Here is a 115343-nt window from a genome sequence, read left to right as displayed (position 1 = left end):
TTGTCGATCCAACGACGGGAGCAGCTTTCTCCTGTATCCCGCCACAACCGCTGATCATGAGCGCAGCGATCAACAGTCCCGCGGCTTGCAATCCGGGGCCATTGCGCCGCTGGTCACGTTGCGTTTCCATCTCGCGTGCAGCCATTGTCTTGGCTCCCCAAATTCGTATCGACATTGAGAGGCGTAGGATGTGGTTTGAATGCCATTTCGCGGAATAATCCTCCGAATTCCTCGCATATTCCGTATCAAATCGAATGTTTTCGGCGTTCGCTCACAGGCTTTGTAAAAGACATGGAATCGGGCGTTACAAGCGTCCGATTCCAGATCATTTTCACGGCTCAAGCGGCTGCGAACGGGCCTTTTTCCGAGAACTTCGCCACCTTGCCGCGAGCGCCGTTATTGCGGGAAGCACAAGCAATGTGAGCGCGGTCGAGGTGATAAGTCCGCCGATGACCACTGTCGCCAAGGGCCGCTGAACCTCCGCCCCCGTGCCGGTGGCGAGCGCCATCGGCACGAAGCCAAGACTGGCGACCAACGCCGTCATCAGGACCGGCCGGACACGCTCCATTGCCCCCCCGATAATGGCGTCATCCTCGCTTGCGCCATCTTCGCGATGCTTGCCGATGGCGCTCATCATGACCAGACCATTCAGCACCGCGACGCCGGACAGCGCGATGAAGCCGACCGCTGCCGTGATGGAGAAGGGGATGCCGCGCAGCAGAAGTGCGAACACCCCGCCCGCCAGCGCCATCGGCACCGCGCTGAACACGATCGCCGCCGGAATGAAGCCGCCCAGCGCCATATAAAGCAACGCATAGATGGCGAGGAAGCAGATCGGCACGACCAGCATCAACCGCAAACGCGCCGACTGCAGGCTTTCGAACGTCCCGCCCCATTCGGTATACATGCCTGACGGGAGTTGCATCTGGCCGATCGCCTTTTGGGCTTCCTCGACGAAGCCGCCAAGGTCGCGACCACGGACGTTGACCTGAACGACCACCATCCGTTTGCCATTTTCGCGGCTGATCTGGTTCAACCCCTGCGTATAGCTGAACCGGGCCACCTCCCTTAGCGGAATGGAGCCTGCCACCTGACCATCGGCCGCAGGCAGCATGACCGGGATCGATCCCAGCGTTTCGACATCGTCCCGCTGCGCATCGGGCAAGCGCACCACCACCGCGAAGCGGCGATCGCCCTCGAACAACAGCCCCGCTTCCCGGCCACCCAGCGCGGCAGAGACAGTGTTGGCCACTTCCTCCACCGAGAGGCCGTAACGTGCTGCAGCCTGCCGATCGATCTTGACATCGAACGTCGGCGCGCCGTCGGTCTGTTCGGCGCTGACATCGCCTGCGCCCGGAATCCCGCGCAGTACGCCAGCGATGCGACGAGCCTGCTCGCTCATCGCCTCCAGATCGTCACCATAAAGTTTGACCGCGACGTCGGCGCGCACGCCGGCGATCAGTTCGTTGAAACGCATCTGGATGGGTTGCTGGATCTCCGTCCGATTGCCGATGAGCGGCTTCATGCGCTCTTCGATACGTCGCAGGATATCTTCCTTCGACGTCACCTCGGCCGGCCATTCGCTTTCCGGCTTGGGAATGACATAGGTGTCCGACGAGTTTGGCGGCATCGGGTCGGTGCCAAGGTCGGCATTGCCGTTCTTGGAAAATACCAGTTCCACCTCGGGCAGCGTCTTGAGCGCATTCTCGATCTGAAGCTGCATTTGCGTCGATTGGTCGATCGAGGCGGATGGCACCCGGAAGTTGGTGACCGTGATGTCCTTCTCGTCGAGCTGGGGCATGAACTCCTCTCCCAGCAGGCCGAACGCCAGAACGGCAGCGAAGAAGATGCCCGCACCGGCCGCGACGAACGGCACCGGCCGCGCCACTGCCTTGTCGAGGAGCGGCGCATATTTCTCCTTAAACCAGCGGATCGGCTTGACTTCGGTTTCACTGACCTTACCGCTGACGACGATCGCGATCATCGCCGGCACGAAGGTGATCGACAGGACGAACGCCGATGCAAGCGCCAGCATCAAGGTTGTCGCCATGGGCGCGAAGGTCTTGCCCTCCACCCCCTGGAAGGTCAGCAACGGCACGAAGACGAGAAAGATGATGAGCTGGCCAAAGACGGTAGGCCGGACCATTTCCTTGGCCGCATCGATCGTTTCGCTCATCCGCTCGTCCAGCGTCAGCAGACGACCTTCATGTTCCTGTCGCTCGGCCAGACGACGCAGCGCATTTTCCACGATGATGACCGCGCCATCGACGATAAGTCCGAAGTCGAGCGCGCCCAGGCTCATCAGATTACCCGATACGCCAAGGGCGTTCATGCCGGATGCCGTCATCAACATGGTGATCGGGATCACTGCAGCCGTGATCAGCGCCGCGCGGATATTGCCGAGCAGCAGAAACAGTATGACGATGACCAGAAGCGCGCCTTCGATCAGATTCTTTTCGACGGTGGCAATGGTGGCGTTGACCAGCTTGGACCGGTTGTAGACCGCCTCGGCAAAAACATCTGGCGGCAGCGATTTGTTGATATCGACCAATTTGTCGGCGACGCGGGTAGCCACGACCCGGCTGTTTTCGCCGACCAGCATCAAGATGGTGGAAATGACCGCTTCGGAACCCATGCGACTGCCCGACCCGGTGCGCACGGCGCCGCCGATCACGACGTCGCCTACATCGCGCACCCGCACCGGAACACCTGCCCGGGTGGCCACGACCGCGTCCTGAATATCCTCGATCGACTTCAGCCGCGCGTCGGCGCGGACGAGGAAACTTTCCCCGGCGCGGCGCACATAGTTGGAGCCAGCCGACACATTCGCCCGCTCCAAGGCGTCTGCCAGTTCGGTAATCGACAGACCATAGGTGGCAAGCGCGTTCAGCTTGGGCTCGACCAGATATTGTTTCACATAACCGCCGTTGGAATCGACGCCGGCAACGCCCAGAACATTGCGCATTTGCGGGCGAATGATCCAATCCTGCACCGTGCGCAGATAGGCGGCCTTGGCCAGTTCGGTCGTCAGCCGCTCGCCCTCGGGCGTCAGATAGCTGCCGTCCGACTGCCAGCCTGGTTTTCCATCTATGGCCTTTACGCCTTTGCCGTCGGGATGGCGGAAGGCGACCGAGTAGAAAAAGATCTCGCCAAGGCCGGTGCTGAGCGGCGCGAGGTTGGGTTGGACGCCGTCGGGCAGGCTGTCCTTGGCCTGGGCCAGGCGCTCTGTGACCTGCTGACGGGCAAAATAGACGTCGGTGCTGTCGGTGAATACAGCCGTGACTTGGCTGAAGCCGTTCCGCGAGAAGGACCGCGTCATTTCAAGGCCGGGAATGCCGGCCAATGCCGTTTCGACGGGGAAAGTGACCTGTTTCTCGACGTCGACCGGCCCCAGCGAGGGCACGAATGTACTGATCTGCACCTGTCGATTGGTGACGTCTGGCACGGCATCGATCGGCAGCTTAGTGATCTGCCATCCGCCAAAGGCCACGACCAGTAGCGTGAGAAACGCCACCAGCCATCGCATCCTGACGGACAGGCTGAGAATGCGCCCGATCATTCTGCCGTTTCCTTCTCAAGTTCGGCTTTGAGGAGGAAGGCATTGGTTGTGGCGATCGGCGTCCCCGCCTTGAGGCCCGCGGCGATCGACACCATGCCGCCGCTGCGACTGCCGATCTGGACCGGCTGCGCCTTGAACCCGGATCGGGTGCGGACGAAGACGACATCATGGTCGCCGATCGTCTGCACCGCGTCCTGCGGCACGGTGACCCCGCCGCCAGCGACGCCGACGTCGCCCGTGGCGAAGATGCGCGCCTGCACCAGTTGACCCGGCGCGACCATGCTTGCGCCACTGCCGGGCGTGATGATGATGGTGGCTTGCCGCGTCTGGGCGTCGACGACCCCGGTGGCCGACCGGACCCGGCCTTCAAGCGTGCGGCCATCATTGGTCGCCAATTCAACCCGATCGCCGGCCTTCACCCGGCCAGCATCGCTGGGCGGGACGCTTGCTTCGATCTGGATGCGCCGCGGATCGGCGACCCTGAACAATTCCGTCTCTGCCTGCACATAGGCCCCAAGGCTTGCAGGGGCCGATGTGATCGTGCCGGACACGGCGCTGACCACGGCGACGGATCGCCCGTCGCCGGTAACGCGCGCCGCACGCGCTGCGGCCTCTGCCTGGCGCGCCTCGGCTTGGGCAACGGCAAGATTGGCCTGGGCGGTTTCGAAGTCCGCACGCGGTGAAACGCCCTGGTTGAGCAGGGTTCGTTCGCGGGCGAGTTGACGGGACGCCAGCGTCACCCGGGCGGAGGCGGTTCCCCTGTCCGCCGCGATGGTCGATGCGTCCCGGCTTTCGACCAGGGCAATCGTCTCCCCCGCCTGGACGCTATCGCCGATCCGCTTGAAGATGCGGGTGATGGTGCCGGGCGCCCTTGCGGTCAGCACGGCTTCCGCATCGGGGGTCGCCTCTACCCTCGCGCTGGACATTATGATGCCTGACAGCGCCGTACCCGCTGCGGGCGCGATAGTGATGGCCGACATCCTGATCCCTGCCGCATCGATATCGACGGTATCGGCTGAAGCCTCAGGCGCTGCCGCCTGGGTCTGCACGACCGGCGCGTCGGGCGCGGTCATGCGCGCCAGCCCGAAGCCTGCAAGAGCGGCAAGGATAAGACCGACCGCGGCGCCGGCATAAAGTCTGTTGTCAGGCGTCATTGGATCGGATCTCCGGAAATGGTGCTGCCCGTCAGACGGGCAAGGCGCGCGCGCGCTTCGAAAGCGGCTAGGCGCGCGTCGAGGACGCCGCCGCGCGTGATCGCAAGACCATGGCGCGCGGCGAGCAGTTCGATGATCGACGACTTGCCGGCTTCATAGGCGATGCGGGCCAGTCGATAGGTCTCGTCGGCGGTCGCCTGCGCGCCCAGCGCGGCGGTCACGCGCGCCATGGCGGCATGGAATTGGGCAGCCGACGCCTGCGCTTCCGCCCGCGCATCATTCTGCGCCATGGCAAGCCGCGCCTGCGCGGCGTCGGCTTCCGCGCGGGAGGCCGCTATGTTGCCGCGATTGCGATCGAAGATCGGGAGCGGCAAGGACAGGCTGCCCAGCAGCGCCGTGGCATTATCATATTCGAGGCGACGAACGCCGATACTGGCGGTGACGTCCGGCACGGCCCGCCGCTGCTCGGCTTTCAGCCGTCGATTGGCGGCTTCGCGCTCCGCCTGCGCGGCCAGATAATAAGGGCTGGCAAGAGGATCGACCGGTCCGACGGCAGGTGTCTTTGCCCCCAAGTCCAGCACGGATTGGGCCAGGCTCGCAAAAGGGGTTTGCGACCCCGTCAGGGCGGACAGGCGGGCAAAGGCCGCGATGCGATTGGCGTTCGCAAGGTGCAGCGCGGCCTTGGCTTCGTTGAGTGAGGTTTCTGCCTGGAGCGCCCGAAGCCTGGCTTCCTTGCCGGCATCGACGAGCGCCCTTGCGGCGCCCAGATCGGCCTCGCCCTCTTCGACCTCGTCCTGGGCCAGTGCGTTTCGGCTGTCTGCGGCTTCGGCCGCCGCGTAGGCCAGGGCCAGATCATAGGCATAGGCAGCGCGGGCGTCCTGATCGCGCGCCTTCGACGCGGTCACACCCGCCTCGCCAGCCTCGATCCGGGCGCCACGTTTGCCCCCCAGTTCCAGCGTGTGATTATATTGCAGCGTCGTTTCGGCCCGATCAAAGCCACGATAGGGCGAGGACCCTGTGACATTCTCGGTCATCAAACTGACGCTGGGATTGGGCCGCGCCCGCGCTTGCTCCGACAAGCCTTCGGCGCGCCGGATTTCAGCTTCGCTGAGCGCAAGGCGCGGCGCGTCAGCGCTCTGCCGCAATAGCGTTGCATAGGGCGGCGCGACTTGCGCGCACGCCGTCCCGGCAGCCGCCAGAAGGCACGTCGCCACGACCACGCCGGATACCGCGCAATGCGGCAGCCGGCCTCTAAAGGCTTTCATCAAATATTCCCCTGAACGAATGCGTAAAAACGGGCGCGACGAAACGCGCTCGCAATTAGATTCGTGGGGGGCGAAGCAAGGATTGCGGCCTGACCGACCCGATGTCATCGACCGGGACCACGCCCCAGGACATCGCAGACGAAATCATGGCCTGCGCGACGACAGGCGCCGCAGGCACGGCAACGGTTTGAGCCACCACATGGGCGGCGACATGGACAAGGTCGGAGAAATCGTCCTGATCCGAAGAGGCGTGGTCATCCACGTCGTCATGGTCATGATGGTCGATACCGACGCTCACCGTCTGCGCTGAGGCATGAACATGCGGCAAGGCATCGTGCCAGGTCGACAATATGATCATGCCAAGCAGCGCCAGCACGCCCAGAAGCGCAAAGCTGCGCCTTGGGTTGTGGGGCGTTGCATAAGCACGCTGCCGGATTGGCGCGACCGTCATGCGGCAAGGAGTATAGGCAGCGCAGGCAGTTCACAAGATGCTGCGGCGGTCAGACGATATTTTCCCTTCATTGGCGGGGCCAATGCTGGTGCAGGTCGTCGATAATGAATATATGGTGGCGATCATCGCCATGCGCCTCTCGGACATGGGGATGATCGCGTTCAAGCTCGGGGTGATCGTGCGCCACAATGTCCGGATCGCCGGCAGGCCACAGGAAAACGGCTAATCCCGTTCCGACACTGGCGATCACCGCCATCATGAGAAAAGCGACACCCTGGCCCACATTGGCGCCAAGCTGCCCGACCAATGGATAGCATAAAAGCCAGCAGCAATGGCTCAGGGTAAATTGCGCGGCGAACAATGCAGGGCGGTCGCTGGCCGTTGCCGATCGCTTGAGCAATCGACCCGATGGGGTGATGCTCATCGCATAGGCGATCCCAAGCAGGAACCATCCGCCCAGGATGACCCACCAGAAGCCCGGCGCAGCGCCGTACCGGAAAGTCGCGACGGCCAGCAATGCGAGCAGCGACGCCATCGCCGTCCCTGCGCTCAGCATGATGGTGCGATCCGCGATCCGATCGAGCAGTCGGGGTAATGTCAGTGCTGCCAGAATAGACCCTGCGCCATAGGCGGCGAGGGTCAGCGCCACATCGCTCTGGGCAAGGCCCAGCCTGTCACGCACGATGACGATCGTGTTGACGATCACCATGGAACTGGCCGCCGCCGATGCCAGCGTGAGGGCAAGCAACCCGCGCAAACGCGGGGTCTTGAGATAGATGCGTGTGCCGCACGTGGTCCTGGCGTAGATATCGCGCTGTCCTGGCCCGGCGCTTGCCACCCTGGGCAGGACGGTCGTGGCGACAAGCATCGCCGATCCAAGGAAGCCGATCGCCGTTCCCGAGAACAGCCAGTGGAAATTGATGACCGAAAGCAGCGCAGCGGCAAGGATCGGGCTGGTCAGGCTTTCCATGTCGTAGGCGAGCCGCGATAGGGAGAGCGCGCGGGTATAGTCGCGTTCCTCGGGCAGGACATCGGGAATGGTCGCCTGGAAGGTCGGGGTGAAAGCCGCCGATGCCGATTGCAGGACGAATATCAGAATATAGATCTGCCACGTCTGATCGACGAATGGCAAGCAGAGGGCAACCGCGGCGCGCACGATATCCATCGCCACCAGAAAGGCGCGGCGCGGCAGGCGATCGGCAAAAGCGCCGACAATGGGCGCTACGCCGATATAGGCGATCATCTTGATCGCGAGCGCCGTCCCCAACACCGCCCCGGCATTGCCGCCGGCTATGTCATAGGCCAGCAGACCGAGCGCCACGGTCGCAAGGCCCGTGCCCACCAATGCGATGACCTGCGCACAGAAAAGATGGCGATAGGTGCGATTGGCGAGCACGGAAAGCAAGGGCGACTCCAGCGAATCCATATCCTCCAGGGGGGATATACAGATCGTTGCAATATCCTCCCCAGGGGGATAGGTAAAGGCTGTGACACTGAGGAATTTTCACGAGTGACCATCGAGCATCGGCATGACAGCCATCCCGCGATCGTAAAGCGGCTGAACCGTGCGGGTGGCCATCTGCGCAGCATCGTCGAGATGATCGAAAGCCAACGCCCCTGCGCAGACATCGCCCAGCAACTCCAGGCGGTCGAAAAGGCTATCGTCAGCGCCAAGAAGGCACTGATCCACGATCATCTCGACCATTGCCTCAGCCACACCCAGGCGACGGAAGGCATGGGTTCGGCCGTCGAAGAATTCCGCACGATCTCGAAATATCTATAGGCGCTGCCGACCTCAGCTGGCCCCGACCGCTATCGCCTGCGCATAGCGCCGGTCGGCCGCCTGCCAGTCGAGATTGCGGAACCAGGCGTCGATATATTTGGCGGCCTGCGTGCCATAATCCATGTGGAAACTATGCTCGTACATGTCGAGGGCGAGGATCGGGATGCCGGCGGCCGCACCATGCATATGGTCCCAGGCCCAATGATTGTGCAGCGAACGGGTATGGAGATTATAGGCGAGGATCACCCAGCCCGATCCGCCGGCCAGCGACAGGCCCGTGCGCCGGAAATCCTTCTCCCATGTCTCGAACGATCCCCAGGCTTTGGCGAGCGCCGCGCGAATGGAGCCAGCGGCCTCGCCATTACCGCCGAGTCCATCGAAATATATCTCATGGAGAATGACCGATCCGGTCCGGTGCAATTCCTCGCGCTTGAGGCCGCCATAGAGGACCGGCGGCATGTCCACATCGGCCAGCGCGGCGGCGAGCCGGGTTTCGACCATGTTGAGGGTTTTTACCGACCCGATATAATTATTCTCCCAATGCGACCGGATGAGGCGCTCCGACAGCCCGTCCAGCTTCGCCGGATCGAAGCGCAGCGGCTTGGGCTGGTGCGTGCCGGCAAAGGCTGGCGGCAAGGCGGCGGGCGGCGCGGCGACTTGTCCGCTTGCCGTATCGGTGGCGGCCATGGCCAGAGCGCCTGCTCCCAGGGTTTGAAAGGCGGTACGACGAGAGACATCAACCATTTTTACAGATCCTGTCAGACGGTAAGGGTGTAGATCGCGCCCAGCGTCGCGCAGCCGGCGAGAACCGTCAATACGCCCAGCTTGAACCTGAAGATGGCGACGGCGGCGGCGGCCGCCAGCACGACCGCTGCTATATTGATGGAAACGGGAATGGGAACGTCGAAGCTGCCGGTCGGCGAACGGACTGCCATCGTCTGGCCGAACAAGGTGTGGATCGCGAACCAGATGGCGAGGTTGAAGATGACGCCCACGACCGCTGCGGTGATGGCGGTCAGGGCCGCCGAGAGCGCCTTGTTGCCCCGCAGCCGCTCGATGAAGGGCGCGCCGGCGAAGATCCACAGGAAGCAGGGCACGAACGTCACCCAGGTCGTGAGGATCGCGCCCAGCGTCGCCGCCAGTAGGGGCGCCATCGTGCCCGCATCGCGAAAGGCGGCCAGAAATCCCACGAATTGCGTCACCATGATGAGCGGGCCAGGCGTCGTTTCCGCCATGCCCAGGCCATCGAGCATTTCGCCGGGGCGCAGCCAGCCGAACGTGCCGACCGCTTTCTGCGCCACATAAGCAAGAACGGCATAGGCGCCGCCAAAGGTCACGACCGCCATCTGGCTGAAGAAGGTGGCGATGTGGGTGAACACATTGTCCGGCCCCAGGATCAGGAACAGCCCGGCAACGGGCGCCAGCCAGAGGAATGACAGGATCGCGCATATCCGCAGCGACCACCCCAGATCGGGTCGCGCATGGTCGGGCAAGGCTTCACCCAGCGCGGTGTCCCGGTCATGGACGACCTCACCACCTGTTGAGCCATGACCGCCGCCGCCCTTGAACTGGGGCAGCCCGCTGCGCCCGCCGATATAGCCGCCGAGACCGGCCGCCAGTATGATCAGGGGAAAGGGTGCGTCGAGAAAGAAGATCGCGACAAAGGCTGCAACCGCGATGCCGCGCATGACATTATTCCTAAGCGCGCGTGATCCCACGCGCACGACCGCCTGGACCACCACGGCCAGCACAGCGGCCTTCAGCCCGAAGAATATGCCCTCGATCAGCGGCAACTGACCCAGCAGCACATAGAGGTAGCTCAAGGCCAATATGGCGAGAAAACCGGGCAGAACGAAGAGCGCGCCCGCGATCAGCCCACCGCGCGTCTTGTGCAGCAGCCAGCCGATATAGATGGCCAACTGCTGCGCCTCCGGGCCGGGCAGCAACATGCAATAGTTGAGCGCATGGAGAAACCGCTCCTCGCCGATCCAGCGTTTCTCCTCGACCAAAATGCGGTGCATCACCGCGATCTGGCCGGCCGGTCCGCCAAAACTCAATGCGGCGATGCGCGCCCAGATGCGGGTCGCCTCCCCAAGCGGGATGCCATGATCGCTCGCTTTCGGCCCAGATGGATCGGCGAGCATGGAGCCGGTTGCGGTCATCGGTCTGCCTTTCGGTTCGAAAAATAGGCGTGGAACTGGTTCAGCGCGTCGCTGGCCGTCGCGATGCGCTGCAGGTCGTCGTCGGTGGAGGCGCAGACGCCCGACAGCATCGCACCAAGGCCCGCCGTCTCGGGCCGCGCGAACTTGCCGTCGGCAATATCCAGGTCGTGAATAATCTCCGCTATGGCGATGAGCGCCGGATCATCGGTCAGGCCGCCGCGCGCGACCAGGGTTTCGAAGCTGCAATTCTCGCCCTCATGGGTGAATTCGGCATCCGCCATGTCGAAACGCAATTCGTCCTTTTGCGGCGCGTAGCTACGGCCATCGACGAAACGGAAGGTCGCATCCGGGTCTATGAAGCGGCGGATCAGCCAGGCGCAGGCGATACGATCGACATGGACGCCGCTGCGCGTCACCCATGTCCTGCCCCTCAGATCGCGCGGCAGGTCGGCGGCCGGTTCATCGCGACTGACATCGGGATGCTGATAGCGTTGCCTGTCGAGATCCGCCAACGCGGCTTGCGCTTGCTGCCGCCCGTGCGCGCCGAAAAAGTCGAGTTGGACGACATCCGCCATCCGCTTCTGGAGCTTGGCGATATCGGTGCCGCTGGCAGGGCCGGTGTCGATCAGCCGCCGCGCGGCCTGGGCTATGTCGTCATAGTCGGAGTCGCGTGCGGCGTCGAACATCGCGCGGATATCACCGTCGCTCTGGCCGCCCAGCATCCGGGCTTCGATGAGGGTCGCCTCGCCGCCGCCTTCGATGATCTCGGCCATCAGACCGCGAAACGCCGCTTCATGCTCGTCGCGGAGAGGCAGGACATGCACCGCATTTTTGAGCGGCACCGCACCGATCGCCTGCAGGCGACGCCAGATTTTCACGCGCAGATAGGGCGGCTTGACGGGAAGCTGGTGCAGCAGGGCCAGCCAGATGGAGGGTTCGCTTGTCGTCATGATAGAACATATATATCATCTGATTCGGATTAAAGGAATATATATATCTTATGCCGCTTGCGCCTGTCCGATTGTCTGCTGCCCTGACTTGCTGCCTCGCGCTCAGCCTGCCGTCCGTCGCAATGGCCGATGATGCGCCTGACGGTCTCACCGTGAGCGGGGCGATCCGCGTCCGCTACGAAGCGATCGAAAGACAGGCGCGCACGGGCTTCAACGCTAGCGACGACCTGCTCAATGTCCGCACAAACATTCTCGCCGAATATAGGACGGGCGATGTGCGGTTGGGGGTCGAACTCTATGACAGTCGCGTGTTCGGTGACGATGCCGGCACGCCTGTTACGGTTGGGGAGGTGAATGCGCTGGAGCCGGTCCAGGCCTATGTGGCGGCCGACATCCTGGCACCCTTCGGCAAGGGGTCGAAACTGACCCTGACGGCAGGGCGGATGATGCTGAACCTGGGATCGCGGCGTCTCGTCGCGGCCGATGATTATCGCAACACCACCAATGGCTATACGGGCGGGCGCGCCGATCTGGTCATGCCGAAGGGGATCAAGGCGACGCTGATCTACACCCTGCCGCAGGTCCGGCTGCCGGACGATCCAAAGGATCTTCGCGACGCCAGGGTCAAGCTCGACAGGGAGAGTTTCGATCTCGTCCTATGGGGAGGCCTGATGACGAAGAGCAATATCCTGGGATCGGCAACAGGCGAAATCAGCTATTATCATCTTGGCGAACGCGATGCGCCCGGGCGGCCGACGCGCGACCGATCGCTCGATACGTTCGGGGTTCGCATCATCGCAGAGCCGCGCGTTGGAAAATTCGATTATGAAATCGAAGCCCTTTTCCAGACCGGCGCCATCAGTGCGTCGCTTGCGTCTGCTGCATCGCGCCAGTCGGTCAGCGCCAACTTCATCCATGCCGATATCGGCTATAGTTTTGCAGCTGTATGGAAGCCCCGCCTCTCTGTGGAACTCGACCGCGCCAGCGGTGACCGGCGTGGCGGACGCTATGGGCGTTTCGACACACTATTCGGCATGCGCCGGGCGGATCTGGCTCCAGCGGGTCTTTACAATGCGATCGCTCGCACGAACATCATGACGCCTGGCATCAGGCTGGAGGTCACGCCCAGCAAGCGCCTCGACGCCTTTGCGGTGTATCGGGCGATGTGGCTGGCCGCCAGCGAGGACAGTTTTGCAGGGACCGGGGTGCGCGATGCATCGGGTCGGTCAGGGGATTTTGCCGGCCACCAACTGGAAGCACGGCTGCGTTACTGGCTCATCCCGGCGCGATTGCGCTTCGAATTTGACGGACTGCTGTTGGCCAAGGGCCGCTTCTTGCGCGACGCACCCAACGCGCCGGCGGGGCGCTGGACCAAATATGGTTCGTTCAATCTGACCGCCAGTTTCTGAGCTGCTCTGGCTCTAACTGATGGATGTTGCGAAGGCTGGCTGACGAGGGTCGACCCTTCTCGGGCATTCAACTATGCCACCTCCACATTCTAAAAGCGGACATTAGGTTAACGAACACGGGCTTCTGCCAGGCGTTGCATCAACCGGATTTGCGCTTGGTCCTGACCTTGGGAGCAGGTACTTCCTGAGAAGTGATACGAACGATCTCGGCAAGCCACTCACGGTCATCCCACTTTTCCGCGTCGATCAGGAGAAAGGGCTTTGCACCGGGATATGGAGGGGCTTCTTCCGCACCGGCAGCGAATGCCCGCCCTCCAATCGTGGGCTTTAAGAATAGGTGGTCGTCGCAGACCAATGCGACCATTTTCCCATCGCAATAAATGCCGAATTCGCCAAACATCGCCTTGGCTGAAACGGTACCGCCGCCTGCCATCTGCTCAACAAGGAATTCAACGGTTTTACGATCGGACGCCATAAGGCGATATTGCCAGTCCTGATGAAAAGGTCGAGGGTCAATCGACCCTTCCAAGACGTTCAGCCGCCGAATTTCGGTGCCCAAGTGCGGCCGGTCCGGTTTGATACCCTCTCAGAGAACGAGCGGCGCGAATTGAAGTTGTTTGGAACGCACTGCAGGGCCAAGCCGATGGCCGATCGACGCGGCGTTATGATGTCACTGCGCCACGATCTTCAGCGCATCCAACACTTCTGGTGTGATCGTTCCAGTCACCTTCAGATTGAAGTCACCCTGGAATTTCTCCAATGCGGTCCGGGTTTCCTTGCCGACAACGCCATCGATTACGCCCTGATAATAGCCGTAGGATTGGAGCCCAAGTTGCACCCTCTTGGTGATCGTAGTGAAGAGTTCCGTCCGACCGCTAAGCGGAATGGGAGCCTGAGAAGGCGGAGTGGCAGGTGCATCCAAGAGCGATGACGCCCCATTCGTCGTCGATCGAGAGCGCGATGGCGCCGGAGTAGGAGTGGGTGCCGAGGTGGGATAGCTTGGCGTATATATAGGCGCGCGATAAATGCTGCCGCCCGAACCAGACCTATGGCTGCTGTGAGACGAATGGCTGCGGTGGGATCTGTGGCTGGCCAAGGTGAATTTATGCTCTTGGCGAAATTGCTGGATCAGCGGTTGCTTGCCGGGCTCGTCGACCTTGAGGACCGCCTGCATGAATTGCGCCTGCGCGGCTTCTGCCGCGCCCAGTCCCGCAAAAGTCAGACCCGAGATAAGGAACCGCGATTTCTTCATAAGGGAACCACCTTGAGATCGGCATCCTTGGGATGCCATTCGAAAAATCCACCGCATTGGTCACGTTCATGGCATGGGGCACATGCTGGCGCATATCGCCGCTTCCAATCCGAGATCGACGCCATTGCGTGCCGCCGATATTCCTGTGGCACACTGCATCGTGGAATGTTGAAGAGGCGCACGTCGAGGCCCAAGAGTATCGCATGGTCAAGAGCCTGACCCAGGGGCGCGAAATCCTGCTGATGATCGACGTAGAGAGCATCCCAGCGGTTCTTGGCGAAGCCAGCGTTTTCGAGCTGCATTAACGACCAGTGCTCGATGAACGGCAGGCGCGTTGCCACATACCGCGCTAACCGCGGCAGATCATGATAGTTATCGGATAACATTACGGTCCGCAATTCGATGCGGGCACCCGCTGCCAGCAAATGGCAGAAGCTCTTTTCGAGACGAGCCAATGCCCCTTCTTTCGCCACGATCTGGTCGTGGGATATATGATCGGCTGAATAAACCGGAATTCCCCATTGCACCCGTTGGTAGCAGGGCTGCCGTAATCGTTCGACATCGTCTTGCTCGAAATGTTGCCCATTGGAGAGGATATGAAAAGCCAGATCCGGCCGCTTGCCGAGGACTGTTTCCAGCAACTCGAGCAGTTCAGCTTTGAACAATGTTGGCTCGCCGCCTGATATACCGATGACCGAACGTTCCGGAGCGAGCAAGCAGGCGTCTGTAAATGCGGCGAAGCGATCATCATGGGTCTTTTTGGGCGGCTGTGAACACATGATGCAGAGCTGGTCACATCGCTCGGTGACCAGGAGCGTGTTATGGTCGGATCCCGCGCGTATCAGGCGTTCGGCCCTGCCAGCGCATGGATCGACGAGGACTATGTCACCTTCAAGGTTTATGCCTTCCGGGCGATCGATGGTGAAAAGACCAACGTCGCCGCTGTAAAGCGCGATGCCACCTGCATCGCTCAACAGCCTCGCATCCCGATTATCGCCACCCCTTACCGCGCCTAGACGCGTTACGAATGGCGTGGCAGCATCCGATGTCGAAGGAAGAACGAGAGGGATCATTGCAAGTGCGCGCCAATCGGTCCGAGTAATCCGGGCAAGTCGAGCCAGCGGCGAACGGAATAATTGGTAGCCTCATCCTCCGAGAAGATCAGCGAGAATGCCAAATCGAATATGTGCAGGTGGCGCTGACAAAAGGCCGTCTCATGCCGTGGCATATCGACCCGACCATAACGTGAAAGATCATCAATGAGATCTCGACCGCAGAAAGGCTGATAGGCGCAACGCTGGCAGGCCGGATCGAAGCTATTGGTTGCATGAGCGTTCAGAGCATCACGCGCTCTGAGGTCCATCCCGGTTGAGACGTGACCAATGCCCAGATCAATCACCCTCGATCGGGTGAGCATGCGCGCCTCATCGGTCGGGTAGAGGCCGCCGTCATAATCCACGACGACATAGTCATGGCCAGCTGGATTAGGGTTGCGAAGATCGACATGGCGATCAAGTCCAGGCTTAAAGATGCGCCTTAAGCACAGGCTCAGATAGCTCTCCTCGACAACCTGGCTGCGATCTGACCAGTTTCGTCGAATAATTTCGCTGACAAAAGACTCATAGAATGTGCGCCATTGCTCGTCGAAGCTGCGCGAGCCTGGATGACGCTTGCGCGCAAAACCCTGGAAATTGACCGGGCGGAGGAAGATGCTGGTCAACCCAAAGTCGGTATATGCTTGTATCAGATCGGCGGGACCGGGCAGATCATTCGGGTCCAGCGTTGGCAACGCCGAAACTTTTCCGGGACCATAACGATCCGTTATTTCCGTCAAATTGGCATGGAAACGGTGGGTCGCCTCCGTACTCCTGGTGCGGTTCTTCCGATGCAGGTCTGACGGCCCGTCCAGAGACGTGCTGATCTGCACGTCAGGCCGGTCAATCAGTGCCCAGGAGGGCCCATCGAGGGTCATCAAATTCGTACAGATGACAAAGCTGGCTTCGGTGAACCGCGCGCATCGCTCGATGACTGCATGGATGAGATCGGGTCGGAGCAAAGGCTCTCCGCCCTGAAACTCAATTTTGATGCTCTGCGTGTCGAGCTTATCGATCATCGCGAGAACGGCTTCCAGCGTATCTTGAGACCAATCAAAGCCGGCTGGACTTGTAACGGTTTTGTGCCGGTCACCTATCTCATTAAGCCACCTTGGCTTCGAAGGCGAGCGGGCTGATGCCGCCCAGATATGAATGTCGGCGGCGGGTGTTGTAGAACCCGTTGATGTACTGGAAGATGGCAGCTTCCGCCCGGCGCCGTGTCGGCCAGCTCTGCCGCCAGATGAGTTCGGCCTTCAGGGATTTGAAGAACGTCTCGACGGAGGCATTGAGGCTCCTATATTTGTCAAGCGCTGGTCAGAGATGCTTTTGGGCGACATAGGTGGGTAAAGATTTCGCGAACGATGTATCGCTTAAGGCAGCGTATAATCTCCCGGTTGCTCTTTCCCTCCATTTTTCGTTTGCTGACATAGGCAAGTGTCGGCGGATGGTTGCGCATCCGAACGATTGCAACCCGATATAGCGCGGCATTGGCTTGCCGGTTTCCACCACGGTTGAGTCGGAAGCGGTTGGTCTTGCCACTTGATGCGGGGATGGGACACACCCCGCAGAGCTTGGCGAGTGCAGCTTCGGAGCGGATTCGGGTGGGATCATCGCCGACCAGTATAAGCATTTCTGCCGCCGTCATCGTCGCGATCCCGTGCGATGCCAGCAACGTTGGTGCGTTGGCCATGACCAGTTGCTCGAGCGCCTTGTCGTGCGACTGAATTTCTTCGTGTAGAGCCAGCCAGCGTTGTGCCAAGGCCCGCAAGGCGGTTTTGGCCGATGCGATCGTCGAGGTCATTGCGCCGGGCCTGAGTGCAGCAATATATCGGATCAGCGCGATTTTTCCGTTTATCTGATCGAGCGTGTCGCGCAGCGCCGCAGGTGCGTTGATGATCAGGGTTTTCAGGGTCACCATGGCCTGCGACCGGCATTTGACTGCTGTGTCGCGTGCGATTTTGAGATGCCGGATCATCTCGACGGATCCTGTTTGCGTTTTGGGTTGGGCGATCGCCTGTCCGCCCAGCACCGACCGTGCGGCGCCTTCAGCGTCGAGGCTATCGCTTTTGCCATGTTGATAGCGCAACTGTCGATTAGGTCTGGTGACCTCGATGACTTTATGGCCCTGGGCCAGAAGATGGCGAGACAGCCCGGCTCCGTATGATCCAGTCCCCTCGATGCCAAAGGCTGTGATGGTGCCCAACGCACACGCCCAGTCCTCGAGCAATTTATAGCCCTTTGTTGTCGCTGGAGCCGAAAAGGCCGTCAATCGGCTGCCGTTGTTATCGATTGCCACGGCAACATGGATGGATTTATGGGTATCGACACCGATAATGACGCCGCTGATGTTGGTATTGGTCATGTCCTGTCCTTCTCTGAACGGTGCCCGGGCACCGTTCAGAGAAGGACAGGACTGTGAAGGGGCAAACCCGTCAGGCTCCTATCAAGTCACATCTCGCCCGTTGCCAGGGCGACTTGATGGCCGACACGTCAACGCAATGACACGGGGTCAATCGTAGCATGGGTCAGACCATCAAGCCGCAGCAACATAATCACAGTCGTAGCAGTTACCCTTGCCGCTCATTGATGGACGCAGGCCATAGGCCTGCAGCTTTTTCTGATAGTCGTAAGAGCAATATTGGCTGCCGCGATCCGAATGGAAAAGGCAGCCCTCGGGAGGCTGGCGCAGGCGCACCGCCATATCCAGCGCCCTGATCGCCAGGTCTTTCTTCATCCTGTCGCTGACTGCCCAGCCCACGACGCGACGGCTATGTAGGTCCAGTATAACAGCGAGGTAGAGCCAGCCTTCGGATGTCCAGATATAGGTGATGTCGCCGGCCCATTTACGATTGGGCGCATCTGCGGCAAAATCGCCGTCCAGCCAGTTTGCCGCGACACCCAAGCGATGGTGGCTATCAGTCGTAACCTTGTGCTTGCGCGTGCGGACTGGCTTGATCCCGTTGATCTTCATCAGCCGCCCGACCCGGCGCTCGCCCACATCGAGCCCCACCTCCTTCAACTCCATCGTCATGCGAGGACGGCCGTAGCTGCCAAGGCTCAGCCTGTACTGTTCCCGGATGTGGGCCAGCACTTTCATATCCGTCCGCTCCCGCCTGCTGATCGGGCGCGAGCGCCAGGAACGATAGCCGCGTTCACTAACATCCATGACACGGCAGAGCAGTTCAACGGGCCACCGGTGTCGCCAGCTATGCACAAATGCGAACTTCACGGCCTTTGGCTCGCGAAGAACTGCGTGGCCTTTTTTAGCACTTCCCTCTCCTCCCGCAGCACACGGTTCTCAAGACGAAGGCGTTCATTCTCACGCGCTAAATCTGCCTGCGGCGCTGAAACCAGATCACTAGGCCGATACTGCGATACCCACTTCCCCAGTGTCGACTTCCCAATCCCCAAATCCGATGCAACCCGGTCGCGGGGTAACCCGCTGGTCAGTGCAATCCGCACCGCCTCCTGCTTGAACTCTTCTGTGTGCTTGATCATCTCGTCGGTCTCCTGTTGCGAGCTCTAATCGCTCAGGTGACCGGCGCAAATCCGTTACAAGTCCAGGCTGCATGCTCAGGTGCGCGAGACACCTGGCAATAGCTGCAATCAAGGTTGCAACGCAGGGTCGGAACGAGGATGAGATAATCCAGCGGGCCAACTTTGGCCAAGCGCTGCGCTACCCCATAGGCGTGTGTAATCCACCCCAGATCGCCCCGATCTGAGGTAGCATGGCCTTCCTGAGCCAAAAATCGCATGTCAGCGTCGGTGAGCGCGTCGCTCTGCAAGCGGTCAAGAAATGCTGTTGGAGCCGAAAAGAAATGCCCCCCGTCTCCGACGAACGTCAAAGATTGTGACGACCGTGCGCGAGCGCGGAGTGGGAAGCGGATCATTGGAGCAGGAGATCCCATATCGCCTGCCGGTGAGCCGCCATTCTTGCATGCTCGACGCCGTTATAGGCGGCGACGGAGGCTCGGAGAGTATCGAACGCTTCGACGCTCGTCATTTGATCGCATCGTGCCCTATTGTCGCTCGGGATTCCATTGCCGGCGGCGGCTCGTGACAGCTCTTCAGTCCTCCCAGTCGCATCAGGTGCCAAACCTTCGGTCACAACGCTGCGCTGTCTGTGAGGGCATGAAAATCATCCAGCGTTGCTTCGAAATAATGCAGCCGAGGTGCATCGAAGGTTGCCATATAAAGTTGCCCCTTGATCAAGGCAGCCCGTGCCTCTCCCTTCCTTGGAAGATTGTCCGCATCGACATATTCATATGTAAAGCGGATACCACCCTGTCCCAAAAACCGGTCCGGTTTCGAGTTTGTAACGGAAAATGACCCGATCCCCTTCTCCGTCCGGTAAGTGCCTTCCAGCAGCTCGGGTATCTCAACCAGCAATGTGTCGCTGGTGAATTTGGGCAAGGGTTTATGCTTCTTGCTCGTTTCGCGAATCAACGGTTCGCCCGGCACTATACCGCCGTAAAAGGTGACGTCGTTTAGCTGTTCTCCGTCCAGCGTCCAGGTCTCGGCCTTTTTGCCCGGACGGATCGACAGGCTGTTCCAGTCACGAACGGGCGTGACCTTCATGGCCGATTTCGCGACTTCGACCTGCATATTCTTCTCGCGATAGCCGTTGGCGCAGGCCACCGACACCGACAGCATGGTGACTACGCCAACGAGAGCCGCACGTGTCCACATCGTTTTTTTCATCATTGCCCCCCGGCGGCGGGTGCCAGCATGTTGATCATGGCGGCATCCGATGCATTTGGTTTGAGTTCGAGATAGCGGCGCAAGGCGGCCTGCCCTTCCGTGCGACGGCCAGTCTTGAAAAGGGATAAGCCTAGTCCGCGCTGCGCTTCGGGTAGTCCGGCATCCATCTCGACCGCTTTGCCATAAAATTCTGCAGCTTGCGCCAGATCACGCGGGTTGCCGCGCGCCCGGTAAAGATCACCGCGAGCCACCAGGAGTGCTGCGGTCCAGCCATTTTGCGCCAGCGACGATATGATATAGTCGCTGGCGCCAAAATCATTCAGCTTGATCTGATCGTCCAGAAAGGTGGGTAGCCAGGGCGCCAAAGCTGCTGCGTAGCGTGCAACGCCATCGTCCCGTTCAGCGCCCGCCGGATCGGCGAACGCCGCCAGGGTAGCGGCGCGTTCGCCACTAGGAGGATGGGATGCAAAGAAGGCAACTTTATTGAAGTCAGGCTTCCTGACGCCCTTTGCCAGCGACGAGGCTTCCTGTTCTGCCATCAGATTTTGCCAGACCACAGATGCAGATTGAGGGCGCAAGGCGCTGTGATTGAGATAACCCAGTCCGAGCGCATCAGCCTCACGCTCCTGATCGCGGTTGAAATGAGAAAGGCGGCCATAAACCGACAGCTGCAAACTATCGAAATTGGAATATGACTGATATGTGTTGCCCAGCAGCGCCAGGACTGCCGCCCAGCTCAGCAGATCGGTGCTGGATCTTCGTGCTTTCCAATCGGTTAATGTGTGCCGTTCTTCGAAGTGACCAAACTCATGGCCTAACACCGTGGCGAGCTCGGCCTCGTTGCGGACGCGAAGCAGCAGGCCGCTATACACCCGCATCGTGCCATTGGGCGTCATCGACGCGTTGAACAGCGGAACCCGCAATATATAGAGACGGACGGATCGGCATCGATCGTCCCCAACAGTCGCGCACAGGACGCCTTTGACATAGGCGTTGAGCGCTTCGTCCCGAAGCAGGATCGGAGAATTGGCAAGGATGCGTTCGTCCTCATCTCCTTCGCCCCAGAGCCCTATCTCATCTACACCCTGCGGCTGATAGGCGCCCGCATAAGGGGGAGGGGGTGGCGCAATCTTGCTCTGCCCGATCGCCGCAGGTGCCATGAGCGCTGCAGCCATCGCAACCAACCCGGCCGGTCGTTGCATCATTGTTGCGCAGTCGCCAGCTTAGGCTGCGCGCTTCCTGGAAACTCCTCCAGCAACTGACCAACCCGCTTGTCGGCACCGTCTACTTCTCGCACATCCCCGCCCATCGCGCCGTCCGCATTAAGCCATAGAAGGTTGCCGGTCTTGAGATCTATAAGGCCTGCATAGCCGGCATGTTCGCCCGATTTAACTCCTACGCCTCCCAGCGCTGCGGCAAATTGCAGCATCTTCCGGCCGGTAGAGCCATAGGCATCCTTGTTATAGATGAACAAAGCATAGTCGGCGTCCTTGGCGCCGGGCAGCGCGCCAACGCCGCTGCCGAGCGACCATTCGAATATATCTGCCTTATTGTCGCGCTTTTTCGTGGGAAGACGATTGCCCACGAAAAACTGATACTGGATCACCGACTGTGAAACCGCCGCAAACAAGGCCGAATATTCTTCGACCAGTTGCGCATCCTCGCCATAGGAAACCGGCGCAGAAATCACCTCGTTGCCCAAGGCCTGCTGACGTTTCGCCAGAGCGTCGTCGATATTCTTACGCGCCTGATCCGTCCAGTCTGCGTTGGGCTCGAACATGCCGCCTGTGGATTGGGCGCCGACGCGTACCGTTGGGCGAAACACTAGGATGGTCTTGCCGCTGTGTGGCGCAAGACTGAATCCGCCCTTGGTTGCGGTGCGCTCTTGGCCTGCTGCTGGCGCGACTATATACGCTGCGATCAACAGAGCCGCGATTGCGCGACGTAAAAAATTCATATTTCCCCCCTGCTGATTCCCCGTAGCAGAAGGATAGTGCTAATCTTACCAACAACTTCTGACAAGCTGCGAAGGTCGTTGATTCATGTCGATTGCTGTCATCTTTTATGACAGCGATAGCCATTGGCCTGGCAAGTTGACCTTTGATGTAGGCTGAAAACATAATCGACACGGAGCAATATAGCGCCCCGTGTCGATCATGACGCTTTACCCTTAAGTCGGCTTCGCACCGGGTGAGCCGCACTTGGCGAACTTGCCCTTTGCATCCTTGCAACGCTTGGGAGCGACCTTCTTTTCAGGGCATTTGGTGAATTTGCCCTTGGCGTCCTTGCATGGGGCGGCGGTAGCGACAACGGGCAGGGCCGCGATCGAGGCGGCGGCCAGAAACGAGAACAGGATCTTCATCGGCTTCATCCCTTGAAACGGCTCTTACATGAGTCGCTAGCGCAGGATAAACGCCTGTCTCAGGCAGGCTCAATGCGTTTGACGTCCAGCATGTCGAATTCCGACCTCGTGCCCGAAACCCGGACGCGTCGTCCAAGCAGATGATGATAGCGGCCGCTCACATCGAGACGCCATTCCCCGCCATCATCCACGCGCAGAACAGGATAAGGCCCGTCACCGAGCAGAATGCCGGTCAGGTCATGCTGTGAGCCTCTAGGCACCTCATTTCGCCTTGGCAGCTATGGCGTTGGTGGGCTCGAACACCCAGTTGAGATAGGCAGCGATACGAATGCCGGCATGTTTGAGCCTGTCGTCCAGCTCGGCGCGATGCTGATAGGCATAGTCCCAGGAGAGATTGGGATCGGTCGGATAGATCGTCTTGCGCAAAGCGATGCTTTCATGGAGCCAGACTGAAGGATCACGGTCATTCCAAGCGATGACTTGAGCAGGCGTGATCGAACGCGAGAGCCAGCCTGCCAGTTCGGAATAGGACAGGGATCGCTGCTCGATCATCACAGAGTCCCACACCGAATGTAGATTGGTCGACCGGCCGAACCAGGTCACTTTCACATCGTTGCCACCCCGGTCATTGCCGCCGCCTGCATGGAGCGGCTGGTGCAGATCGCCAATGATATGGACGATAAAGCGGAAGGCGAGACGTTTGTCGTCGGGCGACGCTTTTGGATCGCGCAGAGTTGCCGTAAACCGCGTGAGGGCTGTCATCGCGTCGCCTTCGGCGTGCGCATCTGAACCCTTATAGTCATCCCCTTCGCGGACGGTCACATAATGCCAAGGGCTCGCCGTCTTCTGCCAGAAATTGGCGGGATCGGATTTCATGTCGTCTGGCCAGGTCGCCGCTTCAGCCAGATCTTCTGTCCCCAGCAGGATCTTCACATTGGCGCGGGCAACACCGCCGAGGTTCTCATCGGCGATGGCGCCGGTGACCCGGTGGCCTATTGGCCCCCAGGCTTGAGCCGTTGAGGTGACGGCCCCGAAACACAGGGCGATGGCGAGAGAGATTCCGATAGTCCGCATGGGCTCTCCATGGCCCGATTACATGGGTAAGTGAAGTCATGTTCGGTCATTCGGCCGGGTCAGGAATTGGTGAATATGCTATGGGGTGCGAGTCATCCTGATTTACAGTCAGGGTCAGACACATAGAGGTGAAAGGGGAAGCCGATATGCGATTATGGATAGGCACCATTCTTCTGGGCTGCACGGCCGCTCCTGCGATGGCGCAGAGCTTCCCCTGCAGCAACGCATCCGTGTCACCCTATCTAGCGCTTGTCACAACCGATCATGACCACCAGCGTGTCGCGCCGGCCGGCAGCAGCCTGACCAAAAGATTCACGGCTTATTACTCTTCATTCGATGACGGCAAAGACAGGAATGGAGAGGCCAGGCATATCCCGCGGCTCAATCCGCAATTTGTCGCCTATGAGCTTCGTGGCGTAGGTCCCGATACCAATGGCGACTATGCCGAGCCGCCGGTGTCGATCGGACGGCCCAATCGCTGGTATAGCTCGCCCGAGCTGGTGCCGCTGGTCGACAATATTCAGGGAGTGACGAACCGCCGCATCGATGACAGCTATCGGGGCGCGGGCGAGGTCTGGAACCGGGGCCATCTAGCGATGAGCGATCATGCCCAGCGGATCAACGCACAGGCGAGTTGCAACACGCACAATTTCTGGAATGCCTCCCCCCAGGCCAAGGACCTTAACCAGGGGCCATGGCAACATCTGGAAAATTACTCGGCCGCAGCCTCCAACAAATATCGCAGCATCTGGTTGATAACCGGTCCTATCTTCGACCCTGCCACTCGCGGACTGACGATCGGCGATCCTGGCGAGTTGCCGGTCGAGATACCCGACGCTTTCTTCAAGATCCTGATCCACGAGAGCCCATCAGGCATCGACACGCTGGCCTTCGTCTTCGAGCAACCCAACCAGCTGAACGAAGAGGGAGAGCCTGTTCCGGGCGCGGCCTGGGTCAACTGCAATCAGGCACGGGCTCGCGATCATATCTATGACCACCGGCCGCAACTTGTGTCGATCGCCCGGATCGAAGCGCGAACCGGTCTGCGCTTCTTTCCGGATAGGCCGGACAGAGACACCCTGATCAATGCGCAGGCCACCGCGCTCTGGCCGGTGGAAACCCGTTATTGGGATTCTGGTAACGCCGTTTGCGCGCGGCAGCGCAGCCATCCCTGAGCCAATTGGACGAAACTCTGAGAAAGGATGCCCTGCATGCCCAAAAGCATTGTCATCCTGCTCGACGGCACCTCGAACGAGATAGAGAGTGACCGGACCAATATCCTGCGTCTCTACGGGATATTGACCAAGGATGCCCAGCAGCTCGTCTATTATGATCCAGGCGTTGGCACATTTGGCGCTGAAGGCGCATGGTCGCGGGCCTGGCGCAAGGTGCATGAGATATGGGGGCTCGCCACCGGCTGGGGGCTCGATCACAATGTGAAGGAAGCCTATCGCTTTCTCGTTGAGAATTATGACGATAGAAAAGGACCAGGCGGAAGCGGCGAGCGCGACCGTATCTATATTTTCGGCTTCAGCCGCGGCGCCTATAGCGCCCGAGTTCTGGCAGGTTTCATCCATGCAGCAGGATTGATCGAGCGACGAAACCTCAATCTGCTGGATTATGTCTACCGGGCGTACAAGCGCATCGGAGAAGGCGCAAAGCAGGAAGCCTTTGCAGAAATGCGTCTCTACGAGCGCATCCTTGATACAGACCGTCCGCCGATCCGCATGCTGGGTCTTTTTGACACCGTTGCATCCGTTATCGAGAGCGGCGGTCTGGGCATCAGGCTCAAGTCCCATGCCTTCACCAGCCGCAACAGCAGCGTGGAAACGGTTGCGCACGCCGTCGCGATCGATGAGAGACGCACCATGTTCCGACCAAAGCTCTGGCCAGCCGATCAGGAATATTGGGGCAACTCATTTAACAAAGGGGCTGCCAGACCGCAGGACGTGAGCGAAGTCTGGTTTGCTGGCGGGCATGGCGATGTGGGCGGAGGTTATCGCGAGACGCAAAGCGCCTTCGGCAAGGTGCCGCTGGTCTGGATGATCGAGCAGGCGAGGCGCTGTGGCCTGAAGTTCAGGCAGCAAAGTATAAACTCGGTGGTGATGGGTGAGCCAGCCGGTTCCAAATATGTACGCCCCGATCCCCTTGGGCCAGCCCATGAAACGATGACCCTGGGGTGGGCGCTTCTGGAATTTATACCACGGCGCAAAGCGAAAAGCTCATCTCGTCCTTCCATTTTTGGGCTGAGCCTCCCACTATTTGAACGCCGCACCATTCCCGCGACAGCACGCCTGCATGGATCTGTCATCGAACGTCGTGACCGCCTGGGCCACTGGAGCAGGAACATACCTGCCGACTATCTCGTAGAAGAATGAGCGACTGCGCCAGTTAGATAGCGTCTTCAACCCTTTGTCGCCATTCAGCCATTAAGTTTCGAATCCTAGGTTCGGACGTTCCGTTTTAACATTGCGGACGCCCAAGTCGCGAAACACTCTGGTTACTCGGCTTGTGAGGGTCGGATCGGGATTAGCGCACGTATCGCTGAGGGCGCCGAAATAGACCAGGGGCACCGGATGGTCAGCCACCCTCAGCCTTTCCGGCAAGAGCTGTCGCTGCGGCCACGACATCCAGCCAGTGGCGGTGTTCGTCCAGAGCATCCGCGAGCGCGCGGTGTGTCGGCTCCCCCTCTTCGCGCCTGACGTCGACCAGGTTTAGCAGATCGTCGATCTCTATATGCAGACGTTCGGGCGAAACGACCGGCGCGAGTATCCGCCTGGCGGCTTCAGCGCGCGCCTCTTCGGGGTCGCGGATACGTAAGGCGTGGCGCGGGAGCTTGGCGGCACGAAGAAGGGCGCTCATCCATTTTCCGTCCCAGGACGGCGCGCTTGCAAAAAGGGTGTGACCGGACAACTGCTCAACCATGCGCCACGCAACGACGTCGTGCGGGAGGCCGTCTTCTTGCAGCATTTCTTGTGAAATGTGATGGACAGCCTCTGCTTCGACATCCCAGTCCGTCCATTGCTGCGCGGGCCGGATCAGGTAGGATTCGCTCCTGCCATCCTCAAACACCCAGGCAACTTCGATCGGGTAGCTCAGCTTGGAGAGGGATGACGCCTCGAAGTCGAGAAAGGCGAACATAGGGGAAGAAACGATGGACGGGGTGATAAGCTTCATCCTTCAGGAGCGGGAGAGGACGCCACGTGCGAACGCAATCGCGGCAGAAAGGCCGTCCGGCCCTACACTATGGCCGAGACCTGACGAAGCAAGAGTCTCCCAACGGCGGCGAGTGCCGAAGATGCCAACTCCATCGAACGGAATGGTACAACATCGTCTTGCGTGCCATGGATAAGCAGAACCGGAGGACGGCTGCGTATGTCTGCCTCCAGGCTTTCCGGGGCAACCAGCATGCCTGAGATACCGACAATACCCGCAACAGTCTCCGGCCGGCGAAGTCCGACATGGAGCGCCATCATCGTACCTTGACTGAACCCCACCAGCAGCAGGCGATCACTGGTCAGGCCGGCCTTCTTAAGTTCTACAGAGATAAAATCATCAAGGGCTGGCGCCGCGGCAGCTGCGCCAGCGGCGCGCTCGGCCATGGAGAAAGTCTCGATAGGCCACCATTGGTGGGCCGCTGCCATTTGAGGAAGCAGCGAAGGCGCATTGGGCGCCACGAAAACAGCGTATGGCAGCCAGGGCTGCATCATCGCTGCCAGCGAGATCAAATCCTCGCCATTCGAACCGTAGCCGTGGATCAGTTTGACCGTTGCTTCAGGTTTCGAGCCTGAAAGCGGATTCAGGCGTGGGCCTTCGAGCAAGAGTGCATCCTTATCGGTATGTTCTGCGGTAAAAATTCTCTCGCTGTTCCACCGATACTAGACGCGAATGCCAATCGGCGCCAACTCTCCACCTATTGGCGCAGAGCCGATCGCACTGATGCGACAATGGCGGGCAGTTTCAGCGGCATGTGAATCGACCCTTCGTCGCCATTCGCGCGCCAATTCTCATCCCTCCAGTCCAGACCGACAGCTTTCCTATCTCTAACGCCAAGGTCTGCGCAGTGAGCCGCCCAGCAAGTTCTGGGGACTAACCCGCCAAAAAGGGCATCGCGCAAAGCCTTAAAATAGCGGAAGCTAGCTGTAAGCGCCTAACAGCTAAAGCAGGGGATATGAGTCTTCGTTTTTATATCGACGATAGCGGGAAAAATGATCCACCGGTCTTCGTGCTCGGCGGCGTTGCGTTTCAAGCCGAACAGGTTGCGACCTTCGAAGCCGAATGGATAGCGGAACTGGCCTCACCGCCCGCGATCCCATTCTTAAAGATGAAGGACGCCAATGCCGGGCGCGGCGCTTTCAAGGGCGTTCCGCGCAGCGAGCGGGACGCCAAGCTTGCCCGGCTCGGAGAAATCCTCCGCACACACGCCACGGCCACTGTCGCGGTGATCGTCCGCCACGACGATTACGAACGCATCTTTGCGGGTAAGATGATGGCTTGGATGGACCGCCCGTACCAGATGATGTTCCACCTCACGATTGCCACCGCTTACAAACTGGTGGCGGAGCATGGGTTTGGTAAGACCGCAGAATTCGTGTTCGACCGCCAGATCGAGCACGAAACGGCGCTTCGGGAATCCTATCCCGCGCTGAGGCAGGGTATGGAACCGGCCCTTGCCGCATTCCTTCTCGAAAATCCGCGCCACGCCGACGATCAGATCGAGGTCGCATTGCAGGCAGCCGACATGATCGCCTGGCATGTTCGCAGGACGTGGCGTGACGGGACCGACGCAATGGCCCGCGCATCGGGCGCCGGTCCGTCGATCGTGGCTATTCCCGGCAAGCACGATCTTTTTACCGAGAAGACACTCGCGTTTCTGGCGAGCGTCGCGACCGGCACGGTTCGGCGCCTTAACACCGTCTTTCCCTATGAGGCGAAGCAGATTGGCGAGGATTTCGAGGCAATGGCGACCTACGCCAATCTTCAGCTGATCGCGGAGGCCCGTCCCCTTCAGCCGGTCGAGCTCATTTCCTTCCCGGCCACCGGAACCGGCACATATCAGCTTGTCCGTAGCTGTGCTGCGCTAGGCAGGCCCCATCTCCACAGGCAATCTGGAACGCGGTGCCTAGGAGAGGCGTCGGCGGCGTAACGCCATCGATCCGGGCGAGCACGATCGGGCCGCCGCAGCTCTTGCAGGCGACGCCGAGGTAGAGGCTTCCCGGCTTGAGGTCGAATTCGATCGCGCGCCCGATCGGCTCCATCACTCGACCACCGATATTTGATCCGGCTCGAGCAACTTGCGCTCGAGAAGCTCAGTCCGAGCGGCTGCTGGGTTGGGTGTGAACAGCAAGACACGCAGATCCTCCAGCGCACGGGAGAACGAGACATAGGCGAGTTTCCGCCCGCGCTCTCTTTGGCCGTCGGTGGGCTCTCCTGCGGTCGCGGGGGTGAGGATCTTGGTGAAATTGTAGTTGTTCCAGTTCGCCTCGACATCATCATAAACTACCAGCACCTTGGGATACTCCTCGCCCTTCACGCCGTGCTGGGTGCTGAACGCCGTATTGCGGGAGATGAAGGTCGCGTAAGGCGCGATCTGGTCCACGCCCATCTGGAAAAATGCATCGGCGAGCCAGTCACCCTTGTCGAGGCTATGGGCATCGGCGTCATACTCCTCGGCGCGCGGGGCTCGGGTGAGATGCTCGCGCAATTTGTCGGATGTGCGAATAATCTGCCTTTCGTGACAAAAGCGAAGGAGGTCGCCGAGCGTGCCAGTTGTCCAGAGGTCAGCCAGCTGACCAACCAGCGCATTGGAAGTGTCGATCATCATTTTCAGCGTGTTCGGCGCGTTCGGCCCGTCCGCTGCAAAGGCGGGACTATCGCGTCTCAAAATATCGATGATCGCACGGCTGTCGCCATCGCCCCGCGCTGTGATCAATGGCAGGATCGTTTGTGTGAGCGGAACAAGCAGAAAATGCTCGCCGGCTTCGAAGTCGTCTTCGGCGCGCGATGAGGCATACGAGCCGTTGAACAAGCGATTGAGCTCGGCAAACCCCATTCGACGCGCGATCATCTGTCGAACGAGGAAGAGCTTGATCACATCATCGCGATCCTGCCAGTCCCAGTCCGCAACCGCCGCATCCATCCGGACCAGCGCCCGTTCGATCTGAGCGTCAGAATATCGGTTTCTGGGAAGCTCAGGCACCTCAGACTGGACTAGCCTGAATTCTACACTGCCCTCCCGTCCTTTATTGTCACCCGCAGCATATTGTTCGACGTCACTTCGATATGCGTTGAGGAGCCGGATGACGCTCTCGGAGCACCGGAAATTTTCGGTTTTCGTGATCGTCTCAGCGCCTTCGGGCGGCGCGAAGGAATGGGCGGTTTCATCATAGATCTGCTGCCACGGATCGCCGAAATAGCCGACGATCGGCAGGCCCTCCCCGACACCAACGAGATTGAGGCCCGTGACAATGCCTTCGAACGTGTCTTGGGCTTCGTCAACGAAGATGTAGGGAAATCTGAGGCCAGTGATCCGCCGAAAGGTGGCATTATGAGCCAGAAGATACGATGCGATCGCGATCACATCGTCATGGCTCAAGCGGCCTTTCGGATAGTCGCTGAACCGGACATCCCGATACTGAAACTCCTTCACCTCATCGAGGCCGGCAAGTTCCCCGTCCAGACGCTCAGCCTTGGCACGCGCATCGCGCGCGGTTCGGCTATTGCCGCCATTGTCCTTGTCCCGCTCCTTCTGAATCAGGGCCGGCAGCCGGTCAAGGCGCAACGCATCCCGAATGTCGTCCTGAAAACGCCCAATCTGTTCCCAGAGAAATCCGTGCAGCGTAGAGACGAGATAGAGATCGTCGAAACCCAGCCGCGATTTGATCACCTCGACCGCACGCTTCGTGAACGTGATGCAGGCGATGCGTTGGCCATTCTGCCGTAGCGCGCGGCCTTCACGATCACGGACACGGTCCAATGCCTCGACTAGCGAACTCGTCTTGCCGGAGCCCGCGCCCGCAATCAGTGCGAAACTGCGGTGGCCATCGAGGCAATCGCGCACCCTGGCGTCGGCTTCGCTCTCGACCCATGTCGCCATCGTCAAACTCCCGCTGGGGCATTCGGTGCCGGCGCTGGCCCGCACAGGCGTGTTTCAAGCCAGCCGAGCCCCTCACCGATGTAGAGCGGCACCTTCCAGGCCGTGGCACCGGCCAACAGACTCATGGCAAAGTCGGTCTTCTTGAAATTGTCCGACCGGATGCGATCATAGATCGCCTGATAAGCGTCGGGAAGCACCTCTGGAATGTCGATGCCGACGGAAAGCGTGCCCGCGCGTAGGAGCGCGAAATTCTCGTAAGCTATCGCCTCCTCCAGCGTTCGGGGGCGCAATGCTTGCTGCACGGCGCCGTCGGTGACGGTGATATCCGTCTGGAAGGCGATACAGCGATCCTGCGCGACATTGATCTTGTCGGCGGATGCCATCCCCATTAGGCCGCCGATAGTTGTCTGCACGCAGAGCTTTTTCAGTGTTGCGTTCGATGTCCGTGCATCGGGCACGTCGGCTCTGCAAGCACTCGGATAACCGGTCGGCGCGACGGAATCGATGTCGGTCACGACCAGATATGGGATCCGCAAAAACGCCAGTAGCCCCTCGAAGCGGTGCGCGAACGCGCCGCCTACCTCCAGAACGGTCAGGTATGTCGCCCGCAGTCGGGACGCCGAGGCTTCGATCATCGACGGCATGAGCAATTTCTCGACGGCACCTTCCACGAGAATAGCGGCATCCGCGAAGAACAGATCGCAGTGAGTGAGGCGGAGATAGCGTTTCAGGAATGCCAGTGATTCAGCGGGTGATACGAGTATGCCGTCGATGACCTCTGCCTCGGGCTGAAAGGCCCGCAGGCTTCGAACGTCCGAAGCGTTGCGAATACCGCCATTGGCGACCTCACCGCTCAGATGGCAACGCTGGAAATAGCGAACTTTCTCGAAGTCGACCGCATCCAGAATGTGGGACGAGTGCGTTGTGACCACCAGTTGCGGTACGAGGTCTGCCTGCCCCGCCGCCTTCGCGGATTGATCGATCACGCTCCACACGTTCGCAATGAAGGTCTGCTGGACCTGAGCGTGGAGATGCACCTCGGGCTCCTCGATGAAGATGAGGTGACAGAGCGGGCGATTCTCGGCGGTAAGGAGCCACTGCGAGTGAAAATGTCTGGCCTGAATGGCCATATATATGAGGTTCTTGAACCCCAGCCCGTTGTAGAGTTCCGGCAGTTCATGCGCGCGGCCGGGATCGACGTAGAGCAACTCGGTATTGCCGCGTAGCGCGGTCTCCGGACTGAGCGACGATATGATTCGCAGCTCGCGATCGTTGATCGACGGCACGCCAAGATCTTTGATCAGGCTGATCAGCGGATCGAACTGCTTCGCGTAATGCTCGGTGAGCTTCTGATTGTTCTCGTCGATGACCCGATGCGCTTCCGCAGCATGGTCTGTCTGCTCCAGATTCTTTCGATAGTAAGAGGCGAAGGCGGACGAGAGCCGATTGCTACGGCTGCTGTCATCGTCATTGATATTCCGCTGCGCATCGACAAAATCGACTCGAATGAGATGCTTAAGTAGGCGACGGCCCTCGTCGGGATCCAGCTGGTTAGCATGCACCTCCAGTCCGCCGCCTTCGACGGCCCTTTCCTCCAGCGATGCATATCGCACGGCGGAATGTCGGCTCAGATTGTTATCAGTCGACAGATACTGGGAAAGCGTTTTCGCCCGACTCCCGTCGGCATCGGCGGGGTAAGCGGCGAAATATTGATCTCGCAGCTTTTTTGGCTCCTCGACGCCGTATGACAGCCGGATGCCGACCCGAGTGAAGTCCGACAATTTTGGAAGCAAAGTGAAAACCCGCCCGAAGGCGATCGTGTTCGGATCGATCGTGAACCAGAGGTCGAGTGATATTTCCGGCAGCGAGGTGGCTTCGTCATCAGCCCCGAAGGCGTCGAAATCCGCCATCCTAGCAACCGCGAAATCGTGGATTTTAAAGTCTCGGTCGCCGAGAAATGAGCGAAAGATCGCGGTCGCCGATGTCTTTCCGCTGTTGTTGGGTCCGACGAAGATAGTCTCCTTGTCCTCAATGTCGATTGCGACGGCTTCCAAGCGTCGGAAATTACGTATCGAAACGGCGCTCAGCTTCATAATCCCCCCGCGTGCTGCGCCCCGATATTAGCAGTTCGACCGCCTGTTAAACAGCGATCGCTCCTACCGGCCCGCGCCTAGATTGTTGCCCGCTTATCATTGTCTAACAAGGAGGCAAATGTCATCATTCTGGAGCTATCTGCGGTGAGTGTTAGTCTGATCTCCAATCGACAAGGCGATTAGCCGCCACGATACATATCTCCTTTTAACGACAGCCACCCTCAGCCGGGCTGTCTCCAATTGCCCGACGCTCTTCCTCAAAAATGCGCACGACGGGATCCCTGAACGGCAGCTTATTCCGATGGAGCGCTCCGAAGCGGACAGCCCGGAAAGTCCCAGTCCTTGCCGTCTAGCTGCTCAACAGGCGGGCCAGCGATTTACCTCACACCGTTCGCCTCGCAACGCGCCGCCACCTCGCCCACGGCTGCCCGGTAATGTCGACACACCCGCTCCTCGCGCATTCCAAAACGCCGTGATACTTCGGCCACGCTCATTTTTCGTCCGACGACAAGAATGAGTATGCCGCGCGTCAGCGGCTCCATTCCGGCGACAACTTGCCTGATCCGCGCAGCTTCCTCGCTGCCCCCAGGGCCAATCGGTTCGGCTATCATCTGCAGGTCAACAGTATCGAGATAGCGGTCGATCCGCGCGCAGCAACGGTCATCGTCCGCCAGGTTTTGAAGGCACAAAATCAATTTCGCCAATGCCTGGCGCAGGACAGTTAGATAGGTCACATCAGGACACTCCGCAAATCGGGTTCAGTCCCTCCAGGGACACCCAACCCACTCTCCCTCCCCTTCTAACCCCTGGAAATGCTGTTTCCCGTGCGGGAGGCATCACGCGTCCTGCCTGTCCCCTACCCTCTTTCTCCTCGCCACCTCCCAGCTTCACACCCCGCCCTCACCGCTGCGACAGCGATCACCGCCCGTAGGGCCGGGATCGGCGCAGCCGAGCCCGGTCGGCGCGGCGGCACGCCGTGCCGACACGAGCGCGATGCCCGCGCAGCGGGCAGTCGCCCACCCCCTGCTTCAGCTGCTAATTCGCTTCGTAAAAACGTCATAATGGGTTTCTTAGGGGGTTGCGCTGCCCCGCCAATCCGGCAAGGTAGCCCCGCTTCTGTTGAAAGCGCAGAAGTGGGGCTTAGTAACCCCTGCATATACAGCTCGGTCGCAGTTTCACTGGGGCCGGGTGGCATGCGCGTATGTCCAGCCGGCAACGGTAAAGGCGCATGCGCCTGTGTGTATGCCAGGTTACTAACATCCGGCTTTGGCCGTCGCCCCGAGAGGACATAGGTGCGACGAATGAGCCAGGGCAGAAGCGAGGATCGCCTGCGCGATCCGGTCATAACCAGAGATTCCGGCAGGTTCAGCTTCCCGGAATTCTACACAAGGGAGAAGCCCCGCCTCATGCGCTTCTTCGCGCGCCAGCTTGGCAATCAGGCCGATGCCGACGAACTCGCCCAGGAAAGCTTCACCCGATTCGTGCGCGCAGCGCCCGCACAAGCGCTTGCCAGCCCGCAGGCTTACCTCACGCGCATCGCGACGAACCTGCTGCGCGATTTCGTCGAGCGCGGATCGACCCTGTTGTCGAAACGCACCAAGCCGCTCGACGATGGCCTGCATGCAATTGCCCCATCCGACACCCATCGCGAGTTGCAGGCAAAGCAAGATCTGGCGCGCTGGACGCTGATCCTCAACCAACTTCCGCCACAAACGCTCGATATCTTCATGCGCAATCGGGTCGAAGGTCAGACCTATGTCGCGATTGCAGCGGAGCTCGATCTTCCGCTCTGGGTCGTGCAGAAACAGATGCTCAAAGCCATTCGCCATGTTACCGCCTATCGCGAGGCGAATGATGACTGACCTGCCTGCCGATCATGATCCCCACGAAGGATCGCGCGATGCCCATGAATGGGCCATGCTGATCATGGCCGACGCGGACGCTGTGCCAGATCCCAGGAATCTCGACAGGCTGGGTCCACATCAGCGTGCCTTCGACGTCTGGATCGCCGAAAACCCTTCCCGTAAGCTCGCCTATCTGCGCGTGGTAGACACCGTGCAGCAGGCAAGCCAAGCCGCCGTACAAACGCATTCGCGCAGGCCTCTCCTGCACCAGACGCGAAAAGTGGAAAGCCGTCCACCACGGCTTCTCCTCGCCGCATCAGTGGCGCTTTGCCTCCTTGCGGCAACGGGTCTGCTTTGGCGTTCAACCGATGCACCGCCCTCGCTGATCGGGCAGAGCGAGGCGCGCACGCCGCTGGAGACACGGGTCGGCGAGGTGCGCACGGAGCGCCTTGAAGATGGCAGCTCTATCTTATTGGATACCGACACGTTGGTTCTGATTGGATATACTGCCGAGCGCCGCACGATCGAACTCAAGCGTGGACGTGCCCGCTTCACCGTTGCCAGCCAGACGGCAAGACCCTTTTTGGTACATGGGGGCGGCATTGAGGTGACGGCAGGCGTCGGCCAGTTCGACATGACGATCCGTAAGGGCGCACGCGTTCATGCCATCGAGGGCGAGGTCAATGTCACACTACCCCGCACTGACCCGCGCCAGCTGCCCAAAGCCCTTACATTGCATTCCGGCCAGCTATTGACGCTCAAGGCTGGACAAATCCCGGATTTTTCCGTCAATCCTGCCAAACGGTCAGAGCAGCAATGGGTGAGCGGCGTGAAGAGCTATGATTATGTCCCGGTCAGCGACGTCATCGCCGAAGCAAACAGCTATAGCGAGACCAAGATCGTCCTGGCTCAGCCAATGCTAGGCACGCGCGAGATTTTCGCTGACATCGAAATCCGCAATATTGAGCGCGTTGCCCAAGCCCTGAGCAGCTTTCTCAACCTCAAGATCGAACGAACCCAGAAAGACATATTGCTGCTCACCGCCGAAAAATAATGACGCATTGCAGCTTTAGATAGGCACGCGCCCGTCTTCCGTTCTGAGCCTCAATAAGAGGCCCTGCGGAACAAGGGGGCAATTTTCATGCGTATCGGTAAAATTGGGCTTCTCAGCGGCGTTGCACTGTCCATGTGCATTCTGGTTCCCCAGATCCATGCCCAGGAAGCACCCAAAAGCTACGATCTGCCTGAGCAGGATCTTGGCGATGCGCTGCGCGCCATAGCCAGGATGAGCGATTATCAACTCGTTGCCGATGGCCGGTCGCTCAAGGGTCGTCGCGCCCCGCCTCTTGCCGGGGCCTACACGCTCGAAGACGCCGTGGCTGCCCTCCTCGCGCCTTCGGGCCTCACCGCTGACATCAGGGAGCGCACCATCACCCTGCGGGGGCGAGAAGCGCCGTCGCGCGAGGCGGTAACAAGCGCGACGGACATCGAACTGTCGGTCACCGGATCCCGCATTCGCGGCGCGAAGCCAACATCTCCGGTAATATCGGCCAGCCGCGAAAAAATCGTCGAGCTCGGCCATAGCGACCTTGGATCATTCGCACGGAGCATCCCGCAAAATTATAATGGCGGCCAGAACCCCGGCGTGGTGTCCGCTCGGCAGAATGGTTCGGAAAATGTCACGTCGTCGTCCGCCCTTAACCTCAGAGGACTGGGCGCAGACGCTACGCTCACTTTGCTAAACGGACATCGGCTTGCCTATGACGCGGTGAGCCAGGGCATCGATATCTCGGCTATCCCGCTGGCAGCGGTCGAGCGGGTCGAAATTGTCGCTGACGGCGCATCGGCGCTTTATGGTTCCGATGCGGTCGGCGGCGTCGCCAACATCATCCTCCGCCGCGATTTCGACGGCCTCGAAACCAGCGCGAGAATTGGCGGCGCGACCGATGGCGGGGCGTTCCAGCAGCAATATAGCGGGGTGACGGGTCGCCGATGGAAGAGCGGCGGCATCATGATCGCTGCTGATTTCGCCAAGGCGACCGACGTCTCTGCCGGCCAGCGTTCCTACACGCATGGCGCCGTGAACCCTGAAATGACCATATTTCCGTCAAACAAGCAATTGAGCGCTGTAGTTGCAGGCCATCAATCCTTGGGCGACGTTATGGAGTTCGGGCTCGATGCCCATTATATCCGCCGTAAATCCAGTTTCTCACTGCCCAATGGCAGCGGCACCAATATTCAGTCCGGCGCCATCGCCTCCCCGGACGTCGAGAGCTGGTCCATCAGCCCGTCCCTCACCTTCCACCTGCCTACCGACTGGGAAATGACCGCCCGCTTCACGCGCGCTATCAGCGATAGCGGTGTCAAGGCGGAAGTCTTCTCAGGCAACAGCCGGTTGTTCGTCAACGATGTGCGCTACAAGAATGATCTTTGGTCAGCAGAGTTCAGCAGTGAAGGCCCTCTCATTTCCTTACCAGGTGGAGAGGCACGTGTCGCGCTGGGGGCCGGACTGCGTGCCAATGGCCTGGATGGCTCGATCTTCAGAACGACGTCCGCTGCAACCTTTGCCATCCAAAATTATACAGACTCGCAGACCGCTCTATTCGCTTATGGCGAGATGTTTCTACCGCTGATCGCTGGCGCAAATGCATTGCCACTCATTCACGCGCTACAGATCACCGGCGCGTTGCGATATGAACGCTATGACAAGATGGGCAGCCTTGCGACACCCAAGCTTGGCATTGCCTATCAGCCGATCGCCGATCTGACGCTCAAGGCCGCGTGGGGGAAATCGTTCAAGGCGCCGACGCTCAGCCAATTGAATATCGCTCCGCAGGCGACGATGTACGCTTCAAGCCGATACCTGCCAGCGCCCCCAACCAACGAAAATGTTCTGCAGATCGACGGAAGTCGAAAGGCGCTGGAGGCTGAAAAGGCCAGGACCCTTACATTCACCGTCCAGTTGGAGCCTTCATCGATAGCGGGTCTGAAACTCGAGGCCAGTTTCTTCGACGTCCGCTACAAAAACCGCGTAACCTATCCCATAGCGTCCAGTTCGCAGGCATTCAGGAACGAATATGCCGACCTCATCATTCTCAATCCGACCCTCGATCAGGTATTGGCGGCAACTGCCAGCCTGCCGCTCGGCGTTCAAAATCTAAGTGGCACCGCGTATGATCCTGCAAATCTTGCTGCGATCGTCTACACCGGATATCAAAATGTCGCCCGTCAACATATACAGGGGGTGGATAGTTCGGTCGCCTATGCCTTCTTTTCCGGCAGCAGCGATTTCAAGCTTGAAGCCAATGCCAGCTACCTCAAAAGCGATCAGCAGCTAAGCGCGGGGCAACCCGTCTTCGAACAGGCCGGCACCATATTCCGACCACCGCACTGGCGCGGGAGCGCGAACGCTAGCTGGAAGCGCGGCGAGATAAGCATAGCGATCGCCTATAATTATCTTGGCGGCACCAAAGACAGCCGAACCAGCACGACCTACCGGGTCAAAGCCTTTCATTCGGCTGACGCCACCATTGGTTGGAAGCCTCAAGGTAGCGGCCTCTGGGCTGGTTGGTCATTCCTGCTTGCGAGCCAGAACATCTTGAATCGGAAGCCGTCGCTTATTCGCACGACAAGCGTCGCCCTGCCCAATTATGATGCGACAAATTATCCCGCGATCGGGCGCACCATCAGTCTTAACCTTTCCAAGGCCTGGTAATGCTCATCTCCCTCGCGATGAGCCTTGCTGGCGCAGCTACGGCCGCCCTGCCGGCCGTAGCTGCGGATCTGGATTGCGCGAAGATGTTGGTGGTTCGCCGGTTGGCGGGAGCCCCTCGCCCCATCGAGGCCACCGATCTCATTGAAACCCTGGATATCGGCTCCAATGGCGGGATGGAAAGCGATCCTGTTTTCACCCTTTCACCCGATCGATCGCGCCTCGCTGTTGCCGTGCGAAGGGCCGACGGGAGGTCCAACAGCTATTGCTCCGGCATCTATATCGTCGACCAGAATGGGCAAGCATCGCTGATCGACGCGGGACCCGGCGTCGCCTTCTGGCGCTATGATAATTTCTTTGGCACGCGAGGATTTCCCACTGGTGTCACCAAGGTCATCACGCCTCTTTGGTCTTCAAACGGAGACAATCTGGCTTTCCTGAAGCTCGTCAATGATCGGTTGCAATTGTGGCGTTGGGATGTGGGGGGCCATAGTCGCCCCGTCGCAGCACCAGAAGATGACATTGTCGATTTTCGCTTCGGGGCCGACGGCAAAGGCCTTGTGTACAAGCAGCGCGCGGATGGTCCGCCGACGGAAGAGCTGAACCAGGAAGCGCTGCGGGGCTACCGGCTCGATGAGCGCTTCTTTCCATTCGCGTCGCGCGCGCCCTTTCCGCGCGGCGGTGCTTCCTATCGCTTTTATAGAGTGGATCTGGACGGCAGCGCTCGCGGGCCAGCAACTGAGGCGGAGATCGCCGCCTTCGCCAACGATCGATCCGCGGCGCTGCGCAACGGCGCGATAATGGTCGATGTCAAGGCGGATGCCGAGGGCATGGGCCGGATCCATATGCTGATCGGGACGGCGGAGCAGTTTTGCCGCAGCGCCAGCTGCACCGACATCGAAGGTCAGCCATGGGTCACGCAGTCCGGACATATCCGGTTTGTACGGCGAGAGGGATGGGGCCGAAGCCTCGCTGCCATTTACGAATGGAAGGGCGGCGACACCGATCCTGCCCGCCTCTTCCAGACGAGCGACCTGCTCAAGGGATGCGTACCCATCGACGATGATGTCCTGTGCGTGCGCGAAAACGCGACCCGGCCCCGATATATAGACAGGATCAGGCTGCAGGACGGCAAGAGCAGGACCATCTTCGAGCCCAATCCCGATCATGCAAAGATCGTCCACGGTAGAGTTGAGCGGCTGCAATGGACCAATGCGATGGGAATCCCCAGCTATGGTGATCTCGTCTATCCACCGACATTCCAGCCGGGCCGCCACTATCCGCTGATCATTACCCAATATGAAAGTAGGGGTTTTCTGCGCGGGGGCACGGGCGATGAATTCCCCATCCAGCTTTTCGCAAAGGCAGGCTATCTGGTCCTCAACATCGAGCGCCCCCAATCGCCCGTCTCCGCCAAACAGCTTGCGCCACTAGAAAGGCAAAGACGCGAAAATGCCGACTTTCTCGCACGGCGTAATATCCTGTCGACGATAGAAACCAAAGTCTTGGAGCTGATCAACACAGGCCTGGTCGATCCGGACAGGATCGGGATTACTGGACTCAGTGACGGCTCGACAACGACACAATTTGCGGCGCTGCACAGCCAAATGTTCAATGCTGCATCGATCAGCGGCTGCTGCTGGGAGCCCTCCCAGACCTGGCTTCTGGGTACCGCCATCCAGCAACATTATCAAAGCATAGGCTGGCCTGCTTCCCCAGAAGCCAGTTCAGCCATCTGGTCGCAAATGTCGCTTTCCCGCAATGCCAGCCGCGTTGCTTTCCCCATTCTCATGCAAGTGGCTGATGGTGAGCTTTACCCCATGCTGGAAGCTGTCCGCGCGCTCCGCGCTGCCAATAGTCCGGTTGATGTCTATGTTTTCCCTGACGAACTCCATATCAAGCGCCAGCCAATCCACCGCCTGAATGTCTATCGCCGCAATCTACGATGGTTCGATTTCTGGCTGATGGACAAGATGCCCGCCGATGGCATCGAGCGTGAGGAAGCGTCGCGCTGGGCGCAGATGAGGAGAGATTGGAAACAAGGCGGGATAGATTTGCCGACATCGGATTAGATGCTCAGCGCGCTACATAGCCGCTACATCATCCGCGCCAATGTTCGATCCAGGCTTCCATGTCGAGCAGAGCCGATAGGCGCATATAGCTCAGCTCTAAGCCGGAATCGGATACCAATGCTGCGGCTAGAGTGTCGGCGTCAACCATGCCCCGCGCGACCAGCTCGCCGTCCATCAGGCGGTCGCGGATGTCCTTCCTTTTGCTGCGGAGAAGAGCGATTGCAAAACTGCTTGGACTGCCCTTGCGCCGCCGGTCCCGGATGATCGGCGGCAATACATCATGATAGGCCTTGCGTGCGACGGCGCGGTCGCGGCCGCCCTCAACCATGTGCCAGCCTGGTATTGCAAGCGCCAGTTCGACAATGGGCTGGGAGATGAGCGGATTTATGAGCGGCATGTCGAAGGCGCGCAGATAGCCCTCGATGTGATTCTGGATGCGCAGCAGAAAAGCGACATGCCCTACCTTGCCTGCGCGCGAGCCATCCTGCTCTTCAAGCCACGGATGTGACAGCGGCCTGGACATTATGTCTTGCCGGGCCTCACGCGTCATGAATTGAAGATTATACTGCCAGGCATAGGGTCTTTTTAGCTGACGATATTGACGTACGACCTGCCACAAGACCGTCCATGCCGATATCTCCAATTTTCCGGCAATATCGCGCAATGTCCGCAAGGCGTCGGTACCAAGGCCTCGAGCTCTCATGCAATCCAGCAGCGGGCGCAGCGAATTGCTGTTGTAAAAGACATTGTCACCGCCACTGCCGGTGTAGATCGCATCGGTTTCCGCCACCCCTGCCACACGCATCGCCGCGGCGTGAAAAGCGGTTTCATGGATCAGGCCAATCGGCTTGGGAAAATGCCTGGCGCTCGACACGGAAAGGTCGATGTCAGCCAGATCATAGTCCTCCTCTATCAGCGAAGCACCGACAGCGCTGGCCATAGCATGGGCATAGTCCCGTTCATTCCCAAGCCCATCCCCGGCGCTGATCGTAACACAGCTAAAGGGCCTTTTGCTTGTTCCCAAAGCCGAAGCGACAATTGAGGAATCAAGGCCACCCGACAGGGTTAAAAGCGCAGAGCCTGTCGTTGACGCCCATGATGCAACGCAATGATCTACAGTCCGCTTTAGGCGCTCCTCCATCGCCGCCGCGCCAGGCCGCTCTACCGGCGATATATGGTCCCAGGGTGACCAGAAGCTAGTTGCACTGCTCTGCCCCTCCGTAAGACGCTCATAGGTTCCCGGCAAAATTTCCCGAACAAGTTGGATCGCCGTCGTTGCAGCGGGCAAATCTTTCGCGGCGAGATAGCGCGGTATTTCATCCCACGCGATTGTCGGCTTCAAAAGACCGGCGGACACGAAGAGAGATATGTCGGACGCCGCTGCCCAGCCACCCGATACCGGGATAATATAGCCGGGCATCGCGCCGGAGGGATCCCGCATCATTGTGAAACCGCCGCCATCGGCAAGCAGGGCGACATATCCACCCCAAAAGCGGTCACGCAGCGAACCTATGGGATCAGATTGCGCCAAAGACTCGATCGCTAGCGCATCGTCTGGTGCTATTCTACGGGCAGGCCCATATTTTTCAAACAGGGTGCCAAGGATATACCCCCCGCCACCCGGTATGGTCAGAACATCCTCGATCGACCGGGCAAGGATCGCGAGCCCTTGCTGCTGGATGGCGTGACGCAGGCCGGTCGCGCTCTGCGCTCGCTGGATCAGCCCGTCGAGCGCAACCTGCGCCGAACTCGAAAATATGAGAAACTGACGCAGCATCAGACGCAAAAAATTGGCTGGAAGGGTCGGATATTCTCAAGTCGGTCATTGAGGACGGTATCGCCGGACTGCACCCAGCAATGCGCAGAGAAAGGTTGGGCACTTACGCCCATCACCAATGTCGCGGCCATGCCAGATGCACGGACCATATCGACATAGGCGATCGAGCTTGAGAGGCAATGGCGATGCCGGGGGCGCAATGGCGCAGTCGCAGCAAATGCCTGGCTCAAAGCAATGAAATCCTCCGCACGGCTGGCGGTAGTGGCCGGACGGCGCGTCCCAAGTCGGTTGATAATCACCTCGAAACTGGACAGGCGCAGCCACACAATTGCACGAAGCTGGCAGAGGATGCATCGCATCGCATAGCGGACAAAGGGCGATGACGGTTTGAAACAGATATCCCTGGTTGCCCTTTCGATAGCAGCCGGGCGGATTGGCGCGCAGGCGCCATCGCAGCGGATGAGAATGCGCGCGCGCTCCAGCTCCGCGAGTTCAGGCACGGGCTTTTCATCCTGCGAGAATTTTTGAAAGGCGCTGTCCCATTCCGGTTTGAGCGCGAAATAACGGTCGCCGGGCACATCGAAGAATATCGTGCGACCTTCGGACACGCAAAAATGAAGACCATTGCGAAGCCTGTAAGCCATGCTCGCACCTATTGCTGAGTGGCGAGAAGAAAGGCGCGCATCGCCAGGGATGCGCGCCTTTCCGCGATCAGTCGTCGGCAATGCCCATTTGCCGGATTTCGGTGCCCAGACTGTCGGCGTTGCCGACGCCGGCACCCTTTGTCTCCACCGAGGCAGCGCCCAGATCGACGACCAGTTCGTCATGTTCGATGATGTTCGTCATGTTCATCTCCATCACAAAGCCGCACTATTTGCGGCGTCCATAATGGTAGGCGGCAGTTGACATATATCCGATCTTATATGCTCCCATTCTGACAGTTTATAAGCTTGATTAGTCAATCGACTCACAGTCGTTTAGTCTCCGGCTTGTTAAGCCGTTCATTTAGCGCCGTTGCTAAATCCTCACTCCTCTGGTGGCAGCCAATGAAATCTCATCAGCGTGTAACAGACGTCGACGGTGATATTGCCACATCGCGACACGCGTCGCATTCCTGTTACCCGAGCGGGTGACGTTCCAGAGGGTCGCGAGTTCTTCGCCCTGCCGTCCGATCCCCCCCTCATGGAGCCTCAGGACGGCGAGTCGCTCTCCCGCCTGGATGATGGCGTCGAGATGCTCGCCATTGGGCGAACAACCTGCCAGCAACGCGAAGAACTCGGCCGCAGCGTCGGCGATGGCAGCACCATCGGCGCTCTTGCTGACAAGCGCAACCGGCGGAGCGCCAATCTCCTCAAAACGGATCATCACCTTCACGATCAGGCGAACAATGTCAGCATGCCAACTATAGAGATGAAAGGCGCTGCGCTTGCTCAGGATCGGAATCGCGAAGCCCCCACCGCCCTGCATGTCGACAAGTCGCTCGCCGACCAGCCGGTTCAAAGCATCGCGGACTGGGGAAATACTGGTCCCGAACCTGTCGGCAAGGGTGTGGGCGACCAATGGCAGGCCCGGTTGAAACTTGCCTGCCATGATCAGTTGCTTGATCTCCCGGTGAACCCGGGCGGCCGTATAGGCGTCAGGCGCCATGGCCCCACCTATGCTGCAGAGCCTGAGTCTGCCGGACCATTTTGCCCACCACCAGTCGGGCGGAGAAAGGTCCTCAGGCTCAGGCCAGATATGAATTCTATGCAGCGGGCTTCGAGTTCATACATGTCATCGAGGAAAAAATGGCGTGGAAAGTGCATATGATGCTCCAGAAACAGCATGGGAATGAGGAGATGCGCCGCCGAAAGGCCAAGGGCGTGCGTGCAGGCGACATGATCGTCGAAACGGGACTTCGGGTTGCCCGCCTCAATTTCGCGCAGCCAGCGCACGCCGATCCCGACATCGGCGGCAAGTTGCTGTTGGGTTATACGATGGCGCCTGCGCCGTTCTTCAATGCGGCGACCAGAGATCGACTTGACCTCGGCCAGTATCGACGCCCCCTCTTCAAAGGCGCCACCTTGAGATGAGATCATCAGGTCCTCCCTGATCGCGTCTCAAAGCGTCCATGCACGTTCCAACGACCGCAGATTCGCGTGGATGACACAACGCGTCAAATATATTCGTTTCCATTTTGAGACTATTGATTTCTCCCTTAGCGCCGTTGCGCTCGGGATAGGCAGACATGGCGTTCCAGTGCCGCAATTGTCCTGATCGGATCAGATCTCTCGCTGTCGGTCGAACCTGCTATTTCTTTTCGATGCGCGCCTGCACGCGCTGCCAGGCATTGGCAAGCTCATGATCTTCGCAGCTTTCCATCAGCGCGATCGCCAGATTGTGCAATGCCCCTGCAGAGAGACGGACACCGATCAAATCCGATTCCGCGAGCCGATTGAGGATGGATCCTGTCGTGCTATTGAGCACAGCGGTTGCCCCGACAAAATGCTCGCATTTGCCTGACAGGCGCTTGAGCGATGGCATGGCCAGCTCTGCTACGAGCGCGCCGGTTTCGACCTTTTCCATGAGCATCACAGCAACGCCCAGGGTTGCGCCATAGGGAATGAAGCTCCTGGCGATCCGGGCGAGACGGTGGTGCTGGGCAAGGAAGAGGTCTGTCCCCTCCTCCGACAAGCGCAGCCGGTACGTCCGCGAACGATGCCCTGTCATGCCCCAAGCCCTTTGCGATTCGGGTGGATGCCCCCCTGATCAAGACGACCGAGCGCGAATTTGAAGTCGCTCACGTCCGATTTTTTCTGAAGTCAGCGCAAAAAGCGGCACTGAGATGCCGATTTCGGCACTTCAGTGCCGCTTTCGGCATCTCAGTGCCCTCCCCATTGCGACCCTCAAAAAGCTGGCGCAACTGATGGCCATAGCGATGCGGACGACGAATTTCAGGCTGCTGCGGCAGAGAAAAGCCCAAGCCTGACCGTCATCTTGCGTCGCACCGGAGGGCTGAACGCCTTCGCAACAGGAGACCTATATGAGACTGGCAATTGGGCCTGCCGTTGCGGCAGGGATGGTATCGGCTGCCTTGCTGGCGCCGACAATCGGGTGGGCGCGCCCGGCGGCAATGCCGGCGGCCCTTACGCCCCTGGCGCATCTCGATATCGGAGAGGCGAACGGGCAATTTGTGATCCGTCCTATTCCGGCTGCATCCCGGACCTCGCCTGATCTCTTGCCGATTGGCGTATCGATCAGGATCGATGCACGCCTTATTGACGCCCAAGCCCGGCGTTACGGGGAATTGGCCCGATGAGATACGCCCCTGCGCTAACCGCCCTCGCCTCCATTTTCGCGCTTGCCGGTCCCAGCCAAGCGGAGGACGCGACGTCGGAACCCAGCCTTGCCATTGTTGCAAAAGCCGCTGAGAAACAGCTGCGCCAGACCTTCACCAATCTCCAGTTCGAGGATTTCGGGCCATCGCCGGTCGCAGGGCCGATTTATCAGGCAAGTGCCGGGGGCCGGCTTATCTATTATGCCCCGCAAAGCGAGCATATCCTCTTTGCGACCATCTATGATCGCAATGGTCTCAACCTCACTGCGCTGGATCAGGAAAACCGGGCGCGCAAGCAATTATCCGCGATCGATCCGGCGCAGGCGCTGGCGATTGGCCCGGAGAATGCGCCCATAATCATCGAGTTTACCGATCCCGACTGTCCCTATTGCCGCGCGCTCGACCGCTTCTGGGCGACTAAGGCTGCCGAAGGGAAGCCGGTGCGCCGCCTCATCTTCTTCGTGTCGGGCATTCACCCGGACGCCGCATCAAAGGCCGAGCATATCCTTTGCTCGCCTGAACCGGCAGCTGCGTTCAAAGCCATATATAATGGCGCGAAACCGGCAAAGCTGGAGACCTGCCCCAAAGGACGCGCGAAGGTTGAAGCCGATAGCGCGCTGGTCCGCAAGATCGGCGTGAGCGGGACCCCCACCCTGATCGCCAATGGCATGATCATTTCAGGGTTCCAGCAGGCGCAGCTGGAGGCGTTTCTCGATACGCCACAAAGTAGGCCACTGGGAAAGCCCCCTTCGAAGGCACTGCCCGATGCACACCGGTGATGCCTCTCATCCTGCCATGGATCCCTTGTCTCCTGCCCGTGCGGGAACAGGCGGACCGGAATGCCGGCGGTCGCGCGCTCATGGAGCTGTCCCATGCGACCCTCGGCATGCCAGCGAGATCATTCGCGGGCGAGGCGTAGCTGCGGACGGCTCCCTTTTCGATGGAGACCAAAGATGATGACCCTATCGCGCAAACGCGCGCTTGCCCTTGCCGACCATGGCACCACTGCCCTTGTGGCGCTGCTCGCCATGACCGGTATCGCCCATGCTTTTTCCGCGCCCGCCGCCGGCGACCTTGGCTACGATATTTACGACATCGTGGTGAACCAGGGCGTCAAGGGACCGCTGGGCTTTGTCGGCGGCGTTGCGGCATTCCTCTTTGGCGTATCGCGCCTCTTTTCCAATATCATGATCGGTATCCCGACCATCGTGGCGGCGGTCTGCCTCATCAAGGCCGACAGCATCCTACAGTCCTTCGGGATGACCATCTGACCTGATTGGCACGGGTTTCGGGTTTTCGCCCGAACGCCCTGCCTTCGAAGCTGGAAAGCCAATGGTGGCTTTTCAGGACGCCCCGCCGTGCGGGTAGCGAAGCCTGAGGAGAAGGGTATCATGGACGAACGTCTGCCCCAGTATTTGCATCGGCCTGTCCAGATTCTTTGGTTTGGGTCGGACGAGTTCATACTGGTCATGTCGACCATCTTCGTCGGACTAATCGTTGGCGGACTGATCGGCTGGTCGCTCGTTGGTGCCCTTCTCCTTTTCATCCCCTGGAAGCGGTCGAAGCCCCGCGGTTTCCTGCCACATCTCGCCTGGCGCTGGGGATTGCTGTCCTTTCCCCATTATCCAGGGCCCACCCAGACCCGCTTCTACGAGTGAGGGAGAAGGCAAATGTGGCTCTTTACCCGCAAGGCCGGTGCTCCGCCCGATCCGCTGATCGGCAAGCCTGCCAGCTTTGGCATTCACCGCTATCTTCAAGGTTCCTCGAACCTCTTTGAAGAAAACCGGCTGCTCAAATTTGCGATTGTCGGCTTGTTCGGTATCACCGCGGTATTGGGCGCAGTTGTCTATTCCAGCGACCAGAACCGGCGCACGGTCGTCGTGCCCTTCGGCGCCAGTGGCGATCTCTATGTAACCGGTTCCACGCCATCGAGCGGTTATTTGCGGGCGATGACGCGTAACATCGTCACTCTGTCGGGCACCTATTCAGCCTATTCCGCTGATCGCCAGTTCCAGGAACTGCTCTCGATCGTGCACCCGTCCGCCTTTGAAAGCATGCGTGACACGCTGAACGGGGTGCTCGACGAACTCTCGACCAATCCGACCCTGTCGATCGCCACCTATATCCGGCCCGATCAGCCGGTCAGCTGGACCGACAGTCAGATCATGGTTCCGGTCGAAAAGGTCCGCGTCATCGGCGGCGTCATCCGCAAATTCCGCGGCACGCTGCGCATTGGCTACGCCATCGAAAATGGCCGCTTCTGGCTCACCCGCCTGTCCGAGGAGAAATTCGATGCCGAACTTGGGTAAAGGCGCGCGTGCGCCGCTCTCCTGTGCGCTGCTCACACGCACGCCACTTTGCTGCCTTGCTCTTGTCATGGCCATGCCTGTCTTCGGACAGTCGATCACCGCCCTGCCCGACCAGACCAGCACAATCCGCCTCTCCAACCGCGACGTCAATCATCTGGTCTGCGTTGGCGGCGAAATCGAGGATGTCAAATTCTCGGCGGAGAAAGCGATCAGTGTCGAGAAAGGCGGTTCGGACGCCTGGATCAAATTTCTGGTAAAGGAGGTCGACGACGCAGGTGCCGTCACGCGTAGCTTCGTGACAACGGCGTCGGAATTTTTCGTCACCTGCAATGGCGCCATCTATCCGCTCTATGCCGAGCCATCGGATATACCCGCGCAGACCGTCACGCTCGTGCCAGGCAGCGCCCAGCGGGCCAGAGCCAATGATGAGCTGTTGGGGCCGCTAGTCGAGGAAGAGCGCACCGTCTCGATCACGCTGGCCATGCTCCAGGACCGTATTCCGGCGAGCTTCTCGGCCGTCGCGCCGCGTGCCGGACTCATCCGTATCGCTACCCTGCCTGACGCCCGCATCAGCGAAATACGCCGTGTAGCGGTCGAGGGCTCTGGTCTGTCCGCATCGGAATATAGAGTCGAGGTGCCCACAGCGACCCAGCTGGATGAACGGCTGTTCCTCGATTCAGCACTGGGCACACGGATATTCTCGGTCACCGCCGACAGACTGGATCTTAAGGCTGGTGAAACAGCACGGGTCATCATTGTGCGTCGGGGAGAGGGGCTGTGAGCGAGAAAGTTCCGCCACGCAGCCGCAGCCGCGCGGCCCCATTCAAACCGCAGGCCAGCGAAGTCGACAAGCCTTACGAAACAGACGCCTCCCAGATCGCACCCCCCGAACCTGGCCCGACTATCTCTCGCGGTCCCGCCCTGCTCGACCTCAAGATCCATTGGGCCGCCATGTCAGCGAGCCAGAAGCTGCGGGCCAAACAGGCAGGCCTTGCCGCCACTGTCGCGGTGCTCGGCTATGGCCTATACACCGCTTCTGGCAGTTCATCGGCTGATCAGCCGGTCATCCCTGCTGCCTCCAAGCTTGATATGGGCGCAGGCCTTCGCGGTGACAGCCTCGAAACCAAGCTGCGCGGCGATGTCCGCAAGATTCTCGACGGCCAGACATTGCTTGGCGATCGCATCACCGCGATTGAAGAGGGCAAGGTCATCCCCGGCAGCAAGCCACCGGGCTCTTTGTCGGACGGCGAAGACCTTCCCTCCGCCTTGCCAGGCAGCGCGCCCGCTTTTCCAGACCCTCCGGGCAATGCAGAACTGGACAGCGCGCTGGGCGATATTCCGCCCCCTGCCCCACCAATCGCACCGCCGGCGCCTCCAGCGCCACCGGTGGAAAAGACCATCGGCGCGATCGGCGCGGCGACCGCCACGCTTTCGGCCGTAACGGGAAAGGAGGGAACGCCGTCGGCATCGCGAAAAAAGACCCGGACGATCTATTTGCCGCCTGGTTTCATGAAGGCGCGACTGCTCACCGGGATCGACGCGCTGGCGAGCAGGGACGCGACATCCAATCCGGAGCCCCTGATCGCCCGCGTCCAGGCCCCCGCCGTCCTGCCCAATGATGTCAAAGCCAATCTGGCCGGCTGTTTTGTCATCGGCAATGCGACGGGCAGCCTCGCCAAAGAGCGGGTCGAGGTCCAGCTGGTCTCTCTGTCCTGCGTCGATTTCGACGAACATTCGGTGGTCGACATGCCCGTCAAAGGCTTTTTCGTCGATACCGATGGCAAGAAGGGTCTGTCAGGCAAAGTCGTGACACGCGCCGGCGCTGCGCTGGCACGCACCTTCATCGCCGGCACCGTCAGCGGCTTTGCCAGTTCAGTCGAGACCAGCTTTGGCGATCTCTCGACCTCAGCCCTCGGATCGGTGCGATCGCTCGATGCGGGCGATGCCGCCAAAAGCGGGCTGGCAGGCGGCCTCTCCAAATCCTCCGACAAGCTCACCGACTTCTATCTCGATCTCGCCCGCCAGGCCGGACCCATCGTCGAGGTCGGCGCAGCCAAAGATGTGGTGGTCGTCATCCAGGAGGGCGTGACCCTAGAAATCAAACCCACAGCGGGGAGCAAATTCTGATGTCGATCCTGAACGAAAATAATGGGAACACGCCGCCATTGCCTCGTGCGTCGGGCTGCCCCGGACGCCGCATCCTCCTGACGGGCGCAGTGTTGCTGCTGCCCGCCTGCACCACTGTCGGATCGCTGATGTCGCCCTATAGCGAAAAGTTCAGCTGCAAGAATAGCGACCATGGCCAGTGCATCCACCCGGACAAAGCCTATGCCGACGCGATCGCCGATATGCCGTCGCGCTCCGACCCGGTGGTGAACAACGACAAGGCGATGCTGCGTGACAAGGCCAATAGTCCTGCCAACAGCGGTGCGAGCAAGCGCAAAAACAGCGGTGCTGCTCCCTTCAACGGCTATCGCGACAGCGTGTATCGAGAGCTCCAGGGTCTGGTCGAAGCGCCGATTACGCCGATGCTCCGGCCAGGGCGCACGGTCCGCACGCTGATCCTGCCCTATGCCGACCGCGAGCGGCCCGACCGGCTCTACATGCCGCGCTATGTTTATGCCATTCTCGAGCGACCCCAATGGGTGGTCGGCGATTATCTCGTCAATCCCGTCCAACCTGCAGCGCGCGTCCCCATACTCGAACAGATACGCGAGCGGCCGTCAGGTGATCGCGCCAGCCAAGGCGAAGCGGCCGACGTGCCTGCTTTGCCTGTGGAGGCAAAGCCTTGAGCCCGCTTGGCGCGCGCCATGGCGGCGGCCTGACAATCTCGGCGTTGCACCGCGCGGTTGCGCGCGACGCCTATTCCGATTTCCTGCCGATGGTCGCCTGGGACGCGCAGGAAGAGGCGTTCCTGTGCATCGATGATGGCTGGGGCCACGCCTGGGAACTTGTGCCATCGGCCTATATGTTTGCCCATGTCCATCAGGCGCTTTTGGGTTTGCTCAACGTCCATTTTCCCGATGGCACGGTTCTTCAGCTCCACGGCTTTGCCGATCCGCTGATCGATGACGCGCTTGACGCTTTCCTGGATCTGAAGACCCGGCCCGATCCGCTGATCCAGGCCTCGGCGCAGCGCACCGCCGACTATATGCGCGCCGGTACCCAGGGGTTGGACGCGCTGCACGGCATTCCCGTCCGCAATTTTCGGCTATTTCTCTCGATCAAGACGCGGGTGAAACTGGGCTCGGATCTGCGACGGCAGGTCGAAGAGCAGCTGTCCAAGCTTGGCATCCGCAGGTTGCCGCCAGAAGAGCTGGTGCGCTTCTATCGCCGGATATTCAACGGTCTCTTCGCGACTGCACCTGGCATATTTGCCGATGGCAGCAATGGTCATCCCGCGCCCCCTATCCGCAAGCAGATCATCGATGCCGGACCCGATCTGCTATTCGACGGGTCCCAGGTCTTTCTGGGGTGCCAGGTCGCGCGCTGCCTGACGCCGCGAGCCCCCGCGCGGCGTATCACCGCAGAGCGCGCCAACCGGCTCCTGGGCGGCATGCGCGGCGCTGCCGAAGATAGCGATCAGATTGGTGGTCCCTTCCTCATCACGCTCAATATCCTCTTTGATCATAGCCAGTTTGAAATTCACAAACGCGCCCAGATTTTGTCTGCACAAAAAGCCGCAGGCAGTTTCGCGGTCGAGGTAGGCAAGCAGATCGAGGAGATTGGCTGGGTGCTGGACGAAGCAGGCAATAGTCGCTTCCTCTCGGTCATCCCGATGGTCTGGGTGTTTGGTCGCGACAGTGCCCAGGCGCGCGAAATGGCGGCCCGCGCCAAGCGCCTGTGGGAGAGCGAACCGCTTCCCTGGATGATGCAGGAGGAGAGCTATCTCAATCCGGTCCTGCTGCCGATGAGCCTGCCCTTTGGGCTTTACCCGGAGAAACGCATGATGCGCCTGCTGGAACGCGACTTTCGCATGCCGGTCAAAGCCGCGGTGCTTCTGGCCCCGGTGCAGAGTGACTTTCGTGGCGGCGGCCGCCCGGCGCTGCTTTATACCGGGCGCAAGGGCCAGCTCATCACGCTCGATCTGTTCGATCCGCGCATCAACAATTATAATTTCATTGTTTCGGCCGAGAGTGGCGCAGGCAAGAGTTTCCTCCTCAATAACCTGTGCCAACAATATTATGCGCAAGGCGCGCTGATCCGCATCATCGATATTGGCGGGAGCTATCGCAAACTCTGCACGCTCTGCTCAGGGCGCTATATCGACATTGGCGAGGAGCGCCTGGTTCTCAATCCCTTCGACATGGGGTTTGCGCTCGATGGCGACGACCGCCAGTCGGCCATTTCCATGGCGGTCGCCATTGTCGCAGAAATGGCCAATGCCGCTACCCGCAAGGGCGTCTCGACCTCGGAATGGAATCTGCTCAAATCCGCCGTCCAGTGGACGATTGATGAAGGCCATGCTGAGGAAGGCATTGATGCGGTTCGCGCATGGCTTGGCGCCTATCCGCAATTTGCGACTTCCGATCTCGATCGGGTCGATCATCTGGTTCCCGTAGCGCGCGAGCTTGCCTTCAATCTGCGCGATTTTGGCAGCGAAGGCGCGTACGGCCATTTTTTCAACGGGCCGTCCACCTTCGACATCAGCCACGACGAATTTGTCGTGCTGGAGCTCGAACGGCTCAAATCCATGCCGGACCTGTTCAACGTCATCGTCATGGTGGTGGTGAATGCAGTCACGCAGGAGCTCTATCTTTCGGCACGCGACCGGCCCCGCTTTGTCCTGTGCGATGAAGCCGCCCAGTTCATGACGCGGAGCGAAGGCCAGGATCTCTCCCGCCTCGCCGAAGCATTCGGCCAGGGTTACAGGCGGGCGCGCAAATATCAGGGCAGCTTCGGAGTGGTGCTCCAGTCGCTCAATGACCTGCTGCTCTTTGGTGGCACGGGCCAAGTGATCCTGGAAAATGCTGCCACCCGTTTCCTGCTGCAGGGATCGACCTATGCCCAGGCGGTAGAGAACAAAATACTCGATTATTCCGGGTTCGTGCTGGATCTGTTGAAGTCGGTCCGCAACAACAAGCCCCATTATAGCGAGGTCTTCATCGACTCCCCGCTGGGCCTTGGCGTGGCCCGCCTCGTGGTCGATCCCTTTTCCTACTGGATCAATACATCAGCCCCCAATGAGGTGGCGGCCTTCGACGCATTGATCCGCGCGGGGCGCAGTCCGTTGGAAGCCGTGTGCGAACTGGCAGGCGTCGATCCGGCGCAGATATTGCCTTCCCGATCCGGCGAGGAGATCATCTGATGCGCCGGACAGCCTCCCATCCAGACCAATTGCCGCTGGGGTTTGGCAAGGATGCCGAGATCGAGCGCATGATCGAGGCGCGGGTTGCAATCCGTGCCGAGGCAGAGGCGGTACGCTGGCGGTTCCGGCTGATGATCGTGGAAACCCTGCTTCTCACCACGATGGTGATCGTCACCGGGTTGGTTCTCCACCAGCCCACCGCGATCATTGCGCGCGGCGCGCTTTTGATTGGTGCGACGTGCCTGAGTACGGGCATCCTGCTCATTTTGCTGACCGGCTTGATTGGCAAGCTTTTGTCCAGGACCCGCCAATGGCGGGCACGGCGCAGCGATGCGATCCTGCCATGGCGGCGGCCATGAACGGGATATTATCGCCCCGGCCCTGCCAGACCGCTATCCGGTTGATGATCGGCACGCATTTGCTGCTCATCATTGAGGCAGGGCTTCTCGCTTGGTCGACGAGCATCATCGATATGCCGCTTCGGCTTATCTTGGGCGGCACCGCGATGATTGCCCTGTTCGCTTTTGCAAGCGCTGTTCATGGTGGAAGCGGCGGTGATGGAGAGGTCTGGCGACCCCGGCGCGGCCCCGCCACCGCCGCCATGCGGGAGGCAGGGCGATGAAGCGCATTCTATCGGATTTCGCTGTCCGAGCGCGCTGCCGGGCGGCGACCATGCTACTTGCAACGGCTTTCCCTGCCGCGGCACTGGCCAATAGCGCTACGATTGGACGGACCTGGCCTATCGCCGAGCCTGATGCACTTGCGGAAATTGAAGCCCGGGCCGCGCGCCAGCCTGCCAATATGGCAGCCAGCTTCGGGCCGCGATCCGGTTGGTCGGCGATGCAGTCCGCCCCTTTGGCCCAGACGACCCAGGATCGTACGCGCTACGTCGTACCTTTCTACACCCTCGCTCAGGAGATCCGCCTTCCCGATGGCAAATTACTTTATCCCAAAGGGTTCACCTTCAATCCGCTGACCTATGTGTCGCTCCCCCAAAAGCTGGTGATCGTCACCCCGCGCGATCTTCCATGGGCGCTCAATCATGCCGCGCTGACCGATTTCATCCTGCTCGCGTCGGGCAGTGCGGGCGATGCGGACGCGATTGCGCTGGGAGAGCGGCATGGCCGCGCGCTGTTCATCCTGGAGGATCGGGTGAAAGAGCGGCTCGGCATCACCCACGCGCCGGTCATTGTGCGCCAGATGGGGCAGCGCCTTGAGTTGCAGGAAGTGCGGGTTGATCTTCATGCTAGCGCAAAGGCAAGCCGATGATCCGCGCCCGCACCCTTTTGCGTTCGGCCGCGATCGGCATGACGATTGCCCTGATTTCGCCAGCGACACCGGCCCTCGCCTCCAAATGCGAGGCAGGCACGATCTTCAATCCCGTAACCAAGGTTCGCTGGAACTGCATCTTCCCGATCACCATCGGCGGCGTCCGGGTCGGCAGTTTTGACAAGCTCGACAAAGCACTCGATGCCCAGTCGGCCTCAAAACCCTTATGCGCCTGCCGAAAGGGGGCCAGCTTCTGGTTTGGGGTGAAGGTCAGCTTCTGGTCTCCCAATCGCATGGTCGATGTCGTGACAGAACCAGGCTGCATGATGGCGCTGGGCGCAGATCTCATGCCGACCGGCGGCAAGCTCCAGGGCAGCCAGTCCTCAATCGCCGACGGCACCAATAGTCGCAAGATGTTCGCGCAGATGCACTATTATATCGCGCCGGTCTGGAAGATGCTCGACATGTTCACAGACCTGCCCTGCATCGAAGATGAAGGGTTCGACGTCGCGATGATTACCGAGGTCCTGCCAACCTGGCAGTCAGGCACGCTTGGCGCGATCATTCAACCTGAAGGTATATTGTTCGGCAACCCAGCAGCGGGCCTGGCTTGCATGGCCGACAGCGCCGCCGCGGCAGCGGGCAAGGTGATCGATCCGCTTTTCTGGTGCATGGGCAGCTGGGGTGCGACCTATCCGATCGCAGGCGACATTCATTTCGATGACAGTGTCGAGGCCTGGGCGGGATTAGCCGCGCGCGGTACCTTCATGATGGGGCGGCTTGGCGCGCTGACCATCTCGTCGGCTGACGGCTGTTCGTTCAAACCGCAGCCGATCTGGACCAAGAGCCGCTACAAGCTGCAGCTAATGGAGCCGGTCAAGGGCGGCAAATGCGTCAATATCGGGCGTCCCGGCGCGCTCTGGTCGAGCGCCAAACATGCGCCGGGTAAAGACAATGCCCAGTTCATGCTGTTTGAGAAGATCATCTGCTGCGCCGGGATCTCGACCCCATGAGCAGTCTTCCTTTCCCCTCCCTCGCACCGGTGCGGGCTTGTTCCGCGCCTGCCCGCCACAGCCGTGGTTGCGGTCCCGCACGGTGCGAGGACGGAGCGATGGCGTCGTCTCCCGACGGTGTCGCTCCACCTATGGTCAGCACGGCCGCAAAACCCCATGCGATAACGGACAATGCCCCTCTCCGTCCTGTCGTCGCAGCGACCGTGCTGACCACCCACCTTATCTGGTCCTGCTCAAAGGTGTGCCCATGAAGCGGGGCCTGATCCTCGCCGGCGGTTGTGCTCTAGCCTGCCTTGCCAGCAATGTTCTGGCGCAGACGATGGAGGAGCGTGCACGCACCGCCGCGCAAGCCTCCCGCATCAAGAGCAGCGACAGCGACGCCTTGCAAAGCAACTATCTGACCCCAGGGCTTGGTGGTCAGCCGATCGCCACCATCGATGATAGCCTGCAGTTCACCCCCAGCCTTGCCTGCCAGAAATCGGCAACGGCGTTGGAAATACTGGCCCAGCCTGGACCCGGTGGCGATATCACGACCCTGCGCCTGACGCGCGACAAGGATCTGGACGGCACGTTCGACGAGACGCTCAATGTGCCCGTGCCGATTTCAGGCATCTGCGCCAATGGCGTCATTGCCTGCAATCAGGCAAGCTGGGACCAGTGTCGCAATTTCCAGTGGACCGTCGGCGGCGCTGGCGAGGTCAGGTTGGCCCAGGTCGAGCTCACCGCACTGGCAGGCTGCTATTGCGTCAACAATAGCTGCGGCGACAATCTGGTCTGGGGCAATATGGCTTCAGTCCTGAAGGATCTGGGCGGCGGGGTGGTAGGCGCGCTCACCACCGCCGATCCGCGCATAGGCATCGCCCAGGCACAAATCGACGGCCCGGTCATCCGATATACCGGCGCGCAGATGACCGCATGCACCGCCAATCCGTCGGTCACCGCCACCGCCTATCGAAGCGATCCTGCCGCGATACAGGGTGACGCCTACAGCACAGCCGAAGCCAGCAGCCTGTTTCAGGCGCTTGCCGGTTCCGCGATCGGCAGCGGCAAGGCCCAGGAAATCCGCGCCTGCACGATCACCCGCGACATTGGGGTCAAGTCCTGGGACTATGACGACATTATGGGCGTTGGCGGCTCGATTGCGTCGGTCACCAGTTGCGGCGCGGGGTGCCGCCGCTACCAGATCCGGGGACCGGGAAATTGTGGCAATAGTCCACCCATCCATAGTGCCACCTTCGACCCCATCGCGCCTGACCGGATCCTGTCGGCGCGCATCGTCGAGATGGGCGCGGACGACTGGGTACAGGCGCGGGTCAATGGCCAGATTATCGGTTCCGCCGGTAAGCGACCCTGGCCGGGCGAGGCGCTGCCGTCAGGCGACTGTCGGATCAGCGACGATCCCTGGGTTGAGCATACCACCATCGATGTGACCGCTCAGCTTAAGGCAGGGGCCATGATCGTGGGAGCCCGCGTGCGCGGCGGCGGCGAGGGCAATTGGGGCTATGTCACGCTCGAAGTCCAGGTCGATACTGCCTGCGAGATCAGCGAACAGCTGATGGATCTGTGCTCAGGCTACGCCGCCGATCCGGCCTGTCATCTCGACAGCGAGACGGTCGATGGGGTCACGACATTCCGCAATGGCGTCCATACCGGCCTGAAGCCCCTGCCCTCCACCAGGCTATTCGGCACCGGGGACTGTTCTGTCCAATATACACGCGACTTCTTCGAACGCAGTCGGCGGTATGCCTGCACGATCGATTTAGGCAGCGCCCCGCAGCCCGATCTCACCCGTGGCGCCTATATCATCGACCATTCCACGAAGACCCTGCTCGCCGATCGCACGATTACCGATGATGGGACGGTCGCCACATCGACCCGGCCCTTCACCATGCCCGACCGGGGATCGGTCGCTACGTGCGAACCCATCTGCAAGACCCGCGCGCCCAAAGCCAATAGCGATGTCGCAGTCGATGGGATCGTGGGCGCCAGACAGAATGATCCGGCCGGGTGGGACATCTTTTTTCACAGTTGCACAACTAACAACGCCTGTCCGCTGGGCGAAGGCGAAGAACTGATCTCGGCCTGTGGCTGCCTCGATGATTTTCCCGAGGCCGTCGTCATGATGCAGACGGTTCGTCTGTCTGGTGCCGACCTTGTCTGCAGAGCGGAAGCCCGGTGATGCGCGTCACTCTTCCTGCCGGGCTCGCTATCGCCGCATGGGTGATGACCGCCAGCCTGTTTGCTACTCCGTCCGCGGCGACTGCCCAACAGCTTTGCGCGGCCGACCGCAATGGCAATGGCGATGCCGCTGATCCGGGTGAAACCGCAATATGCGACGAAGCGACGGGTAGTGGCGCGCTATGCCCCATTCAGCGAGCAAGCTGTGTCGAGGATGCCGGCGGCACCTATAGCTGTCCGCTGGGAAACCAATATGCCTGCCGCACGCCGGTCAATGGCGGAACGCCCGCCTGTTCGCCCCATGCCTGCACGCCCGTTGTCGGCGGAGCGGTGGTGGTTGAGGAGCCGCTGGTCGATGATCCTGGCGCGTCAAATGACGGTGTTGTCGATGCCGACGGCAATTGCATGGGTACGATCGAGATATTTTCAGGCCGCGCTGTGCGCTGCCGTCCCGCCGGCCTCAACACCAGCTTTTCCAATTGCTGCAAGGATCAGGGTAAGATCGTCAAGGACGGCATGGGGTCGTCCCTCTCTTCGATTGGCACCAAGATCGCCGTCGCCAAAGGCGTCTGGACCGGCATGAAAGCGGCCTACACCGCGTTCAAGGCAGGGGCGACAGCTAGTCAGGCGGCCAGCGCCGGGGCCAATGCTATCATCATCGGCATTGATCCCACCTCGATCGCGATCAGCCTGGCCATCAATGTCATGATGGATTTCCTGCTCTCGGGCTGCGACCAGCGGGATATGGAAGTGGGCATGCTGCGGGGCTCGGGCATGTGCCATGAGGTCGGCACCTATTGCGCCTCCAGCATCCTTGGCGTCTGCGTTCAGAAGGCCAAAGGGCATTGCTGCTTCAACAGCAAGCTTGGCCGGATCATTCAGGAACAGGGCCGGCCCCTGCTCAAAAGCTTCAACGGCCTGGGCTGGGGAACCGCAAAACAACCCTATTGCCGGGGCTTTACCCCGCAGGAGTTTCAGGCGCTCGATTTCTCGCGGATGGATCTGTCGGATTATTATGCCGACATTGAGGCGCGCGCCCAGAGCGATATTCAAATAGATATGGAGGACAGGATCGATGCGTATCTGCAGACGGTCAATCCCTGAACGCGCCTTGAGTGCGGCGGGACTGATGCTGATCGCTATGCCCGCTATGGGGCAGGATTTACCATCCACGCCAAACGCACGGGACCAGGCGCAAGCGCAAGGCGCTGTTGCCATGGACCGGCTGAAGGAGAGTATCGCCAGGCGCAAGCCCGATACCACCGCCGGGCCGACACAACTTCCCGCACTTCCCGATGAACAGCGGCGGCGGGCATTTGAAGGGTTACGAAAACATGGCGCATCGCCGGTCATGGATGCACGGGCGCGCGCGGCTCTCGACAAAGGCAAGGCAGGCTTAGCTGCCGAACGCGAAATTGCCGCAAAACGCCTGGCACAGGCCTTGGGCCTCGAAGCGCCGGACATGCAGGCGGTAGCAGCTGTCATAGCGCCGCCCGCACAATCAGGCAGGGTGCCGCTGCTTTTTGCTTCGTCCTCCATGCCTGTTGCGACCTTACGTACCTATGCTGCCCAGCTTGAGCGCGTCGGCGGTGTGATAGCCTTTCGCGGCATGCCCGGCGGACTGTCGCAGGTCGCGCCGATGGCAAAGCTGAGCGCGCAGATATTACGGATCGACCCGGGCTGCGAAGGCCCGGCCTGCGCGATGCGCAATGTCCAGATCATCATCGATCCGTTGGTGTTCCGCCAGCACGGGATCATACGCGTACCTGCGCTGGGTCTCATCCCTGCCGATCCGACCCAGCCCTATTGTGAACGCGAGGAGAATAACCCGCAAAGCCAGCACATCATCTATGGCGATGCGGCACTGTCGGGATTGTTGGAAGAATATGCCCGTCTGGGCGGAGCCAGGGAGGTCGCCGATGTTCAGGCTCGCCTGGAACGCCGCTAGAGGTATCGCGCCACGGCTGCGCGCGCTGCCAAAGGAGGCCGCGCTAGCGCTGGGAGCGGCGCGATCTGATGAACCGGGCCGCCCACTCCAGCTGGCCAAAGCCTGCGCGATCATTCTCCCGATTGCGGCCGTCACCGCATGGGGGCTCCCGCAACTGACGCTCATCATGTCGCCTTCGATCGACGCCTGGGTGGTGCGCAAAGCGCCGGGGCCTATCCACCGCGGCGATCTGGTTTCGTTCAAACTCGTCCATCCGCTGGCAGGCCCCACGCCCGTTGATGTCACCAAATATGCGCTCTGTTTTCCCGGTGACCGGATAGAGATCGTCGAGACGTCTTCAATAACGCCGGGCGCATGGGATGGCCGCTATTATTGCAATGGACATCTGCTCGGCATCAGCAAGGCGGTGGGGCATAATGGCCAGCGGCTTAGCCACTGGACACCGGACGCGCAGCGCATCGCTGCAGGGCATATCTATGTCGGTTCAGCCCATGCGAGCGGGTTCGACAGCCGTTATTATGGTCCGGTAGCCATCTCGCGCCTTATCCGAATGGAGAAGCTGCTATGATGCGCCCTGTCACGGCCGCCTTGTGGGCCGCTCTTTTGCTGCCCCAACCTGTATATGCACAGCTCTCCCGCGGTACATCGACGCCTGTAACAGCAACGCCATCCGTCCCGGCCATGAAGCAGGGCTATTGGTGGTATGCGCCAGCGCTAAAAGCAAGCGACGACAAGGCCGAACCCGACGTCTTGAATAAGCCCGTCATCCCGCCGATGACAGAACTGGCGCGCTGGACCCCGCCCAAAATACGCAAGCTGATCGAGGAACAGCGCGACTATGCCGCGACCGTGCTGAGCGTTGAAGCCGTGTCCGATTTCTGGCGCTTGCAAGATTTTGCCCGGCGCAAGGCGCGCGCCTTCGCCGGCGTCACCCAGATCGCCATGCTCCAGCATCCTGAACTGAACGCCAAATCCGCCAATCCGATGGTGAGCGATGCGCGCGACCAGATGTTGGCGCAAAAGGATGCTGTGCGCCGCGCCTATTTGCGCGCGCAGGCCCGGGACTTTGCCCTCGTCATGTTCTCGCGCGCCAGTTGTGGCTATTGCCGGGTGCAATGGCCTGTGGTCCAGCGGTTCCAGGACGAGATGGGCTGGCAGGTCACGCTCCAGGATCTCGACCGGCGGCCAGAGATTACCCAGCGCTATGGGGTCGAGGTAACGCCGACCACCATGGTCATCCGGCGCGGCAGCGCGCAGCGCATGGTGATCGCCACCGGGGTCGAAGCCTATCCCAATCTCATCCAGACCGCCTATCAGGCTGTGCGCCTGCTGTCGGGCGATATTCGGCCAGAGCAGTTTCTCACCGGTGCCGGTGAAGAAGACGGCTTTTTCGATGCGCTTGCCAATGGGCCAGTCTCTACGAGCAGCGTCGAGGGACAAGTTTCGGCGACCGGTGGGATGCTTGAGCCATGAAGTGGCAGCGCCTCCTGTTCGTCCTGGCGGCGATCATCGCGCCATGGACATCGGCGCAAGCCCGTTCGCCTTCGCGCGCCGACGCCATGCGCGCGGCCATCCATCCGGTTGCTACCAGCGCCGCCATGCAGTCATGGCTGGCACGGGTGCCGGTGACGCGGGATTTCCCCGCCGATTTTGCAGCAACGCTGGGACAACAAGCCCCACTTTACATCATCGAGATGACCACCACGCCGGCCTGTCTCCCCTGCGCTGATCTCTGGGCCAAGCTTGGCCGCTTCTCACGTACCTATCGCTGGCAGGTGCGTACCATTAGCGGCCAGGAAGCCCTGCTGCGATCGGGTCGCCTTGGGCTTCCATGGGTCGGCCACCCGGTCGCCTGGGTCCGACCGCTCAGCGACCCCAATCGCATCATCCCGATAGCGATCGGCACCGACCAGCCGCAAAATCTCGCGCGCAACGCCTATCTCGCCGCCAAAATGCTGACCGGCGTTCGCCCGGCCGTGGGCCTGCGCGCCATGGCGAAATTTACTGGAATCGTAGGCGCTCCACCAGCACAGTCGGGGTCATCGCGTTGAGTGGCCCCAACCATATTTATCTCAATCTCGCAAAGGCGTCCCGCTGGCGGGCGGACGCCTCCTTGTCTGCTCACTCTCAAGGAAGCCCGCCATGCGTTCATTTTCCCAACGCCTTTCACTGACGGTCTGCGCGCTGCTCGCCACTTGCGGTGCGACAACCCCAGCCTTTGCCCAGGGCTGGGCGGAAAGCTGGTTCGACAATGTGACCTACACCGCGCCCGGTTCGTTTGAGGACCAGACGCGCGGCTATGTGACCGCTGGCGGCATGTCCGGGCGCGTCGATGTCCATGACGACTATCTTATGTCGCTGACCCTGCCCAAGGTGAAGGCAGGCTGTGGCGGCATCGACATGTTCCTGGGCGGCATGTCCTTCCTTGACCCGGACTATCTGGTGCAGAAGCTGGAAAGCATTCTTCAGGCCGCGCCCGCCGTCGCGTTTCAGTATCTGCTCGAAACGCTCGACGAAAAAATGGGTAATATCATCTCGAAAATGGAGGCTGCGACCAATTTCCTCAATTCCATCCAGGTCAATGACTGTCGCCTCGCCAATCGCATGGTCCAGATCGCCAAAGGCGATGACAATATGTCGGGCATCATCGAGGAAATGACTGGCTATAAATCGGTGAAACAGGGCTTTGCCAAAAGCTATCAGCAAAGCCGCGAGAAGATCCAGGCGAACCAGAATAATCCAACCGAGGATTTGAAGGACGCTCTAGCCAATTGTCCCGCCGAGGTGACCGACATCTTTCGTACCGGCTCGCTGCTGTCGCATGCAGCCACGCGCGTGGGTGCAGGCGACTGGGCAGGCGTCATGCGTGCGCGGGTCGGCGACGTCTATATGCGCTGGGACGCGACCGACAAGGTACCGATCTTCTCAGCCATCCCGGCCTGCCCGCATCAGGACAGCGAGAGTTCGCAGGATTTTCTGGCCGGCAAAGTCCAGAGCCGGGCGCTCGCTATGCCACCGACCGCTACAGACTGCGCGGCAGACGGCGGCAAGGGCGCGCTCGAACTGGCGCAGGCGCGCATGAACTCGATCGCCACGAAAATCCGCACACGCGCCGCCCTGTCTGCCGAGGAACGACAATTTGTCGCCAATGTGCGCACCTTGCCGGTCTATCGCCTGCTCGAATGGGGGGTGCGCCAGGGCGTGTCCGACAGTGTCATTGCCGACACGGACGAACTTGTTGCGCTGACGCTTGCCTATCAGATGCTCAACGATCTCACCCGTTCGATCGACTTTGCGGTGTCGAATGCCGAACGGGGGGCGAACGTGGCAGGCGCAGCCGATGGCGCGAATGCCAATATCTGCCAGACTCGCATCCTTACCAAGGGCATGGAGCAGCTGCGCGACCTGCGCGACGAAGTGCTGCGCCAGCGCGCGCAGATGCGGCAAAGCTATATGGCAGCGCTCGCCCAGGCCAATCTCTCGGCCAATTATGCGAGCCTGCTCCGTAACCGCGATCGCGATGCGCGCGAGGCGACCGGCACCGCTTCCGGCACCAATCGCTGAACATCCAGGAAAGGTTCCACCGATGCGTCGCCTTGTTCGCGCCCTGTCCGCCCTTCCCATTCTATTTGGCTCCACGCAGGCATTTGCGCTGGAATCAAGTTTCCACACCTATGATGGCTTTGCCGAAACGGTCGATGCGTTTCGGCTGGTCTCGATGATCTTTGGCGACCCACGCTATGAAACGCTCGTGCTGATCTGCGCAGTCGTAGGATTAGCGCTGGGCGTGGTGCTGGCTTCCATTCGTGGCCAGGGCATGGGCCTTGTCGGGTTCGGCTTCCAGATGCTGATGGGTGTTGGCCTTTTTGTCGGTCTGATCGCCACGACCGGTACCGTCCATGTCTATGACCGGGTGCGCAATGCCTATCAGGCAGTCGGCGACGTGCCCAACCTGATCGTCCTGGTCGCAGGCGTCACCAATTTGATGGAACGGGCGCTTGCAGAAACCATCGATGACAATAGTCTTGATCCCAATGCCAAGCTGGAATTTGGCGCCGGCGGTCATTCCTTCGACCTGTTTTTGAACGCTGTGTCGCCGCGCGGGCCAATGACCGACAGTTTTCTCGATGCCACGATCAAGGATTATGTCCGGCAATGTTATCCGGTCGCTCGCGTATCGCCTGCCTATAGCGTGGATGACGACCAGCTGTTCCGCGGGACGACCGACCTTCCCGCAGCCTTCGCCGCCATGGCAGGACCAGCGACGTTCAGCACAGTGTTCACCTCGGCCGACAAGGCGGGCACGACCATGTCCTGCCAGGAGGCATGGGATCATATTCAGTCGCGTCTCAATGACTCGACGCTGTTCGAGGATTATTCCCGCCAAGTGTGCCAGAGCACAGGCTATGATGTGGCAGACGCCAGTCAGCTCGCGCGCTGTCGTACCCGGCTTGGACAAATGGGCGAGGTGATGATGGGGACGCCGCTCACGCTCCAGGCGTTCATGAGTGACATATTGCTGGGCAACAGCGTGGGCGAGGTGCTGTACGAGGATAGTCCAGCGACTGCCGCGCGGGTCATGGCGAACCGGGCAGTCATCTCAAGCGGGCTTTCGACCATGTCGGTCGCCAATCAGTGGATGCCAACCATTCGTGCGACGGTCTTTGGCATCATGCTCTTCATGATGCCGATCGCGCTGCTGTTCATCCTGACCCCCATCAACCTTCGGGTAGCCAGTTTTGCGCTCGGACTGTTCGTATTCGTCGCCATGTGGGGCGTGATCGATGCGGGCATCTATCAGCTCACCCTGGGCCGGGCGATGGGGGTGCTGGCCGAAATGCGGTCCAACCATGTAGCCGTCAATGCCTGGATGCTCGCCCCCTCTTCGGCGATGAAGGCGCTGGCGATATTCGGGACGTTTCGCACGGCCGCCGCTGGCCTTGCTGGCGCATTCGTGTTCACGGTGTTCCGCTTTTCGGGCAATGTCTTCTCTTCCTTCACCGGTGGCGCGTTGCAGGCACAGGGCCAGGGTAGCGCGGCGGCCGCACCCCTTATGACGCGGGAAGGGTTTGCCTCGGCGCTGGAATCGCAGGCATCGGCTAGCGGGACGATGGCCCGGCGCGGTGCAGCATCGAGCTTCGGGGATTTTGGTGAGCGCTCAACCTTTGGCGGCAACCGCGCCTTTGGTTCAGCGGGCAGCGTGATCGGCGATCATGGCAGTGGGCTCGCTGGAAACAGCGCGATGGCCCTGGGCGGCATTGATGCGGCGCGAGAGTTGGGCGGGCTGTCGCCAGCGCTTATCGGGCGCAACCTTGCCGATCCCGCGACGGCACAAGCGGTTCGCGCCAGCGCCACGACCGGCGCTATTCATGACTTTGCCCAGAAGGATGCGTTGCGGGCGCTTGGCACCAGCTATTTTGGCGAAGGGCAATCGGGTGAGCGGGCGTTTGCGGCGTTCGCCCAGAATATGGTGCAGTGGAAGGCCTTCGGCGACAATCGCGCCTATGACATGATGTTGTCTGGCACCCAGCGCCATTTTGAGCGCAACGGCTATGATGCGAAGGACGCAGCGCTCAAGGCTTCGACCCTGATCGGGCAGGCTGCTGCTGATCCGACTTTCGCCAAGCTCAGCGCCAATGCTTTCGATCAGGAGCAGATGTTGCGCAATGACCTGACCGCAGCGCAGGTGACGGTCGGCGCGATGGAAGGTCGCCGTGACTATGCCGGGGACCATGTCACCCAGGTGGAGCGTGGCAATGTGGCAACCGAGCAGGGCTGGCGGACGGGCAGCAATGCGGGGCAAAGAGAAGCAGCCTCTATGCTTGGCCTGTCGATCGACGAAACCGGGCGGCGTGTATCCTTCATCAACGCGCTGTCTGGAGAAGCACGCTCGAGTGCCATCACTCAGCTTTCGCGTGCGACCGGGCGCAATGAGGCGCAGGTCATGCATGCACTGGAAAGCTATAATGCCGCGGCCCAGATGGGAACAGCCGATGGTGCGACCGCAGAGGCCGCGCGTGAAGGCACCAGCGTCTATGGACGGACGCGGGAGGCGGCGGGTTATGATTTTGCCGAACGGTCGGGAAAGCTCGACGCGCAGCGCGAAATTGGCCCGGACGGCACGCGCTCGGCCGCGCGCATTGGCGAACAGCGGCGGCAGAGCGAGAATTTTGGGTTTGCACAAGGGGCGGCTGCGGCAGGGGCTTCGGTGCGCGAGGCCGCGCGGCTCGACAGCTTCATCCAGGCGCTCAGCCGTACCGCCGGGAACCAGGTCGACATGGCCGAGGGCGGCGCGGCGGGCATCGCCGATCGGGCGCGCAACGAACGGCTTGGCCGCATCGTCGAGAATGAGAGGCTGACCCGGATGCAAGGATTGCTGCGCGACAATGGCGTCGACCTTACCAAAAGGCAGATTGCGATGGACCAGAATGGCGACCTCAACCTCAATCTGACGCCGCAGACCGCAGCGCAGATGTGGCAGGCGGGCCTCATCAACGAAAGCCAGCTCGGCGCGATCGCCAAGGGTGGGCGGGCCCGGCTGAGTTTTGCCCATAACGACCTGTTGGTGTCGAGCAGCACCGGGTTCAGCCAGTCGGCGCGCTCGGACACCAGCACCCGGTTCGAGGCAGGCAAACAGGCCGGTCCCGATACGGTCGAGCATTTCCTGGGCGGTGGGGTGGAAGGCCATGCCATGATGGCTAACTGGCTGCGCGGCGGATTCGAGATGGATCGCAAGGGCGAATGGCGATTGAAACCGCAGGTTGCCGATACGCTTCAGCGTGATGTCCAGGCTATCATGGCGCAGACGGGATGGACGCGGTCGCTGTCGCGCAGCGCCAGCCACCAGGTTACCAATCGCACCTCAATCGGAGCAAATTTGGGCGGATCTACTGAAAGTGGCGGCCGCGGACAGAGCGGCGGCGATCGCACACACGGCACATTTGATGGTCGCATAGGCATGGAAACGTCCGACGCGGGTGTGGGAGCCACCGACGCAAGAGCGGGTATCGACATCGTCAATTACGATGTGCGTAATGCCATCGAATCTGCGGAAAAGATTGCATCAAAATCCGCCAAACCAGAACGTGCTTTCACAGCCGAGCTGGAAAGCCAGATCCTTGGTGAAGCAGGAATTCGCAGCCGCTATCTTAACCAAGCCAGTGCGGGTCGAGGAACTATGGATATTACTGCGCCGCTAACGTCGATGGAACAAAGCCAAATTCTCAAAAGCGGTCGTTTCAGTGGGGATCGTGAAAATGGCGTCGACGATGGGGAGCCAAGTTCCGGCGAGCGTTAGTAGATGCCCCTTACATGCTCATTCCGCCAGGCTTCACTCAAGGGATTGCCCGGATGACCATAAAAACTTGAATCGGTTGGGTCGGTAGAATCCATTCGAGGAAACTGGTGTACGTGGCGAGCACTCGAATCTGGCTCGTGCTCCGCCTTCACCTCAAAATGATAGCGTATCCACGCGCGGAAAAAACCAAAACCCAGCACTGGCACGATCAAGAATGGATGGAAAAGCAGGATGATGGGGGTGATATGTTCTGCATTGAGAGCGAGATTGGGCGCGAAAAACGCAATCAACCAGAATATTGCAGCTGCTGTCCACCATGACTTGGCATACCACTGCCGCCAGAGCCAATGTGCTGCTTCAGGCTTTAGCAGATCTGGGGTCTGCGGTGGTTCACCTGGAATGGGTTTGTCATCCGTTCCGCTCATGCGATGCTCCTTCTGGTCGATACTATCACGCCCGGGGTTCCGCAGATAAAAAATCACTCCCAAAATGAGAGCATTCACCCTCCCCCTCTCCTCCCCTTGGATAATTGCTGAAAGTTGGTCGGAAGGCACCCATGCTCCAATCTTCGCAAAGCGCATGAGAGCAACATGACAAAAGGGGCCGATCCCGAGGCCTGCCCACTCTGCCTTTCAAACAGAAGCGGGACGACGCTTGCAAGCTTGCGCGAATTTCCGCGAAATTGCGCACAACCGCGATTAGTTGCGCATTGACTCTTATAGTTGCGCGATTTATCTTTTGCGCAACTAAGGAATTTATGTGGCACGACCAATACCTGAAGCTGACCTACAAGCGATCGAGGCCGCCGTGGCCCAATTCCCGGATGGTGCGTCAGCAGCGCAGATCACTGGCGCGCTCGCGGAACCTGGTGCCCGTCGTACCCTCCAATATCGTCTTCGCGCCTTGGTTGACGCGGGTCGGCTACGCTTTACCGGCGACGGACGTGCAGCCCGATATCACCATGGTGATGAGATCATCGCCCAGCCTGACCCAGCCGACATCGTCCCGATATCACCTGAAGGCAGCGCTGTCCTTGCCTATGTGCGCCAGCCCGTCGCGGTGCGACAACCGGTCGGCTTTGAACGCAGCTTCCTGGATCGTTACCGGCCCAACGAAACCTTTTATCTGACCCAGCAGCAGCGCGATCATCTGGCTACAATCGGCAAGCCGCAGATTGAGGCCGCAGCGGCAGGAACCTACGCGAAGCAGATACTGAATAGGCTGCTTATCGACCTTGCATGGAATTCCAGCCGTCTCGAAGGCAACACATATTCGCTGCTCGATACGCGGCGGCTGCTGGATTTCGGGGAAGCCGCCGACGGACGCGGACCGCGCGAAGCGCAGATGATCCTCAATCATAAGGATGCGATCGAGTTTCTCGTCGCCAACGCCAACGATGTCGGGTTCAATCGCTATACGATACTCAACCTGCATGCGTTATTGGCGAACAATCTGTTAGCTGACCCGACGGCGGTGGGGCGACTGCGCCACATCATCGTAGGGATAGACGGTTCAACTTTTCATCCACTGGAAGGTCCGGGTCTTATCGAGGAGTGCTTCGATCAAATCCTTGCCACAGCGGCGGCCATCGACGATCCATTCGAGCAGGCCTTTTTCATGATGGTGCAGCTTCCATATCTTCAGCCCTTTGACGATGTGAATAAGCGCGTATCACGCCTCGCCGCCAATATTCCCATGATCCGGGCGAACCTTGCACCATTGTCGTTCACCGAGGTTCCAGGCGACCTTTACACGCGCGCCACGCTTGGCGTCTATGAACGCAACGACATAACATTGCTGCGCGACGTATTCCTTTGGGCCTATCAGCGATCCGCAGCGCGCTACACCGCCGTTCGTCAATCAATGGGTGAGCCAGACCCCTTCCGCCTGCGCTATCGGGAACAGTTGCGCGATGTCGTTCGGGATGTTGTGCGCGGCGCCTTGAGCCGACAGGCAACGCGCGCGCATCTGGTCACGACGTCCCGTGAATTCATCCCAACGGCCGATCAGGACCAGTTTGCCGAGGTCGCAGAAACGGAGTTGCTGGGCTTGCACGAGGGCAATTTCGCGCGATACCTGGTTCGTCCGTCGGAATTTGCTGCATGGCAGAAAATCTGGAACGCAGGCTGATTGCTACGCTTACCTCAATGGCTTGCATTGGGACATTCTGCTCGGTCCGGTTTGGAGAAACGTTAGCAAGTTAGCGGACGCTAGAGCCGCAATGCGCAACGGCGACTGAGCCGCCCCAAAGTCGGACGCTGGGTCGCGGATTGGCGCGACCTGAAAGCGGACGAAACTCAATCAAATAGCTCCACGACCAGCGAATAGTTTGAATCTTTCCGGGCGCGCCAAATACCGCCGTCTTCTACACAGGCTCCGCAGCGGCTATGACCGATGAAATCACTCGCAGTTCAACGCAGTAGGGGCGCCGGTGCGCTTCGGCGATTCCGTTCGAATCGTCCCGGGTAAAGCGAACTTAACGGGCATCATTCACCTTCGAGGCGCTCCTGCACTTCTGTCACGAAGCGTGAAGGGTGGCTCTGCCCGTACATGAGATGGATTTCATGCCTTGCACGCGTGAAGCCGACATAGAACAGGCGTCGCGCTTCCCGGATCTCTCCATCGCTTGCATTGTTTCGGGGAAGGCGTCCTTCCTCCATCCCGAACAGGATCACCACGTCGAACTCGCGTCCTTTGGCGCTGTGCAAGGTGGACAGATTGACCCGGTCGAGACCGGTGCCGATGTCGGCGAACTCGCCGAGCGGGAAATCCTCCACATCGCCGGTCGGTCCGAGCCGGTTGATAAAGGTGTTGAGCGTCTCGAACTCATCGGCCAGCGATCGGGCACGATCGATGCGCGGTTTGATAATCTCGTCGCGCAGGGCGACGAGCCAGTCGTGCAGACTGAGAGTGTCGTCACGACGATCCCAGAGGGTCGCGATCAAGTCGCGCTGAAATTCCAGCCGGTCGTCATCGGTCGCGAGCAGTCATGGAACAGGCGGGCACCTTCGGCGATCACGCGGGATACCCGAGGCTGCCCTGACCGCCAGCCACCGCAGCACCACATCGCGCATTGCTCGAGCCAGCGCATCAGACGGCTGCCGCGCGGATACAGCGCGTTGCCGTCGGTGCGGATCACGCCATAGCCGTTGTTGGCCGCGGCGGTCGCGACCTCGTCGCCGATGAAGGCTGCGGGGTAGAGGATGGCGATTCCGCCAAGGTTCAGATCGGGGCGGCGTGCGCATATCTTGGGGATCAACTGTTCGACCAGATATCGCGCCTGCGCCGCATAGCCGCCGGTGCAGGGATGAAAATAGATCGTGCCCTCATGCGCGCCGTCCGGTGCCCGATAGCCGCGCGCTTCGCCAAGGGCATATTCGGAGGCAGTGACGATCTGCGACCCGCAGCGATAGTTCAGCCCGAGCCGGACGGTTTCGACATCGTCGCGCTCCGACAGTTTCTTCAGCAATTCGGGGTTCGCGCCGGTGAAGCCGTAGATCGACTGATCGACATCGCCGACCGCGAACAGGCGAATGCCGGCGCTGAAGCACAGCCCCATCACCATCGCGTGCAAAGCCCGGCCGAGATCCTGATATTCGTCGACCGCCAGGATCGGATATTTGGCGGCGATCGCCTTGCGCAGCCAAGCGTTGGTCGCGAGCGCGCGCAAGGCCAGAAGCGGCATGTCGTCGAAGTCGATCACGCCCATCTCGCGCAGTTCGGCTTCATAGGCCTCGACGAGCCTGGTTAGTTGGGGGTCGGCGGTTTTCCAGGCGTCGACGTCCCGGTTGAGGAATCGGCGGCGGTGCTGCCCCAGCCGGAAATCCCAGGTCTGGGGATTCTCCGGCCCCTTGATCACCTTGGCATGGGCATTTTCGAGCGCGGCGCGCGTCTGGCGCCGGGTCGCCACCTGGAAATCATCCGGGAGACCCAATCCCGCGACCTTCGCATAGGGCAGGAGGATCTGGGTCAGCGAGAAGCTGTGCACGGTGCCGATGAAGACGCGGCCGCCCGGCGCAATACCGAGGGCATCGAGCCGCGTCTCGAGCTCGCGAGCACATTCGTTATTGTAGGTGATACAGGCGATGCCGCGGGGATCCTCGACATCCTCGCTGAGCATGCGCGCGAGCTTGACTGTCAGCGTCTTGGTCTTGCCGCTGCCTGGCCCGGCCAGCAGCACGCAGTGGCCGCCGGATTCATAGGCCTGCCACTGTTTGTCGTTGGGCCGCAGATCTTCCGCGGCCTTCAGATAGAGCGCCCGATCAGACAAGGTCGATCACATGGTTGATGGCGTTGGCGATATAATGCGGCACAGTCAGGCCTTCGATGCGCGACGCCAGGCGCTGCGCGAACCGGCCTTTGCCCATCTGCTCGATCATCTTAATCAGGATCTTGGCATCGACGTCGGACGGCTTGGTTTCCCAGGTATCGAGGAGCGCCAGCCGCTCGGCGCTGAAATTATGTTCGCGCAGGGTCGCGATCATCGCCTCGGCGTAGTCGCCCCCGAACATCTCGGTTTCCAGCGTGCTGTCGTTGACGAACAGGCCGAATTCCTCGAACTTTTCATAGGTCTCGTCATAATTGTCGATCGCCTTGATCGCCGCGATCAGGCCGTCCGTATCAGCGCCACCGCGCGCGGTATCGATCGTACGGGTGAGCTTCAGGCACCGCTTGTAGGACCGGGGTTTTCCGTCGATCATGTCGAAATCGGTGATGACGGCGAAGGGAATGCCGAGCGCGCACAGCAGCTTCACATAGGGCTGGAAATTGGTGCCAGCGACCGAACAGATCGACACGCCGTGCTCGTCGAGCGAAATGTCGAGTTCTTCGGCGAACGTGGGGATGAGGAACCGTTCGGCGTCACCCTCGACCAACAGCACTCCGCGGGCGAACACCATCTCGGCACGGGTTACATCGAGATAGCGGCTCAAATCCTCCTGTTCGGCTTCGGTGAAATCCGTCGCCGCCGTCGAATAGCCCCTGGTTCCCTGATCCGCGTCCGACCGCAGCAACAGGAGAGATTCGAGCGGCGCGACGCTGGCGATATGGGGCGAATGGGTCGTCAGGATCACCGACATCGGCTCGCCCTCGTCCGCGCCGGTGTCCTCTTCCTCGCTTTCACCATCTTCCGCCGCCGCGCCTTCGACGATTGTCTCGAACAGATGCTTATACACCAGCCGCTGGAGATGCGGATGAAGATGCGCTTCCGGTTCCTCGATCGCGAGCAGGGAATGGTCGCGCTTGTTGGTCTCGATCAGCCGTTGAAGGTCGAGCAGCTTGAGCGTCAGGAAGATGAGATTGGCCGATCCCAGGCTGGCATCGGCAACGCCGCGCCGCCCTTCGTCGATAAGCAGACGGATCTGGCGATTAATGCGGGCGGCGTCGGTCGCCGAAAAGCCAAGCGAGGGCTTCACGTCCTGCTTCGCGCCCGCCATCGCGAGAAACAGCTCGGCAATCCGGCCTTCGAGCGCCTTCACCTCGCCGAACTCGACCGCAGCCTTGCTTGCTTCCGCAATCTTCTCGCCGATCTCCTTGAGCTTTGCCGCGTCGATCGCGACGAACGCATCCTCGACCAGTGGACGAAGCGGCGAATGACGCCAGGCGGCGAGGTCACCCTCGGCATCACGAAGCGCCGACAACAGGTCCATCGTGATCCGCCGCCGCAAATCATGGCCAAAGCGCTTGGCTTCGCTTTCCCCTCCGAAACAGATGAACGAGAAATCGTCATCGCTGGCGGGTGCATGATCGAGCCCCGGCGTCGCGCGTAGCTTGTAGGTCAGGCGGACGGTATCGGGATCGTCGTCGAGCCTGAAGTCGGTCAGGACGGCGAGCACATCGGGGTCGTCCTCGAAATCCTTGATCTCGACCGAGACGGTCATGATCGTCTCGGAAGTAATCTCCTCCAGTCCGTCCCAGAAGTCAGAGAGACCGAGCTGCCGACTGCTATCGGGCAGTGAGGGGTCGAAGATCAGGCGCAAGCCAAAGAGCAAATTGCTCTTTCCGACGCGGTTCTCTCCGACAATTACGACGTTGCCGCCTAGCGCTACATCGAGGTCGCGGAAGTTACGGAATTTCTCAATTCTAATTCGCGACAGATACATCTTGCCCGCTCCATCTCATCGACCGCAGTTTACTTTCTTTGTGACAAAATATTAGTGCGATTTTGCCCCATCCGGCGCAAGTCATGAAATTAGCCGGTCAAGCGCGAAGTCTCCGATTGCCGCCATGCCGCGGGCAGGCTGCGGCACTCTCGGCAACGATCCGGTCCTAGGAGTTCACAGACGCCAGCAAGATGGCGCTCCGGGACACGCATGCGTGCGACCGTCAGCGCAAGGAACAAACATTCTCTGAGACCATCGGCCTGAAAGGACGACACGATGGGATCGGCAAGAAGCAGATCCGTCGTGCTCATGACGATAAGCGCCGGATAGCGGTCTGCGCACAAGTCGGTGGCTTTACGCTCATCGATCAGCGCGCCCGCTCCCGAACCGAGGGCATATGCGATTGTTGCCGCCTCGCCATCATCAAGTGTGAGGCTTGTCGGACCAGCGACGAGGTCCAGAAACACAGCTTCGTCGGTAGAACTGAGCGAAACCTCGCGGATCAAACCTACCTCGATCAGCCTCGCAACCTCGGTGGCGGTTTGCCGACCTTTCGCGCGCCCATTCTCAAGCTCGCCGAGCGCGGTCGTCGTGATGACGAGTTCCGCCGGCGACGATCGGAGAATGTCCTCGGCGCAGCCCGTCGCGACGAGGTTGATCCAGACGCTGGCATCGCCGACGAGCGATGCCGCCCGCTCAAGCCAGGAGGATTGGCGACTCATCGTCTACCGCTCCTTCAGCTTCAAATTCATCGATCATCTCGCGCGCCTCGACGCGGTCGATATGAAGAAGGCGCGCCAACTGCCCCTCGCTCAGAAGACCGCGCCGCCACGCTTCACTCGCAAGGAGGCTCATGCGCATCGACACTTGCCGTGCGGCGTCGGTCTTAGCTGGATCGGGTGGTATCGCGTCGCCTAGCACTTCGCGTGCTTGCTCGTCCGTGATGCCGCCGTGCTCCTTAAACCAGTCCCAAGTGCCGGATTTAGTAAGGCCGAGTTCCTCGAGTCTCCGTACCATTGCTTCGCGCGACACACCGAAGGCGTGTGAAAGAAGAATGATATGGCGGCGAGTGAGCCGCGCGGCACCGGCAGTGACATCCTGAAAGCGGGCGGCAACCGCTCGGGCGGGCGTTAAAAAGCAGCGCGCGAAAGCGTTAGCGTAGCGCTCTTCCCGCGATGCTTCAGCCGAATCCGCATAAAGCGCATCCGGTGCGCGGCGGGTGGAAATGAAGTGGCCGGTCTCATGTGCCCCGGTCTGCGTGCGCCGGTCGCGAGGATGCAACGCGTTCAACAGAATGCAAGCACCGGCAACTTCGTCGAAGGCATAGAGCCCCGAAATCCGGGCCGGCAACTGCCGGACGAAGATGCGCGCGCCCAGTTGGACTTCCAGTAGGCTGACCATATCGTGGACCGGTGCCATGCCAAGTCCTAGCCACTGGCGCAGCTCGCTCGCATCCTGTTCGGCTTGGAGTAAGACGTTGCCGGGCAGCAGGGGGCGCTCCGGCGGGTCGTTGCGCGCACGCTTGATACCGAGCAGGTTTTCCAGTTCCAGCTCCGCCTGGACGAGGCTGTTAAGCAAAGCGACGGCCTCTTCGACTTCTGCATCGCCTTCACCGGTTCGCCGGAAGCGGGGGCGCAAATCAACCTTGGCACTGCTCTGGCGCAGCAGCACATTGAGTGAGACGCGATACAGGGCAGCAAGCTTCTGAAGTTCTTCAAGGCGCGCGCGGCGCTGTCCTTGCTCGATGGCGACTAGCGTAGTGCGCGCGACATTCAGTGCCTGTGCCGCCGCGGCCTGGGTCAGCTTCGCATTCTCCCTAGCGTCACGCAGCAGCTCTCCAAGCGCTTCCGGGGCCAGGCTGCCTGTCACCGCTGCCACGGCGAGACCTGCGCGAGCTTGGCGACGAAGGAATGCGGCCCAAGACTCTCTTGGAACGCGAGCCATTCGGCGCGATGGCGCGCAAGCAACGCCAACAGCTTCGCCTCAGCCTCGGCCGACGACATCCTGAGGGCATCGGCAGTTTCGCGGGCGACGCGGGCAACCGCGCGACGATGGATGGCAGAACCGGAGAGCGAGGCCAGATGGTCGAGGTGCAGTACACCGGCGATGGCATGTTCGCAGAGCGACGGGGTCATCAGTGTGAAGCCCGCGACCGCGCCTTTCTCGATCTCGGGGGCGGACAGGTCCTCCCAGATATAGTTGGCAGCAGGCTCCTTAACGCCGGCCGCATGCATGCTGAGGCGACGCAACATGCAGGCAGCGCAGATACCGCATTGCCGGCGCTTGCGCTCGAAGCTTACCTGCCGGGCACCCTGCCAGCACGAGCGGGTGTTCGCCCAGTTGGGCGGCTGCGTGAGCTTCTGCGCCGCTGTGACGGTCTCGCCCTTGGTCGACCAGATGCGTGGATACTCGTAACGCGGCGCCTTGCCGGTCAAGGCTTCGAACAGCGCTTCGACCCGACGGGTAAAGGCGGGATGGACCCGATAGTCGGGGTGGCTTTGCCCCACGGTGACGAGGATCGGGCCAAGGGCGCCCTGACCGCTCTCGGTCACTACGATCCGCTCTACGTTGGCGAGCGCCGCAGCGATGCCTGTAATCACCGCGAATTTGAAACCCCGCGACCGCGCCGACGATTCGACCCGTTGGCCGACATCGAAACGCACCTGATAGGGCACCGACATGAAGCGGCGTTCGCGAGGATCTTTGGAGTGAGTGTCGGCGCCCCTGATGCCGAGGCGAACGCGCACGAGCCCGCCCTTTTCGGCATCATCGACGAGCGCCGAAACAGCGCGGGAATCCACACCGTCGCTATACGGCATGATCACGCGGTCGCGCACGTCGAAGCCGAGAGAGTCCTGTCCCACGCGCTCTATGTCGCACATGCGTTGCACGAAGCTGACGATCCACTGATCGCCCGTTAGGAAGGAAAGAGCATCCTCAAGTGCATTGTGGACTGCGGAATCCTCCCAACGATCGAGCGAATGGACGGCGACACGCAGGTCGAAGGACCGCGCCCAGCCCCACGCTGGGCGTTTGAGGCTGAGATCACAATATTCGACAGCAGCCGCGATGACGAGAAGGTCGACAAGTTCTGGACGCCAGCTGGTATAGAAATAGCTCTCGAGTCCAGCGATTGAGAGATTGATTGCGGACCCGATGTTGGCGGCGATCGCGCCGTCGCGAACGTCCGCGTCAAGCTCAACCGCATCGACCACGAACGCGGTCTCGCGTGAGGCATGATAGGTACGGGCGGTCATAGCGGAACTCCAGCGTCGAGATCGGTGAATTGGGCGCGGGTGCGGCGCGTCAGCTGCTCGCCCGTCCGCAGTGCGGCACGCGCCAGAACAGACAGATCGATTTGGCCGTGCGCCGCCTCGAAGCGGTTGCGCACGAACTCCGCGTTACGGATGCTGTCGTCACGGCGGATGTGCTCTTCGACCTGACGGTAATTGCAAAGCAGGCGGTCGGAGAGTGCTTCCTCGGCGGCGAATTGGACGGCCTCGCCGCCAGTGCGTCCGGTTGCTACGGCATCGATCGCGTTGCGCACGAAAGACGCCTCCAGCGGCGAGGCGCAGCCGCGCCGGAGCACGCCGAGATCTGCCAGAACTTGGTCCGCGAAGAGCGTCTGCTGCCCCAAAGGAGAAACAACGGAAGTAACCGACACAACAAGTGCCTGCCGGACTTCGGCGCGCCAGTCGGCGTGTGACGCGCGTGTCACGCTTTCGACGATTTCGTCTTGGGAGAACGCCTCCTTGTAAGCGCACTTTGCTGCATGCCGCCAACGAGGCTTCATCGGAAGAGATTTGTACGGGCCATCGCTCATCGAATCGTGCTCCCTGCACTTTAAATGATGCGATGATCTGACATTGTCAATATCAATTTGTGGATAACCTGACATTTTTCTGTTCTGGTAGCTGACGGGCATGACCGGTTGATGCAGGAGGCCACAGCAGAGGTTTGAAGGTCAGGCACGTTTGGTCGGCTGTCGCTGCCAAAGTCGATAACAGGCGCCAGACGGCTTTCCCATAATAGCACGAGTGGCGAGACGTATTCGTCAGATTTATCCAGCGTGGGGCGCCGGTTGATGGGAGCGAACTGAGCCCCGCTTGTTCTGGGTTCAAGATATGTCGGCTATGGCTCTTTGCATGCTGAAACCTGCTAGTCCGCAAACGGCCCTTCCCGTCGTTGACCCAACTGCGGAGAATGTCTGGTTTTGGGGAGTGGAAACATGGTGCTGAAAGGCAAAAAAGGGTCGATCGTGCAGCGGCTTACTTAGCCTGTGGGATTAGGCCCCCGTAAATTTCCATCGCTTTTCAAAAATGCGTACGTCAACACTGTCCTTCTACCGACCCGTAATCAAAGGGCCTGATGGCGGCATCGGGAAAGCAAGTGGTGGGACTGCCGCGCCGCGATGACCCGAGGTGCTCACGGCGTATAGCTTGAGGCCTATCACGCTATGCGCCATCAAAGTCATCGATACCTGCATGAGGATGATGGTAACTGTGCCCCACCACAATGCCGGATGGACGTGGCCTCGGCGGCGACGATCCGCAACGATCGCAATCAACTGCCACAGCATCACTGCGACGAAAACGCCCCATTCTGCATATGGGACAAGCAGCGGCATCGGCAAAAGGCGACCAAAGGCTGGTCCGGTCAGGATTGCCATGGCGCAAAACATCAAACGCCGGTGCCATTCGGTCCGCTTGCGCATCGATATCCCCACGACGACCAATCCGCCAAAGCAGAGGATCGATAGGATGTTCATGACAAGAAAATATGCGGGAAGGAAGAAAAACGGCGTGGCTGCATTTCACGTCATTTCTATGGTCGTATATATGCCGACCAGAACCATGGCGCTGGCCCACCAAGCGCCTACCCAACCGAGCCGCCGGTGAAGAGCGATCGAGCCCCGGGTGACAAGGAGGTTTTGGAAGACGAACAGCACCACCCAACCGAAGAAGATGAAGGCGTGAAGGTGGACAAGCGGCGGCGCGCCAAACGTCGAGCGACCTGTCGCCGCCTGAAGGCAAAAGCCCGCAACGATGGTCAAAGCCATCGCGATCGCCATCGTCAAAAAGAACCGGTCATCCCGCCCATATCCAGGTAGCGGTTCAGCCAAAGTTGCCATCTGTGACCTCCACGCCATCTAGTGATGAAGCTAACGCAAGAGAAGGCGAGGCTCAACCTATGGCGCGGCGATCTGGATGAGAAGTTTCCGTCAATCAGGATGAGAACTGATCGTCGCGGTTTTCAAGTGGTGCCTGCTTTGATTGACGCTGGCAAGCGCTACTCGCAGGTTTGATTGTCGCTGCGCGACATTTCCTCGTTGGACTTGATTGTCGCGAAGGTCGGTGGCCGACCAGCGCGTGATTGTCGCTGGATCGCCGAGCGACGGCGGTAGCTCTCGACATTCATCTCGAAGATTGTCGCGTGGTGAACGAGGCGATCCACGGCGGCGAGCGTCATGGCGGGATCGGGGAAGACCCGATTCCATTCACCAAAAGGCTGGTTGGCGGTGATGAGGGTGGAACGCCGTTCGTACCGTGCGCTGATCAACTCGAACAGGACGGACGTTTCGGCCTGATCCTTGGTCACATATGCAAGGTCGTCGAGGATCAGCAGGTGATATTTGTCGAGTTTGGCTATCGCAGCTTCGAGCGCCAGTTCACGGCGGGCGACCTGGAGTTTCTGGACCAGATCGGAAGTGCGGGTGAACAGGACGCGCCAGCCATTTTCGATCAGCGCGAGGCCGATTGCGGCTGCCAGATGGGTTTTACCCCCACCCGGTGGACCAAAGAAGATGAGGTTTGCGCCTTTTTCGAGCCAGCCATCACCAGAACACAGCGCCGTCACCCGGGCGCGGGAGATCATTGGCACTGCATCGAAGGCGAAGCTGTCGAGAGTCTTGCCGGGTGGCAGGCGGGCTTCGCCCAGATGCCTTTCGATCCGGCGTCTGTCCCGTTCTGCGATCTCATGCTCGGCGAGCGCCGCAAGCAAACGGGCACCAGGCCAGCCTTCCTTGTCTGCCCGCGTGGTAAAGTCGGGCCAGATCAGTTTGATTGCTGGCAGGCGCAGGTCGTTGAGGATGAGGCTCAGACGCTGGGCGTCGATAGCGGGTGCGTTCCGGCTCATGCGGCTTCTCCCGCCAGGAGAACATCATAGGTGACCAGGGGGACCAGTTCCACCACCACGTCGGGAAGCGCCGCCGGATCGGGAGCGAAGCGTATTCGTAAGGCATCCATGTCGGGGAGACGGTTAGCAGCCACGTCGGCTGCCAGGAGTTCCGCGAGTTCGGCCTCGCAGGCTCTTTCGTGCGCCATTGCCAACAGTTCTACCATCTGCCGACAAGCGATCCGTTCAGGCAATGCGGCGATGAGCCGGTCGAAGGTCTGACGATAAGGCTCCCTTGGGAAGAGCTGGTCACGATAAACCAACTTCAGGAGCGCCATGGGTTTGCGCCGCAGGCTATGGATGACGTGCCGATAATCGACCACATGCCCGTGGGAGCCGTTATTGAACGACCGCCCCCGCGGCAATGTCATGAGGTGAGTGCCGCCGATGAACAGATCGAGGCGATCATCGTAAAGCCGAACGCGCAGCCGATGCCCGATCAGCCGTGAGGGCACGGTATAGAACACCTTGCGAAGCGTGAAGCTGCTGGTGGAGGTGACCGTGACGATCGTCTCCTCATAATCGCTGGTGCGCGCACCAGGCAGAGGCTGCAATACCGCACGTTCGGCGTCTATGCGTGGGCCGTTGCGCCGGTTCTTGCGGCTGACGACTTCGTCGATGAAGTGCCGGTAACTCGCCAGATCATCGAAGTCTCGCGAACCACGCATCAGCAGCGCGTCCTTTATTGCTGCCTTCAAATGCCCATGCGGACTCTCGATCCCGCCATTCTCATGGGCAACGCCGCGGTTGTTGCGCGTCGGCGTCATGCCATAATGTTCGCACAGCGCGTCATATCGCAGCGTCAGATCTTGCCGGGCATCGGCGTCCAAGTTGCGGAACGCGGCCGACAGGCTATCGCTGCGATGCTCAACCGGGGCACCGCCGACGGCCCACAGGGCGTTTTGCAACCCTTCTGCAAGCGCGACATAGCTCTCGCCGCCCAGAATGACATGGACGTGTTCGAAGCCCGACCATATCAGCCGAAAATGGTAGAGGCGATGATCGAGCGGCACGCCGACGATCGTTACGTGCTCATCGCTCATCTCGGTGAAGTCCGACAGGCCAAGCCGTCCCGGTTCATGCACCTGCCGGAAGATCACTTCCTGCTCGGGACCATGGATCGCCCGCCATGTTCGGATCCTTCGCTCCAATGTGCGCCGGATGCGCCCATCAAGCTCAGGGTGACGGCGACATATCTCCTCGAAAATCGCCACTGACCGCAAACCAGGCGCAGCCTGGAGCATGGGAACAACATCCTCGTCGAAGATCCCGGCTAACGGGTCCGGGCGTCGCCGTTCTCGCTGGACCTGCCTTTGCGAGGGAAGCCGAGGATCTCCCTCGATGCGATATCCGGTCGCCGTGCTGATACTGGCCTTGGCGGCGGCGATCGGAACGGCATGGGTATGTCGGAGCTTCATGTAGAGCCTCATCTGATGATCGTTGACGTGGCGGCCCGGCATGAACGACATCCCCTCTCGCGAAGTTATGCCTTTGAATACCTGACCGGCCGCAACCATCAGAAACGCCCCGGAAAGGGCGACATCGCCACCTGCTGATCCGGCTCCGGGCTACGCCCTACGCCGCATCAGCAGGTGGCGATTCTCATCTTGATTGACGCTGCTCTCTCATCCTGATTGTCGCGCGGCACTCAACCGGTACAGAAAGCTATTTAGGCGATCCGTATCACCTGATTTCGGCGAAAGTCCTATTGCTGATAGACCTGCCGGTTAAAGGTCAGAGATCGTCCGAAGGCACCCAATAACCGATGGTGTGCTGACCGATAACGAAATTTAATCGCTGAAAGGTGAGAGTGGCTCGAATCCCGCCTGAGTTCGTGATCTTCGCTTTGTCCCGAACGCTTCACCGAGCGCAGTCATCGGCGCATGGGCATAGCGGTCGTGTCCCGGTGCGTGGTGTAGGTTTTGAGGGTAGCGAAGCTGACCGGACGCGCGCTCATCGATAAAGCGCTGTAGCGGTCGGTCAGTTTCGCGGGTGGTCACCGGCGAACTTCGGATAAGTTTGGGTTGCGAGACTCAACTTACGGAGACCACCGATGACCAATGACAAGATGGACCTGCACGCCCTGGTTGGGAAGACAGCCGACGGCGATTTTCTACGCGATATGATCGGCTTTGCCGCGCAGCGGCTGATGGAGCTGGAAGTGGGCGACCTTACGGGCGCGGCCTATGGCGATAAGGATCCCGAGCGTCTCGCGCAGCGCAACGGCTATCGGGATCGGGACTGGGAGACGCGAGCAGGCACGGTCGAGCTGCGGATCCCCAAGCTGCGCAAGGGAACATATTTTCCAGGGTTTCTGGAGCCCCGCCGTATGGCAGAGAAGGCACTGACGGCCGTCATCCAGGAAGCTTATATCCAGGGGATCTCGACCCGCTCTGTGGACGATCTGGTCAAAGCCATGGGCATGAGTGGGATTTCAAAGAGCCAGGTCAGCCGACTGTGCGTGGAGATCGACGAGCGGGTGAAGGCTTTTCTCGATCGTCCGATCGAAGGAGACTGGCCCTATCTTTGGATGGACGCGACCTACATTAAAGTGCGGCGGGCTGGCCGCATTGTCTCGGTCGCCGTCATCATCGCCGTCGGCGTCAACAGCGATGGCCGGCGCCAAGTGCTCGGCATGGCGATCGGTCATTCCGAAGCGGAGGTCTTCTGGACCGAGTTTCTGCGCAGCCTTGCTCGTCGCGGTCTGCGCGGCGTGAAGCTGGTGATCTCAGATTCCCATGAAGGCATAAAAGCTTCCGTCGCCAAAGTGTTCAGCGCCACCTGGCAACGATGCCGGGTTCATTTTATGCGCAATGCGCTGGCGCATGCTGGCAAGAGTGGGCGCCGGGTCGTGTCGGCGTTCATCGCCACCGCCTTCGCTCAGGAAACGCCAGAGGCCGCAAAGGCCCAATGGCGTAGCGTCGCCGATCAACTGCGCCCCACCGTGCCGAAACTCGCCGCACTGATGGACATCGCCGAGGAGGATGTGCTGGCTTATATGACCTTCCCTGCCCAGCACCGCACCAAGCTTCACAGCAACAATCCAATCGAGCGCCTCAATGGCGAGATCAAGCGGCGTACTGATGTTGTCGGCATCTTCCCCAACGAAGAGGCGATTACCCGTCTCGTCGGCGCTATCCTTCTGGAACAGAACGACGAATGGGCCGTCCAACGCTGCCGCTACATGACACTTGAGAGCGTCTCAGGATTAAGCGATAATCCCATCAACACGTTGCCAGCCATGGCAGCATGATCAATCCGGCTTAGCCGGAGGTCGCTGTGACAACGCCAGCGAACCTACACCACGTTGTGGGGCACGATCGGCATAGCCAATCTCGCTATCAAGATGGGCCACCTCGCTTCGAAAGTTGCCCACAGCTTCCGCTCCCAATCAATGACGAAGAGCCGATAGCGCGCTACTGAAATACAAGACGTTTCTGTCTGTCAGGGAAGGTGTCGTTGACAAGGTAGGTTGGGTCGAACTCACCTGCCTGCATGAGACGTTGCCAGTCATGAATCTGGACGATACCACCCCTAACCGTAACCAGGCGTTCCTGTCGCAGGGTTTTAAGACTCCGGTTTACATGGACAGACGTCAGAGCGGCTGCATCGCCCAGCTGCTCCTGGACCATCGGCAGATCAAATTCCAAAAGCGGATATCCACGTCCGCCACCGTATCGGATCGCCAGCTCGCACAGAATGTGAGCGAGCCTTGACCGCGCGTCTTTTCTGCCGAGATTGACCGCCCACTGCATAAGAATGGCAGCATCCAATATGCAGTCCCTCCAGAATGCCTCTGCAATGGCTGGAAAATCTCTACCTAACGTCCGAACGGCGGCGTGAGGTACGCGCAGGATCAACGTGTCTGTCAACGCGGTCAGACCGCCGATCCCTATAGGTCGAACCGCGGAATGAAGATCTGCCATGTCGCCTGGTATATGAAGTGCGGTAGTTTGCCGCGAACCGTTTTTTACCTGACCAACCCGTGCGACAAGGCCAGACGCGATATAGCAACAATAATCCGTCTCTTCGCCAAGTGGCACAAAATCCTGCCTGGCACGCACCTCCATCTCGTAGGTCGGCAGCGCCATGATAGCGTGCTGTTCTTCTTCGGTAAGACGCGACCGCGCCAACAGACGTTGAACGAAAAGACCAAGGTCTGGTAAATGTTTAAGTCCGCCGATTTGCTCGTACTGCACGCCCTTCGCCCTCTGTTGACTCACAATATGCCAATTCTGGTCTCTACTCGAGATCCAGGGCTCGGGTTTGTCGCTAGGCCGCAGCAGCCTTGCTGTCGGTTATGGTGATTAGCTCCCGGAAATCGATGGTGGCCAAAACCTTCCCCGCATCATCTGCTACCTCAATACGATGACCAAGATCGATGGGTTCACCGGCTTTGACATGTTCGGCCATCAGATCGCGGGAGCTTCGTATCGCTTCCTCTTTCGCGGCGGCTAGATCCTCGAAGTCACGACCGTCCTCATCATAGGTGTCGGCGCTGTTGAACAGATTGAGATGATAGCGTGGCATGCCTCGATAATACCTGACTTTGTTACCCGTTCCGGCAGACCGGAGACAAATTTGGATAACGTGGATCAACGCTTGCCGCCTGAGAGATGATAAGGTCCTGTAGGTTGGCAATAGCCAAGCTGCCACCACGGCGTCCTAGACCGCAGTCGGATAAGGGGTTCGCAGTAAGATTGTAGACGCCCGGGTCGTCCGGCGTCCGGTGCTAAATGGCGCGGAAAAGATGGCAATCGACATATTAGAGGAACTGGAAGATGTCGAAGGCATTGATCTCGCCATGAATGATCAGCATCCGCCTTGGCCCTCTCACCTATGGATCGTTCGGCATGGGCAAAGTGCTGGGAATGTCGCCCGCGACGCTGCCCATGAAGCCGCACTTGATCGCATCGCATTGGAAGGGAGAGATGTCGACGTTCCGCTCAGTGCCTTGGGCGAGGAACAAGCGAAGTCGCTTGGTCATTGGTTTGCGCGTCGCGGACCAGGCCAGCTTCCTGATGTGATCCTCTCCTCGCCCTATCGCAGGGCCATTCAGACGGCCAAGCTATTTAGGGGCGAGGGCGGCGCTGCGTTAGACGAACCTGTCTGCATCGACGAGCGGTTGCGGGAGAAGGAGTTCGGGATCCTTGACGGCCTTACGACCGGTGGGGTGACGAAATTTGAGCCACAGCAGGCGGCGTTTCGGCAGACGCTCGGGAAATTCTATCACCGTCCGCCAGGGGGTGAGAGTTGGTGTGATGTCGTCTTTCGTCTCCGTGCGCTCATGGATACAGTATCTCTTCACTATGCGGGTCAAAGGGTCATCATCTTTGCGCATCAGGTCGTTGTCCTGTGCCTGCGTTATATTATCGAAAATATGGATGAGGCACAGATTCTGGATATCGATAGGCAGGAGGATGTCGCCAACTGCTCTGTCACCGAGTACCGCTTCGATCCGCACGCCGGGCGGCGCGGCAATCTGGTTCTCGAGCGCTATAATGTAGTGGCGCCCGATAATGTGCGGGCTGTGCCAGTAACCGATGCGCCCGATCGCCCCGCTGTTGCCAGGGGATGACCGAAATAATTGCTCTTGATGGGGATTGGCGCGCCGCTCATCCGCTACCCAAGATCGAGAGTGGTAGCGACAAGAATAGCAGGGGTCGCATCCTTCTGGTGGGCGGTGCGCGCTTTGTTCCCGGAGCCCTTGCCCTGACGGGCGAAGCGGCGTTGCGCGCGGGCGCAGGAAAATTACAGATGGCGACTGTAGAGGCGGTCGCGTCGCCTCTAGGCGTATTGATCCCGGAAGCTGCTATGGTGGGTCTGCCGATGCGCGAGGACGGCGAAATCGCGCTGGAGGGCGTTACTGTGCTCGCCGATCTTGTGCCGCTGTGCGACGTGCTGCTGGTCGGGCCTGGTATGAGCGCTACCAGCGACACGGGCCCAATCGTTCGCGGCCTCCTGTCCCTGTCACCACCGGCCCTACTGCTGGATGCTGCGGCGTTGACCTGCGCCGATCCATGTGAACTTGCGATAGCCGCTGCGAAGTTGCCGCTCATTCTTACACCTCATCATGGTGAGGTGGCCCGGCTGATGGGATGTGATCGCCATGCCGTCGCGGGTGATCCTGCGCAGATGCTATCGGATATAATATGTCAGACAGGCGCTTTTGTCGCGCTTAAGGGGCCTGAAACTTGGATCGGCGGGCCGGGCACCCCGATATTGCATTTCACCGGTGGTTGTCCCGGGCTAGGCATTGGTGGATCGGGCGATGTCCTTGCCGGCATCATCGGCGGTCTGATCGCCCGGGGAACCTCACCCTTCGTAGCGGTAGCCTGGGCCGTTGCGATACATGGAGCCGCTGGCCAACTTGCCGCGAGCGAGATTGGTCCCATCGGCTTTCTCGCCCGCGAATTATTGCCACGGATACCCCGCCTGCTCGAAACCCTCTGACAACTGCCGAGAACCCTTACCAACGTGCCGATTTAGTTCGGCCGGCTCCTTGCGGGTGCAAGGAGCCGGCACCGATTGCTAAAGCGCAAACAACCGCGAATTGGTGCGCCAACGAAAAGCGAACGTACTCAGCAGGGACCGGAAAATCAGCCTTTCAAAGTTCGTACAAAGATCGATATGCGCAACGACACTTCTGAACGGATCGCGTAGTTCCAAATTGTCGCCAGCGTACGTCACAGGTGGCGGCCTATGTTGCATGTGCCCACCAACCATAGGTTGGCTTAAACACCTTCGCCACACGGCAGACGCAAAGATCACGACTCTCGTCCCTCTTAATATTTGTGTTTAGGGTGCAAGCGGTGCCTGATCCTCATAGACCGCCGTGCGCTGCCGCGTCGGTGACATTCGGGCGATCGGGATTACGGGCACCCCCGCGGGATCATCAATGAACCATCGACTGCCGCTACCGTTGGCATGCCAACGATACCAGGCAACTCGTTGGCCCAGACGTCAGTCCCCTTCATTCCTTAGCGGACAAACGCGCGAAATTTAGGCCGGTCCTCAAGACCACCATTATGCAATCGTCATTATACGAGCGCCACCACCATGCTTCATAGGTTTGACCACGACCTGATCACCCAGACGATCGAACATGATATCAACTTTGTCGCTGCCGATGCTCAGATCCCTGATGATAAGGCTTTGGAGGAAACTCGGCAGCGTCGGTTGGTGAAAGGATATCTGTGCCGCCGGGACATCGAACTTTAGTCCCAGGCTCGACTGGATAAGCGCGAGCGGCGCAGCTGCCGACCAAGCCTGCGGACTGCAGGCCACCGGATAAAAGGTCGGCCCCTGTGACCGGCGGCGCGGAAAGCCGCAGAAAAGTTCGGGGAGACGCATCATGTCGACATAGGTGGCGGCGGCGAAAAGCCCCTCGAATATCTGCGCGGCTTCCCGCTGGTAGCCATAGCGCGCGAAGCCGCCGGCGATCAGCGCATTGTCGTGGGGCCAGATGGAGCCATTATGATAGCTCATCGGATTATAGCGCTTCTCGGTCGAGGCGATGGTGCGCACGCCCCAGCCCGAGAAGGAGGCGGGCGCCATCAACGTGCGGACGACAGCCTCCACCCGTTCCTCACGCGCGAGCCCGGTATAGAGGGCATGGCCGGCATTGGAGGACCGCACGCGGCAGGGTTGTTTGTCGCCGTCTAGCGCGAGGACATAAGTGCCCAGCGCCGCATCGAAGAAAGCGGCATCGAACCGATCGCGCAGCTGTGCCGCGCGATCGCGATAGTCGGCCGCGCCCGCATGGTTGCCGATTTCGCTGAACAGCGCCTCAGCCGCCTGCCAGGCACCATAGACATAGGCCTGCACCTCCGCGAGGGCGATCGGCCCGCGCGCGAGCGTGCCGTCGGCGTGAAAGATGGAGTCGTGGCTGTCCTTCCAGCCCTGATTTTGCAGGCCCTGGTCGGTCAGGCGACCATATTCGACAAAGCCGTCGCCATCGCGATCGCCATGGATGTCGATCCAGGCGAGCGCCGCTTCGATATGTGGCAAGATGGTCGTCAGGAAGGCGGCGTCGCCTGTCCGCTCCAGGTAAGCGCCCGCCAGCATCACGAATAGGGGCGTGGAGTCTATGCTGCCATAATAATGGCGGAACGGCACCTCTCCCAGTTCCGCCATTTCGCCATGGCGCACTTCGTGCAATATCTTGCCGGGTTCGGCGTCGGCCGTCGGATCGAAGCTGGTGGCCTGATGCGCGGCGAGATAACCCAGCACGCCGCGGCTGATCGCCGGGTCCATCCACAGGGTTTCGAGCGCGGTGATGATCGCGTCGCGGCCAAAAACGGTACTGAACCAGGGAATGCCCGCATAGGGATAGGGGCCATATTCAGTGTCGGTCGACAGCATCGAAATGTCCGCGACCGATCGGCGGGCAACCTCGTTGAACAGGTCGTTGGACGAATGCAGCGTCGCGCCGCGCTTGCGCGCCGCCCGCAGCGCCTCCATCGCCTCGCGCAGCGACTTGAGGAACTGCTTCGGGAGCCCCTCCACCGCCTCTACCTTCCTGCAGGAGATGCGGGTAAACAACGCGCAGCGCTCGCCTGGGGGCACGGTCACGTCGAACCGCGCATGGGTGTCGGTTAAATCATTGGGCATCGGATCGAAATGCAGGTGCGTCTCCCGTTCGCGGTCGTCGCGTCCGAGATAGCCGAGCAGTACGTCAGACAAACCGATCTGCGGTTCGCGCATCGTCCCCCGGCGCAGGCGCGTCATGCCACGTATTTCGAACAGGTCAGCAAAGTCCGCTGCGAAGCTCAGGTCGATGCTGACCTGGCGCGTTTCTGTGTCGAAGTTTCGGATAGAGAGGCGTTCGTACAACGCATCTTCCCAAAGGAATCGCGAGCGACGCAGGTGAATGAGGTCATGTTCCACGGCTACCTGGCCATCGTCCCCAAAGAAATCTGGATTGGTCAGGTCACAGGTCAACATCGCATTATCGTCCCGCAGCGCAGAACTAAGGAGGATCGGCCGCATCGCATTGATCGTGAGATAGAGGTGGGAGAGGTGCCGGGTATCGCGATGATAAAACCCTTCTGGACTACCGTGCCCGGAAATCGCGTCGCCGCTATGATCGAACACGGCAAAGCTGTCGCCATGTTTAAGCGTGCGCGGCCTGCGCTCATGTAGCGAGGCCGTCGCCGGGATGAAAAACTGGGTTTGCGCCTGGGACAGCGCCTCTCCTCCGGCGATGCCCGGCATCGCGGGCTGAGGCTGGCTCAGGTTCATGGCTTTTCCTATGCGACGATCTGCAATTCAGCTTCTACGCCTCGCTGGCGACGCAGCCTTGCCGCCTGGGTACGTGCGCCAGGCAAACGGTGGTACAATGTAACATAGTCCGCCGCCATCCGCTGCGCCGTGAAACGTGCGTCGAATGCGCCACGTACCCGTCGCCGGTCGAGATCGGGCAGGGCCGCAACGGCGAGTATCGCTTCGTCCTCGCTCTCGACGATGAAGCCGGACACGCCATGCTCGATTATTTCGGGGACGGATCCGCAGCGGAAGGCGATGACCGGCGTGGCGCACGCCATCGCTTCGATCATCACCAGCCCGAAGGGCTCGGGCCAGTCAATCGGAAACAGCAGCGCGGCTGCCTGGCCGAGAAAGTGAACTTTCTGCTGTTCGTTGATTTCGCCGATGAATTCGACATTGGGATAATTGTCCACCAACGGTGCGATTTCCCGCTCCCAATACCCGCGATCGACGGCATCGATCTTGGCGGCGATCTTGAGTTTGAGGCCAGAGCGCGCCGCTATGCGGATCGCGCGATCCGGCCGCTTTTCCGGCGAGATACGCCCAAGAAAGGCAAGATAATCCTCGCCTGCGTCCAAGCGCGGCGCCAGCAGGTCGGCTGGCAGGCCGTGATAGATAGTCCCGCCCCAATTGACCGGCGGCATAGGCAGGCGCTGATGATCGGAGATCGACACGAGACTGTGGTTGGCAAAGGTGCGGTAAAATGGCGGCAGATCGGGAAGGTCAAGCCGACCGTGTAGTGTGGTCACGGTGCGCCCAATGAAATCCTGCACCATCGGCAAATGCAACATGTCGATATGGAAATGCAGGGCGTCGAACTCGTCGGCGCGGCGGCGGACCTGCTCCAACATCATCATATGATAGGGGATGGTGTCGACCACAGCGGGGTTGAGGCGCAACGCCATGTCCGTGATCGGCACCAACTTGGCGCTGGTCTCCGAATCGCCGCTGGCGAACAGGGTGACATCGTGACCCTGGCGAACCAGTTCTTCGGTCAGATAAGACACGATACGCTCGGTGCCACCATAAAGCTTTGGAGGCACGCTTTCAGCTAACGGGGCGATTTGCGCAATCTTCATACAGACGTTCCTCTCAAACGAGTGGAGCCTCCGTCCCCCTATTTGCGGCAGGCTGCATCGCTACAAGCCTCCAAACGCGCGCGAGTTTCATGCACGAAAATCTTTCGTCTCATTTCTGCATCGCTGACCTGGGGAGAATAAATGCGAATGGCCACGCCAACCGCCAGTCATGCAGCAGCATTACCCTCGGCTAGCGATCCAATGATCTGAAGCGTGACCACTGCATTTTCCTGGCGGTGTGGATAACATTGCGCCGCTCCACGCTGCGCGAACCCCCTATTGCCCGTCTCTTGGAAGTCGGATTGGTCTGACTTGATCTTTATTCCCCAAGGGTGCCAGAAGGATCGAGAAGCTGTCGAATAGCCGCGCTCAGCGTTTCCGCACCATAGGGTTTCAATAGTACCATCGATGATGCGGCGCCCTCGCCGACCAGCTGCTCACTATGGCCGGTGGCGAGCAGCACAGGCAATTCCGGTGCTCGGATATGCAATTGCCGGGCAAGATCGATACCGCTAAGCCCCGGCATGACGATGTCTGTAAATACAAGATCGAACGATCGTTCTTGGAGAAGCGCCAGAGCCTCGGCAGCATTGCCGGCGCAATCGACAGTACAGCCGAGATCCTGCAGTAGCTGCTCGGCAAATTGAAGAACCTGCATATTGTCCTCAACAAGAAGAACCCTGACACCGGGTGGAATGGGTGCCAGTTCGCCTCGTGGTTGATTGGCGGTCGGCGTCCTGTCTACCTTGGGCAGGATGATGGTGAGTGTCGTGCCCACGTCGATGCGTGAGTGGATTTCTGCGACCCCGCCAGCCTGTGCCGCAAAGCCGTGGATTTGCGATAATCCCAACCCTGTTCCCTCGCCTATCGGCTTGGTGGTAAAGAATGGCTCGAAAACGCGGGCGATGGTTTCTGCCGACATGCCGCTGCCGGTATCCGTGATATCGATAGCTACCGCCGGTTGCCCTTCATATGCAGCGTCGCGCGTCTCAATGAGAAGGTTGCCCCCCTTGGGCATCGCGTCTCGCGCGTTGACTGCCGCGTTCAGTATCGCTGTCTCTAACTCGGTGGGGTCGACTTCTACATGAGCCTTTGCGGCAGCCGCCTTGACAGAAAGCGTGACCCCGCTGCCTAGCGACCGCGAAAGGACCTCGCCCCACGCGTCGAGGTGGACATTGAGATCGATGACCTCGGGCCGGATTGCCCGACGGCGGCTGAACGTCAGGAGATGACTGGTAAGGGTCGAAGCACGCTCAACGGTCGTGGCTATATTATCGATATAGCGGGCCCGTTTCTCCTCGGGCAGGTCCGGCTTTCGCAGCATCTCCGCCGCCCCGGATATCACGGTCAGCAGATTGTTGAAATCATGCGCTACCCCGCCAGTCAGTTCACCGATCGCCTGGAGCTTTTGTGCCTGTAGCAGCGCGCCGCGCGTTTCCTCCAGTTGTTCCTGCGCTTTCCGCTTCTCGGTGATATCCCTGGTGATCTTGGCAAAGCCGACATGTTTGCCACTCTCATCATGGATGGGATCGAGCAGGACATTGGCCCAGAAAAGCGATCCGTCCTTGCGGACACGCCAGGCGTCGGTCTCATATTTGCCATGGGCCAGGGCCGTGGCCAAAGCCTTTTCAGGTGTTCCCGCGATGCGGTCGTCAGCGGTGTAGAATATGGAGAAATGTTTCCCCACCACCTCGTCGGCATCATAGCCCTTGATAGCCTGTGCGCCCGTGTTCCAGTTGGTTATGATACCCTGCGTGTCGAGCATGTAGATGGCGCAGTCCTTCACGCCCTGCACAAGGAGGCCGAAGCGTTGCTCGGCCTGAAAAAGCGCCTGCTCCCGTTCGCGCCTTTTGGTGATGTCGCGACTTATCTTTGCGTAGCCGACCAGTTGGCCGGCAGCGTCGCGTATCGGTTCGATGATGGAGTTGGCGAAGAAAAGGCTGCCGTCCTTTCGGACTCGCCAGCCTTCCGCCTCAAAGCGACCTTCCTCTGCCGCTAAACGCAATGCGCGTTTTGGAAGGTCGGACGCTCTATCCTCAGCCGTGAAAAAGCAGGAAAAATGCCGGCCGACGATTTCCTCAGCCGTATAGCCCTTGGCCTTATACGCACCGCTATTCCATGTCGCGACCCGGCCTTCCAAATCGAGCATATACAACGCGTAATCTGTGACGGCATCAACCAGAAGCTGAAATTTGGCTTCAGCGGCCGCGAGCATAGGAGAAGGCGTCAAAATATGTCCTCACCAAGCCCCCCGGCTGGTCAATATGGACTTAAGTGCATATCGTATCATTCGCGATTATCAAGCGCGGTATCAAATAGCAGCTCGCCGCATCAACCTGCACAGCGATCCGGACGCCAAAGGCGGCGCAAATGACGGTACTGAAGTTGCGGACGTGATTATTCGTGACGTCGACGAGCCTGTCGTCGCGAACAGGAAGAAGGGCGTTGCAGGAAAAGATCGCGCAACTGGAACGAGGAGGCTTGGCCGGGGTTCTGACCGCAATCGCAAATGGCGGCCGGCACTGAGAGGATAAATCATGGTACAAGCATCAGCGATTTTTAACAGTCATGCAGAAGCCGAGCGCGCAGTATCGGAACTTCGGACCGCCGGCGTCAGCGATGCCGATCTTTCTGTTATCGCACACCACGGGGGTACCACTACCGCTACGTCCGGCGACGGTGAAATCACCGATGAGCATCATCGTAATGTGCTTCGCGGCATTCTTGGCGGTGGTGCTCTGGGGGCAGGGCTGGGCGTCGCGGCGCTTGCAATTCCCGGCGTTGGCCCTCTCGTCGCTGCGGGAGCTATCGCAGCCACTGCTGTGCCTGAGGCAATAGCCATTGGAGCCGGCATTGGCGCTCTGACTGGCACGCTTAACGAGGTGCTGACCAAGCATGGCGTCAATGAGGAAGATGCCAAATATTATGGCGGTCGCCTCAAGGACGGCGGCGTAATCGTGACTGTAAGCGGAACCGCAGTCGATACAGAACGTGCTCGTGATGTATTATACCGCAATGGTGGGCATAACTCTTCGCGGGTATCGTCCGCCACCCTCTAGGCGAACCAGGGCCGGTGCGTCATTCTCACCGGCCAATTTTTTGTGATGCGACAAGTAGCGATGATCGAGATGAAACCCTCAAACGTCACGCACCAAGACCAAAGCGTGCTCGATAGTACCGTGATCGTTCTGACGACGGACACGTCCGCGGAGATTTGATCATTGCGCTTAAGCAGGAATATTCGGTCTTGGCGCGTGGTTGAAGAAAGCGGACAGTCGGCTGTCAGGCAATGAGAATCGGCGGCTAGGCGTCCGTGAAGGGTCGACCTATGCCTGTCGATCTCTACCGGCGCATGGCAAGTGCAGCCATGCCGGTCGCTTCGTCGGTCATGAAGAGATAGGCGTCCGTCCCAGGCTTGCGGTCCTTGTTGATTGACTTTGCCGTGACAGAGCCGTCCTTGTCCTGATGAGCAGCCAGCCAAGTCTGCGCCTTCATGAGCGCGGCCGCGCTGGTCACGCCTCCTGCTTCACGCAGAATAACCGCTACTACGGCGGTGGCATATCCGTCGCTCTCTTGCGGCAGGCTGGAGCCGTCGATCCTCTGCCAGGTCGACAGGCTTGGTAAATTCCATCCGCCGTCCGCTCGCTGGGATGCGACCAATTCCGAAATCACTTTGCTTCGCTGATCCGGCGGCAATACGCCGCCAAGCTGGCTGTCAGCCCACAGGATAAGTGCGCGGGAATAAAGCGAGCCGCCGATGCCTGTTCGCAGATAGGCGCGCAGCGCATCAATCTGCGGAGCAACCGCCGGATCGGCTGCATACCCATCGGGCGCACGCGCGACAGCCAGCGCGGCCAACGTCGCCCCCCAATAGGTGGCTGTCGGGGATTCGAAGGGTTCCAAACGGAAGTTGAGCCAGGTAAAGCCGCCCTTCTGATCGCCCGCCTTCATCTGCACGCCCCACATGTGGGCGAAGGCCTGTCGCGTGTCGGGTCCGAGGTGGCCGCGTTCCTGATCCCGCGTCGCCAGTATCAGCGCGTTAAGAACGGCTTCGACCCCGCGCGATTCCGCCGACTTGGGTACGCCGCGTGTCTGGTCGGGATAGAAGGGTTCGACTTCATCCCAAAGATAGACGCGCTTAACCACGTCATCGAACATTCCCATCTCATCGACGCTTTGCCTCTGCTTGCCTGACTGGCTGCGGAGCGAGGGCATGGCGAGGACATGCGGCAACGAGGTGTGGCAGGATACACAGCGCGTGCCATGGTCCCGCTCAGCCTTGGGCCATTGACGCCACCAGGTGAGACGATTGTCCAGATAGGCTGCTGCTGCGGTGCCATTCCAGGCCGACTTCTTTGTTGGCACGGCGTCTCCACGCGCGACCATTACCACGGCGAGTAAAACGGCGGAAGAAATGAGCGGCCAGCGTGTCATGCAGGATTCCCGACGATGAGAGAAAAATGATAGCGAAGAGGTGCATTGGCACCATGGGTCATTCGACGTAATTCGCCTGAAAGGGTGAGGATTTCATGCCTTGCTGTCGGCCAGGCTGTGCATGATCAAAGCCATCGGCAAGAGCGGGTTCTGGGCCATCAATCCGTCAATCACGCCAGCTTTGTTCGAGGCCGGATGGTTTTGGCTGGCCTTCCACTTACCCTCCATCCGGTCGATCGAGATTTCGATGCCGGTGATGCCTTTAAGCTGGCCCTCAATATAGGATGCTGGCGCATCAGTGACGGACCACGGCTCGGGTCGATATTGCTCCTGCTGCCCGGTCAGAGCATCGATCTGCATCCTGAGCCAGTCGGGATCGTCAATGATGACGGGCCGCCCTCTTGCCTGCACCATGACATAATTCCAGGTCGGAACGACTTTGCCATGCAGCCGCTTGGTGGGATACCAGGACGGCGAGACATAGGCTTGCGGTCCCTGAAAGATCACCAGCGCTTCAGTGCCCACACGAAGGTCCGCAAGCTGCGAATTTGCTTTCGCCAGATGTGCCTTCAGCACCCCTCTTTCGCCAGCGTCGGAATGCAGCGTGAAAGGAATGAGGTTGGCGCTGATGCCGCAAGCTCCCGATGTCACGAGCATGGCGAGCGGATAGGCAACGATCGCCTGATGCAGGATTTCGATGCGATCTTCGCGGAAGGCGGAAGGCCGATACATGGCGCGACCCGTCAACCGAAGGTGCGCATCAGCAAGGATGTCGCAAGCGAAAGCATGGTGATCCCCACGATAGCATCCAGCACGCGCCAGGCCATGGGACGGGCGAACAGCGGCACAAGCAAGCGGGCACCGTAGCCCAGCGCGGCGAACCATGTGAAACTGGCTGAAACGGCCCCTGCGACAAAGATCGGTCGCAGGGCAGCGGGCTGAGCCGACCCTGCCGCGCCCATCAGCAAGACCGTATCAAGATGGACGTGCGGATTAAGAAAGGTGAAGCCAGCTGTCGCGGCAATCGCCCCGCCAAGGCTTATGCTGCCGTTTGAAGCTACTGCCATAGTCTCCGGTGCGGCCATGCGTCGCAATGCTTTGAAGCCGTACCAGCCCAAAAAGGCCGCTCCGCCGATTGTTAAAAAGAGCGTCAATTGCGGGACAGCTGCCAGAAAGGCACCGACGCCTGCAACGCCCGCCAATATCAGCAGAGCGTCTGCGCTGCCGCAGAAAAGGACGACTGGCCCAACATGCTCGCGCTTGAGCCCCTGTCGGAGCACAAACAGGTTCTGGGCCCCGATAGCCATGATCAATGCCGCAGACAGCAGGAAGCCGGAGAGAAAGGGAGCGAACATGTTGGTCATTCTCTCCTTATCCCGCATTACCGAAGCTTAGCATAACTTGTTATTCTAACCCCGATGAAGCAATGCTTCATCATGCTGGATTATCCCTCCCTTGCGGCTGTCGCTGCCGTCGTGCGCGAAGGCAGCTTCGAAAAAGCCGCCGCTCTGCTCAAGATCACCCCCTCGGCGGTTTCTCAGCGGGTCAGGGGATTTGAAGAGCGGTTGGGAATCGCCCTCGTCGTTCGTGGGCAGCCTTGTACGGCGACAGAGCAGGGCCGGGCGTTATGCGCGCATTTCGACAAAGTGCGTCTGCTTGAAGCAGACCTTCCGATGAGTTTTGCCAATGGCATGCAGGATAGCGCCCGCCCATCCTTGAGCATTGCGGTCAATGCGGACAGCCTTGCGACATGGTTTGCATATGCCATGGCGGACTTTGCCCGAACGACCGGGATGCTGGTGGAATTGACGCTTGAGGATGAAGGGCACACGGCCGATCGTCTGCGGACCGGAGAAGTGCTTGCTGTCGTTACGTCCGACCCGGAACCCGTTGCAGGATGCAGGACGATTGCACTGGGATCACTCAGCTATGTCGCTTGTGCCAGCCCGGATTTTGTCGGTCGATATTTCCCGACCGGGATCGACAAAGACAGTCTTAACATAGCGCCAGTCATGCGCTTCAACAGAAAAGACCAGCTACAGGGAAGGTGGGCTAAAGCCGCCTTCGGCGCGGACCTGAATGCACCAACGCACTGGATTCCATCGACACAGGGATTTCTCGATCTCGCCTGCGCCGGTCTTGGTTGGGGCCTTCAACCGAAAACATTGGCAAAACCGCGTATCGACGCAGGGACGCTGATCGAATTGGTGCCGGGAGACACAATGGACGTCCCGCTATTCTGGACAGTATCCCGTCTCCATGCACAAGCCCTTCAGACCATGACCGAGGCTGTGAGGAATGTCGCCGAGCAGCATCTCTATCCCGTAGCGACATGAAGAAGCAGACTGACCGGAATCGGGAACGAAAAAGTCGGTCATGAATGTCTCATGAGGGTCGACGTCAGCCTGATTTAGCTATGAGCAAAACCTTGGTAGCCGCCGGAGCATGAGAACCGTCGTTCCGGCAACCCCGAGGATAGGTCAGATTGTCACGGGCAAAGCAAAACTCACATGACCGAACACTGTCTATGAATTAAGTAGAGATTGCTTGAAAGGGCTGCGGTTGGTCGCCGTACCCGATGACAACATCAGCGTCTGACCCGCGGCTTTTGATGGGATGCAGCTTGCTCCGCGATACCAACGGCTAAAGCGCACGGTGCCAGGGCGTCCACGCCAGGGATCGTGTTCCCCCCTTCCAATATGGGGTTGAAACGATGCGCTCTTACCAACTTTCCACTTAAACCGTAGCGCGGCGGTCAGCCGCTCCTTCGGCTCACCCGCCATCGCCGTTTCACAAGGCGTACCGGTGCCGTTCAACGGGCACCGGTGGCGATCGGCCGCCTGTATCGTCCAAGCACCGGAGGCGCAGGCGCAGGCGCATGCCTTAAAGGCCGCCAGCTTCGGCAGCATGATCATCAACAATGACGGCCACATCCGCGTCCCGCTCCATCCGGCGAGCGGATTGTAATAAGAAAAATCAGGGACAAGACATGACATCCATTTCCACTCGCTCGCGGCATTTCGGGCTGCATCACGCCATGCTTGCGAGCGCTGCTTTAGTTACGGTTTCGCCGCACGACGCGTTGGCCCAGTCCGTGTTGCCGGTTGAATCCGCTGCCGCAGAGGAAGACGCAGCGGCGATCACGGTCACGGCCCGCCGCCGTGACGAAAGTGCGCACGACGTGCCGATCGCGCTCAGCGTCATCGGCGCAGATCAACTCGCCGCGACCGGCAATTTCTCGCTCGGCCAGGCCCAGCAATTGGTGCCCAGCCTTCAGATTTTCAGCTATAATCCGCGCAATACCAACATCAACATTCGCGGCCTTGGCAGCAACGTCTCGCTGACCAATGACGGGCTGGAAAATGGTGTCGGTGTCTATGTCGACAATGTCTATTATGGGCGCGTCGGCCAGTCGCAATTCGACCTGGTGGACTTGCAGCAGATCGAAATCCTGCGCGGGCCGCAGGGGACGCTGTTTGGCAAGAACACCACGGCGGGTGCGATCAACATCTCCACCCGCCCGCCCAGTTTCGAGACGGAGTTTTCAGGCGAAGCGACGCTGGGCGACTATGGCTTTCATCAGCTGCGTGGATCGCTTTCGGGTCCGTTGATCGCGGATAGGATCGCTGCGCGGATCAGCATTGCCGATACGCATCGCGACGGCTTCATCGACAATGTCCGTACGGGAACGAAGGCGTCCGATTACGACAATTTCAGCGTGCGCGGGCAGTTGCTGGCCACCCCTAGCGAAGCGCTGTCGATCAAGCTGATCGGCGACTTCTCCAAACAGACGCTCAATTGCTGCGTCAACCTGCTGGTGGGTAGCTATAGCCAATATGACAATGGCGCAGCGCTGCCGAACAATTTCGAACAGCGTGTGGCGCGAGCGGGCTACACGCCGCTGCCCTTCGATCCCTTCGCGCGTAAGACCGATGCCAATTCCCATTACCAAGCCGATATGCGCGGCTATGGCGCATCGGGTCAGGTTGACTGGGATTTGGGCGGCGTCGCGCTGACATCCGTCACTGCCTATCGCTGGTGGGATTGGGACCCGGCGAACGATAGCGATGCCATCGGCCTGTCGGTGCTGACCAAGGCCCAGCAGGCCAATCGCCAGCGCCAGTTCAGCCAAGAGTTGCGGATTGCCTCCACCGGTGAGCGCGCGATCGATTATGTCGCGGGTCTCTATTATTTCTGGCAGACCGTGCGCGGCTATGGGGCGACTACTTTTGGGGTCGATGCGCCGCTTTATAATCTGCCAGGCGTCGCCGCCAATGTCCGGGAGGCAGCCATCGCCAATTATGGCGTCGAAAGCTATTCCGAGCCAACTACGAAAAGCTATGCCGCGTTCGGTCAACTGACCTGGAACGCCAGCGATGCGTTCAAGGTAACGGCGGGCCTTCGCTACACTTATGAAAAGAAGGCGGGCCTATTCGAACAGCATGTCGTGTCGGGCGCAGACCTGTCCACCCTGTCCGCCAGCGAACGCGCGACAGCGCAAGCGTTGCGCAATCAGTTCGGACCAGTCGCATCCTTTACGACAGCCTTTGACGACGCCAATGTCTCTGGCCTGCTCAACCTGTCCTACAAGGTCGCGGGTGATGCCCTGCTTTACGCTACCTATTCCCACGGCGGCAAATCGGGCGGCCTGAACCTGTCGGTGATCCCGGTCGGCGTCGATCCCAATGTGAAGCCAGAAACGGTGAACCATTTCGAATTGGGCGCCAAGACGCAGTTTCTGGATCGCAAGGCAACGCTCAATCTGGCCGGCTACTGGACTGAAATCACCGATTATCAGACTGCGATCACCGAGCAAGTCGCCAACACCGTATCCTACCGCCAATATATCGCCAATGCCGGCAAGGTGCGATCGCGCGGGTTTGAGGCGGACCTGGCCTATGCGCCAACTCGCCTGGTCAGCCTGTCGGCCTCCGCTGCTTATGTCGATGCGACCTATCTGGATTACCGGAACGCGCAGCAGGCGGTCGAAAATCTGAATCTGGGATCGTTGCAGGATCTGTCCGGTGCGCGGCTGGCAGGCGTGCCGAAATTCACCTGGACGTTGGGCGCGGACGTGGCGCAGCCGATCGGGAACTGGGGTAGCCGGGGGATAGAACTCTATGCCCATGGCGATTTTTCGCACCGTTCGTCGATCTACACCGCCGTCAGCAACAGCCGCTACTCGCTCGCACCGGGCTACGGCCTGCTCAACGCACGCGTCGGACTGCGATCCGACGACGGGATCTGGGATCTGTCCGTCTGGGCACGCAACCTGACTGACAAAAATTACTTCGTAACGCTCAGCCCGGCCAACACAGGCCTGATCACCGGCCAGGTAGGCGATCCCCGCACGGTCGGCATCACCCTTCGCACGAAAATATGAGGTCCAGTCATGGCCACGCTTTTTTCTCGCCCCATCCTGCAATCGACCCATAGCGGCCGCGGATCGGATCAGCGTAAGCCGCGCGAACTCAATGGCGTGCGCCTGGCCGGTTTCGCATCGCTGGCGGTGCCCATCTATGCCGCGCAAATGCCGCTGACAGTCTACCTACCCGCCATTTACGCGCAGCAGTTCGGCCTGTCGCTGGCGGTGATCGGCACGATCTTCCTGGCCGAACGGCTGTGGGGGGCGCTGGCCGATCCGTTGATCGGCAGCCTGAGCGATCGCACCCGCAGTCGCTTTGGTCGCCGTCGTCCGTGGATCGCGGCGGGAGCGCTGGTGTTCGGGATCGCCGCTATCGCCCTTTTCTTCCCGTTTCTCCCGGTGACGCCACTCTATCTCGCGGCGGCGCTGTTCATCCTCTATCTCGGCTGGTCGATGATCCAGATCCCTTATCTCGCCTGGTCAGGCGAGATTTCGGGGCAATATCATGAGCGAACGCGGGTCGTGACCTATCAGGCGGTTGCAGGATCGGCGGCGCTGCTGCTGGTGCTGGTCCTACCCACGATCATCGATCAGTGGCAGCCGCACAATGGTATGCTGAAACTTGGTGCCATGGGCACGGTCGTTCTGACCAGCCTCGTCATCGCGCTGCCACTCGTGCTGCGCGCCTTTCCCGAAGCTCCGGCACCGTTACAGCCCCCGGTGCGCCTGTCCTTCGCACGGGCCGCCGCCGTGGTGTTCAGCGACAGGCTGCTCCTGCGCGTCCTCGCGTCCGACCTGGCGGTGACGGCGGGCCAAGGTATTCGCAGTGTCCTCATCGTCTTTTTCGTCACTTTCTACATGGGGCTGCCGCAATGGGCGAGCGGGCTGTTCCTGCTGCAATTCATCTTCGGCATCGCGGCAGGGCCTATCTGGGCGCAGATCGGCTACCGCATCGGCAAGCATCGCGCCGCGGTGACGGGAGAAATGGTTCAGGTCGCGATCAACCTTGGTCTGTTGTTGGTCACGCCCGATGCGCTTCCCCTGCTGCTGGGCCTGGCCATTGCCCAGGGGTTTGCGCAAGGATCAGGCAATCTCATGCTCCGTTCCATGGTGGCCGACGTCGCCGACCGGCACAGGCTGGAAACCGGGCATGATCGTACCGCGCTGTTCTTCTCCGCCTTCAGCCTGTCGGTAAAAGCGGGGACAGCGATCGCCATCGGCATCGCCCTGCCGCTGGTCGCCTGGTTCGGCTTCGATCCCAAGGGCGCAAACAGTCCGGAGGCGCTGCATGGCTTGCTGCTGGTATTCGCCCTCGGCCCGGCGATCGCTCATGCTTTGTCTGCTGCGCTGATCCACGGCTTCCCGCTGGATGAAGCGACCCACGCGGACGTTCGCGAAACACTGGCCCAGCGCGACGCCGCGCTGGTGCCGGCGGAATAGGGCGGGACGTCATGGCGCACCAGACCGATCCACCGCTTCCCCGAACCAGGATCACCCCCAAAAATTATCAGGAGATTTGACATGACCAACCTTCTTGCCAGCTTCATCAATGCCGCAGACCCCACCAGCCCGCTCGACATCGCGCCTGTCGCAGGCCGCATCGGCGCGGAGGTGCGCGGCATAGCCTTGTCCGGCGATCTGGATGGCGGCACGATCGCCGCGATCCGCACCGCGCTTTCCCGGCACAAAGTGCTGTTCTTCCGCGATCAGACGGAACTGGACGATACCCGTCACGAAGCCTTTGCCGGGCTGTTGGGCGAACCGGTCGCGCACCCCACCGTGCCTGTGGCGGACGGATCCCATTACCTGCTCGAACTGGATTCCAAGGAGGGCTATGCCGCATCCAGCTGGCACACCGATGTCACCTTCGTCGATGCCTATCCCGCCGCATCGATCCTGCGCGCCATCACCATCCCGGCGGCGGGCGGCGATACGCTCTGGGCCAATGGGGCCAGCGCCTATGAAGGGTTGCCTGAAGCACTCAAGACGTTGGTCGATGGCCTGTGGGCCGTTCATAGCAACAAATATGATTATGCCGCTGCGCTCAGCATCAAGGACGCCAAGCGGGCAGAAGAATACGGCCGCATCTTCGCTTCGACGGTTTACGAGACCGAACATCCGGTGGTCCGAGTTCATCCCGAAACTGGCGAGCGGTCCCTGCTGCTTGGGCACTTCGTCAAGAATTTCGTTGGGTTGAACTCGGCGGATTCGCAGCGACTCTTCGCCATCCTGCAGGATCATATCACCCTGCCCGAAAACACCGTCCGCTGGCGCTGGCAGGCGGGCGACGTCGCAATCTGGGACAATCGAGCCACCCAGCATCGCGCCATCGCCGATTTCGGCCTGCAACGCCGCACGCTTCGCCGCGCCACCATCGCAGGCGATGTGCCGATTGCGATCGACGGCCGCCACAGCCGCACGATCAAGCAGGAAGTCCAGCCGGCGCTGGAAGCAGCCGAATAATCCGGTTCTCCCCCGAACCCAAACCGGCCGAACTGGGCTGCGCCGTCCTTCTGGGGCGGCGCGGCTCCCTTTTCGTGAAAGACCATGCCTGATGCCTAAAATTCCCCGTTTGCTGGGGCTCGCGATTGCCCTTGCCACCAGTGTCGCAACCCTTCCTACGCAGGCGGCGCCGGACAAGCGCCCCAATTTTCTAGTCATCGTCGCCGATGACCTTGGCTATTCCGATCTGGGCGCCTTTGGCGGAGAGATCGCGACGCCCAATCTAGATGCACTGGCGCTGTCAGGCCTGCGCCTGACCGACTGGCACACCGCGCCAACCTGTTCGCCCACACGCTCCATGCTGCTATCAGGCACGGACAATCATCGCGCGGGGCTGGGCACGATGGCCGAACTGGTCGCCCCCAATCAGAAGGGCAAGCCCGGTCACGAAGGCTATCTCAGCCCCAAGGTTGCGTCGCTTGCCGAATTGCTGTCCGCCAATGGCTATCGCACCCTGCAATCGGGCAAATGGCATCTGGGTCTCACACCCCAACAGGATCCAAGCGCACGCGGTTTCCAACATAGCTTCGTGATGTTACAAGGGGCGCATAATCATTTCGGCACGGACCTGACGACCGATCCGTCCAAGCCCGGTGCTACCTATCGCGAGAATGGGCAGACCCTGAGCGCGCTCCCCGCCGACTTCTATTCGTCCGATAGCTTCACGACCAAGCTGATTGACCAGTTGCGCACCACCGCCATTGGCAAAGACGGGCAGAAGCCCTTTTTCGCCTATCTCACCTTCACCGCCCCACACTGGCCATTGCAAGCCCGCCAATCGGACATCGCCCGATATAAGGGTCGCTATGACGCAGGGTTCGAGGCTTTGCGGGCCGCGCGGCTAAAACGACAGGCTGAACTCGGCCTTATCGATCCGAATAAGCCAGCGCATGATCCTACTTATAATACGCGCTGGAACCAACTGACCTCCGCGCAGCAGCAGGTCGCCGCTCGCGATATGGAAATCTACGCCGCGATGGTCGATCGGCTCGACCAGAATGTGGGCCGTGTGATTGCCGAGCTTAAGCGCCAGGGCGTCTACGACAATACCGTCATCCTGTTCACCGCCGACAATGGAGCGGAAGGAATGGATTTGGAAACGACCCAGCTCAAAGGTATGAAAGAAAGGCTGGCCACGTCCGACAATAGTTTGGCCAATCGTGGCAATGCGAACTCCTACATCGCCTATGGCCCAGCCTGGGCGCAGGCGGCCACAGCGCCATCTTGGCTATACAAGGCTTATGCAACAGAGGGCGGAACGCGCGCCGTCGCATTCATCCACTATCCCCGCGCGGAAAAGCAGGCGAGTATCGCGCCCATCTTCGGATCGGTCATGGACGTGGCGCCAACATTCCTCGACCTCGCGGGGATCGCTGATCCCAAAGACCAATTTGCAGGACGCACGGTCGAGCCGATCCGCGGCAAAAGCTGGGCCGACTATCTGTCTGGCAAAGCGGACCGCGTCTATGCGGCAAACGACGCCGTAGGCACGGAATTGTTTGGATCGCGCGCGATCCGCCAGGGCGACTGGAAGATTACGGATGTCGGTGATGGCCAATGGCATCTTTTCAACCTGTCCGATGATCCCGGCGAAACCCATGACCTGAGTAGGGAACAGCCTGACCGGCTGGCGCAACTGGTCGCACAATGGGACGCCTATGCAACCGACGTTGGTGTGATCTTGCCTGACCAGCGGATCTATGCGCCATGATCCGCTTGGTTGTGTCTATCGCATTATTGATGGCGGCAGGGCCGATCTCGACAGGGCCGACGCTGAGCGCTGTCGGCCCGAGGGAGCGCCGCCCTGTGCCGCCCAACGATCAGCTATGGGTGCCGGGCGGCACCGCCCGTTTCGGTAGCAACCAAGCCTATGCGGACGGAGGCCCCACTTACACTGCTAGGGTCAGGGGTTTCTGGATCGACCGGCATGAAGTGACCAATGCCCAATATGCCGCCTTCGTCCACGCCACGGGCCATGTCACGCGCGCCGAGAAGGATGGTGGCTCGGCCGTATTCGATCCGCCCGGCCCATTGGACCGCCCCACATCGCCCGACCAATGGTGGCGCTACGTGAAAGGTGCGAACTGGCGTCATCCTGAAGGGCCAGGTAGCGGGCTGCGCGGTCGCGACCGTTGGCCGGTTGTCCATATCTCTTATGATGATGCGCTGGCTTATGCCCAGTGGACCGGGCGATCCTTGCCCAACGAGGAGCAGTTCGAATATGCCGCGCGCGCTGGCGGGGCCGAAAGTCTCGATCAGCCCCCGCCCGATGCCGCCAATAGCTGGCAAGGTACGTTTCCGATCAGTAATGACAGCACGGACGGCCATAGTCGCTTGGCTCCGGTCGGATGCTATAAGGCCAATGCCTATGGGCTCAACGATATGATCGGCAACGTGTGGGAATGGACAGGAAGCTGGTATCAGCCAGGACATCAGCCGATGCGCGCAGGATGGGGCACACCGGGCAATCCCAGCTTCGACCCCAGCCAGCCTGATGCTCGGACGCGTGTCATAAAGGGCGGATCATTCCTGTGCGCACCCAATTATTGTGCCCGCTACCGCCCCTCGGCGCGCCATGGCCAGGATGAGACGCTAGGCGCATCGCATCTTGGCTTTCGGACTGTCAGTCGGGGATGAGGTGCCGCATTTCGTGCAATTTGCGTATCCGCGATGTTTAGCCGGGATTGAAAACAGTGTGACAGCCAAAAACGGAAAATGCCTGGAGCGGCGGAAATACGAAAGATCGCAGGAGGCGAACATACCCCATTGGCGTTCGTCTTATGACCATCATGGTCATAGGAGAAGTCTCATGGGATTATCGGAATTATGGACTTGTAACGGTTTTGTGCCGGTCACCTATCTCATTAAGCCACCTTGGCTTCGAAGGCGAGCGGGCTGATGCCGCCCAGATATGAATGTCGGCGGCGGGTGTTGTAGAACCCGTTGATGTACTGGAAGATGGCAGCTTCCGCCCGGCGCCGTGTCGGCCAGCTCTGCCGCCAGATGAGTTCGGCCTTCAGGGATTTGAAGAACGTCTCGACGGAGGCATTGAGGCTCCTATATTTGTCAAGCGCTGGTCAGAGATGCTTTTGGGCGACATAGGTGGGTAAAGATTTCGCGAACGATGTATCGCTTAAGGCAGCGTATAATCTCCCGGTTGCTCTTTCCCTCCATTTTTCGTTTGCTGACATAGGCAAGTGTCGGCGGATGGTTGCGCATCCGAACGATTGCAACCCGATATAGCGCGGCATTGGCTTGCCGGTTTCCACCACGGTTGAGTCGGAAGCGGTTGGTCTTGCCACTTGATGCGGGGATGGGACACACCCCGCAGAGCTTGGCGAGTGCAGCTTCGGAGCGGATTCGGGTGGGATCATCGCCGACCAGTATAAGCATTTCTGCCGCCGTCATCGTCGCGATCCCGTGCGATGCCAGCAACGTTGGTGCGTTGGCCATGACCAGTTGCTCGAGCGCCTTGTCGTGCGACTGAATTTCTTCGTGTAGAGCCAGCCAGCGTTGTGCCAAGGCCCGCAAGGCGGTTTTGGCCGATGCGATCGTCGAGGTCATTGCGCCGGGCCTGAGTGCAGCAATATATCGGATCAGCGCGATTTTTCCGTTTATCTGATCGAGCGTGTCGCGCAGCGCCGCAGGTGCGTTGATGATCAGGGTTTTCAGGGTCACCATGGCCTGCGACCGGCATTTGACTGCTGTGTCGCGTGCGATTTTGAGATGCCGGATCATCTCGACGGATCCTGTTTGCGTTTTGGGTTGGGCGATCGCCTGTCCGCCCAGCACCGACCGTGCGGCGCCTTCAGCGTCGAGGCTATCGCTTTTGCCATGTTGATAGCGCAACTGTCGATTAGGTCTGGTGACCTCGATGACTTTATGGCCCTGGGCCAGAAGATGGCGAGACAGCCCGGCTCCGTATGATCCAGTCCCCTCGATGCCAAAGGCTGTGATGGTGCCCAACGCACACGCCCAGTCCTCGAGCAATTTATAGCCCTTTGTTGTCGCTGGAGCCGAAAAGGCCGTCAATCGGCTGCCGTTGTTATCGATTGCCACGGCAACATGGATGGATTTATGGGTATCGACACCGATAATGACGCCGCTGATGTTGGTATTGGTCATGTCCTGTCCTTCTCTGAACGGTGCCCGGGCACCGTTCAGAGAAGGACAGGACTGTGAAGGGGCAAACCCGTCAGGCTCCTATCAAGTCACATCTCGCCCGTTGCCAGGGCGACTTGATGGCCGACACGTCAACGCAATGACACGGGGTCAATCGTAGCATGGGTCAGACCATCAAGCCGCAGCAACATAATCACAGTCGTAGCAGTTACCCTTGCCGCTCATTGATGGACGCAGGCCATAGGCCTGCAGCTTTTTCTGATAGTCGTAAGAGCAATATTGGCTGCCGCGATCCGAATGGAAAAGGCAGCCCTCGGGAGGCTGGCGCAGGCGCACCGCCATATCCAGCGCCCTGATCGCCAGGTCTTTCTTCATCCTGTCGCTGACTGCCCAGCCCACGACGCGACGGCTATGTAGGTCCAGTATAACAGCGAGGTAGAGCCAGCCTTCGGATGTCCAGATATAGGTGATGTCGCCGGCCCATTTACGATTGGGCGCATCTGCGGCAAAATCGCCGTCCAGCCAGTTTGCCGCGACACCCAAGCGATGGTGGCTATCAGTCGTAACCTTGTGCTTGCGCGTGCGGACTGGCTTGATCCCGTTGATCTTCATCAGCCGCCCGACCCGGCGCTCGCCCACATCGAGCCCCACCTCCTTCAACTCCATCGTCATGCGAGGACGGCCGTAGCTGCCAAGGCTCAGCCTGTACTGTTCCCGGATGTGGGCCAGCACTTTCATATCCGTCCGCTCCCGCCTGCTGATCGGGCGCGAGCGCCAGGAACGATAGCCGCGTTCACTAACATCCATGACACGGCAGAGCAGTTCAACGGGCCACCGGTGTCGCCAGCTATGCACAAATGCGAACTTCACGGCCTTTGGCTCGCGAAGAACTGCGTGGCCTTTTTTAGCACTTCCCTCTCCTCCCGCAGCACACGGTTCTCAAGACGAAGGCGTTCATTCTCACGCGCTAAATCTGCCTGCGGCGCTGAAACCAGATCACTAGGCCGATACTGCGATACCCACTTCCCCAGTGTCGACTTCCCAATCCCCAAATCCGATGCAACCCGGTCGCGGGGTAACCCGCTGGTCAGTGCAATCCGCACCGCCTCCTGCTTGAACTCTTCTGTGTGCTTGATCATCTCGTCGGTCTCCTGTTGCGAGCTCTAATCGCTCAGGTGACCGGCGCAAATCCGTTACAAGTCCATTTGATCCCGCCGCTCACGAAAGGATCTCGTGGAACGCAGGGCGTAAAATTGGCGCAAAGCGAGCGCTTAAACCTCGACAGATTTGGGCGGTCCGTTTTTTTCTCGATCAACACAGGCGGGTCCGTGACAGGGCCCTTTTCGATCTCGCCATCGATAGCAAACTACGCGGCTGCGACCTCGTTAAAATCAGGATCAGCGATATCGTATGCGATAGGAAAATTCGTCTAAGAGCGACCGTGGTTCAGCAAAAGACTGGCCGACCGGTGCAGTTTGAATTGATGGACGATGCCCGCGCAAGTCTGCTTACATGGCTCGAGCTGCGCGGCGGCGCTTTGCAAGACTATGTTTTCCCGAGCCGGAATGACCACATGAACCATATCAGCACTCGGCAATATGCTCGCCTCGTTAACGAATGGGTTACAGGCATCGGCCTACCAAACGAAGATTATGGAACGCATTCGTTGAGGCGTACCAAGGCGTCGATCATATACAAGGCCACGGGCAACCTTCGCGCTGTTCAAATCTTGCTTGGACATACCAAGATAGAGAGCACGGTGAGATATCTTGGCGTGGATGTCGAAGATGCGCTGACTCTCGCGGAAGGCACAGAAATATAGCAATGCTTGGCCCCTCGCTAATATGAGGGGCCAATCTACATCATGGCGTGGTCTGGGCAGCGAATAAGGAGACCGTCTGCACTTGGAAAATGAAATCTCGCTATTGAGCGGCTGATAAGGGTCGGAGCCAGTCCCGCGATTCGCAAAATGGACGCCCCTTAGTTGATCTCTCCAGCAGGAGCCGGAAGTCCCTGATAGCGTCCGAACTCCTCGACCAGATGATCGAAAACAGTTCGGACGCGGGGAATATTTCGCAGATCTTCATGGGTTGCGATCCAGGTGTCCAGGCGAGGGATTGATAAATCAGGGAGGACAGGTCGGAGGCGCGCATCAGACAACCCGATCGGCTGCTGGACGAAAGCGATGCCTAGACCCGCGCGCGCCGCCGCAAGCTGGGCAGGGTGGCTATCGGTCCGGAGTGCGAATTGCTTGCGGTCGATGTCGGGTAGAAGGAGGGCGGCCAATTCGCCGTCGGTGACAGATCGGTCCGGACCGATGAGATCGTGATGGGCCAGATCGGCTATCGTCTTGGGAGTGCCGCGTGCCGCCAAATAGTCGCTATGAGCGAACAGGCCGAGAGAGATCGAGGCAACTTTTTGGGCGACGAGCGCTTCTTGTTTGGGCGGATGCATGCGCACCGCGATATCGACCTCCTGCTCCAGGAGGTTGGCAGAAGCGTTACTCAGTTCGATCTCGACGATGATATTCGGATGGCGCCTGCGCAGGCTGGCCAGCATCGTTGGCAGCACCTCTATCCCCACGAACTCAGCAGCGCTGACTCTGACGATACCTGCGGTCTCACCCGGCTGGCCCGATGCTGCCCGCACGAACGCCTCCGATGCGCGCGCCATTGCGCGGGCAGCGTCGCCAAGAGCACGCGCCTGTTCTGTCGGAACGAGACCGCGAACTGAGCGTGTAAACAAGGTTGTATCGAGCGCCCGCTCCAATGCCTCGATGCGCGCGCGCATGGTAGGTTGCGCCACACCCATGCGTCGGGCTGCGGCGGAGAGACTGCCTTCTTCCAGCACAGCCAGGAAGGCGCGCTGATCATCCCAATCAATCGGTCGTTTCATCAAAAGCATACTAGCTACTGAAGGGAATATGGCAATTCTTTGCAGTTCGGGTTGCCGCTATCTTTTCTCCAGAAGGAGACGAAGGATGAGCGAGACCAAGAAAGCACTGGTTTTAGGCGCAACAGGCGGCATTGGCGGCGCGGCAGCAACAGCCCTTCTCCGCCATGGATGGCAGGTGACAGCCTTGGCAAGAGCGTGTCGCCAATCGGGTCAACCCGGTGACCCGCTTGCCAATGTGAAGTGGGTACAAGGTGATGCGATGAACGCGGTTGACGTCCGTGCTGCTGCTGAAGGCGTCCAGGCGATCGTCCATGCCGCCAATCCGCCGGGCTATGGCAACTGGGCGCGAACGGTTCTACCGATGATCGACAATAGTATCGCTGCTGCAAAGGCTTTTGACGCACGGTTGGTTCTACCAGGCACGATCTACAATTTCGGCCCGGATGCGTTTCCCCACCTCATAGAGACGGCACCCCAGCATCCGACGACCGAGAAGGGCCGCATCCGCGTTGAACTGGAGCGCCGCATGGAAACGGCGAGCCACGAGGGCACACGCGCGCTTATTGTGCGGTTTGGCGACTTCTTTGGGCCGGTGCCGGGCAACAACTGGTTCAGCCAAGGCTTGGTCACGCCCGGTAAGCGTCTCAGGTCGGTCACCTATCCAGGGCGTAAAGGTGTCGGCCATGCTTGGGCCTATCTCCCTGATGCGGGAGAGACGATCGCACGCCTGTTAGATCGTGCCGACGGATTAGAGCCCTTCGCTCGCTTCCACTTCGGTGGCTTATGGGATGCCGACGGAACCGCAATGCCGCAGGCCATCGCGGAGGCTCTTGACCGCCCAGCCATAAAAGTGTGGGCAATGCCCTGGGTTATGCTCGGCCTAGCAGGTCTTCTTCAGGAAACGCCGCGCGAAATCTACAAGATGCGATATTTGTGGCGCGAAACTATCCGTCTCAACAACAGCAAGCTCGTCGCGTTTCTCGGTGAGGAGCCGCAAACGCTTTTACCAGAGGCCGTCAGCGCTACCCTTAAGGCCCTTAATGTCGAGTAGGCCTGCTGGCAGCAGACCGTCCGCTCCTGAGAAGCCAAATTTGGCTCTTAAGCGGCGACAAAGGGTCGATTGACCCTCGACCTTTTCATCAGGACCGGCGATATCGCCTTATGGCGACCGATCGTAGAACCGTTGAATTCCTTGTTGAGCAGATGGCAGGCGGCGGCACCGTTTCAGCCAAGGCGATGTTTGGCGAATTCGGCATTTATTGCGATGGGAAAATGGTCGCATTGGTCTGCGACGACCACCTATTCGTAAAGCCCACGGGTGGAGGGCGGGCCTTCGCTGCCGGTTCGGAAGAAGCCCCTCCATATCCCGGTGCTAAGCCTTGTCTCCTGATCGACGCGGAAAAGTGGGATGACCGTGAGTGGCTTGCCGAGATCGTTCGTATCACATCTCAGGAATTGCCTGCTCCCAAGGTCAGGACCAAGCGCAAATCCGGTTGATACAACGCCTGGCAGCAGCCCGTTTTCGTCAAACTAGTGTCCGCCTTTGGAATGTGGAGGTTGGATCGTTGAATGCCCGAGAAGGGTCGGCAGTTGCCCATTTTCCTGTCACGATTCTTGGTTTAGCTATAATTTCAGTAACATCGGTGCCAGCAACATTTTGCAAGACTGGGACCGTTGCAAAGCCGAGCATTCCGCAGCATGATAGGATTTGTGGCGGGCAGGCCCTGTTGTGGGTGTGCCAAGTGAATCAAATGCCTTTTGCCGTCGAACACCGACGGCCCTTGTCTGCTTTAATTACGCGTTCGGGAGATGTCGATCCGCGAGGCATAAGCTTGTCGAGCCGCGACGAACTGAGCCCAACCTATCTTGCAATCTGCTGTAATCGGATTCACGATGGCAACCGGTAGCCGTCAGCAGCGACAGAAGTCATCCCGGTCTGATGAGCCGGTGCTCAACCTTGCCTCCTGCTGCAGCGGCCCTGATCCGCGTCTGGTCAAGCTGGTTCGCCTGCTTGCCCGTCGTGCCGCGCGGAAGGCGTATCTGGAGATGCTGGAGGAGCGCCGCACGACCCGCTCCTGAGACGAGGAGTTCCATTCCGTGAAGGTTGCTTTATACGCCCGTTATTCTTCCGACAATCAGCGTGACGCCTCCATTGCCGACCAGTTGCGCATCTGTCGCCTGCATGCCGAAAAGCAGGGCTGGCAGATTGTCGAGGAATATACCGATCATGCCATTTCAGGCGCTTCGCTGTTGCGTCCTGGCATTCAGGCGCTGATCGCAGACGCCAATCGCGGACGCTTCAACTTCGTGCTGGCTGAGGCCATGGATCGCCTGTCGCGCGACCAGGAGGATATTGCCGGGCTGTTCAAGCGCATGGCCTATGGTGACGTGAAGATGGTCACCCTGTCCGAAGGCGAGATCACCCATCTGCATATCGGCCTAAAGGGTACGATGAACGCCCTGTTTCTCAAGGACCTCGCCGACAAGACGCGGCGTGGCCTGCGCGGCCGCGTTGAGCAAGGCAAATCGGGCGGTGGTAACAGCTATGGCTATGACGTCGTCAAACGGCTCGATGCCAATGGCGAACTGATCCGGGGCGACCGCTCCATTAATGACGCACAGGCAAGCGTCATCCAGCGCATCTTTCGCGACTATGTCGCTGGCAAATCAGCCAAACGGATAGCAACCGAGCTGAACAAAGAGGGTATCGAGGCACCAACCGGCGGCACCTGGGGCTTTAGCACCATCAATGGCAATCCCAAGCGTGGCACCGGCATCCTTAACAATGAGCTTTATGTCGGCAAGCTGGTCTGGAATCGGCAACGCTTCATCAAGGATCCCGATACTGGCAAACGGCAAGCCCGGCCCAACCCGGAATCAGAATGGATCATTCAGGACGTGCCCGAACTGCGCATCATCGATGATGCTCTTTGGCAGCATGCCAAGGAGCGGCAAAAATCCTGCCAGGTGGAGCCATTAAATCCCTCAGTGGGCTCCGCAAACTTCCGCGATCGCCGCCGCCAGAAATATCTCTTGTCCGGCCTGTTGCAATGCGGTTGCTGCGGCGGCGGATATTCAATGATTTCAGCGATGATGCTGGGCTGCTCGGCAGCCCGGAACAAGGGTACCTGTGACAACCGCCTGAATATCCGGCGCGACCGTCTGGAAGGGCGCGTGCTTCATGCGTTGCGCCATCATCTGATGGACCCGGCCCTGTTCGCAGAATTTTGCGACGAGTTCACCAGGGAGATGAACCGCATGAGAGGCGACGCTGGCGCTGCTATCACAGCGGCGCGGGCAGAGATTGCCAAAATTGACCGTGATCTCGACATGCTGGTGAACCTGATCTTGCGCGGCGGCGCCGCGGACAAGATCAACGCCAAGATGGTAGGGTTGGAAGCGCGCAAGAAAGAACTGGAGCGCGACCTCGCCCAGGCCCAGGAGCCCCCTCCCCTGCTCCATCCCAATATGGCGCACCATTATCGGGCTCAGCTTGATAATCTCTATCAGGCCCTGGAGCATGACGACGAGAACAAGCGCTTCGAGGCGGCTGAGGTCATTCGTTCGCTCATCGAGGCGATCATATTGGTGCCTGAAGGCGGCGACCTGAAGATCGATGTGCGCGGCGATCTGGCGGGCATCCTCGCGATTGCTGCAGAACGCAAAAAACCCGCCTCTAGGGCGGGTTCTTCGAAGGTTGCGACCCCCTGTGGGGTATCGCAATTTCAGATGGTTGCGGGAGTAGGATTTGAACCTACGACCTTCAGGTTATGAGCCTGACGAGCTACCGGGCTGCTCCATCCCGCGACACGTGGTTGCCCCTTGGTTTTGGGGTAACGCAAAAAAGGCGGCTTTGGGGCCGCCTTTTTTGACAATGTGAATGGGTTTTTGCTGATTTTGCGCGAGCTTCAATGCCTGGCGACGCCCTACTCTTCCAGTGCTTGAGCAATAGTACCATCGGCGCAGACTGGTTTCACGGCCGAGTTCGGGATGGGATCGGGTGGGTCACAGACGCTATGGTCACCAAGCAATGAAGCTGGCGCAAAATCAGGGTTTATAATCGATACCGTGCACGGTGTTTTGTGTGTGTCGTGATTTCTGGCTGGCTTAAGAACCACGCCGTCTCATTCAAGCTACCTGTTGCCAGTGCTGTCATTGATGGTGGGACTCTGCGGTTCACAAGTGAACCGTTTAAGCGCGAACAGAGCAATTAGGACTGGTTAGCTTCATGGATTACTCCACTTCCACATCCAGCCTATCAACGTCGTGGTCTACGACGGCTCGATGAAATCTTATCTCGAGGGAGGCTTCCCGCTTAGATGCTTTCAGCGGTTATCCCGTCCATACATAGCTACCCAGCTGCGCTCCTGGCGGAACGACTGGTACACCAGAGGTATGTTCAACCCGGTCCTCTCGTACTAGGGTCAACTCCTCTCAAATTTCGACGCCCACGGCAGATAGGGACCAAACTGTCTCGCGACGTTCTGAACCCAGCTCACGTACCACTTTAATTGGCGAACAGCCAAACCCTTGGGACCTGCTCCAGCCCCAGGATGTGATGAGCCGACATCGAGGTGCCAAACGATTCCGTCGATATGAGCTCTTGGGAATCATCAGCCTGTTATCCCCGGCGTACCTTTTATCCGTTGAGCGATGGCCCTTCCACGAGGGACCACCGGATCACTATGACCGACTTTCGTCTCTGCTCGACTTGTCAGTCTCGCAGTCAGGCGGGCTTATGCCATTGCACTCTAACAGACGGTTTCCAACCGTCCTGAGCCCACCATCGCGCGCCTCCGTTACTCTTTAGGAGGCGACCGCCCCAGTCAAACTACCCACCACAGAGGGTCCCTGTACCGGATAACGGTACGAGGTTAGACATCAGAAAACAGCAGGGTGGTATTTCACCTATGGCTCCACATCAACTGGCGTCGATGCTTCAAAGCCTCCCACCTATGCTACACAGCTCTTTCCTAATGCCACTCTGAAGTTGCAGTAAAGGTGCACGGGGTCTTTCCGTCTAACCGCGGGTACTCCGCATCTTCACGGAGAATTCAATTTCGCTGAGCATATCCTGGAGACAGTGGGGAAGTCGTTACGCCATTCGTGCAGGTCGGAACTTACCCGACAAGGAATTTCGCTACCTTAGGACCGTTATAGTTACGGCCGCCGTTTACCTGGGCTTCAATTCAGTGCTTGCACACCTCCTCTTAACCTTCAGGCACCGGGCAGGCGTCAGGCCCTATACGTCGTCTTGAAGCCGACTTAGCAGAGCCCTGTGTTTTTGCTAAACAGTCGCTACCCCCTGGCCTGTGCCCCCCACAAGAGCTTGCGCTTATGTGGGGCCTCCTTCTTCCGAAGGTACGGAGGCAATTTGCCGAGTTCCTTCAGGATACTTCTCTCAAACGCCTTGGTATACTCTACCATTCCACCTGTGTCGGTTTAGGGTACGGTCTATACGGAGGGGCTATTTCCTGGGACGATTTCACAGCCTGGAGCAATCCAATAAGCCCAGACCATTTACACCATCCGTCACACACCTCCAGGCCCACGAATATTAACGTGGTTCCCATCGACTACCCCCTTCGGGCTCGTCTTAGGGGCCGGCTTACCCTGCTCAGATTAGCTTTAAGCAGGAACCCTTGGAATTTCGGCGACAGTGCATCTCACACTGTTAATCGCTACTCATGTCTGCATTCGCACTTCCGATACCTCCACGACCCATTACCAGATCGCTTCAACGGCCTACGGAACGCTCCGCTACCGCGTGATCGTAAACGATCACACCCTAAGCTTCGGTGCATCACTTTAGCCCCGTTACATCTTCGCCGCAGGATCTCTTATTTAGACCAGTGAGCTGTTACGCTTTCTTTAAAGGATGGCTGCTTCTAAGCCAACCTCCTGGTTGTTTTGGAAATCCCACATGCTTTCCCACTTAGTGATGACTTGGGGACCTTAGCTGTAGGTTAGGGCTGTTTCCCTTTTGACGACGGACCTTAGCACCCGCCGTCTGTCTGCCGGACTAGACTCGTTGGTATTCGGAGTTTGGTTAGTGTTGGTAGATCTCGCGACCCCCGCAACCATCCAGTGCTCTACCCCCAACGGCAATCATCCGACGCTCTACCTCAATAGATTTCGCGGAGAACCAGCTATTTCCCGGCTTGATTGGCCTTTCACCCCTAAGCACAACTCATCCGACAATTTTTCAACATTGAACGGTTCGGTCCTCCAGTGCGTGTTACCGCACCTTCAACCTGGTCATGCATAGATCGCCGGGTTTCGGGTCTAATGCATCAAACTCAACTCGCCCTATTCAGACTCGCTTTCGCTGCGCCTACACCTAACGGCTTAAGCTTGCTTGATACACTAAGTCACAGACCCATTATGCAAGAGGTACGCGGTCAGGTCTCAAGGACCCTCCCACTGCTTGTAGGCATCCGGTTTCAGGTACTGTTTCACTCCCCTCATCGGGGTGCTTTTCACCTTTCCCTCACGGTACTGGTTCACTATCGGTCATGTACGAGTATTTAGGCTTGGAGGGTGGTCCCCCCATGTTCAGACAGAGTTTCACGTGCTCCGCCCTACTCGAGTCCTGATGCTTTGCTTTCACATACGGGGCTGTCACCCGCTATGGCGTGCCTTTCCAGACACTTCTGTTAACTAAGCACCAGGCACTGGCCTGGTCCGCGTTCGCTCGCCACTACTAACGGAATCTCGGTTGATGTCTTTTCCTCCGGGTACTGAGATGTTTCAGTTCTCCGGGTTCGCCTCACCAAAGCCTATTTTATTCAGCTTAGTGATACCTCTCCCATTTAACACGGATCCTGATTGCTCAGGACCAGTCTTAAATGGTGAAGGTGGGTTGTCCCATTCGGAAATCGCGGGATCAAAGCTTGCTCACAGCTCCCCCACGCTTATCGCAGCGTGCCACGTCCTTCATCGCCTGTACATGCCAA

At 59.8% G+C, this 115343-nt stretch carries 99 protein-coding genes, 1 tRNA gene, 2 rRNA genes and 4 pseudogenes (2 of these 106 only partly in view); 46 read left to right on the top strand and 60 right to left on the bottom strand.

Annotation, left to right across the window (positions count from 1 at the left end):
• The 6 genes from ACZ2HM_RS20235 to ACZ2HM_RS20210 form a co-directional block, all read right to left on the bottom strand.
• Nucleotides 1–145, bottom strand: partial view of a hypothetical protein gene (locus tag ACZ2HM_RS20235; RefSeq protein ID WP_130752820.1) — the 5' portion only. 329 nt of this gene lie to the left of the window's left edge; the window shows 145 of its 474 coding nt (coding positions 1–145); its start codon is at nucleotides 143–145; its stop codon lies off the left edge, out of view.
• 186 nt (nucleotides 146–331) lie between these two features.
• On the bottom strand, nucleotides 332–3559 hold the full coding sequence (locus tag ACZ2HM_RS20230; protein ID WP_086486056.1) for an efflux RND transporter permease subunit: 3228 nt from the start codon (nucleotides 3557–3559) through the stop codon (nucleotides 332–334).
• A complete protein-coding gene (locus tag ACZ2HM_RS20225; protein ID WP_043150359.1) occupies nucleotides 3556–4713 on the bottom strand; it encodes an efflux RND transporter periplasmic adaptor subunit in 1158 nt (385 codons plus the stop codon). The genes ACZ2HM_RS20230 and ACZ2HM_RS20225 overlap by 4 nt, the downstream gene beginning before the upstream one ends.
• Nucleotides 4710–5978 (bottom strand): TolC family protein, encoded by a 1269-nt coding sequence (locus ACZ2HM_RS20220; protein WP_086486057.1) that lies wholly within the window; start codon nucleotides 5976–5978, stop codon nucleotides 4710–4712. Before ACZ2HM_RS20220 ends, ACZ2HM_RS20225 begins: the two co-directional genes overlap by 4 nt.
• Nucleotides 5979–6033: 55 nt before the next feature.
• Nucleotides 6034–6429 (bottom strand): hypothetical protein, encoded by a 396-nt coding sequence (locus ACZ2HM_RS20215; protein WP_043150358.1) that lies wholly within the window; start codon nucleotides 6427–6429, stop codon nucleotides 6034–6036.
• Nucleotides 6430–6496: 67 nt separating this feature from the next.
• The gene (locus ACZ2HM_RS20210) at nucleotides 6497–7855 is read right to left on the bottom strand and encodes an MFS transporter (protein ID WP_441347669.1); all 1359 of its coding nucleotides are present in this window, start codon (nucleotides 7853–7855) and stop codon (nucleotides 6497–6499) included.
• 84 nt (nucleotides 7856–7939) lie between these two features.
• Here ACZ2HM_RS20210 and ACZ2HM_RS20205 point away from each other — a divergent pair, with 84 nt between their 5' ends.
• A complete protein-coding gene (locus tag ACZ2HM_RS20205) occupies nucleotides 7940–8212 on the top strand; it encodes a metal-sensing transcriptional repressor (RefSeq protein WP_130752821.1) in 273 nt (90 codons plus the stop codon).
• A 12-nt stretch (nucleotides 8213–8224) separates the two neighbouring features.
• On the opposite strand, the gene ACZ2HM_RS20200 is transcribed toward ACZ2HM_RS20205, so the two are convergent.
• The 3 genes from ACZ2HM_RS20200 to ACZ2HM_RS20190 all read right to left on the bottom strand — a co-directional run bounded on the left by ACZ2HM_RS20200 (nucleotide 8225) and on the right by ACZ2HM_RS20190 (nucleotide 11324).
• Nucleotides 8225–8899: a superoxide dismutase gene (locus ACZ2HM_RS20200; protein WP_043150357.1), complete on the bottom strand. Its 675-nt coding sequence runs from the start codon at nucleotides 8897–8899 to the stop codon at nucleotides 8225–8227.
• 71 nt (nucleotides 8900–8970) lie between these two features.
• Nucleotides 8971–10374: a chromate efflux transporter gene (gene chrA, locus ACZ2HM_RS20195; RefSeq protein WP_174827277.1), complete on the bottom strand. Its 1404-nt coding sequence runs from the start codon at nucleotides 10372–10374 to the stop codon at nucleotides 8971–8973.
• A complete protein-coding gene (locus ACZ2HM_RS20190) occupies nucleotides 10371–11324 on the bottom strand; it encodes a chromate resistance protein ChrB domain-containing protein (protein ID WP_081764061.1) in 954 nt (317 codons plus the stop codon). The genes chrA and ACZ2HM_RS20190 overlap by 4 nt, the downstream gene beginning before the upstream one ends.
• Before the next feature lie 50 nt (nucleotides 11325–11374).
• Between ACZ2HM_RS20190 and ACZ2HM_RS20185 the strand changes: the two genes are divergently transcribed.
• Nucleotides 11375–12733 carry an alginate export family protein gene (locus ACZ2HM_RS20185; protein WP_086486061.1) on the top strand — a complete coding sequence of 453 codons (1359 nt, stop codon included), beginning with the start codon at nucleotides 11375–11377 and terminating at the stop codon, nucleotides 12731–12733.
• A 139-nt stretch (nucleotides 12734–12872) separates the two neighbouring features.
• Here ACZ2HM_RS20185 and ACZ2HM_RS20180 read toward each other — a convergent pair whose 3' ends face one another.
• The 13 genes and pseudogenes from ACZ2HM_RS20180 to ACZ2HM_RS20120 form a co-directional block, all read right to left on the bottom strand.
• Nucleotides 12873–13292 carry a TfoX/Sxy family protein gene (locus ACZ2HM_RS20180; RefSeq protein ID WP_235209612.1) on the bottom strand — a complete coding sequence of 140 codons (420 nt, stop codon included), beginning with the start codon at nucleotides 13290–13292 and terminating at the stop codon, nucleotides 12873–12875.
• Between the two features lie 111 nt (nucleotides 13293–13403).
• Nucleotides 13404–13985, bottom strand: coding sequence for a His-Xaa-Ser repeat protein HxsA (gene hxsA / locus ACZ2HM_RS20175; protein ID WP_165418739.1), 582 nt, complete (start codon nucleotides 13983–13985; stop codon nucleotides 13404–13406).
• On the bottom strand, nucleotides 13982–14959 hold the full coding sequence (gene hxsC, locus ACZ2HM_RS20170; RefSeq protein WP_239018959.1) for a His-Xaa-Ser system radical SAM maturase HxsC: 978 nt from the start codon (nucleotides 14957–14959) through the stop codon (nucleotides 13982–13984). The genes hxsA and hxsC overlap by 4 nt, the downstream gene beginning before the upstream one ends.
• 95 nt (nucleotides 14960–15054) lie before the next feature.
• A complete protein-coding gene (locus ACZ2HM_RS20165; protein ID WP_470427315.1) occupies nucleotides 15055–16098 on the bottom strand; it encodes a His-Xaa-Ser system radical SAM maturase HxsB in 1044 nt (347 codons plus the stop codon).
• A gap of 82 nt (nucleotides 16099–16180) precedes the next feature.
• Nucleotides 16181–16366: pseudogene (locus ACZ2HM_RS20160) on the bottom strand (IS3 family transposase); the annotation flags it as partial.
• Between the two features lie 16 nt (nucleotides 16367–16382).
• Nucleotides 16383–17441 carry an IS110 family RNA-guided transposase gene (locus ACZ2HM_RS20155; protein ID WP_470425396.1) on the bottom strand — a complete coding sequence of 353 codons (1059 nt, stop codon included), beginning with the start codon at nucleotides 17439–17441 and terminating at the stop codon, nucleotides 16383–16385.
• 195 nt (nucleotides 17442–17636) lie between these two features.
• Nucleotides 17637–18577, bottom strand: a pseudogene (locus ACZ2HM_RS20150) (IS3 family transposase); the annotation flags it as partial.
• 606 nt (nucleotides 18578–19183) lie between these two features.
• On the bottom strand, nucleotides 19184–19783 hold the full coding sequence (locus tag ACZ2HM_RS20145; RefSeq protein ID WP_470427314.1) for a hypothetical protein: 600 nt from the start codon (nucleotides 19781–19783) through the stop codon (nucleotides 19184–19186).
• Nucleotides 19780–20940, bottom strand: a complete 1161-nt coding sequence (locus tag ACZ2HM_RS20140; RefSeq protein ID WP_470427313.1) for a M48 family metallopeptidase — start codon at nucleotides 20938–20940, stop codon at nucleotides 19780–19782. Before ACZ2HM_RS20140 ends, ACZ2HM_RS20145 begins: the two co-directional genes overlap by 4 nt.
• A gap of 41 nt (nucleotides 20941–20981) precedes the next feature.
• Nucleotides 20982–21737, bottom strand: a complete 756-nt coding sequence (locus ACZ2HM_RS20135) for a hypothetical protein (protein ID WP_086486067.1) — start codon at nucleotides 21735–21737, stop codon at nucleotides 20982–20984.
• 213 nt (nucleotides 21738–21950) lie between these two features.
• Entirely contained in the window at nucleotides 21951–22142 is a 192-nt protein-coding gene (locus ACZ2HM_RS20130) for a hypothetical protein (RefSeq protein ID WP_086486399.1), read from the bottom strand.
• A 59-nt stretch (nucleotides 22143–22201) separates the two neighbouring features.
• Complete coding sequence (locus ACZ2HM_RS20125; protein WP_086486068.1) at nucleotides 22202–22402, bottom strand: DUF5818 domain-containing protein; 201 nt, start codon at nucleotides 22400–22402, stop codon at nucleotides 22202–22204.
• 1 nt (nucleotide 22403) lies between these two features.
• Nucleotides 22404–23216 (bottom strand): S1/P1 nuclease, encoded by an 813-nt coding sequence (locus ACZ2HM_RS20120; RefSeq protein WP_086486069.1) that lies wholly within the window; start codon nucleotides 23214–23216, stop codon nucleotides 22404–22406.
• 146 nt (nucleotides 23217–23362) lie between these two features.
• Here ACZ2HM_RS20120 and ACZ2HM_RS20115 point away from each other — a divergent pair, with 146 nt between their 5' ends.
• Both ACZ2HM_RS20115 and ACZ2HM_RS20110 read left to right on the top strand, forming a co-directional pair.
• Nucleotides 23363–24391, top strand: coding sequence for a DNA/RNA non-specific endonuclease (locus ACZ2HM_RS20115; protein WP_130752822.1), 1029 nt, complete (start codon nucleotides 23363–23365; stop codon nucleotides 24389–24391).
• A 36-nt stretch (nucleotides 24392–24427) separates the two neighbouring features.
• On the top strand, nucleotides 24428–25594 hold the full coding sequence (locus ACZ2HM_RS20110) for a DUF2235 domain-containing protein (RefSeq protein ID WP_086486071.1): 1167 nt from the start codon (nucleotides 24428–24430) through the stop codon (nucleotides 25592–25594).
• A 202-nt stretch (nucleotides 25595–25796) separates the two neighbouring features.
• On the opposite strand, the gene ACZ2HM_RS20105 is transcribed toward ACZ2HM_RS20110, so the two are convergent.
• On the bottom strand, nucleotides 25797–26393 hold the full coding sequence (locus tag ACZ2HM_RS20105) for a 3'-5' exonuclease (protein WP_239018962.1): 597 nt from the start codon (nucleotides 26391–26393) through the stop codon (nucleotides 25797–25799).
• 62 nt (nucleotides 26394–26455) lie between these two features.
• Nucleotides 26456–27037 carry an alpha/beta hydrolase gene (locus ACZ2HM_RS20100; RefSeq protein WP_239018963.1) on the bottom strand — a complete coding sequence of 194 codons (582 nt, stop codon included), beginning with the start codon at nucleotides 27035–27037 and terminating at the stop codon, nucleotides 26456–26458.
• 350 nt (nucleotides 27038–27387) lie between these two features.
• On the opposite strand from ACZ2HM_RS20100, the gene ACZ2HM_RS20095 reads away from it, so the two are divergent.
• The gene (locus ACZ2HM_RS20095; protein WP_086486072.1) at nucleotides 27388–28362 is read left to right on the top strand and encodes a DUF3800 domain-containing protein; all 975 of its coding nucleotides are present in this window, start codon (nucleotides 27388–27390) and stop codon (nucleotides 28360–28362) included.
• A 111-nt stretch (nucleotides 28363–28473) separates the two neighbouring features.
• On the opposite strand, the gene ACZ2HM_RS20090 is transcribed toward ACZ2HM_RS20095, so the two are convergent.
• From ACZ2HM_RS20090 to ACZ2HM_RS20080, 3 genes are all read right to left on the bottom strand, one after another.
• Entirely contained in the window at nucleotides 28474–30312 is a 1839-nt protein-coding gene (locus ACZ2HM_RS20090; protein WP_086486073.1) for a UvrD-helicase domain-containing protein, read from the bottom strand.
• A 2-nt stretch (nucleotides 30313–30314) separates the two neighbouring features.
• A complete protein-coding gene (locus tag ACZ2HM_RS20085) occupies nucleotides 30315–32405 on the bottom strand; it encodes an ATP-dependent nuclease (protein WP_086486074.1) in 2091 nt (696 codons plus the stop codon).
• Nucleotides 32406–32782: 377 nt separating this feature from the next.
• A complete protein-coding gene (locus tag ACZ2HM_RS20080; protein ID WP_217884268.1) occupies nucleotides 32783–33139 on the bottom strand; it encodes a hypothetical protein in 357 nt (118 codons plus the stop codon).
• A 567-nt stretch (nucleotides 33140–33706) separates the two neighbouring features.
• On the opposite strand from ACZ2HM_RS20080, the gene ACZ2HM_RS20075 reads away from it, so the two are divergent.
• The 4 genes from ACZ2HM_RS20075 to ACZ2HM_RS20060 all read left to right on the top strand — a co-directional run bounded on the left by ACZ2HM_RS20075 (nucleotide 33707) and on the right by ACZ2HM_RS20060 (nucleotide 40033).
• Nucleotides 33707–34267, top strand: coding sequence for an RNA polymerase sigma factor (locus tag ACZ2HM_RS20075; RefSeq protein WP_086486075.1), 561 nt, complete (start codon nucleotides 33707–33709; stop codon nucleotides 34265–34267).
• Nucleotides 34260–35303 (top strand): FecR family protein, encoded by a 1044-nt coding sequence (locus tag ACZ2HM_RS20070; RefSeq protein ID WP_470427312.1) that lies wholly within the window; start codon nucleotides 34260–34262, stop codon nucleotides 35301–35303. The genes ACZ2HM_RS20075 and ACZ2HM_RS20070 overlap by 8 nt, the downstream gene beginning before the upstream one ends.
• A gap of 87 nt (nucleotides 35304–35390) precedes the next feature.
• Nucleotides 35391–37964 carry a TonB-dependent receptor domain-containing protein gene (locus tag ACZ2HM_RS20065; protein WP_470427311.1) on the top strand — a complete coding sequence of 858 codons (2574 nt, stop codon included), beginning with the start codon at nucleotides 35391–35393 and terminating at the stop codon, nucleotides 37962–37964.
• On the top strand, nucleotides 37964–40033 hold the full coding sequence (locus ACZ2HM_RS20060) for an Atxe2 family lasso peptide isopeptidase (protein WP_130752827.1): 2070 nt from the start codon (nucleotides 37964–37966) through the stop codon (nucleotides 40031–40033). The genes ACZ2HM_RS20065 and ACZ2HM_RS20060 overlap by 1 nt, the downstream gene beginning before the upstream one ends.
• A 28-nt stretch (nucleotides 40034–40061) precedes the next feature.
• Here ACZ2HM_RS20060 and ACZ2HM_RS20055 read toward each other — a convergent pair whose 3' ends face one another.
• From ACZ2HM_RS20055 to ACZ2HM_RS20030, 6 genes are all read right to left on the bottom strand, one after another.
• Complete coding sequence (locus ACZ2HM_RS20055) at nucleotides 40062–41390, bottom strand: asparagine synthase-related protein (RefSeq protein ID WP_470427310.1); 1329 nt, start codon at nucleotides 41388–41390, stop codon at nucleotides 40062–40064.
• 419 nt (nucleotides 41391–41809) lie between these two features.
• On the bottom strand, nucleotides 41810–42454 hold the full coding sequence (locus ACZ2HM_RS20050; RefSeq protein ID WP_165418740.1) for a lasso peptide biosynthesis B2 protein: 645 nt from the start codon (nucleotides 42452–42454) through the stop codon (nucleotides 41810–41812).
• Between the two features lie 67 nt (nucleotides 42455–42521).
• Nucleotides 42522–42656 carry a benenodin family lasso peptide gene (locus tag ACZ2HM_RS20045; RefSeq protein ID WP_119748366.1) on the bottom strand — a complete coding sequence of 45 codons (135 nt, stop codon included), beginning with the start codon at nucleotides 42654–42656 and terminating at the stop codon, nucleotides 42522–42524.
• Nucleotides 42657–42827: 171 nt separating this feature from the next.
• The gene (locus ACZ2HM_RS20040) at nucleotides 42828–43457 is read right to left on the bottom strand and encodes a GntR family transcriptional regulator (protein ID WP_130752829.1); all 630 of its coding nucleotides are present in this window, start codon (nucleotides 43455–43457) and stop codon (nucleotides 42828–42830) included.
• An 8-nt stretch (nucleotides 43458–43465) separates the two neighbouring features.
• Nucleotides 43466–43888 carry a helix-turn-helix domain-containing protein gene (locus ACZ2HM_RS20035; RefSeq protein WP_130752830.1) on the bottom strand — a complete coding sequence of 141 codons (423 nt, stop codon included), beginning with the start codon at nucleotides 43886–43888 and terminating at the stop codon, nucleotides 43466–43468.
• 211 nt (nucleotides 43889–44099) lie between these two features.
• Nucleotides 44100–44519, bottom strand: a complete 420-nt coding sequence (locus ACZ2HM_RS20030) for a hypothetical protein (RefSeq protein WP_130752831.1) — start codon at nucleotides 44517–44519, stop codon at nucleotides 44100–44102.
• 585 nt (nucleotides 44520–45104) lie between these two features.
• Here ACZ2HM_RS20030 and ACZ2HM_RS20025 point away from each other — a divergent pair.
• The 20 genes from ACZ2HM_RS20025 (at nucleotide 45105) to ACZ2HM_RS19930 (ending at nucleotide 66448) form a co-directional block, all read left to right on the top strand.
• Entirely contained in the window at nucleotides 45105–45905 is an 801-nt protein-coding gene (locus ACZ2HM_RS20025; RefSeq protein WP_130752832.1) for a DsbC family protein, read from the top strand.
• Between the two features lie 174 nt (nucleotides 45906–46079).
• Complete coding sequence (locus ACZ2HM_RS20020; protein WP_130752833.1) at nucleotides 46080–46397, top strand: hypothetical protein; 318 nt, start codon at nucleotides 46080–46082, stop codon at nucleotides 46395–46397.
• A gap of 120 nt (nucleotides 46398–46517) precedes the next feature.
• Nucleotides 46518–46784: a type IV conjugative transfer system protein TraL gene (locus ACZ2HM_RS20015; RefSeq protein ID WP_086486402.1), complete on the top strand. Its 267-nt coding sequence runs from the start codon at nucleotides 46518–46520 to the stop codon at nucleotides 46782–46784.
• Nucleotides 46785–46796: 12 nt separating this feature from the next.
• Complete coding sequence (locus ACZ2HM_RS20010) at nucleotides 46797–47435, top strand: TraE/TraK family type IV conjugative transfer system protein (RefSeq protein ID WP_130752834.1); 639 nt, start codon at nucleotides 46797–46799, stop codon at nucleotides 47433–47435.
• Nucleotides 47419–48216 carry a type-F conjugative transfer system secretin TraK gene (locus ACZ2HM_RS20005; protein WP_130752835.1) on the top strand — a complete coding sequence of 266 codons (798 nt, stop codon included), beginning with the start codon at nucleotides 47419–47421 and terminating at the stop codon, nucleotides 48214–48216. The genes ACZ2HM_RS20010 and ACZ2HM_RS20005 overlap by 17 nt, the downstream gene beginning before the upstream one ends.
• The gene (locus ACZ2HM_RS20000; RefSeq protein ID WP_262503586.1) at nucleotides 48213–49562 is read left to right on the top strand and encodes a TraB/VirB10 family protein; all 1350 of its coding nucleotides are present in this window, start codon (nucleotides 48213–48215) and stop codon (nucleotides 49560–49562) included. Before ACZ2HM_RS20005 ends, ACZ2HM_RS20000 begins: the two co-directional genes overlap by 4 nt.
• Nucleotides 49562–50227 (top strand): TraV family lipoprotein, encoded by a 666-nt coding sequence (locus ACZ2HM_RS19995; protein WP_130752836.1) that lies wholly within the window; start codon nucleotides 49562–49564, stop codon nucleotides 50225–50227. Before ACZ2HM_RS20000 ends, ACZ2HM_RS19995 begins: the two co-directional genes overlap by 1 nt.
• Nucleotides 50224–52743, top strand: a complete 2520-nt coding sequence (locus ACZ2HM_RS19990) for a TraC family protein (protein ID WP_130752837.1) — start codon at nucleotides 50224–50226, stop codon at nucleotides 52741–52743. The genes ACZ2HM_RS19995 and ACZ2HM_RS19990 overlap by 4 nt, the downstream gene beginning before the upstream one ends.
• Nucleotides 52743–53102, top strand: a complete 360-nt coding sequence (locus ACZ2HM_RS19985; protein ID WP_130752838.1) for a hypothetical protein — start codon at nucleotides 52743–52745, stop codon at nucleotides 53100–53102. Before ACZ2HM_RS19990 ends, ACZ2HM_RS19985 begins: the two co-directional genes overlap by 1 nt.
• A complete protein-coding gene (locus ACZ2HM_RS19980) occupies nucleotides 53099–53365 on the top strand; it encodes a hypothetical protein (protein WP_130752839.1) in 267 nt (88 codons plus the stop codon). The genes ACZ2HM_RS19985 and ACZ2HM_RS19980 overlap by 4 nt, the downstream gene beginning before the upstream one ends.
• Nucleotides 53362–54012 (top strand): conjugal transfer protein TraW, encoded by a 651-nt coding sequence (locus ACZ2HM_RS19975; protein ID WP_470427309.1) that lies wholly within the window; start codon nucleotides 53362–53364, stop codon nucleotides 54010–54012. The genes ACZ2HM_RS19980 and ACZ2HM_RS19975 overlap by 4 nt, the downstream gene beginning before the upstream one ends.
• Complete coding sequence (locus tag ACZ2HM_RS19970) at nucleotides 54009–55025, top strand: TraU family protein (RefSeq protein WP_130752840.1); 1017 nt, start codon at nucleotides 54009–54011, stop codon at nucleotides 55023–55025. The genes ACZ2HM_RS19975 and ACZ2HM_RS19970 overlap by 4 nt, the downstream gene beginning before the upstream one ends.
• Before the next feature lie 247 nt (nucleotides 55026–55272).
• Entirely contained in the window at nucleotides 55273–57204 is a 1932-nt protein-coding gene (locus ACZ2HM_RS19965; protein WP_130752841.1) for a hypothetical protein, read from the top strand.
• The gene (gene traN, locus ACZ2HM_RS19960; RefSeq protein WP_130752842.1) at nucleotides 57204–58307 is read left to right on the top strand and encodes a conjugal transfer protein TraN; all 1104 of its coding nucleotides are present in this window, start codon (nucleotides 57204–57206) and stop codon (nucleotides 58305–58307) included. The genes ACZ2HM_RS19965 and traN overlap by 1 nt, the downstream gene beginning before the upstream one ends.
• On the top strand, nucleotides 58279–59151 hold the full coding sequence (locus ACZ2HM_RS19955; RefSeq protein ID WP_130752843.1) for a type-F conjugative transfer system pilin assembly protein TrbC: 873 nt from the start codon (nucleotides 58279–58281) through the stop codon (nucleotides 59149–59151). Before traN ends, ACZ2HM_RS19955 begins: the two co-directional genes overlap by 29 nt.
• Nucleotides 59123–59719, top strand: a complete 597-nt coding sequence (locus ACZ2HM_RS19950; RefSeq protein ID WP_130752844.1) for a S26 family signal peptidase — start codon at nucleotides 59123–59125, stop codon at nucleotides 59717–59719. Before ACZ2HM_RS19955 ends, ACZ2HM_RS19950 begins: the two co-directional genes overlap by 29 nt.
• Before the next feature lie 113 nt (nucleotides 59720–59832).
• The gene (locus ACZ2HM_RS19945; protein WP_370569406.1) at nucleotides 59833–60624 is read left to right on the top strand and encodes a conjugal transfer protein TraF; all 792 of its coding nucleotides are present in this window, start codon (nucleotides 59833–59835) and stop codon (nucleotides 60622–60624) included.
• Complete coding sequence (locus ACZ2HM_RS19940) at nucleotides 60621–61202, top strand: hypothetical protein (protein WP_130752846.1); 582 nt, start codon at nucleotides 60621–60623, stop codon at nucleotides 61200–61202. Before ACZ2HM_RS19945 ends, ACZ2HM_RS19940 begins: the two co-directional genes overlap by 4 nt.
• Before the next feature lie 91 nt (nucleotides 61203–61293).
• Complete coding sequence (locus ACZ2HM_RS19935) at nucleotides 61294–62715, top strand: conjugal transfer protein TraH (RefSeq protein ID WP_130752847.1); 1422 nt, start codon at nucleotides 61294–61296, stop codon at nucleotides 62713–62715.
• Nucleotides 62716–62737: 22 nt separating this feature from the next.
• Nucleotides 62738–66448 (top strand): conjugal transfer protein TraG N-terminal domain-containing protein, encoded by a 3711-nt coding sequence (locus ACZ2HM_RS19930; protein WP_130752848.1) that lies wholly within the window; start codon nucleotides 62738–62740, stop codon nucleotides 66446–66448.
• Here the strand turns inward: ACZ2HM_RS19930 and ACZ2HM_RS19925 are convergent.
• Nucleotides 66445–66873, bottom strand: a complete 429-nt coding sequence (locus ACZ2HM_RS19925; RefSeq protein ID WP_130752849.1) for a hypothetical protein — start codon at nucleotides 66871–66873, stop codon at nucleotides 66445–66447. The two genes, ACZ2HM_RS19930 and ACZ2HM_RS19925, sit on opposite strands and share 4 nt — an antisense overlap.
• A 634-nt stretch (nucleotides 66874–67507) precedes the next feature.
• On the opposite strand from ACZ2HM_RS19925, the gene ACZ2HM_RS19920 reads away from it, so the two are divergent.
• Nucleotides 67508–68578, top strand: a complete 1071-nt coding sequence (locus ACZ2HM_RS19920; protein ID WP_470427308.1) for a Fic family protein — start codon at nucleotides 67508–67510, stop codon at nucleotides 68576–68578.
• Nucleotides 68579–68934: 356 nt separating this feature from the next.
• On the opposite strand, the gene ACZ2HM_RS19915 is transcribed toward ACZ2HM_RS19920, so the two are convergent.
• The 11 genes from ACZ2HM_RS19915 to istA all read right to left on the bottom strand — a co-directional run bounded on the left by ACZ2HM_RS19915 (nucleotide 68935) and on the right by istA (nucleotide 80183).
• Nucleotides 68935–69393 (bottom strand): 3'-5' exonuclease, encoded by a 459-nt coding sequence (locus ACZ2HM_RS19915; RefSeq protein WP_223176236.1) that lies wholly within the window; start codon nucleotides 69391–69393, stop codon nucleotides 68935–68937.
• On the bottom strand, nucleotides 69390–70718 hold the full coding sequence (locus tag ACZ2HM_RS19910; RefSeq protein WP_223176237.1) for a UvrD-helicase domain-containing protein: 1329 nt from the start codon (nucleotides 70716–70718) through the stop codon (nucleotides 69390–69392). Before ACZ2HM_RS19910 ends, ACZ2HM_RS19915 begins: the two co-directional genes overlap by 4 nt.
• Complete coding sequence (locus ACZ2HM_RS19905; RefSeq protein WP_130752851.1) at nucleotides 70711–72549, bottom strand: ATP-dependent nuclease; 1839 nt, start codon at nucleotides 72547–72549, stop codon at nucleotides 70711–70713. Before ACZ2HM_RS19905 ends, ACZ2HM_RS19910 begins: the two co-directional genes overlap by 8 nt.
• Before the next feature lie 89 nt (nucleotides 72550–72638).
• Nucleotides 72639–73271, bottom strand: coding sequence for a PIN domain-containing protein (locus ACZ2HM_RS19900; protein ID WP_470427307.1), 633 nt, complete (start codon nucleotides 73269–73271; stop codon nucleotides 72639–72641).
• Nucleotides 73246–74427: an XRE family transcriptional regulator gene (locus tag ACZ2HM_RS19895; RefSeq protein WP_333975786.1), complete on the bottom strand. Its 1182-nt coding sequence runs from the start codon at nucleotides 74425–74427 to the stop codon at nucleotides 73246–73248. The genes ACZ2HM_RS19900 and ACZ2HM_RS19895 overlap by 26 nt, the downstream gene beginning before the upstream one ends.
• Nucleotides 74415–75806: a 7-cyano-7-deazaguanine synthase gene (locus tag ACZ2HM_RS19890; protein WP_333975785.1), complete on the bottom strand. Its 1392-nt coding sequence runs from the start codon at nucleotides 75804–75806 to the stop codon at nucleotides 74415–74417. Before ACZ2HM_RS19890 ends, ACZ2HM_RS19895 begins: the two co-directional genes overlap by 13 nt.
• Nucleotides 75803–76474 carry a hypothetical protein gene (locus tag ACZ2HM_RS19885; protein ID WP_333975783.1) on the bottom strand — a complete coding sequence of 224 codons (672 nt, stop codon included), beginning with the start codon at nucleotides 76472–76474 and terminating at the stop codon, nucleotides 75803–75805. The genes ACZ2HM_RS19890 and ACZ2HM_RS19885 overlap by 4 nt, the downstream gene beginning before the upstream one ends.
• A gap of 417 nt (nucleotides 76475–76891) precedes the next feature.
• Nucleotides 76892–77317 carry a hypothetical protein gene (locus ACZ2HM_RS19880; protein ID WP_470427306.1) on the bottom strand — a complete coding sequence of 142 codons (426 nt, stop codon included), beginning with the start codon at nucleotides 77315–77317 and terminating at the stop codon, nucleotides 76892–76894.
• Nucleotides 77318–77362: 45 nt separating this feature from the next.
• Nucleotides 77363–77620, bottom strand: coding sequence for a hypothetical protein (locus ACZ2HM_RS19875; RefSeq protein WP_470427305.1), 258 nt, complete (start codon nucleotides 77618–77620; stop codon nucleotides 77363–77365).
• A 218-nt stretch (nucleotides 77621–77838) separates the two neighbouring features.
• A complete protein-coding gene (istB, locus tag ACZ2HM_RS19870; protein ID WP_019054274.1) occupies nucleotides 77839–78684 on the bottom strand; it encodes an IS21-like element helper ATPase IstB in 846 nt (281 codons plus the stop codon).
• Nucleotides 78681–80183, bottom strand: a complete 1503-nt coding sequence (istA, locus tag ACZ2HM_RS19865; protein WP_130752824.1) for an IS21 family transposase — start codon at nucleotides 80181–80183, stop codon at nucleotides 78681–78683. Before istA ends, istB begins: the two co-directional genes overlap by 4 nt.
• A gap of 593 nt (nucleotides 80184–80776) precedes the next feature.
• Here istA and ACZ2HM_RS19860 point away from each other — a divergent pair.
• Nucleotides 80777–81976: an IS256 family transposase gene (locus tag ACZ2HM_RS19860; protein ID WP_470427304.1), complete on the top strand. Its 1200-nt coding sequence runs from the start codon at nucleotides 80777–80779 to the stop codon at nucleotides 81974–81976.
• 163 nt (nucleotides 81977–82139) lie between these two features.
• Here ACZ2HM_RS19860 and ACZ2HM_RS19855 read toward each other — a convergent pair whose 3' ends face one another.
• Nucleotides 82140–82922, bottom strand: a complete 783-nt coding sequence (locus tag ACZ2HM_RS19855) for a Crp/Fnr family transcriptional regulator (protein ID WP_333976813.1) — start codon at nucleotides 82920–82922, stop codon at nucleotides 82140–82142.
• 73 nt (nucleotides 82923–82995) lie between these two features.
• On the bottom strand, nucleotides 82996–83253 hold the full coding sequence (locus tag ACZ2HM_RS19850) for a DUF6894 family protein (protein ID WP_333976814.1): 258 nt from the start codon (nucleotides 83251–83253) through the stop codon (nucleotides 82996–82998).
• 220 nt (nucleotides 83254–83473) lie between these two features.
• On the opposite strand from ACZ2HM_RS19850, the gene ACZ2HM_RS19845 reads away from it, so the two are divergent.
• Both ACZ2HM_RS19845 and ACZ2HM_RS19840 read left to right on the top strand, forming a co-directional pair.
• Nucleotides 83474–84301 (top strand): histidine phosphatase family protein, encoded by an 828-nt coding sequence (locus tag ACZ2HM_RS19845; RefSeq protein WP_333976815.1) that lies wholly within the window; start codon nucleotides 83474–83476, stop codon nucleotides 84299–84301.
• A complete protein-coding gene (locus tag ACZ2HM_RS19840; protein WP_333976817.1) occupies nucleotides 84298–85176 on the top strand; it encodes an NAD(P)H-hydrate dehydratase in 879 nt (292 codons plus the stop codon). The genes ACZ2HM_RS19845 and ACZ2HM_RS19840 overlap by 4 nt, the downstream gene beginning before the upstream one ends.
• A gap of 573 nt (nucleotides 85177–85749) precedes the next feature.
• Here the strand turns inward: ACZ2HM_RS19840 and ACZ2HM_RS19835 are convergent.
• The 3 genes from ACZ2HM_RS19835 to ACZ2HM_RS19825 all read right to left on the bottom strand — a co-directional run bounded on the left by ACZ2HM_RS19835 (nucleotide 85750) and on the right by ACZ2HM_RS19825 (nucleotide 91299).
• Nucleotides 85750–87966, bottom strand: coding sequence for an amylo-alpha-1,6-glucosidase (locus ACZ2HM_RS19835; protein ID WP_333974094.1), 2217 nt, complete (start codon nucleotides 87964–87966; stop codon nucleotides 85750–85752).
• A gap of 8 nt (nucleotides 87967–87974) precedes the next feature.
• The gene (locus ACZ2HM_RS19830) at nucleotides 87975–89069 is read right to left on the bottom strand and encodes a glycosyltransferase family 4 protein (protein ID WP_333974092.1); all 1095 of its coding nucleotides are present in this window, start codon (nucleotides 89067–89069) and stop codon (nucleotides 87975–87977) included.
• A gap of 319 nt (nucleotides 89070–89388) precedes the next feature.
• Nucleotides 89389–91299 (bottom strand): PAS domain S-box protein, encoded by a 1911-nt coding sequence (locus tag ACZ2HM_RS19825; RefSeq protein WP_333974090.1) that lies wholly within the window; start codon nucleotides 91297–91299, stop codon nucleotides 89389–89391.
• Between the two features lie 34 nt (nucleotides 91300–91333).
• Here ACZ2HM_RS19825 and ACZ2HM_RS19820 point away from each other — a divergent pair, with 34 nt between their 5' ends.
• A complete protein-coding gene (locus ACZ2HM_RS19820) occupies nucleotides 91334–91603 on the top strand; it encodes a hypothetical protein (protein ID WP_333974089.1) in 270 nt (89 codons plus the stop codon).
• 3 nt (nucleotides 91604–91606) lie between these two features.
• Nucleotides 91607–92128, top strand: a complete 522-nt coding sequence (locus tag ACZ2HM_RS19815) for a hypothetical protein (RefSeq protein WP_333974088.1) — start codon at nucleotides 91607–91609, stop codon at nucleotides 92126–92128.
• Between the two features lie 283 nt (nucleotides 92129–92411).
• Here ACZ2HM_RS19815 and ACZ2HM_RS19810 read toward each other — a convergent pair whose 3' ends face one another.
• From ACZ2HM_RS19810 to ACZ2HM_RS19800, 3 genes are all read right to left on the bottom strand, one after another.
• Nucleotides 92412–93503 (bottom strand): hypothetical protein, encoded by a 1092-nt coding sequence (locus tag ACZ2HM_RS19810; RefSeq protein ID WP_333974086.1) that lies wholly within the window; start codon nucleotides 93501–93503, stop codon nucleotides 92412–92414.
• Between the two features lie 93 nt (nucleotides 93504–93596).
• Complete coding sequence (locus ACZ2HM_RS19805; protein ID WP_333974084.1) at nucleotides 93597–94235, bottom strand: FMN-binding negative transcriptional regulator; 639 nt, start codon at nucleotides 94233–94235, stop codon at nucleotides 93597–93599.
• An 11-nt stretch (nucleotides 94236–94246) separates the two neighbouring features.
• Nucleotides 94247–94867 (bottom strand): LysE/ArgO family amino acid transporter, encoded by a 621-nt coding sequence (locus ACZ2HM_RS19800; protein WP_470427303.1) that lies wholly within the window; start codon nucleotides 94865–94867, stop codon nucleotides 94247–94249.
• Nucleotides 94868–94939: 72 nt separating this feature from the next.
• Between ACZ2HM_RS19800 and ACZ2HM_RS19795 the strand changes: the two genes are divergently transcribed.
• The 6 genes from ACZ2HM_RS19795 to ACZ2HM_RS19770 all read left to right on the top strand — a co-directional run bounded on the left by ACZ2HM_RS19795 (nucleotide 94940) and on the right by ACZ2HM_RS19770 (nucleotide 104007).
• Nucleotides 94940–95839: a LysR family transcriptional regulator ArgP gene (locus ACZ2HM_RS19795; RefSeq protein WP_470427302.1), complete on the top strand. Its 900-nt coding sequence runs from the start codon at nucleotides 94940–94942 to the stop codon at nucleotides 95837–95839.
• A 653-nt stretch (nucleotides 95840–96492) separates the two neighbouring features.
• Complete coding sequence (locus tag ACZ2HM_RS19790) at nucleotides 96493–98886, top strand: TonB-dependent receptor (protein ID WP_470427301.1); 2394 nt, start codon at nucleotides 96493–96495, stop codon at nucleotides 98884–98886.
• Nucleotides 98887–98895: 9 nt separating this feature from the next.
• Nucleotides 98896–100308, top strand: a complete 1413-nt coding sequence (locus tag ACZ2HM_RS19785) for an MFS transporter (RefSeq protein ID WP_333974077.1) — start codon at nucleotides 98896–98898, stop codon at nucleotides 100306–100308.
• Between the two features lie 81 nt (nucleotides 100309–100389).
• Nucleotides 100390–101331 (top strand): TauD/TfdA dioxygenase family protein, encoded by a 942-nt coding sequence (locus ACZ2HM_RS19780; protein ID WP_470427300.1) that lies wholly within the window; start codon nucleotides 100390–100392, stop codon nucleotides 101329–101331.
• A gap of 91 nt (nucleotides 101332–101422) precedes the next feature.
• Nucleotides 101423–103081 carry an arylsulfatase gene (locus ACZ2HM_RS19775; RefSeq protein WP_470427299.1) on the top strand — a complete coding sequence of 553 codons (1659 nt, stop codon included), beginning with the start codon at nucleotides 101423–101425 and terminating at the stop codon, nucleotides 103079–103081.
• Entirely contained in the window at nucleotides 103078–104007 is a 930-nt protein-coding gene (locus tag ACZ2HM_RS19770; RefSeq protein WP_470427298.1) for a formylglycine-generating enzyme family protein, read from the top strand. Before ACZ2HM_RS19775 ends, ACZ2HM_RS19770 begins: the two co-directional genes overlap by 4 nt.
• Nucleotides 104008–104234: 227 nt before the next feature.
• On the opposite strand, the pseudogene ACZ2HM_RS19765 reads toward ACZ2HM_RS19770, so the two are convergent.
• The 3 genes and pseudogenes from ACZ2HM_RS19765 to ACZ2HM_RS19755 all read right to left on the bottom strand — a co-directional run.
• Nucleotides 104235–104420: pseudogene (locus tag ACZ2HM_RS19765) on the bottom strand (IS3 family transposase); the annotation flags it as partial.
• A gap of 16 nt (nucleotides 104421–104436) precedes the next feature.
• Entirely contained in the window at nucleotides 104437–105495 is a 1059-nt protein-coding gene (locus ACZ2HM_RS19760; protein ID WP_470425396.1) for an IS110 family RNA-guided transposase, read from the bottom strand.
• 195 nt (nucleotides 105496–105690) lie between these two features.
• Nucleotides 105691–106631: pseudogene (locus ACZ2HM_RS19755) on the bottom strand (IS3 family transposase); the annotation flags it as partial.
• An 89-nt stretch (nucleotides 106632–106720) separates the two neighbouring features.
• On the opposite strand from ACZ2HM_RS19755, the gene ACZ2HM_RS19750 reads away from it, so the two are divergent.
• Nucleotides 106721–107314, top strand: coding sequence for a tyrosine-type recombinase/integrase (locus ACZ2HM_RS19750; RefSeq protein ID WP_130754169.1), 594 nt, complete (start codon nucleotides 106721–106723; stop codon nucleotides 107312–107314).
• Between the two features lie 158 nt (nucleotides 107315–107472).
• Here the strand turns inward: ACZ2HM_RS19750 and ACZ2HM_RS19745 are convergent, their stop codons facing one another.
• Complete coding sequence (locus tag ACZ2HM_RS19745; protein ID WP_470427297.1) at nucleotides 107473–108387, bottom strand: LysR family transcriptional regulator; 915 nt, start codon at nucleotides 108385–108387, stop codon at nucleotides 107473–107475.
• Between the two features lie 85 nt (nucleotides 108388–108472).
• Between ACZ2HM_RS19745 and ACZ2HM_RS19740 the strand changes: the two genes are divergently transcribed.
• The 4 genes from ACZ2HM_RS19740 to ACZ2HM_RS19725 all read left to right on the top strand — a co-directional run bounded on the left by ACZ2HM_RS19740 (nucleotide 108473) and on the right by ACZ2HM_RS19725 (nucleotide 112161).
• A complete protein-coding gene (locus tag ACZ2HM_RS19740) occupies nucleotides 108473–109438 on the top strand; it encodes an NAD-dependent epimerase/dehydratase family protein (protein ID WP_130754161.1) in 966 nt (321 codons plus the stop codon).
• 110 nt (nucleotides 109439–109548) lie between these two features.
• Nucleotides 109549–109884 (top strand): TfoX/Sxy family protein, encoded by a 336-nt coding sequence (locus ACZ2HM_RS19735; RefSeq protein WP_130754163.1) that lies wholly within the window; start codon nucleotides 109549–109551, stop codon nucleotides 109882–109884.
• A gap of 396 nt (nucleotides 109885–110280) precedes the next feature.
• Nucleotides 110281–110466, top strand: a complete 186-nt coding sequence (locus ACZ2HM_RS19730; protein ID WP_130754165.1) for a hypothetical protein — start codon at nucleotides 110281–110283, stop codon at nucleotides 110464–110466.
• A gap of 18 nt (nucleotides 110467–110484) precedes the next feature.
• A complete protein-coding gene (locus tag ACZ2HM_RS19725; protein ID WP_333974096.1) occupies nucleotides 110485–112161 on the top strand; it encodes a recombinase family protein in 1677 nt (558 codons plus the stop codon).
• On the opposite strand, the gene ACZ2HM_RS19720 is transcribed toward ACZ2HM_RS19725, so the two are convergent.
• From ACZ2HM_RS19720 to ACZ2HM_RS19710, 3 genes are all read right to left on the bottom strand, one after another.
• Nucleotides 112118–112194, bottom strand: a tRNA-Met gene (locus ACZ2HM_RS19720). The genes ACZ2HM_RS19725 and ACZ2HM_RS19720 overlap by 44 nt on opposite strands.
• A gap of 106 nt (nucleotides 112195–112300) precedes the next feature.
• Nucleotides 112301–112415 (bottom strand): 5S ribosomal RNA (rrf, locus tag ACZ2HM_RS19715).
• A gap of 163 nt (nucleotides 112416–112578) precedes the next feature.
• Nucleotides 112579–115343, bottom strand: a 23S ribosomal RNA gene (locus ACZ2HM_RS19710); it runs 31 nt beyond the window's last position.

The sequence above is a fragment of the Sphingobium sp. KKT206 genome, assembly GCF_055640555.1.
This window is presented reverse-complemented; position numbering and strand designations above follow the sequence as displayed.

What these genes read in the sequence shown, in the direction of transcription:
- ACZ2HM_RS19815 (WP_333974088.1), top strand. Translation starts at nt 91,607, where the DNA reads ATGGTACAAGCATCAGCGATTTTTAACAGTCATGCAGAAGCCGAGCGC.
- ACZ2HM_RS19740 (WP_130754161.1), top strand. Translation starts at nt 108,473, where the DNA reads ATGAGCGAGACCAAGAAAGCACTGGTTTTAGGCGCAACAGGCGGCATT.
- ACZ2HM_RS19875 (WP_470427305.1), bottom strand. Translation starts at nt 77,620, where the DNA reads ATGGCGATCGCGATGGCTTTGACCATCGTTGCGGGCTTTTGCCTTCAG.
- ACZ2HM_RS20220 (WP_086486057.1), bottom strand. Translation starts at nt 5,978, where the DNA reads ATGAAAGCCTTTAGAGGCCGGCTGCCGCATTGCGCGGTATCCGGCGTG.
- ACZ2HM_RS19775 (WP_470427299.1), top strand. Translation starts at nt 101,423, where the DNA reads ATGCCTAAAATTCCCCGTTTGCTGGGGCTCGCGATTGCCCTTGCCACC.
- ACZ2HM_RS20225 (WP_043150359.1), bottom strand. Translation starts at nt 4,713, where the DNA reads ATGACGCCTGACAACAGACTTTATGCCGGCGCCGCGGTCGGTCTTATC.
- ACZ2HM_RS20105 (WP_239018962.1), bottom strand. Translation starts at nt 26,393, where the DNA reads ATGAAGCTTATCACCCCGTCCATCGTTTCTTCCCCTATGTTCGCCTTT.
- ACZ2HM_RS19820 (WP_333974089.1), top strand. Translation starts at nt 91,334, where the DNA reads ATGGACTTAAGTGCATATCGTATCATTCGCGATTATCAAGCGCGGTAT.
- ACZ2HM_RS19945 (WP_370569406.1), top strand. Translation starts at nt 59,833, where the DNA reads ATGAAGCAGGGCTATTGGTGGTATGCGCCAGCGCTAAAAGCAAGCGAC.
- ACZ2HM_RS19930 (WP_130752848.1), top strand. Translation starts at nt 62,738, where the DNA reads ATGCGTCGCCTTGTTCGCGCCCTGTCCGCCCTTCCCATTCTATTTGGC.
- ACZ2HM_RS19780 (WP_470427300.1), top strand. Translation starts at nt 100,390, where the DNA reads ATGACCAACCTTCTTGCCAGCTTCATCAATGCCGCAGACCCCACCAGC.
- ACZ2HM_RS19995 (WP_130752836.1), top strand. Translation starts at nt 49,562, where the DNA reads ATGTCGATCCTGAACGAAAATAATGGGAACACGCCGCCATTGCCTCGT.
- ACZ2HM_RS20060 (WP_130752827.1), top strand. Translation starts at nt 37,964, where the DNA reads ATGCTCATCTCCCTCGCGATGAGCCTTGCTGGCGCAGCTACGGCCGCC.
- ACZ2HM_RS20010 (WP_130752834.1), top strand. Translation starts at nt 46,797, where the DNA reads ATGTGGCTCTTTACCCGCAAGGCCGGTGCTCCGCCCGATCCGCTGATC.
- ACZ2HM_RS19880 (WP_470427306.1), bottom strand. Translation starts at nt 77,317, where the DNA reads ATGAACATCCTATCGATCCTCTGCTTTGGCGGATTGGTCGTCGTGGGG.
- ACZ2HM_RS20065 (WP_470427311.1), top strand. Translation starts at nt 35,391, where the DNA reads ATGCGTATCGGTAAAATTGGGCTTCTCAGCGGCGTTGCACTGTCCATG.
- ACZ2HM_RS19800 (WP_470427303.1), bottom strand. Translation starts at nt 94,867, where the DNA reads ATGACCAACATGTTCGCTCCCTTTCTCTCCGGCTTCCTGCTGTCTGCG.
- ACZ2HM_RS19785 (WP_333974077.1), top strand. Translation starts at nt 98,896, where the DNA reads ATGGCCACGCTTTTTTCTCGCCCCATCCTGCAATCGACCCATAGCGGC.
- ACZ2HM_RS19795 (WP_470427302.1), top strand. Translation starts at nt 94,940, where the DNA reads ATGCTGGATTATCCCTCCCTTGCGGCTGTCGCTGCCGTCGTGCGCGAA.
- ACZ2HM_RS19955 (WP_130752843.1), top strand. Translation starts at nt 58,279, where the DNA reads ATGCGTATCTGCAGACGGTCAATCCCTGAACGCGCCTTGAGTGCGGCG.
- ACZ2HM_RS20140 (WP_470427313.1), bottom strand. Translation starts at nt 20,940, where the DNA reads ATGGCACCTGCGGCGATCGGGCAGAGCAAGATTGCGCCACCCCCTCCC.
- ACZ2HM_RS20085 (WP_086486074.1), bottom strand. Translation starts at nt 32,405, where the DNA reads ATGAAGCTGAGCGCCGTTTCGATACGTAATTTCCGACGCTTGGAAGCC.
- ACZ2HM_RS20040 (WP_130752829.1), bottom strand. Translation starts at nt 43,457, where the DNA reads ATGGCGCCTGACGCCTATACGGCCGCCCGGGTTCACCGGGAGATCAAG.
- ACZ2HM_RS20025 (WP_130752832.1), top strand. Translation starts at nt 45,105, where the DNA reads ATGAGATACGCCCCTGCGCTAACCGCCCTCGCCTCCATTTTCGCGCTT.
- ACZ2HM_RS19925 (WP_130752849.1), bottom strand. Translation starts at nt 66,873, where the DNA reads ATGAGCGGAACGGATGACAAACCCATTCCAGGTGAACCACCGCAGACC.
- ACZ2HM_RS19805 (WP_333974084.1), bottom strand. Translation starts at nt 94,235, where the DNA reads ATGTATCGGCCTTCCGCCTTCCGCGAAGATCGCATCGAAATCCTGCAT.
- ACZ2HM_RS20165 (WP_470427315.1), bottom strand. Translation starts at nt 16,098, where the DNA reads ATGATCGATAAGCTCGACACGCAGAGCATCAAAATTGAGTTTCAGGGC.
- ACZ2HM_RS20020 (WP_130752833.1), top strand. Translation starts at nt 46,080, where the DNA reads ATGATGACCCTATCGCGCAAACGCGCGCTTGCCCTTGCCGACCATGGC.
- ACZ2HM_RS20130 (WP_086486399.1), bottom strand. Translation starts at nt 22,142, where the DNA reads ATGAAGATCCTGTTCTCGTTTCTGGCCGCCGCCTCGATCGCGGCCCTG.
- hxsA (WP_165418739.1), bottom strand. Translation starts at nt 13,985, where the DNA reads ATGAAGAAATCGCGGTTCCTTATCTCGGGTCTGACTTTTGCGGGACTG.
- ACZ2HM_RS20075 (WP_086486075.1), top strand. Translation starts at nt 33,707, where the DNA reads ATGAGCCAGGGCAGAAGCGAGGATCGCCTGCGCGATCCGGTCATAACC.
- ACZ2HM_RS19965 (WP_130752841.1), top strand. Translation starts at nt 55,273, where the DNA reads ATGAAGCGGGGCCTGATCCTCGCCGGCGGTTGTGCTCTAGCCTGCCTT.
- ACZ2HM_RS20210 (WP_441347669.1), bottom strand. Translation starts at nt 7,855, where the DNA reads ATGGATTCGCTGGAGTCGCCCTTGCTTTCCGTGCTCGCCAATCGCACC.
- chrA (WP_174827277.1), bottom strand. Translation starts at nt 10,374, where the DNA reads ATGACCGCAACCGGCTCCATGCTCGCCGATCCATCTGGGCCGAAAGCG.
- ACZ2HM_RS19730 (WP_130754165.1), top strand. Translation starts at nt 110,281, where the DNA reads ATGGCAACCGGTAGCCGTCAGCAGCGACAGAAGTCATCCCGGTCTGAT.
- ACZ2HM_RS19845 (WP_333976815.1), top strand. Translation starts at nt 83,474, where the DNA reads ATGGCAATCGACATATTAGAGGAACTGGAAGATGTCGAAGGCATTGAT.
- ACZ2HM_RS20135 (WP_086486067.1), bottom strand. Translation starts at nt 21,737, where the DNA reads ATGAATTTTTTACGTCGCGCAATCGCGGCTCTGTTGATCGCAGCGTAT.
- ACZ2HM_RS19980 (WP_130752839.1), top strand. Translation starts at nt 53,099, where the DNA reads ATGAACGGGATATTATCGCCCCGGCCCTGCCAGACCGCTATCCGGTTG.
- ACZ2HM_RS19850 (WP_333976814.1), bottom strand. Translation starts at nt 83,253, where the DNA reads ATGCCACGCTATCATCTCAATCTGTTCAACAGCGCCGACACCTATGAT.
- ACZ2HM_RS19985 (WP_130752838.1), top strand. Translation starts at nt 52,743, where the DNA reads ATGCGCCGGACAGCCTCCCATCCAGACCAATTGCCGCTGGGGTTTGGC.
- ACZ2HM_RS20120 (WP_086486069.1), bottom strand. Translation starts at nt 23,216, where the DNA reads ATGCGGACTATCGGAATCTCTCTCGCCATCGCCCTGTGTTTCGGGGCC.
- ACZ2HM_RS19810 (WP_333974086.1), bottom strand. Translation starts at nt 93,503, where the DNA reads ATGACACGCTGGCCGCTCATTTCTTCCGCCGTTTTACTCGCCGTGGTA.
- ACZ2HM_RS20090 (WP_086486073.1), bottom strand. Translation starts at nt 30,312, where the DNA reads ATGGCGACATGGGTCGAGAGCGAAGCCGACGCCAGGGTGCGCGATTGC.
- ACZ2HM_RS19760 (WP_470425396.1), bottom strand. Translation starts at nt 105,495, where the DNA reads ATGACCAATACCAACATCAGCGGCGTCATTATCGGTGTCGATACCCAT.
- ACZ2HM_RS20015 (WP_086486402.1), top strand. Translation starts at nt 46,518, where the DNA reads ATGGACGAACGTCTGCCCCAGTATTTGCATCGGCCTGTCCAGATTCTT.
- ACZ2HM_RS19790 (WP_470427301.1), top strand. Translation starts at nt 96,493, where the DNA reads ATGACATCCATTTCCACTCGCTCGCGGCATTTCGGGCTGCATCACGCC.
- ACZ2HM_RS19830 (WP_333974092.1), bottom strand. Translation starts at nt 89,069, where the DNA reads ATGAAGATTGCGCAAATCGCCCCGTTAGCTGAAAGCGTGCCTCCAAAG.
- ACZ2HM_RS19900 (WP_470427307.1), bottom strand. Translation starts at nt 73,271, where the DNA reads ATGAGTCGCCAATCCTCCTGGCTTGAGCGGGCGGCATCGCTCGTCGGC.
- ACZ2HM_RS20095 (WP_086486072.1), top strand. Translation starts at nt 27,388, where the DNA reads ATGAGTCTTCGTTTTTATATCGACGATAGCGGGAAAAATGATCCACCG.
- ACZ2HM_RS20035 (WP_130752830.1), bottom strand. Translation starts at nt 43,888, where the DNA reads ATGATCTCATCTCAAGGTGGCGCCTTTGAAGAGGGGGCGTCGATACTG.
- ACZ2HM_RS19970 (WP_130752840.1), top strand. Translation starts at nt 54,009, where the DNA reads ATGATCCGCGCCCGCACCCTTTTGCGTTCGGCCGCGATCGGCATGACG.
- ACZ2HM_RS19975 (WP_470427309.1), top strand. Translation starts at nt 53,362, where the DNA reads ATGAAGCGCATTCTATCGGATTTCGCTGTCCGAGCGCGCTGCCGGGCG.
- ACZ2HM_RS20215 (WP_043150358.1), bottom strand. Translation starts at nt 6,429, where the DNA reads ATGACGGTCGCGCCAATCCGGCAGCGTGCTTATGCAACGCCCCACAAC.
- ACZ2HM_RS20115 (WP_130752822.1), top strand. Translation starts at nt 23,363, where the DNA reads ATGCGATTATGGATAGGCACCATTCTTCTGGGCTGCACGGCCGCTCCT.
- ACZ2HM_RS19905 (WP_130752851.1), bottom strand. Translation starts at nt 72,549, where the DNA reads ATGTATCTGTCGCGAATTAGAATTGAGAAATTCCGTAACTTCCGCGAC.
- ACZ2HM_RS19735 (WP_130754163.1), top strand. Translation starts at nt 109,549, where the DNA reads ATGGCGACCGATCGTAGAACCGTTGAATTCCTTGTTGAGCAGATGGCA.
- ACZ2HM_RS20045 (WP_119748366.1), bottom strand. Translation starts at nt 42,656, where the DNA reads ATGACGAACATCATCGAACATGACGAACTGGTCGTCGATCTGGGCGCT.
- ACZ2HM_RS19890 (WP_333975785.1), bottom strand. Translation starts at nt 75,806, where the DNA reads ATGACCGCCCGTACCTATCATGCCTCACGCGAGACCGCGTTCGTGGTC.
- traN (WP_130752842.1), top strand. Translation starts at nt 57,204, where the DNA reads ATGCGCGTCACTCTTCCTGCCGGGCTCGCTATCGCCGCATGGGTGATG.
- ACZ2HM_RS20155 (WP_470425396.1), bottom strand. Translation starts at nt 17,441, where the DNA reads ATGACCAATACCAACATCAGCGGCGTCATTATCGGTGTCGATACCCAT.
- ACZ2HM_RS19840 (WP_333976817.1), top strand. Translation starts at nt 84,298, where the DNA reads ATGACCGAAATAATTGCTCTTGATGGGGATTGGCGCGCCGCTCATCCG.
- ACZ2HM_RS19935 (WP_130752847.1), top strand. Translation starts at nt 61,294, where the DNA reads ATGCGTTCATTTTCCCAACGCCTTTCACTGACGGTCTGCGCGCTGCTC.
- ACZ2HM_RS20110 (WP_086486071.1), top strand. Translation starts at nt 24,428, where the DNA reads ATGCCCAAAAGCATTGTCATCCTGCTCGACGGCACCTCGAACGAGATA.
- ACZ2HM_RS20070 (WP_470427312.1), top strand. Translation starts at nt 34,260, where the DNA reads ATGACTGACCTGCCTGCCGATCATGATCCCCACGAAGGATCGCGCGAT.
- ACZ2HM_RS19885 (WP_333975783.1), bottom strand. Translation starts at nt 76,474, where the DNA reads ATGCCCGTCAGCTACCAGAACAGAAAAATGTCAGGTTATCCACAAATT.
- ACZ2HM_RS20005 (WP_130752835.1), top strand. Translation starts at nt 47,419, where the DNA reads ATGCCGAACTTGGGTAAAGGCGCGCGTGCGCCGCTCTCCTGTGCGCTG.
- istA (WP_130752824.1), bottom strand. Translation starts at nt 80,183, where the DNA reads ATGCCGGGCCGCCACGTCAACGATCATCAGATGAGGCTCTACATGAAG.
- ACZ2HM_RS19835 (WP_333974094.1), bottom strand. Translation starts at nt 87,966, where the DNA reads ATGAACCTGAGCCAGCCTCAGCCCGCGATGCCGGGCATCGCCGGAGGA.
- ACZ2HM_RS19950 (WP_130752844.1), top strand. Translation starts at nt 59,123, where the DNA reads ATGTTCAGGCTCGCCTGGAACGCCGCTAGAGGTATCGCGCCACGGCTG.
- ACZ2HM_RS19745 (WP_470427297.1), bottom strand. Translation starts at nt 108,387, where the DNA reads ATGAAACGACCGATTGATTGGGATGATCAGCGCGCCTTCCTGGCTGTG.
- ACZ2HM_RS20030 (WP_130752831.1), bottom strand. Translation starts at nt 44,519, where the DNA reads ATGACAGGGCATCGTTCGCGGACGTACCGGCTGCGCTTGTCGGAGGAG.
- ACZ2HM_RS19940 (WP_130752846.1), top strand. Translation starts at nt 60,621, where the DNA reads ATGAAGTGGCAGCGCCTCCTGTTCGTCCTGGCGGCGATCATCGCGCCA.
- istB (WP_019054274.1), bottom strand. Translation starts at nt 78,684, where the DNA reads ATGAGCCGGAACGCACCCGCTATCGACGCCCAGCGTCTGAGCCTCATC.
- ACZ2HM_RS20050 (WP_165418740.1), bottom strand. Translation starts at nt 42,454, where the DNA reads ATGGCTTACAGGCTTCGCAATGGTCTTCATTTTTGCGTGTCCGAAGGT.
- ACZ2HM_RS20185 (WP_086486061.1), top strand. Translation starts at nt 11,375, where the DNA reads ATGCCGCTTGCGCCTGTCCGATTGTCTGCTGCCCTGACTTGCTGCCTC.
- ACZ2HM_RS20145 (WP_470427314.1), bottom strand. Translation starts at nt 19,783, where the DNA reads ATGATGAAAAAAACGATGTGGACACGTGCGGCTCTCGTTGGCGTAGTC.
- ACZ2HM_RS20190 (WP_081764061.1), bottom strand. Translation starts at nt 11,324, where the DNA reads ATGACGACAAGCGAACCCTCCATCTGGCTGGCCCTGCTGCACCAGCTT.
- ACZ2HM_RS20230 (WP_086486056.1), bottom strand. Translation starts at nt 3,559, where the DNA reads ATGATCGGGCGCATTCTCAGCCTGTCCGTCAGGATGCGATGGCTGGTG.
- ACZ2HM_RS19770 (WP_470427298.1), top strand. Translation starts at nt 103,078, where the DNA reads ATGATCCGCTTGGTTGTGTCTATCGCATTATTGATGGCGGCAGGGCCG.
- ACZ2HM_RS19860 (WP_470427304.1), top strand. Translation starts at nt 80,777, where the DNA reads ATGACCAATGACAAGATGGACCTGCACGCCCTGGTTGGGAAGACAGCC.
- ACZ2HM_RS20200 (WP_043150357.1), bottom strand. Translation starts at nt 8,899, where the DNA reads ATGGCCGCCACCGATACGGCAAGCGGACAAGTCGCCGCGCCGCCCGCC.